The organism is Actinophytocola sp. (genome assembly GCF_035942955.1).
Classification (GTDB): Bacteria; Actinomycetota; Actinomycetes; order Mycobacteriales; family Pseudonocardiaceae; genus DASYTH01.
Genome location: NZ_DASZCQ010000075.1, coordinates 1 through 100990, shown reverse-complemented (window position 1 = coordinate 100990; position 100990 = coordinate 1). Strand labels below are relative to the sequence as shown.

Sequence of the window (100990 nt, the reverse complement as noted above, 5' to 3'; positions counted from 1 at the left end):
CCCAGAATGTCGGCGATGGATGCTCCCTTGTAAGTCACCTCGAGCGTCTCACGGTTGTACCGGCGCCCGCCGCACACATCGCATGTAACGTAAATGTCGGGCAGGAAGTGCATCTCGATCTTGATCTGACCGTCGCCGCGGCAGACCTCGCAGCGCCCGCCCTTGACGTTGAACGAGAACCGGCCCGCCTGGTAGCCGCGCACCTTCGCCTCGGTGGTGGAGGCGAACAGCGTGCGGATCTTGTCCCAGACGCCGGTGTACGTGGCCGGGTTGGACCGCGGCGTCCGTCCGATCGGCGACTGGTCCACCCGCACCAGCTTGTCCACCAGGTCCAGCCCGCGCACCCGGGTGTGCCGGCCCGGCACCTGCCGCGCGCCGTTGAGCTTGTTCGCCAGCACCGTGCCCAGGATGTCGTTGACCAGAGTGGACTTTCCGGAGCCGGACACGCCGGTCACAGCGACCAGGCAGCCGAGCGGGAACGACACGTCGATGTTGCGCAGGTTGTGCTCGCGCGCGCCCACGACGGTCAGCTGACGCCGGCGGTCGACCGGCCTACGCATCAGCGGAACCGGGATCTCCTGCCGCCGCGCCAGGTATGCGCCGGTCAGTGATCGCTTGTTGCGCAACAGGTCCTTGAATGATCCACTGTGGACGATCTCGCCGCCGTGCTCCCCGGCGCCGGGGCCGATGTCGACGATCCAGTCGGCGGTGCGGATGGTCTCCTCGTCGTGCTCGACCACGATCAGCGTGTTGCCAAGGTCGCGCAGCCGGGTCAGGGTCTCGATCAGCCGGTGGTTGTCCCGCTGGTGCAACCCGATCGACGGCTCGTCCAGCACGTACAGCACACCGACGAGGCCGGAGCCGATCTGGGTGGCCAGCCGGATGCGCTGCGCCTCACCGCCGGACAGCGTGCCCGCGGCCCGATCCAGTGACAGGTAGTCCAGCCCGACGTCGAGCAGGAACCGCAGCCGGGCCTGGATCTCCTTGAGCACCGCGCCGGCGATCATCTTCTCGCGGTGGCCGAGGGACAGCCCGTCGAGGAAGTCCGCGCACTCCTGGACGCTCAGCGCGCACACCTCGGCGATGGACCGCGCGCCGTGCACCGCGTGCTCGAGGGTGACCGCGAGGATCTCCGGCTTGAGCCGGGTGCCCTGGCAGGCCGGGCACGGCACCTCGCGCATGTAGCCCTCGTACTTCTCCCGCATGTAGTCGGACTCGGTGGCCTCGAGCCGGCGGTCCAGGAACGGGATCACGCCCTCGTAGGTGGCGTAGTACGACCGCTCCCGGCCGTAGCGGTTCTTGTAGCGGACGTGCACCTGCTCGTCGATGCCGTGCAGCACCGCCTTCTGCGCCTTGGCCGACAGCCGGCGCCACGGGGTGTCCATCCGGAAGCCGACCGCCTCGCCCAGTGAGGTCAGCAGCCGCTCGAAGTACTCGGCCGTCTGCCCGCCCGCCCACGGCGCGATCGCCCCCTCGGCCAGCGACAGCTCCTCGTCCGGCACCACGAGCTCGGGGTCGACCTCCTTCTTCACCCCGATGCCGGTGCACACCGGGCAGGCGCCGTACGGCGAGTTGAACGAGAACGAGCGCGGCTCGAGGTCCTCGAGGGCCAGCGGGTGGCCGTTGGGACAGGCCAGGTTCTCGGAGAAGCCGCGGATGCGCTTCGGGTCGTGCTCGGGCAGGTCGACGAACTCCAGCTCCACCAGCCCGTCGGCCAGCCGCAGCGCGGTCTCCACCGAGTCGGTGAGCCGCTGCTTGGCGCTGGGCTTGACGGTCAGCCGGTCGATCACGACCGCGATCTCGTGCTTCTCCTGCTTCTTGAGCTTCGGCGGGTCGGCCAGCGAGTGCACCACGCCGTCGACCCTGGCGCGCGCGTAGCCCTGGGACTGCAGCTGGGAGAACAGGTCGACGTACTCGCCCTTGCGGCCGCGGACCACCGGCGCGAGCACCTGGAACCGCACCCCGGGCTCCATGGTCAGGACCTGGTCGACGATCTGCTGCGGGGTCTGCTTGCTGATCGGCTCGCCGCAGGTGGGGCAGTGCGGCTTGCCGGCGCGGGCGAACAGCAGCCGGAGGTAGTCGTAGACCTCGGTGATCGTGCCGACCGTTGACCGCGGGTTGCGGCTGGTGGACTTCTGGTCGATGGACACCGCGGGCGACAGGCCCTCGATGAAGTCGACGTCGGGCTTGTCCATCTGGCCGAGGAACTGCCTGGCGTAGGCCGACAGCGACTCGACGTACCGGCGCTGGCCCTCGGCGAAGATCGTGTCGAAGGCGAGGCTCGACTTGCCGGAGCCGGACAGCCCGGTGAACACGATCAGGCTGTCCCTCGGCAGGTCGAGATCGACGCCACGCAGGTTGTGCTCCCTGGCACCGCGGACGACGAGACGGTCGGCCACTGAATCCCCTAACGATCGTGCTGGTTCGCGGCCACGAGGGTGGCCGACGCCCATGCTAGGTGCGGGCACCGACAGAAGCGGACGCGAGGTCGTGGGTGGGTCGGCCCCCGCGGGAGCGACCATCGGACCCGGTCCGAGCGGGCACCCCTGCGCCATTATGCGTACCGTGGCCTAGTTGCTACCTGTCAGGCGGTTTCGGTGGCCGGGAAACCCGCCTAGGCTGTCGGAATCCCAAAAACCGATCACGCGGGGATGTCGGTATGACTGGATCGAGCGCTTCACCGGGAACGTCGCTGGACCGCAAGGCCGTGCCCGCCCAGCGTAGCTCCGCCGACCACTCGGCGTCCGAGCACGCCGCCCGAGGGCTCGCCGCGGTCGGCGAGGCCACCGAACGGCTCTACGCCGAGGTGTCACGGCTGGGTGACGCGGACATCGTCCAGCCGACCCGGCTGCCCGGCTGGACCAGAGCGCACGTCGTCACCCACCTCGCCCGCAACGCCGACGCCCTGGTCAACCTGCTCACCTGGGCGCGAACCGGCATCGAGCACCCGATGTACGCCAGCCGGGCCGACCGGGACGCCGACATCGAGGAGGGCGCCAAGCGCCTCGCCCAGGTCATCCGGGAGGACCTGCTGGCCGCCTGCACCCGGCTGGAGACCGCCGCCGACCGGATGGCCGGGACGGACTGGCGGGCCCAGGTGGCCCACCGCACCGGCCGGGTCTTCCCCGCCGCCGACATTCCCGGCATGCGCCTGTTCGAGGTCTGGGTGCACCTGGTCGACCTCGAGGTCGGCGTCGACTTCCACGACGTGCCCGCGGCCCACCTCGAGTTGCTCCTCGAGCCCGCCGTCCACCCGCACGTCACCCGGACGGAGGGCACCCCGGTGCAGCTCAGCGCCGAGCTCCCCGGCGGCGACCTGCGCCGCTGGCGTCTGGTCGTGCCCGCGGTCGACGGCTCCGGCGAGATCAGCGGCCCGGCCCCCGAGGTGATCGGCTGGCTCACCCGCCGCCGTCCCGGCACGGCCCTGACCGGACCGCTGCCCGACCTGCCACCCTGGGGCTGACTCCCACTACCGTGACCGTCGTGCAGATCCTCGACGACTACACCGGTCACGTCGACCCCGGCGGCCCGGCCACCCGCCGCACCCTCGACCGCCTGGTCATCACCAAGATCTCCGTCGGCCCGATGGACAACAACGCGTACCTGCTCGTATGCCGCGAGACCCAGGACGCCCTGCTCATCGACGCCGCCGCCGACCCGGAACGCCTGTCGGACCTGATCGGCCACGCCGACGACCGGCCCACCCTGCGCACGATCGTCACCACCCACCAGCACCCCGACCACTGGCAGGCCCTCGGCGCCATCGCCGGCGCCTACGGGGCCAACACCGTCGCCCACCCCGCCGACGCCGCCCCCCTCCCCGTACCCCCCGACATCCTCCCCACCCACGGCGACACCATCCAGGTCGGCACCGTCCCGCTCGAGATCATCCACCTCCGCGGCCACACCCCCGGCTCCATCGCCCTCCTCTACCGCGACCCCACCCACCCCCACCTGTTCACCGGCGACTCCCTCTTCCCCGGCGGTCTCGGCAAGACAACCTCCCCGGAGTCCTTCACCTCCCTGTTCAACGACGTGAAATCCCGCATCTTCGACGTCCTCCCCGACGAAACCTGGTTCTACCCCGGCCACGGCGACGACTCCACGCTGGGCGCCGAGCGGCCGCACCTGGACGAATGGCGCGCCCGGGGCTGGTGAGCGGTCGGGTGTCCGAAATGTTCAAGACCGGCGGTCGGCGGTTGGTCACGATGGGCGTATGACAGTCAGTCTTGCTGCCGCAACATCCTTTTTGACCACTCATGGTCGGCTTCTTGACCGGCGCCGGTTCGCGCTGCTGCTGGGCGAGACGGACGCCAGCGCCGTGCTGGATGCCGTCGATGGTTATCGCAATCCCGACGGTGGTTACGGCTGGGGCCTCGAACCCGATCTGCGGGCGCCGGAGAGTCAGCCCGGTGGAGCCTTGCATGCTTTCGAGGTTTTTGAGGATGTCGCGCCCGTGACGACGCCCCGGGCCGTGGAGCTGTGTGACTGGTTGGCCGGGATCACCCTGCCGGACGGCGGGCTTCCGTTCGCCCTTTCGGTGGCGGACCCGGCCGGGTGCGCGCCGTTCTGGGCGCAGGCCGATCCTTCGCGGTCGGCTCTGCAGAGCACGGCGTTCGCCGCCGGCGCCGCGCTGCGGGTTGCCGCGCACGACCCGGCGGTGGCCGCACATCCGTGGCTGAAGACGGCCACGCGATACTGCATGGACGCCATCGCCGCGCTCACGACCGCGCCGTTCGCGATCGAACTCTGCTTTGCGGTGGGGTTTCTCGACGCGGCCCATGACACACATCCCGAGGCGGCCGAGTTGCTCGGCCACCTCGGTCGGTTCATCCCGGACGACGGGCTGGTGCACGTCGACGGCGGCGCCGACGACGAGTACATGCGTCCGCTCGACTTCGCCCCCACACCCGACCGTCCGGCGCGCATGCTGTTCAGCCGCGAGGTGATCGACGCGGAACTGCGTCGACTGGCCGACCAGCAGCAGGAAGACGGCGGTTGGCACGTCGATTTCGGGAGCTATTCACCGGCCGCCGCCCTCGAGTGGCGCGGCTATGCGACCGTGCGCGCCGTGTCGATCCTCCGGCGCAACTCCGCAATCTGAGCAGGTGCCTGGACGACCGTCGGGCCGAACGATTCCACCTGCCGTTACATCCGCGGCTCCGTGGCACGCGCGCCGGCCAGTGTTGCGGGTAGCGTCAACGCTTCCTTCAGTGCGGAATGGTGCCGTATAATCTCGGCCATACGTTCGCCTTCGTCGATTCGTATGGGCGGCAGGGCCATCAGCAACGTCAACAGCATATTTCGCGCACCCGCTGTCGGGGTAGTCGTCGACCTCCATGCGGTGGCGGCCACCTCCTTGTCAACATATCGAACCAGTCGGTACTCCAAACCAATGGATGCGCGAAGTGTGATCGGACTGTGCCTAAGGGTTTCCGGGCTGTCCACCGTAAATACGGTCGGCCCAGGGTCCAGGACCCCCTGTTCGATTAACGGGAAAAACGCAGGAGTATGCACTATCGTCGGATCAATGATCCTGCCGAACGAACTGGCCCACACGACGAAGTGCGGATCGGCGTTGGCCCCCGGAATCTGACACATGTCGTCCGCACTATCGGATCCGAGCACAGCCCACGCCTGCAAGACGGTCTCGATCACCTCGGCCTCGAACCCCAGGAGACGGAACGTTTCAGCGAGCTCGGCTGCCACCGATAGGCCATCGCGGATCGGATGTCCGCTCATGCAGAACGTATGCGCTATGGCCACGGTGAAACATGGCACGGCATTCGGTTGCGGAACCTGGCGCACCGCTCCGATGATCCCTCCGGCGCTCACAACGGGAACAACGATAGTCGAGGTACCACCCACATCCTCCGTCAGAACCTTCTGTTCCGGAAGGCAACCATCGGCAGACCTGCGATACCAGTATAGAAACACACTGAAAATTGACGAGAGCACCGCTTTATGATCGGAAAGCTGAAGATCGTCCGCATCAACCCGCTCCAGCCAGCTCCCACATTCCGAGAATGCGCCATCAACAGCGGCAAACAAGGCGCGCAGAAGAGCCACCGTCGCTCGGTCGTCCGCCTGCAGGCGATGTCCGTTCTGCTCGAATATATCGGCTATGGCGAGCACATTCCGGAAAACCTTGAGTGCGTGCGCTTGGCGCCGGCAGATGTGCGGCAGGGACATGACACTCACATTTCGCACGAGGAGTGCCACATCCATCGCACCGAGCATATTCTGGTTCGCCATCGCCATAAGCCGTTGACAATAGTCGGCAGCCGCCGACCAATCGGGAAGTCGAACGCAGATCTCGACAAGGTAGCGCAGATATAGAGGCCGATACAAGCTAGTCGTCCTCGGATGCTCAAGAAGCCCCTCCGCCCGTTCACGGGCATCGGCTAGCCGTTCATCCTCGAGCAGCTCCTCGAGGACCGAGACCTCCTGGACCACGTCCGGCCCGTCGGTGATCGGTAGCATCGCACAGTAGTCAACGAGCGCCGATTCGAGTGCGGTGAGGCGCGGGTCTTGTATACGACTCCCCCGGGTAAGGTTCCTTACCGTGGCCAATGCCAGACGAATATGTTGAGCTGTCTTCTCTTCGTCTAGGGTCGCGGCGCTGCTCACGTCAGCGAGGCAACGTTCCAACAATGCAATCACGTCGTCGACCACGTCGTGCGGTCGGTCAGCCGCACGGGCCAATGCGTCCGCCAGACCAGACGTCACCTGTAGCCGCAAAATGGGCACCTCCAGCGCAGAACGGTCGAAATAGTCGAGTTCCGCGCGTAAGTATTGCACCGTGCCAGCCCAATGGTTGAGGTGTCCAAGAACCTTGGCAGTGTTGCCCCACAGGAGGGCGACTCCCAAATCATCCACTTGGTGCGCGAGCGCATGTTCGGCAATGCTGATCGCATGACTGATCAATGCGGCGGCCAAATCGATGCGGTCGCTATTACAAAATGCCCCCAACCAGCTCTGGGTGTGCATGGCCGCCACGGAGACCGCGGCCACAAGGTGGCCCTCACGTTCAGTAATGTCGCATATGATCGCCTGAACGATCTCGTTCATCGTTATTGCGTATTCGAACGAACTCGGTGTCACCGCCGCCTCGGCGACGTTGCCTACTAATGGCTCATCATCGGACACCAACGACTCTCGTCGAATAGCTCGAACAATCTCTCCCGCCGTCGGGTCCACACCCGTGTACCCGAAAATCGGATGGCGTTCCTCGTGACCCACCACCTCGATGGGCGGGACGAACACGCAGGCCAACAACAGGTGCAGCGGTATTACCCGCGAGGAGAAGAAGGCGCCAAACCGCAACGCGGCACATGCGACGTCATCCGGAACCGAACCGGCATTTGCCCGAGCCAGCATCCGCTGCCAAGCCAATTCTATAGCCTTTACCAGGGTACGGGGATACCCGTGCGGCACGGACAGGTCATCGTCCAATGAGCGCATGACAAGCTGCTCGTAGTCATCGACGCCGTTCAGGCCATCCAGGCAGTCGACGAGATAGGACGCAGCGAGCTCCAGCGCGAGCGGCCAGCACTGCGCTATTCGGGCCACCCGAACCAGCTTCGCCCGCTCCTCCTCCGATCGTGTCCCGGCCGGCATCAGCCTGCGAGCCAGCAGATCGCAGGCTTCGGACAGGGTCATCTCGGTGACGACAACCTCGGCGATATTGGATCCCTTGAGCGCCGTATGGTCAGTTGTCGTGACCAGCACGTGACCGCGACCCCGGCTGGGAATCCACTCGCGGATGAGCCGCACATCGACGGCGTTGTCGAAGACGACCAACCAGGGGCGGGCGGACTGGGCCAGCGCGGTGAGCACCCTCGTGCGAAGGTCCGGGCCGGGCGCCATGAGTCCTTCCTGCCGCAGCCATTCCGCCACGGTGGCGAAGGACGCCTCAATTCGTGCCGTCTCACTCGCATCGATCCAGATGATGGCCGCGTAGGCATCGGCACGATCGTTTGCCCATGCAACAGCCAAGCTGGTCTTTCCGATACCGGACATCCCTTTCAGGACGCAGATCGGTGCGGACTCGTCGGACAGTGGCGTGGGCAGAGCACGAGCGATCGCGCGGAGCAGATCGGGACGCGCCACATCGGCGCCACGGGGAGCCATGGTGACATGTACGGACCATCCCCGCCGACGCATCGCGGACATGAGTGTGTCCGGGGCAACGGCCAGAGCTTGTTTCAGATCGCTGGCGGACAACGCGGGTGTGTCGACGGTCGCCGCCTTGGCCATGACCTCAGAGAGGAGAAAGCCAAGCAGCAGTCCCGCCGCATCCCAGGTGGCATTCGTCGGATCAAGCGCACGACGAGCGGTCCGCACCCGCTCGCGCAGGACCTCTCGCAGTTGGTCCACCCCACGCTCGTCAACCACGATGTCCGCTCGGCGCAAGATCTTCCACTTGTCGGAGGGCAATGACTCCACGTCGTGCCGTACCGAGGGTGAGTCCTGGACAAGCTCCAGCAACGTCCGCCGAAACTCGCCAGAGTCGATGGTCCCTGTCGCGTGCGCAGCCAGAATGTCGCGCAAGGCCGCCAGACTTGGGCCCATCCGCCGGTTCGTGACGACGAGATAGCGCCCGGCACGATGCGTCGACAACCGAAGAATCTGGCGAACCGCCTGAGCCGCGCTCATGGTGCTGCCGGGTATGCCACCCTTCACCTGAGCAACGAGGTCGCACCCCTGTTCGCTGTACAGCGAAAAGTCCACGATCTCCTGATCGGCATGTGGATCATCATGTGGTGGCGCATCGATGACCACCTTCGTCAGCGAATCGGAGAGCAGGGCATCAAGCGTGTACTCCAAAGTGGCGAGGTACTGGTACTCGAAGCCCCGGGCAGCGTCGCGACCTCCCATGCTCAATCATCCCCCGCATGGCTGGTCACCGGACACGGTGGACCGGCCGCGGTGGATACCTTCACTCGTCGCAGAGTAGCGAGGATGTGGCCCGACCGGCGTGAACGAAAGGCTCACAAATCCGTCACTGCATCGTGTCCAGCACGTCGAGGGCGGTGAGGCGGGGTGGGGTGGCGGGCGATGGGGTGGGGGTGGGGTCGGGTGGGCGGCGATGGTGCCATTCGGTCACCGCCTGGTATGCGGCGGCGACGGCGAGGAGGCGGTCCTCGGCGAACGGCGGGCCGCCGAGGATGGTGCCGATCGGCAGGCCGTCGGGGGTGAAGCCGATGGGCAGGGCCAATTCCGGAAGGCCGATGATGTCGAACGGGACCGGTCCGGTCTGGACCACGACGTCGCAGCGGGACAGCAGATCGGTCAGGACCCGGTCCAGCAGGACGACCTTGGCGCGCTGGCCGATGAGGTACTCGTTGGCGCCGAGCAGGCAGCCTTGGAGCCAGCCGAGGACCGACACGCCGAATCGGCGGAGATCGCCGGTCAGCTGCGGCAGGAACGGCTCGCTGCGTTCGGGCAGGCGGACGTTGTTGAACAGGGCGCCGGTCAGCAGCTCCCATTCGGCCGGGAGCGGCACGTCCACCAGCGTGGCGCCGGGGATGCCGGCGAGCGTGTCGAGGAACGCGGCGCGGGCTCGCGCGGTGGGCGAGTCGCCCGAGGTGTAGCCGGGGATGACGCCGATGCGGGTGGGCCGGCGCAGCCGGATCTCGCGGCCCCGGCGCACCGGGGTCGCCGCGGTGATCAGGTCGGGCACCGCGGGAAGGCCCTGGGTGCGCGGGTCGTGCGGGTCGGGACCGGCCATGGCGGACAGCATGATCGCCGCGTCCAGGGCGTCGCGGGCCAGCGGGCCGGGATGGTCGCGGGTGTAGGACAGCGGGATGATCCCGTGCAGGGACACCCGGCCCATGGTCGGCTTGAGGCCGGTGAGGTTCTGCGCGTTCGACGGCGACGTGATCGACCCGCCGGTCTGCGTGCCGGTGCCCGAGGTCGCCATGCGTGCGGCCACGGCGGTTCCGGTGCCGGTCGACGAGCCGCCGGGGTCGATCTCGGGCCGGTTCGGCGCCCACGCGTTGACGGTGGTGATCAGCCCGTCCGGAGTGGTCGCGCGGGTGGTGGCCAGCGGGCCCATCTGGGTCTTGCCGAGCACGATGGCGCCGGCCGCCGTCAACCGCGCCACGGCGGTGGCGTCGTGCGGTGGGACGAAATCGGCGAACAGGAACGAGTTCGCCGTCGTGGGCGTGCCGGCGGTGAAGTAGTTGTCCTTGATTGCCAACGGAATCCCGTGCAGCGGTCCGCGTGGCCGCCGCCGCGCCGCGGCCCGTGCCTCGGCGAGCGCCTCCGGTCGCACCACGTTGAACGCCTGGTAGACGCCGTCGAAGGCGCGGATGCGGTCGAGGTAGGCCTCCAGCAGCACGTCCGGCCGCAGCCGCCCGCGCCTGATAAGCGTGGCCGCCTCGGCGATGGTCAGCTCCGTGGGATCGGCGAGGGCCTCCGGCCGCGGCTCGACGCCGATCTCGGCGGGCGCTACGGGCGCCGCCTCGGCGACGGCCGGCGTGGCCGCGGCGCCCGTCCCGGCAACACCAAGGGCGGCAAGGAAAGCGCGCCGGTCGAATGGCTCACTCATCGGAGGTCCATGCCGTGGCGATGGACGGGTACAGCTGGGGCGGCGCCACCTGTTGCGCCAGCGCCGGATCCTCGCCGAAGCGGTACGACGCCAGCGCCGGAACGGTGGTGCGCAGGAACGAGCGCAGGCTGGCCAGTGCGGTCTCCCGGCCGGGCGCACCCGTCGCGGGGTCGGCCGCGGTGCCGGGCGGGAGCTGGTCGAGATCGATGCCCAGTACCGCAAGGCGCGCCCGGATCAGGGTGTTGAGCTCGTCGTCGGTCGGCGGCGGGGGTGGCACGGCGGCCTCCTCGGATCAGCAGCAGGGAATACAGTATGTACCCCGACCGGAAGGCCGCTCACGGATCAGGTTCGGCCAACCGTGAGCCGAGCCGCCGACGTGCCCAAACCCGTTGGTGTCAAAGGAAGACGCGGCCGCGGGTGGGTTCGGCGCAGCTCGGCCTCGGTGTAGCGGGCACACCGGCGGTGCCACTCGAGGATCCCCGACATCCAGTCCTTGAGCTTGCCGGCGTGGCGGAGCAGGGCGGCCCTTGCCGGCTCGTCGAGGGCGAACTCGTCGAACAGCGCGGGAAGGTCGTGCGCGACGAGGTCCTCGAACTGCCGCATCCGCGCGGCCATCAGGCCGGCGACGAGGTCGCGGGCGCGATACCGGTCGACGGCAAGGAAGTTCTCCACGACCAGGACGAGGTTGTGCCACTCGCCTTCGAACTCGATCTCCTTCTGGTAGGAGAACAGGTCGTTGGTGAAGCAGGCGTAGTCCTGCGCGGCGGTCTCCAGCTCCCGCAGGACGCGGGTGTGCTCGAGCTCGGCGGGGATGAGCTCCCAGTTGGCGAGCCGGGCGAGGCTGAACGTCATGTCCGAGCCGAACGTCCGGCGGCGCATCTCGACGTAGTCGATCGGGTCCGGCACCCGGTGCTGCGCCTGGTTGGCCAGCTCCCACAGCCAGCTCGACGTCATCCGCTCGACGGCGGCGTGGAACTGCGCCCGCGCGGGTTCGGCCATCGGCCCGGCCGTGCGCCGCCACAGGTCCGCAAGGCCCCGCTCGATCGGGTTGAGCGCCGGCGGCGTGGGCCCGGCATCCAGCGGCATGAACGCCGCAAGTCGTTCCACGCACAGCTTTGCCCCGGCCAGGTTGCGGGATGTGCCGAACACCACGGGAAAGTAGTCGTCGCCGTAGGTCCCCCAGGCCAGCCAGTCCGAGGAGAGCTTGAGCTGCTCGGGACCCGCGTCGGCGTGGATCATCGCGGCGCAGTGCGGGAAGTCGAACCCGATGAACCGCCGCTCGTCCCACACCGCGCCGGTGGCAAGGCCCGGCACCGGGTCGAACATGCCCATCCGGCGCGCCCAGCCGGGCGCGTACCGGCGCGCCTCGCCGAGGTGCGGGCTGGTCCGGAACTGGTACGGCATGTACAGGTCCGGCACCGGGAGGTGGCCGACCGGTTGGAACGGCGTGTGGGACTGCTGCCGGAACCGGCGCCGCAGCCCCAGCCGGGACGGCAGCGACGAGGCGCCGAGGCCGCTCGGCCCACCGAGGGCGCCGTCGTTCATGTACCGGCTGGACCGCATGTGCCATTCGTGCCCGCCGGCCTGCCAGTCCTGCAGACCCTTGACGTACGCCGCGATCGCCAGCTGCTCGTGCGGGGCGACGGCCCGCTCGACCACCAGCCCGGGGACCTCGGTCAGCGCGGTGTTCTCGAACTGCTGCAGCCGGGAGGTCAGCAGCTCGTTGACGATCTCGGCGGCCTGCTGCGTCGGGCAGTCCAGGAACCGCTCGATGACCAGCACCGCGTTGGCGTTCTCCCCCTCCTCCCGAACTTCGCGCTGGTAGGAGAACAGGTCGTTGCGCAGGTGCACCGCGTCGGCGAAGGTGTCCGCGAGCACCCGCATGGGCCTCGTCTCGGCGAGGTCGTCCGGGACCTCGGCGCCGACGGCGAACTCCACCAGGTTGGCCGACCACGGCGCCCCACCGACCCGCCGCCGCATCTGCATGTACTCGATCGGGTTGGCGATCCGGCCGCGCTCGATGTTGTTCAGCTCCCACATCGACTCGACCATGAGGTTGTGCGTGCTCGTGATGAAGCGCCGCCGCCAGCCCGCCGACATGCTCGGCACGGTCCGCTCCCACAGGTCCTTCAGCGCGGTCTCGGCCGGGTTCGTCGGCTCGGGCGGCTCCTGCCCGTCGGCGCTCATGAACAGCTCGAGATGGTCGAGGTACGCCTTGGCGCCCTGGATGTCCCGCGTGTACTTGAAATAGTCGAGGAAGTGGTCGTCGAAGAAGAACACCCACACGTACCAGTCGGTGATCAAGTCCAGCGTCGGGCCGGCACAGTCCGGATGGGTGAAGGCGCACATCAGCGCGTAGTCCATCGCCGCGAGCGCCGCCTCGTCCCACACCACCCCGCCGCCGGGCTTCGGCACGTCCAGCAGACCCATCCGGCGCGACCACGCCATGCTGTGCGCGCGCGACCGTTCCACGTGCGGGTTCAGCCGGGCCGGATACGGTTGGTAGAACTCGGGCAACCGGAACGCCTGCATGCGTCCGACCCTCGCACCCGGCGCCCCGTTCCGGCGACGTCCAGACGAGCGACAGTCCACCGCTGTGCGGGTGATTCTCCGGCGCGTCAAATCACCTTTGTGTAGACCAGATCGAAGTCCTTCGCCCACGTGGTGCCGTCGGTCGACATCTCCCAGGCGCCGGTGATGGCGGTGTCAGTGACCGTGCCGGTGAAGCGCTGGTTGAAGCCGGGGGCGTCGCGCCAGATTCGTAGGGCTCCGTCGGTGAGGGTCAGCCGGTAGACCCGGGAGACGTTGCGGGCGTCGGCGTAGAGCTGGGTGAAGGTGCCGGCCGCGTCGTCAAGACCGGTGATCGTGGTGGCCGGGAGCGGATTGTTGTCGATCCACACCTGCGGCGTTGTCGGCAGCGGCGGCTCGCTGTGGGTGCGTTGCACCAGGAAAGCCTCGCCGTCGAGCCACGTGCTGACCATGTGGCTGCGAGCCACGGGCTGCCCGTCGACCGAGGCCTCCACGTTCCACTCGCCGATGAGAGCGTTCAGCGGTTCAAGCGCGGGATGCACGCGGGCACGCTACCGGAGCGGCACGAACCCGTCAGGCGCCCTCGGGCAGCAGGATGGAGCCGTGGCCGTTGCCGTTGACGGCGGCGACCGTGGCGACCGCGGCGTCCGGGCGGGCCTCCTTGATGGCGCTGCCGAGCTGGGACGCGGTGGTCTCCGCGGTCCACCGGTGCCGAAGCTCCAGCAGGGTCACCCCGATCAGCTCGAGCGCCTTGGCGGCCGGCTCGAGCACCTGCCGCTCCACCTCGTGGTGGTCGACGAGGTCCGGGGGCAGCGGCGACTCCTTGAGCGTGTGCCACAGCAGCGACGTGCACGCGGTCCGGAGGTACTCGTCCGGGTCCTGGTGCCCGAACCAGGATTGGTACAGCCGGTTCGGGTTCACCACGAAGGTGATGGAGTAGTTGGCGTCCCAGGTGCGCCCGTCTTTGGGCACCAGCACCCCGAGCTGCCAGGTCTGCGGCAGGGCGGACTTTTTCTTGACGCCGCCCACGAATGGCACGTGGAATGCCCATCCCGGCATGATTGGCTTGGCCGTTGCCCGCACCCGGCCACGGAAGTGCCGAAGGCCCAGCTCGTCCTGGTGCACGTACTTGACGCTCTTGGCCAGGAGGGCCACGGAAGCAAGCGCTATGAGAATCCCCTTGACCCAACCGCCGACCGAATCCCAGACATTCTCGATTAAGGGAACACTGCTCAACATGGTCGATCACCCCGCTCAAGCGGACCGGCCGGCCTTACCTGGCATTCAAACCGGACTAGAGGTCATGGCCCCGAGTGTGAGGGTCAAACCCCAGAATTTCCAGACCCTCAAGGCCCTTGTAAGCACGATTCAAGATGTTTAGGGTCATCCGATCCCCACGACCGGGTGGCGCGCCGCCCCCTCGTGACTCTGTGTGCCGCGGGAGTGGCACTGCGTGGGAGTGATTCGGAGCACACGCACGCCCCTCTTGGTCCTCGGGTCGCTCCCGCAAGGCCGTCCCACCCGCCCACCCGCGGCCTCGCGTCCGCTCCTAAGGTCTTACCCGACCGTCGTCACGAGACAGGAGACCGCATGGCACTCGAGAAGCCCACCGTGGACCGCGCGGAGGGCGCGCCACCGGCCGATCTGGTCGTCGAGGACATCACGGTCGGCCAGGGCGCCGAGGCTAAGCCGGGCAGCACCGTCACCGTGCACTACGTCGGCGTGTCGCACACGACCGGCAAGGAGTTCGACGCGTCCTGGAGCCGCAGCGCGCCGTTCACCTTCCCGCTCGGCGGGGGCAAGGTGATCGCGGGCTGGGACCGCGGCGTCGCGGGCATGAAGGTGGGCGGCCGGCGCCGGCTGGTCATCCCGCCGCACCTGGCCTATGGCGACCGGGGCGCCGGCGGCGTGATCAAGCCCGGCGAGACGTTGATCTTCGTGGTGGACCTGCTGAGCGTCAACTGAGCGCCAGCGCCGCCCTGGCCGCGGCGACCGCCTGCGCCGGGTAGCCGCCGCCGAACAGCACCACGTGCACGAGCAGCGGGAACAGCTGGTGCAGCGGCACCCGGGCGCGCCAGCCGGCGGCCAGCGGCGCGGTCTCGTGGTACGCGCCGAGCACCCGGTCCAGGTGCGGGCAGCCGAACAGCTGCAGCATGGCCAGGTCGGTCTCCCGGTGCCCGCCGTGCGCGGCCGGGTCGATCAGCCAGGCCTCCCCGGCCCACAGCACGTTGCCCGACCACAGGTCGCCGTGCAGCCGGGCCGGTGGCTCGACCGGGCCGGCGAGCTCGGTGATCCGCTCGCAGACCGTGCCGATGGCGCGCGCGCCGGCCGCGTCGAGCAGGCCGCCGTCGACCGCCCGCCGCAGGTACGGCTCGACCCGGTGGGCGGCGTACCAGGACGGCCAGTCCGCGCCCGGCTCGTTGCGCATGGCCGCGTTGCCGATGTAGGCGTCGACCGGACCGCCGGGTGGCGGCGCGCCGAAGGCCGGCGCGCCGGCCCGGTGCAGGCGGGCGAGACCGCGCCCGAGCGCCTCCGCCGCCCCGGCGCTGGGCCGCCCGTCGTCGACCCGCTCCATGATCATCCAGTTCTGGTCGGAGCCGAGCACCGCGGGCACTCGAACGGCTGACGCCGCGGCCAGCCATTCGAGCGAGGTCACCTCCGCGAGCACTGCTCTCGGATCGGAATGCCGCTTCGCCACGAGAGCACCGCCCTCGACGAGCTCGACGACGAACAGGTGCCCGCCGAGCGGCCGGGCCGACGCCGCGGCCCGGCCGGTGAGCGCGGCGACCGCGGCCACCGCCGGATGCGCGGTCACCGGTCGAGGCGCCGCCGGACCCAGTCCAGCAGCCCCGGCATCGTCGACTCGATCATCTCCAGCACCGTGGTGAAGTCGCGCCGGCCGCCGTAGTACGGGTCCGGGATGTCCAGATCGCCCACCGCGGACGGGTCGAACGAGCGGAACAGGCGCACCCGGTCGGCGTCCGAACCCTGGTGCTCGAGCAGGTCCCGCAGCGCGTGCTCGTGCCCGGAGTCCATGGCCAGCAACAGGTCCGCGTCCAGGTGCCGCTCGCCGACCTGGGCCGCCACGTGCTCGGTCGGGTAGCCGTGCTCGGCGAGCGTGCGCCGCGCCCGGGAGTCGGCGGGATCCCCCACGTGCCAGGGTCCGATGCCGGCGCTGGTCACCCGCACCAGGTGGTCGAGGCCGGCGCGGCGCAGGTGCTCGGTGAACACCAGGGCGGCCATCGGCGACCGGCAGATGTTGCCCGAGCACACGAAGCAGACGTGCAGCTCAGCCATGGAGGCGGTCCAGGACGGGCAGCAGCGCGGCCGGGTCCTCGACGTGGGCGTTGTGCCCGAGACCGGGCAGCACCACCGGATCCGGCAGCAGATCGGCCAGGTGCTCCCGCGGTGACATGGGATCGTGCTCGCCCGCCGCCAGGATCACCTCACCGTGGCAGGCCCGCAGCAGGCCGGTCATGGCGGGCGCGCCGACGCCGAACGCGGCCGGGTCCAGGGTGAGCCGCCAGCCCCCGTCGGCCTCGGTCACGGCGGAGTCGAGCACCGGCGAGTCCGGTGACGCCAGGCCGGTCAGGCCCGCGACGCGCAGCGCGCGCTCGGCGGCCTCCGCGCGGGAGCCGAACACCCGGCCGGGCCGGGCCGCCACCTGCGCCGCCTTGGCCAGGTCGTCGGCCGACCAGCGGACCTTGATCCCCAGCCCGCACACCGCGACCACGTCCACCCCGAACCAGCCGCTGGCCAGCGCGAGGCCGACGGCGCCGCCCAGCGAGTGGCCGAGCACGACCACCCGCCGGCCGGGCTCCACCGCCTCGGCCACGGCCGCCGCCATGGCGCCCATGGAGTAGCGCGGCAGCCGGTCCGACCGGCCGTGGCCCGGCAGGTCCGGGATCACCCAGGCGCCTGGCCAGTGCCCGGGCAGCAGCTCGGCCAACCCGTCCCACACCGCGCCGGTCGCACCCAGCCCGTGCAACAGCAGCAGCACCGGCTCGCCGTCGCCGCCACCCGCCACGTACACACTCACGCCATCACCTCGTTCCCCGGTGCCGGCGAACCCCAGCGCCTCGTACCTCGGCGCCAGGGCAGTGCCCATGGCTCGCTCCGCAAGCTCCGCTCACGACGGCGAATCTTGCCAGAATGGCGGGCATGTCCAGCGACGCCGGGACGATCGTCGACCCCGACACCTACGTCCACGGCGTCCCGTACGAGGCGCTGGCCCGGCTGCGCCGCGACACCCCGGTGGTCTGGATGGACGAGCCCGCGGTCGACGACTGGCCGGCGGGGCCGGGGTTCTGGGCGGTGCTGCGGCACGCCGACGTCAAGCGGGTGCTGCGCAATCCGCGGGTGTTCTCCTCGCAGCTTGGCGCCACCCAGATCCGCGACCCGGCCACGCCGGCGGCGCTTGCCTACGTCCGCAGGATGATGCTCAACCTCGACCCGCCGGAGCACTCGCGCCTGCGGGGCTTGCTGACCAGGGCGTTCACCCCACGGGCGATCGCCCGGCTGGAGGCCAGGATCGCCGGCTGGGCCCGGGAGCTGGTCGCGGCCGTCGCGCCGCGGGGTGAGTGCGACTTCGCCAAGGAGGTGGCGGCGGACCTGCCGCTGCTCACCCTGGCCGAGGTGTTCGGCGTCCCCGCACAGGACCGGTGGCTGATGTTCGACTGGAGCAACCGGGTGATCGGCTACCAGGACCCGGAGTACGCCGTCAGCGCGCACGCCGACGCCGCCGGCTCCACCGAGCTGGCCAGGCGGGCGCTCAGGCTGCGGCCACGACCCGACCCGGCCGGCCGCATGCCGGATCCCCGTACCAGGGAAGGGATGCCGGACCTCTACGCGTACGCCAACGCGCTCGGCGAGTACAAGCGGCGCAACCCCGGCGACGACGTGATGAGCAACCTGATGCACCACGTCGACGCCGACGGCGGCCGGGTCGGCATCGAAGAGTTCGAGAACCTGTTCTGGCTGTTCTCCGTGGCGGGCAACGAAACCCTGCGCAACGGCCTGCCCGGCGGCCTGCTGGCCCTAATGTCCACAAAGGACGTTCAGCGCACGCTTCGTGCCGACCGGTCGCTCCTGCCGCACGCGGTGGAGGAGATGCTGCGCTGGTGGACTCCGGTCATGCACTTCCGCCGAACGGCCACAATGGACACCGAGTTGGCCGGGGTGCGGATCCGGGCCGGCGACAAGGTGGTGGTCTGGTTCTCCTCGGCCAACCGCGACGAGCACGCCTTCGACGACCCGGATTCCTTCCGTCCCGACCGGTTCCCCAACGACCACCTCACATTCGGCCACGGCCCGCACTTCTGCCTCGGCGCGCACCTCGCCAGGGTGCAGATGCGCGCCATGTTCGACGCCGTCCTGGATCTGCTCGGCGAGGTCGAGCTGGCCGGCGAACCGGTCCGGCTGCGGTCCAACTTCCAGAACGGGATCAAACACCTTCCGATCAGGTGGAAGCCTCAGCAGCCGCCGCAGTTGTAGTACGTGACGTCCCAGTGGTTGCTCTCCAGGAAGTAGATGTTCCCGGAGCCGGAGCGCCACTTGTTGCCGCCGATGTAGGTGAACCGGCTGCGGATGTAGTTGCCGACGCAGGAGTACAGGCTGTAGTCCAGCTTGTAGCCGTTCCAGTGGCTGTAGGTGCCGCTGGCGTGGCCGGTCTCGGTGCCGCCGGTGATGTTGAGCGCGCAGCCGCTCGCCGACTTGAGCGTCTCGGCGCCCTGGATCGTCGTGAGGTTCACCTGCTCGAACGACGTGCACGTGGGATTGTTGCGGTCGCTGCAGTTCCCGCTGGACGACCAGGTGATCCCGGCGGCGCGCAGCCGGGATGTGGCCTGCGCGTGGGTCAGCTTGGTGACCATGATCGTGACGTCGCCGTCCGGGTTGTCGAAGACCGGGTCGATTTCCTTGTCCTTGACCGACGCCTGGGCCGTGGCGGTGGCCATGACCAGGGCGAGTGCCGCGGCGACGAGCGCGACGAGGGAGCGAAGCAGGGCTGTCCGCATGATCGTTCCTTCCCGGGCTGCAGGGGTGGTACCTGGGATGACGATCGGTAGCGTAATAGTTACCAACCAAATGGCAAAGGTTATGTCGCGGAAACTTTCCAACTCAATTCGCGGAGGGCGAGGACCAACGCCACCATCACCAGGCCCACCGCGCAGAGCAGCGCGGGAGTGATCCCGAGGGCGTGGTAAACCGCCGCGAGCAGGGCCGTGCCCAGCGCGGCGCCCATCCGCTGCCCGGTCTGGGTCAGCGCGCCGGCCACCCCGGCCATCCGGGTCGGCACGTTGGCCAGGGTGAGCGTGGTGTTCGGCGAGATCACCGCGCCCCCGCCGATGCCGGAGATCAGCATCGGGACCAGCGTCCACGCGGTAACCGTCGCCGCCGGCGCGACCCGGACGATCAGCGCGACCGCCGTGAAGCCCACGGCCACCGTGGCCAGCCCGGCGACCGTCACCCACCGTCCGAAGCGGCTGACCAACCGGCCGCCGATCGCCGAGGAGACCGCGGAGCCGAGCGCGAACGGGGTCACCGCGAGCCCGGACTCCAGCGGCGAGAGTCCCAGTCCAATTTGGAAGTACAGCGCGAAGACCAGCCAGACCCCGCTGAACCCGGCGAAGTACACCGTGGCGAGCACCGCCCCGGACCGGTACCCGGCCGTCTCGGTGACCAGCCGGAAGTCCAGCAGCGGCGCCCGTCCCCCGGCCACCCGGCGCCGCTGCCACCAGACGAACGCCGCGACCAGCGGGACGGCGAGGGGGAACATCCACCACAGCCGGCGCAGCCCGCCGCTGTCCGACTGCACGACCGGAAACAGCACGCACAGCACGGAAAGCCCGAGCAGCACGATGCCGGCGACGTCGATCTCCGAACGCCCGGGGCGCCGGTCCGCCCGCGGCACCAGCCGGGCGGCGAGCACCAGCGCGAGCGCGCCGATCGGCACGTTGACGAAGAACACCCAGCGCCAGCCGTGCTGCTCCCCGAAGGCGTCGATGATCAGGCCGCCGAGCACCGGGCCCACCGCGGTGGACAGCCCGATCGTGGCGCCGAGCAGCCCGAACGCCCGGCCCCGCTCGGCGCCGCGGAAAAGGTCCTGGATCAGCCCGGCGTTCTGCGGGGTGATCAGCCCGCCGGTGATGCCCTGCAGCAGCCGCGCGAGCACCAGCAGGGCCAGCGTCGGAGCCGCCCCGGCCAGCGCGCTGGTCAGCACGAACGCGGTGAGCGCGATCAGGTACATCCGCCGCCGCCCGAACGCGTCGCCCAGCCGCCCGCCGGCGACCAGCACCAGCCCGAACATGAGCGGGTAGCCGGAGACCACCCACTGCACCCCGGCGGCCGACGCGCCCAGCCCGCGCTGGATCGACGGCACCGCGACCGTGACGATCGTGACGTCGAGCAGCACCATGAACCCGCCGGTCAGGGTCACCACGAGGGCCCGCCAGCGGCGCGGGTCGGCGCCCTCGGCGTGCACCGTCGGCTCGGCCGCGCCCCGGGTCATGGCGAGTCGGCCGGCGTCTCCGCGACCACGAGCAACCGGTGCAGCAGATCGGACAGCTGCCTGCGCTCGGCCGCCGACAGCGTCCCGAGTATCCGGTTCTCCTCGCGCCCCACGACGTCTATCGCGGCACGCCAGGCGTCGTACCCGTCCTCGGTGAGCTCGACGTCCACCCGCCGACGGTCCACAGCGGACTGCCGGCGGCGCACGAACCCCCGCCGCTCCAACGTATCCAGCCGCCCGGTCATCGCCGCCGGCGACACCCGCAGGTCCGCGACCAACTCCGACGGCGCCGCCCGGCCGTTGCGTGCGGCCAGCGCCTGCAGCGTCGAGTACTCGAAGTCCTGCAGCGCGTACGCGGCCAGGCCGCGCTCCTTGACCCGCCTGAGGTGCTTGACCAGAAACGCCATCCGGGTCACCAACGCCTCGTCGACGGTGTCCGGATGCGACAGGTCCATGCCGCCACCCTACGGCAGCCATATTTCGTCGCCAAATTATCTGTCCGCGCAACCCCGGCCACGCCGAGACGTCTCGTTAAGCAACCCGGCGCTGGGAACCCTCACGGCACTACTCCCGGCAGGAGGTCACTTGATGACCACCACACTCACCCGCGGGCTCACCGCCTGCTTCGCCATCCTGATCACGCTGATCGGCACGCTCGTCGCCGCCACCCCGGCCTCGTCCACCTCCGCGGTGCCCGTGGCCTCCCTGACGAACATCCGTACCGGCCTGAACTCCGGCTTCGACCGGATCGTGCTCGACCTGACCGACGGGCCCAGACCCGACGTCAGCCACACCTGGGTCGACGAGCTGATCCAGGACCCGACGGGCGAGATCTTCTGGCTCACCGGCGAGCACTTCCTCAACGTCGTCTCGACGCCCGCGCGCGCCTTCGACGACAACTACACCAAGACCTACCTCGGTCCGGAGAAGTTCCGCACCCGCAACCTCCGCAACGTCATGGCCGTCGGGCTCACCGGCGACTTCGAGGCCCACCTGTCGATCGGCATCGGCACCCGGTACCAGTCATGGGTTCGGGTCTTCGTCCTCACCGCACCCCACCGCATCGTGATCGACGTCGGCAGCTGACACCCCGGTGTCGTGAGTCTTTTCTGGTGCTATAACCCCAGAAAAGACTCACGACGGCTGCGTTCAGTTGAACGGGATCCAGGCCAGCTGGCCAAGCCGGTCGAGGTCGTTGACCATGACACCGGCGCCGGACACGGTCCACAGGTCCGCGCCGATCACCAGCGCGCGGCGCACCGATCCGTCCGGGTAGCCGTGCTGGTCCACCGGATGCGACACCATGCCGACCTCGGTGAACGCGTCGCCGGTCAGTCGCAACACAAGGGCGCCGGACCTCGGCGCGGCAGGCTTGTCCCGCCAGGTCGGCATGACCGGCACGACGACGAGGCCCTTCTCCGGCCAGTACAGGAACGCGTGCGGGTCGAACTCCACTTCGGACATTCCACCCGGGAGCTGGTGCTGCGCCAGCCGCTGCACGTTGGCCAGGTTGCCGGTGTCGAACAGGGAGATCTGGGTGCCGGTGCGCCGGCCCTGCTCGGTGGCCTCCTGCCCGACGCCGATCAGCCGGCCGTCCCCGGCGGGATGCAGGTACGCCGAGTACCCGGTGATCTTCAACTCCCCCACCACGCGCGGCCGAGCCGGGTCCGATAGGTCCACTGTGTACAGTGGATCGGTCTGCCGGAAGGTGACCAGGTAGCCGACCGGACCCATGAACCGGACCGAGTAGATCCGCTCCCCGACGCCGAGACCGCCGATCCGGCCCACGGTCGCCAGCTCCTCGCCCCTGCGGGCAAGGACGGTGACCACGCTTTCCGACTTGACCTGGTCGCTGCAGCACGTTCCCGGCTCGCCGACGGTCGTGGCGATCCGCAGGTGGCCGGCGTGCTCCGACAGCGAGTACTGGTTGAGCAGCGTGCCGTCGACGCCGCCGGACGCGACGTAGACCGGCTTGCCCGGCCCGGAGATGTCGAACTGGTACACCTCGGTCCGCTGCGCCGGGACCGGCACCGGGCTCCTCCGATTCGGCATGATGCCGAACCCGGTGACCGCGTGCGGGGTGTGGTCGTCGGCGACGTAGAGGCTGGTTCCGGTGCCGTACACCGTGTCCCCATCGGCCACGATGGACACCGGGTCGCCGACGCCGAGTTCGCGGGTCAGGTCGATGGTGAGCACGGTCAGCATCGACGTGCCGGTGTAGCTCTCCGGATGGCTCACCGCGGTGCAGTCGACGAGCTGACCCGACTCCCGCTTTCCGTTCCGCTGCAGCTCGTACCTCGGCAGCCAGTCCGATATGGACGACGTCTTGACGATCTCCAGGTTGCGGAACAGCGCCTCGGACTCGGACCGCGCCCCGTCCGGGTACACGAACTCCAGCCGCGGCCCGGAGCGCACCACCACCCTGGCCACCGGCCCGATCTGGCGGGCGTCCAGGTAGCTGCCCTCCACCCCCAGGGTGCCGATCACCTTGGCGGCGGCCAGATCCACCAGCACCAGCTGCGATCCGTAACCCGAATCGCCGGGCGGCACGGTCGGCTTCTCCCGGAACGTGCTGACGGCGGCGGTCATCACCAGCGCCCGGTCGCCGTGGATCAGCAGCTGGGTCGCCGGGCTGCCGCCGGGCAGGTCCAGCCGCCCGGTCACCGCGCGCGTGGCCACGTCGATGATCCGCAGCCGCCCGTCGGCGACCGTGACCACCCGCCGCCCGTCGGTCTTGACCAGGTCGGGCTCGTCGACGCCCCGCTCATGGGTGTTCGTGGTGGAATGGCTCGGCGCCTGCTGCGTCTGCGGACCGGCCTCGCCCGCCGCGGCCCCGGGCGCCGGCGCCGCGTTCCGCTCGCCCGCCCCGGCCGCCGCCTTGGGTGCACCGGCCGCCCCGGGCGCCATCGGCGGCGCCGCGTCCGCGTCCTCCGCGGAGTACAGGTGCTCCTCGCCCCACAGCCCGTAGGGCCCGACCAGCGGCAGGGTCCTGCCCCGCAGCTCGCGCAGCGCCGCGTCGCAACTGTCGTACGCCACCAGGCTGATGCCCTCGGCCCCCACCCGGTCCGTCGGCTCGGTCGGCGCCCCGTCACCGAACAACCGAGGTCCCGCCACCCCCACACCCAGCGCCGCCACCGCGACCACCGGCACCGCGATCCGCAGCCACCACGATCTATCCCGCTTCATGCGGCAAGGACGGTGCCACCCCGACCGCGCGTTGCACCGAGCACCCCGCATTTCTCGGCTGCCCCGGGACTACCGTCGCGGGCGTGACAACCCGGATCCTGGTCCCCTACCACCTCGACGAGCACCTTCCCACCCTCGACGTCCCGCTGCATCCGGATAGGACGGTGACCGCGCCCCTCCCGGAGGGCGACGCCTGGTCCCGCCTCGCCGCGCTGCAGGGCGCCGTCGCCGCCGCCGTCCGCGAATCCCCTCACCCCGTCGTCATCTCCGGCGACTGCGTCACCGCCCTCGGCACCGTGGCCGGCCTGCAACGCTCCGGCCTCGACCCGGCCATCGTGTGGCTCGACGCCCACGGCGACGTCCAGACCCTGGAGACCACCACGTCCGGGTACCTCGGCGGCCTCCCGCTGCGCATCCTCGCCGGCTACCGCCCCGACCTGATCGCCAACGCCCTCGGCCTGCGCCCCGTCCCCGAGCACCGCATCGTCCTGGTCGACGCCCGCGATCTCGACCCGCCAGAAGCCGACTACCTCGGCACGTCCGCCATCCGCCACGTCCCCCTCGCCGACGCCCCCCGCACCTTGCCGCCCGGCCCGCTCTACCTCCACGTCGACCTCGACATCGTCGACCCGCTCGAGCTTCCCGGCCTCCGCTACCCCGCCCCCGCCGGCCCCGGCATCACCGAGGTCACCGACACCATCCGCCAGATCCTCGCCACCGCCCAGGTCTGCGGTATCGGCCTGGCCTGCACCTGGCACCCCACCCATACCCCCGCCACCCGGCTCCGCACCCCCATCGCCACCGCCCTCACCCGGTGGAACGGATAGCTACCCGTCGGCCGCGAGTTGTTGCGCGGCAAGGAAGTGGGCGACGTTCATGGTCGCCGGGTAGAGGTCGCGGTAGTGGCGGTAGAAGGGTTCGTAGTGGGCGGTCCGGGCGGGGTCGGGGCGGACGGTGTGCGCGGTGGGGTTCCAGGCCTCATGGTCCACGTCGATGCCCACGGCGAGGGCGGCCAGGAGGGCGTCGCCGAGGCACGCGCCGATGGTCTCGGCCGGCACCTGTTGGGCAAGCCCGGTGACGTCGGACACGATCTGGGTCCACAGTCCGCCCTGGGTGCCGCCGCCGACGGCGACCAGTCGGGGGGGGGCGCCGCCGGCCGCGCGCATCACCTCGAGGTTGTGGCGCACCCCGTAGGCGATGCCTTCGAGTGCCGCTCGGTAGAGCTCGGCCCGGCCGTGGGCGAGGGTGAGACCGGCGATCATGCCGCGCGCGGACGGGTCGAAGATCGGGGTGCGCTCGCCGGCGAAGTAGGGCAGCACGAGCAGGCCGCGGCTGCCGGGCGGCACCTCGGCGGCCTCGGCGACCAGGGTGGCGAAGTCGGCGCCCACGAGGCGGCGGAGCCAGTCGGTGAGCGCGCCGGAGGTCGCCATGCCGGCGGCGAGGGTCCGGGTGCCGGGGAACACGCCGCTCGTGGTCCACAGCCCGGGATCCGGCCGACCCTGCGCCAGGACCTGGATCAGGAACATCGTGGTGCCGTACATGGCCATCACGTCGCCCGGCGCCCGCACGCCAACGCTGGCCGCCTCCGCCCAGGCGTCGACGGTGCCGGCGGTGACCGGAAGTCCTTGCGGCAGACCGGTTTCCCGGGCCGCCTCGGCGGTGACGGTGCCCACCACCTCGGTGGGCCAGGCAAGGGACGGCAGCCGGATCCCGGGCGCGACCCGCGCCGCCCAGTCGTCCGCCCAGCCCAGCGCGTTCTGGTCGTACATCGGGTCGCACTGGCTCGCCGAGTGGTGGTCGAGCACGTAGCGGCCGGTCAGCCGGTGCACCAGGTACGAGCTGGCCATCAGGAGCCGCTCGGTGCGCCGGTAGATCTCCGGTTCGTGCCGGGCGAGCCACCGGATCTTGGGCCCGATCGCCTGGCTGGACAGCGGGGTGCCGCCGCGGCGCAGGATCTCCCCGGCCCCGAGCTCCTCGGTCAGCTCCGCGATCTCGGCGGCCGCCCTGGTGTCCACTCCGTACAGAATGGCCGGGCGAAGCGGGCGCCCGGAGGCGTCGGCCGGCAGCAGGCACGGCCCGATCCCGCTCACGGCCAGTCCGGCAAGATCGTGACCGTCCACCGCGGACATCAGCTCGCCGGCCAGGGCCAGGAAGTCGGCCCACCACACCGACTCCGCGTCGTGCTCGAACCAGCCGGGATGTGGGCTGGACGTCTCATGTGGACGGCTCGCCCTTGCCAGCACCTTGCCGTGCTCGGACACCAGCACGCCCTTGGAGCTGGCCGTGCCGATGTCGATCCCGATGAGCACGCTCAAGACATCACCTCGCAAGCTCGGTGATGGGAGACCCCGTCGCCTCGCAAGCTCGGCGACGGGGCAGTGTCGGCTGGTTCGCTCTGCAAGCTCCGCTCACCGGGCGAACTCGTCCAGCGTGACGTCCAGCAGCTCGCACACCGCGCGCAGCTCGGGGCGCCGGTCTCCGGGCACCGCGTGGATGTGGTTGGCGCCGAACCGGGACAGGAACACCTCGGCCGGCGCGTCCAGCCGGGCGAACGCGTGCGGCCATTCCGGAGTGGACATCTTCATCAGGGCCTCGGTGGTGGCGTCGTCGTAGTTCTCGAACTCGCCAAGCATCAGCTGCAACCGGTACCGGCCGTCGTGCCGGGTGAGCCGGGCCAACGTCATCCGCCCCGGGGCGGCGACATGATGCACGGACGCCCCGCCGGCGGGGAAGAAGAACACCTCCGGGTACAGGTGCACCCGCGCCAGGTTCTCCGCCGGGTCGTCGCTGCGGGCGGCGAACCAGGTGGCGTGCTGCCCGGAGTTGCACAGATCCCAGATGTCCCGGTCGCCGTGGTAGTGCCGGACGTCGGCGAACAGCACCGGCGTGCCGGAGATGTGCTTGAGCAGCTGCATGGTCAGCGCGCCGTCCATGTCCGCCTCGGTGGCGCACACGTGCGGCTCCTTGGGACCGTTCCAGTCGTACGGGTCGTTGAGGAACGCCTCGGCGATGTCCATCGTGGCGAAGTACTGGGTGAGCTCCGGCTGGCCCTTGATGCCGGTGAAGTCCAGGTTCCACTCGTCGATCAGCTCACGCATCGCCAGGTACGAGCCGACCTGACGCTCAAGCAGCTCGGGCGTGAGCTTGGCGCCGTCGTAGTGCACGGTGGTGTGCCGCTCCAGCCACTGCCGGGCCGCGGCCTTCTCGGCGGGGTCGGCCGCCTCGGTCCGCCGGACGATCTCCCACTGGTCGATCTCCTCGACGTCGATGCCGAACTGGCGCTGCCACTGGTCGGTGTTGGCCACCGCCGTGTTCATGCCCATCGGCCGGCCGCCGATCCGGCCGAACGTCTGCCCGCGCAGCGCCGCGACCGCGGCGGCCGCCGATGCCCGCACCCCGATGGCCGCGATCAGCCCGGTGTCGTCGGGGTCACCCCACAGCCGGGTGTGCGCCCTGCCGACCTGGTCCAGCGCCCCGCCGGCGGCCAGCATGCCGACCATGCCCGGCTGCACCGGGTCGATGTTGGCCAGCAGCAGCAACGGGCCGGTGAGCTGGCCGGCGGCGAGCATGGTGAAGTGCGGGAACGCCCAGACGCAGTAGTGCAGCACGGTCAGGTCGACCCCGGCCGCCTCGACCCGGCGGGCGAGCGAGGTGGCCAGCGTGTTGGTCGACACCGGCTCGGGCGCCCGGATCACCTCATGGCCCGCCGCCTCCAGCCGGGCGACCAGCTTGTCCTCGTTGGCCCGGATGAAGTCGGCGATGCCCCGGTGCACGTAGTCCCGGCCGTCCGAAATGTTGATCACGCCGATGCGGGCCACGATCCCTCCCATGCCGATCGCTCGCGAACGTCGAGTAATCGTTTACTCTGAAGCTATTCTGCACCCCGCAGAGTGTCAATAGGCGAGAGCGAGGCGTCCGTGGCGACCATCAACGACGTTGCCGCCCGCGCCGGCGTGTCCACCGCGACCGTGTCCCGGGCGCTCAACGGGAAGTCCACAGTGGACCCTGCGCTGGTGGCCCGGGTGCTGGACGCGGCGCGGGAGCTCGGATACCAGCCCAACGGTCCGGCACGCAACCTGCGCCGGCAGGAGACCGCGGTGCTCGCCCTGATCATCTCGGACGTCGAGAACCCGTTCTTCACCGCGATCGCCCGCGGCGTGGAGGACATCGCCCAGGGCGTCGGCTACTCGGTCGTGCTGTGCAACTCCGACGAGAACGCCGACAAGGAGCGCCGCTACCTCGACGTGGCGATCCAGGAGCGGGTCGCCGGCGTGATCGTCTCCCCCACCACCGCGATCAACATCGACCGGCTGCTCGCCCGCGGCACCCCGGTGGTCGCCGTCGACCGGCCGCTGCCCGACCGCACCAGCGACATGGTGCTCGTGGACACCCGCCTCGCCGCACGGGAGGCCACCGAGCACCTGATCGACCAGGGCTACCGCAACATCGGCTGCATCACCGGCCCCGCCGGCGTGCGCACCGCCGACGACCGCCTCGCCGGCTACCGCGACGCGCTGCGCGCCGCCCGCCGCCGCGGCTCGCCGCGACTGGTCCGCCGCACCGAGTTCAAGGCCGCCGGCGCCCACAAGGCCGCCCGCGACCTGCTCGCCCACCCGGACCCCCCGGACGCGCTCCTGGTCGCCAACAGCGCCATGGCCATCGGCGTCCTGGCCGCCCTCCGCGAGTACGGCCGCCGCCCGGGCGCCGACGTCGGCGTGATCGCCTTCGACGACGTCCCGTGGGCCGAGCTGGTCGACCCCCCGCTGTCGGTCGTCGCCCAACCCGCCTACGAGATCGGCACCGTGGCCGCCCAACTCCTCCTGGCCCGCATCGCCGACAACGACCGCCCCCCGACCACCACCACCCTCGGCGCCCGCCTCATCGCCCGCGGCAGCTCCCACCACCAGTAGATCCGACGGCAGCCCGTTCATGGGTCTCATGGACTTTTCCGGCGAGGCGACGCTGCAGGTACAGGTGGCGGAACTGGTAGGTGGCACCGTTCTGGCGCAGGACACCGCGTCGGCTGTGGGCGTCGGACAGGAACGCCATCAGCGGCCATGGGGCGCGTCCGGTCAGCGCCAACCGGCACAGGGCCAGGAAGTAGTTGGGCCACGCTGAGCGGCCCGCCGCAACTAGAGTCCCGGCGGCCACGCCATAACCGAGCGCAACCAAGCAGGTCAGCGCATCGAACCCATGACCCTGACCCTCGGAAGCAGCAAATGCGAACAGGGTGGCCACCACCAACGCGATTGCCGTGCTGAGAACGGCGAACGTGTTGCGGTCCCTGGTCAGCACCCGGCCGGGAGCGTGCACGGTCGTGATCTCCGGCCGGACATCGATCCCGTAGACGAGCCAGACGGCTCCGGCGACGAGAACGCCGGCCGTCACGCCCCCCTCGATGTCGCCGTAGAACCAGACGGTGATCCCGGCCAGACTCCCCATAAGTACAGCGAGACTCAGGCCCCCGATCGTCCACTTCGGACTTTGAGCCGGGCCTGACGCCGTGGTGAGCCGGCGCGCCACCTCGACCGCCAACGCCACGGCGAAGCCGGTCGCCAGCCCGTAACTCGGCGAGTTCAGAACCACGGAGAACAGTCCATAGCCGACCCCAGCCACCGCCGCACCGACCAAGGCAGGTGCGCCGGCGCTTCTGGCGAACCGAGCCAGGCTGATGGTTGATGCATAGATCAACCCATAGGACAAGGCTTCGGCGAGTCGCGATCTCGGATCGAGGGAAGCGCCGTACAGTATCCCCTCGGTCAGCCAGCCAACAGCGAAGATCGCCAGTCCGGCCAGGGCTCCGGCGACCAGCGGCCAGACGAGCGTGCCGCGACGCGGAACCGACCGACTGGTCACCACGGCTACCGCACCGACAGTCAACCCGGCGGTCAGACCTGATCGCAGCGTGCCAACCAGAAGCGCGGCGAGGAACCGGGAAATCGTCCCGTCGCTGGCGTCGAAGGCATACCTGAACCCATCGGCAAGACCGAATGCCAGCCCGGCGAGGGTTCCCACCAGGAGCGGACGCGAGGTCATGCCGCCTCCCGGACCGAACCGACCGGCGGTGAGCGCAACGACCAGCCAGGTCGTCACGCCCATCAGCAGTCCGGCGGCCAGTCCATATCGCAGGCCGTTCACCAGGAAGCTCGTGAGCCCGCCGCTGATGCCGTCCGCCAGTCCAGTCACAGTGGTGATCAGCAGTCCACCAATGACTCCTGTGACGCGTGAGCCGGGGATCCGGCCGGCGGCGGTGACGGCGGCGGTCAGCCGGGTGACCAGACCGACCAACAGGCCGGCCTTCACCGCGTCGGTCAGCACTGCCAGTGCGTAGTCGGTGAATCCCGACCAGTCGCCGGTCCCGATCAAGATGATCAGGGCCCCGGACAGCAGGTAGGCCACCCAGACCGCGGCCCCGGCCCAGAAACCCGCCCTGAGGCCGGTTGGTGCGTTGTCCCTGAGTCGGTGCGTGAATCCGGCCGCGAGCCCGGTCACCAAGGCGATGTTGAGGGGAGACTGGCCGGCGAGCCCCAGGTCTGAGCCGAGACCGACGGTGAACCCCGCGGCGATTCCCACGATCAGCGCCGCGATCAGGGCGATCTTGAGGCGTCCGGTAAGCCAGAAGACGATGCCGTATGCCAGCGCGGTGGTGACGCCGACGTGCGGCCCGGCGACGATCGCCAAATTCGCGGACAGGCGGTGCAGGAGAGCGGCGGCCAAGCCGGCAACCACTGCGACCAGGCATCCGATAGCCAGCACGTGCGCTGCGGTCGGTCGGATCGGGTTGCGGCGGATGTGCAGGCGCCACCAGGCCAGGTCGGGAGTGCCGTGGTGGTCGTGCTCCAGATGATGGGCAAGGTTCCCGAGCCACTTCCGGGCTCGGTCCGGGTTCCACCGGGCGGCGTGGCTGGGATGCGGGCGGTAGGCGGCGGGGATGAAGCCATCGAACAGGTGTTGTTCGACGGCGGCAGGTGAGGTCCGCGTGAGCAGCTCGCTCGGGTGCGGTAGGGACGTGACGGCTTCTCCGGCTCGTGGGTTGTAGATCGTGCGGGCGAGGGTGGCCATCAGTGGCGTTACGAGGGCTTGTTGTGCCGCGCTCGGTTCGGATCCGGTGAGCGCGGTTGCGACGTCGTCCCAGCGTTCCTCGCCGGCTGGGCCGCCAGCGCTGGTTCGCAGGTAGGACACCACGTCGTGGGCGGTCAGAGGGCACAGCTGGATTCCGGTTGCGCCGGTAAGGGTGACTTCGATTCCTGATGGCGGGCGGACGGCTTCGCGGTAAGCGTCGATGCGGCTGCTGACGATCAGTCGTTGGCCGGGCCGGATTGCCTGGTTGATTCCGGCGATGGCGGAGCCGCGGACGGGCGCGGGGATTTCGTCGAGGCCGTCCAGGATCATCGTGATCAATCCGCGGTCAAGCATGGCCCGTGCCAGGGTGCCCTCGGTGGACCGGCGGCCCAAAGCGGGATAGTCCAGGGCGAGGCGGTCGGCGAGCCAGCCATAGAGATCTTGGCTGGTGGGGTCCCATGAGGCGACGGACACCAGGATCGGGACCGGGGTGCCGGGCTGTCTTCGCCCAACCGCAAGGAGATCGAGGACGAGGCGAACGAGGAGCATGGTCTTGCCGGTTCCGGGCTCGCCGAGCACGACGAGGCGGCCGGTGGGGACGCTCTCCCACACCGCGGCCAAGTCGCCGTCCGCACCGGCCAGGTCGATCATTGACCGTGCCCACGCGTGCGGTGGCGGCCAGCCTGCGCCATGTTTGGCCAGCCGCTCCACGTCGGCCCAGTCCGCGAACAACTCCGGATTGGCGTGTCGCCACCGGACCGGTAACGGATACGGGTCGTTGAGCTCCCGGTGAGCGGCCTCATCCTGCCATTGTTTGCGGACTACGGCGGCGAGGTCCTCGGCAATCGCGTGCAGATTCTCACCCTGAGACCGCGCCTTACCGCGCACGGTGTCAACGACCACGACCACTGCAAGCAACGCGACCACCGTCCACGCCATCAGTTGACCCCATGTGGTCGTAATCTGAATGGTGTTGGTGGCCACGTTGCCGGCGAGGGCCAGTGCAATCGCGACGACGGCGGCCGTAACCGGTGCGGGTCGCCGCCGCATGCCGAACCTCCAGGGAACCTTGGCGGGAGGAATTCTCCCATATGGCCAAGAATCGAGTGTCCTGGGTCTGAAATTCACGCCCTAAGGCGCACTCACGTCGCGGCGACCAGTCACCGTGGTTCGACTCATGATCGCTGTTCGGCACGAAGTGCCAGTGACGATGCTGCCCGCGGCGGAACCAGCCCTTGCCGGGCCGGGGTTGCAGGTTCGGCGGCCCGAACTCATCGACACACCCCACCCGCCCATCGGCCGGTGGTGTCGTAGAGCTGCAGGATGCGGGTCATTTCGCCGCGAAGTCCGGGTCGGCGCTGGCCTTCCAGGTGTTCGTACGCTAGTTCGCGGCCCGGGTGAGAACTCGGTATTGGGCGGCTGACCAGGGTGGGGAGCCGGGACTGGGGACGATGCGGATGGCGAGGGTGGACTTGCCCGCGGTGAGCGCGGCCGGGAGCTCGAAGGTGTCCTCCAACCATCGGGAATGGGGGTTGGCCAGGGGTTGGAGCCATTCGCCGACAAGAGTGTCACCGAGGTACACGTCGGCGCGCTGGTAGCCGGTGCTTTGGTCGCTCATGCGGAGCAGGCGGACGCCGGCGTTGTCCCGGCGGGTGGTGAGGGTGAACTCGATGGGTCCGGTGGCCGAGGCGACGCCGTGGCTGACCGGAAGCCGATCGTTGCGGCCTTCGAAGGTGGACTGGAGCGCGGCGCGGGTCTCGCCGGTGGCGCGGTAGTCGTGGGCGGCGCGGCTGGCGTCGTCGGACACGTCGAGCAGGTCGGTTTCGGTCAACAGCACAGCCGGGGTGCCGTACCAGTATGCGGTCGAGCTGTAGAAGGCGGGGGCGTCGTTGGCGGGGCCGTGCTCGATGTCGAAGCGGAGGGCGGACGAGAACGACACGGCGTCGCCGAGCATCAACCGGTACGCGCCGGTGCAGTCGTAGCGGCAGCCGTCGCCGTCGAGCTCGTAGGCGGGGTTGCCGGCGAGGGGCATGGTGTAGGTGGTGCCGTCGCGGAAGTACCAGCCGGACTCGTAGAAGTCCTCGGTGCCGGTGCCGTGCAGGGTGGGGGTGCGGGCGCCGTCCACATAGACGCGCTCGTCACCCTCGAGGTAGTTGCGGCGGTTGCCGGACGGGATGTCGCCGCGCATGGTGTGCGTGACGCCGTAGAACACGCCCTGACCGGTCGCCTCGAGGAACGTCCAATCGCGACCGTCCACCGTGTGCGCCATGGGTTGGTGGGTGGCGTGGAAGTAGCCGAGCGCGCCGGCGCGCAGGGCCGCGCCGACGCTGGGGTCGGCGGCGAAGGTGGCCTCGATCGAGACGTCGCCGATCGGCACCCCGCTGTCGTTGACAAGGGCGACGGTGGCGGACTCGGCGAACGGCATCGGCCACCACGAGGTGTACCAGCCGTCCGGCGCGGTGTCCATTGCGGACATCAGGGTGCGGGTGTCGTACTCGCCGAGGCCCGAGCCGCCGAAGAACTCGCCGATCGGTGCGTCGACGGTGGTCTGCCCGTCGAACGTGATGCGCAGCCGCGCGCCGGCGAGCACGGCATCGGAACGGGTCAGCTCGGCGGCGTCCACCGGGTAGCGGAAGACCCGGTATCCCTGCCAGTTCTGGGCGGTGATGGCGTAGTCGTGGGCGCGCTCGTCACCGGGGTGACCGGGACCGACGTCCACGACATCGGTGCGCAGCCAGTCACCGTTGACCCTGCTGTGCACGTCGTAGCGAAACTCGTTGACGTCCAAAGAGGACGAGATGAACTCGTTGCGCACGGACAACCGCGACTTCCCCGCGGCCAGCGCGGCGGGCACCTCGATGGTTTGGTTCGCCCACCCGCCAATGGGTTGCGCCGCGCCGGAGTCCCAGGTGCCGACCTGCTGCCCGTCCACGATCAGCCGGGCCCGCTGCTGGCCGATGTGCGGGTCCAGCCGGCGGCTGATCCGCACGCCCTGGTTGCGGGGATCGACGGCGATCCGGAAGGTGCTCGAGCCGCCGGCGCCGAACGCCCGCCCGTCGTCGCCGACCCGGGGGCTGGCCACCACCGACGGGATGCGGACCCGCACCTGGTTGATCCAGCCCGAGCCCGCCAGCGCGACCGACCAGCTGCCCGCCGCCCGCGCATCCTCCACAGTGGACACAGCGGGCCCGGCGGGCGACTTGGGATCGCGCAACCCGTACGCGCGCAACCGGTCGACGACGTCCTGCGCCGGGTCGCGAGGGTCGAACGTCGACACCCCGTCGGCGTCGGCGAACTCCCGGTAGGTAACGTGGTAGAAGAGCGGGTTGGCCGCCGTGGTGACGCGCATCGACTCGCGGTACGGCATCGGCACCTTGATCACCGCGCCGCCCGCGGTGTCGTCGCCGTTGCCGACCAGCGGCCACACGAACGGCGCCCCGAGCCGGCCGTCCACCACGTCCTGCAGCGGGGCGTCGAGCACCGTGATCCCGTCGAGCTCGACCTTGATCCGGCCGGTGCGCACCATCGAGCCGAAGTCGCGGGTGAACCACATCGAGTCGATCTGCCCGGGACCGGACCGCTCGGCGATCACGCACCCATCGCCGCTCTGCCGCAGGCACGAGTAGGTGCCGTCGAAGCCGTCGTTGTTGCCGCCCGTGCGGTCGAAGCTGGAGAACTGCCGGGTCTGCGCGCCCGGCCGCATGGCCGCCATCCGGTCCCACCGGCGGTAGACGTCCCAGCCGACCGGCCCCTTGTCGACGACTGCCATCGCCCCCTTCGGCTGTGCGGCCGCCGCCGCACCCGCTGGCGCCGCGGCGAACCCGAAGACGACCAACACCATACTGACTGCGGATCCGAGCAGGGAGCGGACACGCATCACGACCCTCCTCTTCAGCTATGAGCCATTGGCCTTGGCGTAGACCTCCGCCGCGTTCTCCTTGGTGATCAGCTGGGTCTGCAGGGTCTGGGTCTTGGGCACCTGCTGGCAGTCGACGAGGATCTTCTTGGCGGTCTCCACGGCCTCCTTGCCTGCGGTCGGGTAGACGAACGTGGCCGACAGCCGGCCCTGCTCGACGGCCTTGATGCCGCCGGACGGGATGGGCAGGGCGTCGATCCCGATGAACTTCATCGACTGGTCCCTGCCGGCCGACTTCGCCGCCAGGTAGGCGCCCTCGGCCATCGGGTCGTTGTGCGAGTAGAGCACCTGGATGTCCGGGTGCGCCTTGAACATCGCGTCGGCCTGCGCCTGGCCCTTCTCCCGCAACCAGTCGCCGTCCGCACTGGCGATGATCTCGATGTTCTTGCCGGCGATCGCCTCGCGGAACCCGTCGCCGCGCTCCTTGGCCGGGGTGGAGCCGGCCAGCCCGCGGATCTCGCCGACCTTGCCGCCGTTGGGCAGCAGCTTCTCGGCGACGTACCTGCCGGCCGCCCGCCCGATCTCGACGTTGTCCGCCCCGATCCAGGTGGTGTACGCGTCACCGTCCACCTTGCGGTCCAGCACGACCACCGGGATGCCCCGGTCGTATGCCTTGCACCACGGCGGTGAGCGGGGTCGCCTCGTTCGGGCTGATGATCAGCAGGTCGACCTGCTTGGTGATGAACGACTCCACATCGGACACCTGGCGCGAGTTGTCCTGCTGCGCGTCGGCGAACTCGACGGTGAACTGCGGGACGCTCGCGGCCGCGGTGCGGATGTCGTCGTCCATCCGTTCCCGGTACGGCTCGGCCCGGTTGGCCTGGCTCATCCCGATGGTGTACTTGGCGTCCGGCCCCTTGCACTTGCTGCTCGCCCCGTTGTTCTGTTGCGCCTGGCCGGAGTTCTCACTCGTCGTTCCACACGCGACGGTCCCGGTGAGCACGGCGCACGCGGCGAGCACGGCCGCGGTGCGGCTACGTAGCATGTCCAATCCCTTCCTCTCGAGCGCTCAGGCCCCCGGTCGTAGCTGCTGCAGGCCGGCGACGACGATGATGACCAGACCCGTGATGATCAACTGAATGTTGGAGTCCACGCCGTGCAGGCGCAGGATGTTGGTGAGCACGCCGATCAGCAGCGCCCCGGCGACGGTGCCGACCACCGAGCCGCGCCCGCCGGACAGGCTCGTCCCGCCGATCACGACGGCGGCGATGGCGTCCAGCTCGTAGCCGAACCCGTCGTTCGGGCTGCCCTGGTTGAGCTGCCCGGCGTGGATGATCCCGGCAAGGGCGGCGAGCAGCCCGCAGATCGCGAACACGGCGATCTTGACCCGGGTGACCGGAACCCCGGACAGCCGCGCCGCCTTCTCGTTGCCGCCGATGGCGTACACGTGCCGGGAGAAGGCACTGGTGCGCAGGAAGACGACGGCGAGCGCGGCGACCACGATGAAGATGAGCGCGGGGATCGGCACGAGGCCATTGAACGTGCGCTCGCCGAGCAGCGAGAACGCCACCGGCGCCTCGCCCGGCCCGTCCCCGTAGGCGATCGCCACGCCCTGCCCACCGGACCAGATCCTGGCCAGCCCGCGGGCGATCTGCATCCCGGCCAGGGTGACGATGAACGACTGGATGCCGAACATGGCCGACGCCACGCCCTGCAGCAGGCCGAAGCCCAGCCCGGCGAGCAGCACGATGACGACCGTGGGCAGCACGCCGAAGTCGTTGTCCACCATCAGCACCGCGGAGCCGACCGCGGTGAGGCCGAGGACCGCGCCGACGGACAGGTCGATGCCGCCGATCAGGATCACGAACGTCATGCCGACCGCGATGATCCCGATCTCCGACACCGCGCGGACCACGTTGAACAGGTTCTCGCTGCTGAGGAACACCAGCTCGCCGTTGCGCCGCGGGGAGAACGCCACGGCCGCGACGAACACGGCGACGAGCCCGAACAGGCTCTGGAACCGGAAGATCGCCGACACCAGCTCGACGCGCCGCCGCGGTGGCGCCAGTTCGGTGGTCACGACGCCTCCACGGCCAGCACCGCCTCGGACTCGCCCATCGCCGCGGCGAGCAGGTCGGCCTCGGTGACCGCGCGGGTGTCCAGCTCGCGCACGCTGCGCCCGCCGCTGAGCACCACCACCCGGTCGCACACGCCGATCAGCTCGGCCAGCTCCGAGGAGGCGAGCAGGATCCCCATGCCCTGCTCGGTCGCCCTGCCGAGCAGGGCGTAGATCTCCGCCTTGGCGCCGACGTCCACGCCCCGGGTCGGGTCGTCCAGCAGCAGCAGCTCCGGCTCGGTGAGCAGCATCCGGCCGAACACGACCTTCTGCTGGTTGCCGCCGGACAGCGTGCCGACCGGGTCGTGCACCGAGCCGAGCTTCACCTTCAGCTCGTCGACGATCCGCCGCACCGCGGAGACCTCCCGCCGCCGCGGCACCTGCCCGGCCAGCGCAATCCGGTCCACAATGGACAGCACGGTGTTAGCCAGCACCGAGTGCCCGATGGCCAGGCCGGAGATCCGCCGGTCCTCCGGCACGAACGCGATACCCATGCGCAGCGCCTGGCGCGGCCGGCGTGGGCGCACCGGCCGGCCGCGGAACCGCACCTCGCCCAGCCGGCGGCCGCGGGGCCCGGCGCCGAACAGCGTCTCGAGCAGCTCCGTGCGGCCCGAACCCAGAAGTCCCGCCACCCCGACGACTTCGCCGCGGCGCACGGTGAGCGTGATCCCGGCCGGCTCCCGGCGGCCCGGCCGCTCCCGCCTGGGCAGCACCGCCAGGTCGCTGACGGCCAGCAGCTCCTCCCCCGGCTCGGTGCCGCGGGCCCGAAACATCGCCTGCACCGGCCGCCCAACCATCGCCTCGGCCGCCCGTGCCGCGGTCAGCTCCCTGGCGTCGAACTCGGCGACCACCGCGCCGTTGCGCAGCACCGTCGCCCGGTCGGCGATCCGGCCGATCTCCTCCATCCGGTGGGAGATGTAGACGATTCCCGAGCCGGCCCGGCGCAGCTCGGAGATCACGAGAAACATCCGCTCCACCTCGACCGGCGACAGCGCGGACGTCGGCTCGTCCATGATCAGCACGGTGGCGTCCAGCGAGAGCGCCTTGGCGATTGTGACCAGCTGCTGCTCGCCGGTGCGCAGCTCGGCGACCGGCCGCCGCGGATCGAGCGCGATGCCGCACCGGGCCAGCAGCCGCCGGGTCTCGGCGGTCATCCGGCGGCGATCGACGGTGCGCAGCCGGGTCCGCGGCTCGCGGCCGAGGAAGATGTTCTCCGCGACGGACAGGTCGGGCACCAGATCCAGCTCCTGGTGGATCATGGCGATGCCGGCCCGCTGCGCGTCGACCGGAGCGGTGAACCGGGCCGGCGAACCGTTGACCCGGACCGTGCCGCGGTAGTCGGTGACGTCGCCGGACAGCACGCGCATGAGGGTGGACTTGCCGGCGCCGTTCTCGCCGAGCAGCGCGTGCACCTCGCCGGCGCGGACGGTGAAGTCCACGTCCCGGCAGGCCCGGACCCCGCCGTAGGACTTGCTGACGCCGATCATCTCGACCAGCGCGGTGACCCCGTCGTCCATGCCATCCCTCGGTCGCCCTGGCAACGGCTGAGTAATCGATTTCTCAGACGCTAGGGCCAGCCGCTCGCAGGTGTCAAGGTCTGCCAACCGGGTGACCTGGTACGAAATCTCTTGACATAGCCTCGTGCCGATCAACGGACCTCAGGGGACCGTGACGGCGCCCAGCCACAATCCGCCGGATATCCGCACCGTTCGCTGGGACGCAACCACCGCATGAAATCCCGGAGAGGCGGAACTGTGTGGCCGGGCATCACGGTGCTCGCGCTCGTGCTGCTGTGGGGCGCATACACCCTCGTCGACGGCGTGTCCGCGGTCATGATCGGTGCGGCCGACCGCACCGCGCCGGCCGGGGACCGGTGGCTGTACGTGCTGCTGGGCGTGCTGGGCATCCTCGCCGGTGTCGTCACGTTCGTGTGGCCCGGGATTACCACGATGGTGTTGCTGCTGGTGATCGCGGTGTGGGCGCTGATCGCCGGTGTCCTGCAGATCGCGACGGCCGTCCGGCTCCGCAAGGTGATCAGCAACGAGTGGTTCCTCGCCCTGTCCGGCGCCGTCTGCGTGGTGCTCGGGCTGCTGCTCGTTGTGCAGCCGACCGAGGGCGCCATCGGGCTGGTGATCGCGATCGCCACGTTCGCCGTCGTGTGGGGCCTGACCCTGATCCTGTTCGGGCTGCGGGTCCGCCGCGTGGGGCGCACGAATGCGCACGGCCGGGCTACCATGGGTGTGTGACCGCCTCGCTGAAGACCGTTCTGGCCAAGGCCGGGCTCCGGGTCGATCCCGACGAGTTCCTGACGCTGGTCGAGGACGCCGCCAGGCAACTGTCCCCCGCCGACCCCGACCCGGCCGACTACTTCAACCCCGAGCAGCAGGAGGCGTTGACGGCCGTCGGCCTCGACCTCTCCCCGCGGCGCCGCAGCGACGGCGACCACCGGGCGCGGGCGGTCGCCGCCCAGGCGGTGCTGAGGGACTCCGCGGTCACCGTGGCCGAGGCCGCCGAGACGATCGGCGTCGATCCCAGCCGGATCCGCCATCGGCTGCTCGCCCGCCGGCTGTCCGGCTGGAAGGAACGCGGCGGCTGGCGCCTGCCCGCCTGGCAGTTCACCAGCACCGGTGTGCTTCCCGGGCTCGAGGCCGTGCTCGAGGCCGTGCCGGACGACCAGCCCCCGCTCGTGGTCGCGGCGTTCATGACCACTTCCCAGTCCGACCTGCGCATCGACGGTGAGCCGGTCAGCCCCCGGGCGTGGCTGCTGGCCAGCGGCGATCCCGAGCCGGTGGCCAAGCTGGCCTCCACCCTTGGCACGCCCGCCTGACCTCATCGCCAAGGAATCCCGTCCATGGCCCGGCTCCCCCAGCCGCCCGCGCCTGCCCAGCTGCGCACATTGCTGCGCACCGCCGAGGACATCGTGGCCGTGCACACCGAGACCCGGCTGGTCCGCATCTTTGCCGCGGGCGGCCGGCACCGGCAGCGCTGGAACACCTTCCGCCGGACCGGCCCGCTGCCGCACGCCCGGTTCGACCCGCACCCGCTCGACCCGGACGGCGGCCCCACCACCACCCGGGAGCACGGGTCCATCTACTTCGGACTGTCGGTGCGCACCAGCATCGCCGAGGTGTTCCAGACGACGTCCATAGTGGACAGATCCACCCGCCGCCCGCACCTGGTCGTCCTTCGCCCGCGCCGCGGCCTGTGCCTGCTCGACCTGACCGGCCTGTGGCCGACCCGTGCCGGCGCCTCCCAGGAGATCAGCAGCGGCGCCAAGACCATGACCCAGGCCTGGGCCAGGGCCATCCGCTCCGCCCACCCCGAGCTGGACGGCCTGTGGTACCGCTCCTCGATGGACTCCGGCGCTCCCGCCGTCTGCCTGTGGGACCCGCCCGCGTCCAGCGCGCTGCCGGCCGCCCCCGACGTGCTGCTGCCGCTCGACTACCCCGGCCTTGACCTGCCGCTGGCCCGGATCTGCGACGAGCTCAACTACACGCTCCTGTAGCCGCAAAGGTAGGGACAACCCCACCTCGAATCCGGGGGAATCCCTGGTGTCCGCACAGGTCAGCCGGCCATAACGTAAGTCACGTCACACAACACCCCCGAGGGCCCACCACCGGAAGAACCTCCACCACCGCACTGGAACAAATGATTCCGTTCTGATACTGTGGGAACAGAACGATCCGATCCGTCCGAGCAGGAAGGTCGACCGACGATGAGCACCTCCACCGCCACCCGGAACGTCCCCGGCCGGCCCTCCGCCCGGCCCCGCGTCTGGCTTGTCGCCGGCATCGGCTCGACCCCCGACCCCGCCGACCGGCCCACCGTCCGGGACAACCGGATGCGCACCTGGCAACCCGGACCCGACGGCCGCTACCACTCCACCGACGGCTGGCACCACGCCACCTGGACCGAGCTGCACACCCGATTCGACCTCGTCGAGGTCCTCACCGCCGCATAGGGGCCGGGCGCCGCAGGGGCTGGGGGTCAGCGCTTGTTGTCGGCCGGCTCGGGCTCCGGTTTCGGCTCTGGGGTGGCGGAGTTCTCCCGGCGGGACCGCACGACGCTGGCGACCGCCGTGATGACGAGGACACCGATGATCACCGAGAGGGACAGGCCGATGCCGATGGTGGGGACGGGTAGGGCCTCGCCGTTGTTGAGGAACGGCAGGGAGTTGGAGTGTAGGGCCTCGAGGATCATCTTGACGCCGATGAAGCCGAGGATGATCGACAGGCCGACGGACAGGTAGTGCAGCTGGCGGAGCAGACCGCCGAGCAGGAAGTACAGCTGCCGCAAGCCCATCAGGGCGAACGCGTTGGCCGTGAAGACCAGGAAGGGCTCCTTGGTCAGGCCGAAGATCGCCGGAATCGAGTCGACGGCGAACATCACGTCGGCGGAGCCGATGGCCACCATGACGATGAACATCGGGGTGGCCAGCCGCTTGCCGTTGATCTTCGTGAACACCTTGGCGCCGTGGTACTCCTTGGTGACCGGCAGCAGCTTGCGAGCCCACCGGGTGGCGCGGTTCTCCTTGTACTCGTCGTTCTCGCCGCCGAGGCCCGACCGGGACAGCTTGTAGGCGGTGTACACCAGGAACACGCCGAACACGTAGAACACCCAGCTGAACTCGGCGATCACCGCGGCGCCGATCGCGATGAAGACCCCGCGCAGGATCAGCGCGAGCAGGATGCCGACCAGGAGCACCTTGTGCTGGTGGATCGGGGGCACGGCGAACGCCGCCATGATCACCAGGAAGATGAACAGGTTGTCCACCGACAGCGAGTACTCGGTGATGTATCCGGCCACGAACTCACCGGCGTAGGTCCCGCCCGCGAACATCCACAGGCCGATGCCGAACGCGATGGCGCAGCCGATGTAGAAGACCACCCAGCGGGCGGCCTCGCCGACCGTGACCTCGTGCGGTTTGCGATCGACGATCACCAGGTCGATCGCCAGGAGCAGGAGCAGACCGCCGATCGTCGCGATCCAGACCCACGCGGGAACATTCATCCACTAACCTCCGATTGGCGGGCATGCGCCGTCAACCGGAGGTCTCTTCCGCCAGCGAGGAAGTCGAGGGACTCGCTGGCCGACGGCACCGGGATCCGGCCGGATCCGTGCTGACGACGCCGCCGCGAAGGAATACTCCCCTCCACAGCCACCCCAATTGTCTCTGACGTCGGGTGCCGAGCACCAGTCGAGCGGCCTATTCCCGGCTGGGCCTTTGTCACACTCCGCACTCCGCCAGTGTCGCTGGGGATGCTCGACGCCCGATGGAACTCCAGCTTGAGCACCTTCTCAGCTACTCTCAGCAAGCGTCGCCTACGGTCTTGCTGTGCCCAGGACTCTTCGCAAGCGAACCCGGCTGATCGCCGTCGCGATCGTCGTCGTCGTGCTCGGCGCGGCCGGCGTGGTGTGGGCGACCAGCGGCGGCGAGCCGCCCCGGGTGGACACCCGCGACCAGGTCATCGGCGTGGTCGACGGGCCGGCGCGGGACCAGCGGGTCGACCTCGACACCACGCTCTACCTGCCCGCCCCTGACCGGCTTCCGGCGCCGGCGATCCTGGTCGCGCACGGTTTCGGCGGCAGCAAGGACAGCGTCGTGTCCGACGCCCGCGAGCTCGCCGAGCGCGGGTTCGTCGTGCTCGCCTACTCCGCCCGCGGATTCGGCCGCAGCACCGGGGAGATCGCGCTGAACTCGCCGGACTACGAGGTCGCCGACGCTCGCCAGCTCGTCGACTGGCTGGCCCAGCGGCGCGAGGTGGTCCAGGACGGGCCCAACGACCCGAGGATCGGGGTCACCGGCGGCTCCTACGGCGGCGCGCTGTCGCTGCTGCTCGCCGGCTCGGACCCGCGCGTCGACACGCTCGTCCCGGTGATCACCTACAACGACCTCAGCCAGGCCCTGCTGCCCAACTCGGCGACGACCGCGGCCCTTGCCGGCACGCCGTCGGCCAACGCGTTCGCCGACGACGGCGTGTTCAAGCGGGCCTGGGCCGGGATCTTCTTCGCCGCCGGCATGGGCGGGGCCGGGCTGGCCAACCCGAGCGCGGACGCGGTCGAGCCGGGAACAGAGGACGACAACCAGAGCGGCGGCGGCGGGGGCGCCGCCGCGACGCCGGTCGACCCGGGGCCGGACGCCGGGCGCGGCGGACCGGGGCTCGGCGCGGCGGTGCAGGGCGGCAACCCGTGCGGGAAGTTCCGGCAGGAGATCTGCCTGGCCTATGCCGAGGTGGCCACCACCGGCCGGGCCAGCAAGCCGGTGATCGACCTGCTGCGCTCGGTCTCCCCGATGTCGGTCACCAACAAGATCACCAAGCCGACGCTGCTGGTGCAGGGCGAGCAGGACACGCTGTTCGGGCTGGACCAGGCCGACGCGAACGCCCGGCAGATCAGCGCGGCCGGCGGCCCGGTGAAGGTCATCTGGTACACCGGCGGCCATGACGGCGGCCGGCCCGGCCCGGAGCTGCGCGGCAAGATCGCCGACTGGTTCGGCTACCACCTGCGCGGGCAGGGCGACGACCCCGGCACCGGGTTCGAGTACGCCGTGCAGGGCGCCCTGCGCGCCCAGGGCGCGCCGTCGGTGCGCACGGTGACCGCTGGCGGCTACCCGGGCCTGGCCGGCACCGGTCCCACCCAGCGCCGCCAGCTGCGGGTGTTCGGCCAGGAGCAGACGATCGTCAACCCGCCGGGCGGCAACCCGGCCTCGATCAGCAACATGCCGGGACTGGGCTCGATGCTCAGCACCTCGTCCCGGTTCGCCAACCGGATCGCCATCGACCTGCCGGGCCAGTCCGCCCGGTTCGGCAGCCGGCCGCTGAGCGGGCAGCTGCTGATCGCCGGCGCCAGCACCGCCCGGATCAGGGTGGCCGCCGTGCCGCAGCTGCCGGCGCCGGACGGGGCCGTGCTGTTCGCCAAGCTCTACGACGTCGGGCCGGACGGGGTGCGCACGCTGCCGGGCTCGGGGGTGTCCCCGGTGCGCATCCCCCAGCTGCCGGCCGACGGCACACCGGTCGAGGTCACCGTCACGCTGCCCGGCATCGTCCGGCCGATCGAGGCCGACCACCGGGTGGAGCTGGTGATCACCACGACCGACCAGGCCTACGCCACGCCGGCCCGGCCGACCGCGTACAAGATCTCGCTGGCCGAGAACGCGCCGCTGGAGCTGCCGCTGGTGCCCGGCAGCCGGTCCGGCACCGGCCCGCCGAGCGCGCCGCTGCTCGGCATCGCCGTGGTGATCGGGATCTGCGTGTTGCTCGCCGGGTACGGCGCGCTGCGGCGGCGCCGCGCGGACGACTCCGACGCCGAGCTGTCCGGCGTGCCGCTGGTGATCGAGAACCTGTCCAAGTCCTACCCGGGCGGCGTGACCGCGGTAGACAACCTGTCCTTCCGGGTGGAGCGCGGCCAGGTGCTCGGCCTGCTGGGGCCCAACGGCGCCGGGAAGACCACCACCCTGCGCATGCTGATGGGGCTGGTGCTGCCGACCGGTGGGACCATGCGGGTGTTCGGGCACAAGGTGTACCCGGGCGCGCCGGTGCTGTCCCGGATCGGGTCCTTTGTGGAGGGTCCGGGGTTCCTGCCGCACCTGTCCGGCCAGGCCAACCTGGAGCTGTACTGGGCCGCCACCGGCCGGCCGGCCGAGCAGGCACACTTCCACGAGGCGCTGGAGATCGCCGGGCTCGGCGACGCGGTGCACCGCCGGGTGAAGACCTACAGCCAGGGCATGCGGCAGCGGCTGGCCATCGCGCAGTCCATGCTCGGCCTGCCCGACCTGCTGGTGCTCGACGAGCCGACCAACGGGCTGGATCCGCCGCAGATCCACCAGATGCGCGAGGTGCTGCGCCGGTACGCCGCCACCGGGCGGACCGTGCTGGTGTCCAGCCACCTGCTGGCCGAGGTCGAGCAGACCTGCGACCACGTGGTGGTCATGCACCGCGGCCGGCTGGTCGCGGCCGGCGCCGTCGACGTGATCGTGGCCGGCGGCGGCGAGGTCACCTTCCGGGTGGACGACCCGCGGGCCGCGGCCGAGGTGCTCGGCGCGGTGGACGGGGTCACCGACGTGGTCGTGGACGGCGACGCGGTGCACGCCAACCTCGACGGCATGCCCCGCTCGCACGCGCTCAGCGCGCTGGTGCGGGCCGGGGTCGGGGTCGAGCAGGCCGGCCCGCGGCGCCGCCTTGAGGACGCGTTCCTGCAGCTGGTCGGGGAGGAGGCGCAGTGAGCGACGAGAAGTTGTCTACTGTGGACGATCACGACGTGCACACCGATCCGGCCGCGATCGACGGCATGGAGAAGGTCGCGGCGCACGAGCACCTCGAGTTCGGGCCGGACGGCGCGGTCGTGGGGTACAAAGCGCGCCGCACGCTGCGGTTGGGCGTTGAGCTGACCCGCCAGCTGCGCCGCCGCCGGACCCAGCTGGTGTACGGCTTTCTCGTGGTGCTGCCGTTCATCATCTGGGCGGCGTTCGAGTTCGGCAGCTCCGACAACGCCCGGCGCTCCGGCGGGTTCGTCGACCTGGCCACGGCCAGCGCCCCGAACTTCGTGGTGTTCACGCTGTTCGCGTCGGGCAGCTTCCTGCTGCCGGTGATCGTCGCGCTGTTCTTCGGCGACACGGTGGCGAGCGAGGCGTCCTGGTCGAGCCTGAAGTACCTGCTGGCCATGCCGATCCCGCGGCACCGGCTGATGCGCCAGAAGGTGCTCGCCTCGGGACTGCTCTCGCTGTCGGCGATCGCGCTGCTGCCGGCCGTCGCGCTGACCGTCGGGGTGATCTTCTACGGCACCGGCGAGGCGGTCAGCCCGACCGGCGACGCAATCTCCTTCGGCGACTCCATGATCGCCCTGGTGCTGACCATCGCCTACCTTGCCGTCCACCTGTCCTGGATGGCCGGCCTGGCGCTGTTCCTCAGCGTGTCCACCGACGCCCCGCTCGGCGCGGTCGGCGGCACGGTGCTCGTGTCGATCCTGTCCCAGATCCTCGACCAGATCACCGCGCTCGAGGGCCTGCGCAACTACCTGCCCACGCACTACGCGTTCGCCTGGTCGGACCTCATCGCCAGCGACATCGACTGGGACAACATCACCAACGGCGCCTTCTCCGCCGTGGTCTACGCCGGCCTCTTCGGCATCCTGGCCTGGCGCCGCTTCCGCACCAAGGACATCACCAGCTGATCCGGCGTGTTGGCGCGCCACGTCGCCGTGCTGGCCGCGCACGACGCCAACACGCCGACGCCACGCGCCAACACGCGGGCTAGCGGGGGCGGCGGGTGCGGAGGTAATCGCTGATCACGGCGGCGCCGAGGCCGTCGAGGTCGGGGGCGACGACCCGGCCGCCGCCGCGGCGGGCGATCAGGTCGACGAACGCGGCCAGCCGGGGGTCCTCGCCGAGCTTGAAGACGGTTACCGAGGCGCCGAGCCGGGCCAGCTCGTCCACCTGGGCCACGGTCTTGCGCAGGGTGCGGGGATGCGGCGGGTAGCGGAAGTCGGCGTTGCCGTCCGGGTCGAGGTGCGCGGTCGGCTCGCCGTCGGTCACCACCAGCACCACCGGCTGGGCGTCGGGATTGCGGCGCAGGTGGCGGGCGGCGAGCAGCAGCGCGTGGTGCAGGTTGGTGCCCTGCTCGAACACGCCCTCCAGGCCGACCAGCTCGGCCAGCTCCACGGAACGCGCGTGCCGGCTGAAGGTGATCAGCTGCAGCGCGTCGGTCCGGAACCGGGTGCGGATCAGCTGGTGCAGCGCCAGAGCGGTGCGCTTCATGGGGACCCAGCGGCCTTCGGAGACCATCGAGAACGAGGTGTCCACGCAGAGCGCGACGGCCGCGCGGGCGCGCTGCTCGGTCTCGGCCACCTCCACGTCGACGACGTCGAGCGCGACCGAACCGTCCGAAGTGGACGCTGTGCGGAGTACGGCGTTGCGCACGGTTCTGGGCACGTCCCACGGCTCGGTGTCGCCGAACTGCCACGGCCGCGAGGACCCGGTCGGCTCGCCGGCGGCCCCGGCGTGGCGGGTGTCACGCTGCCCGCGCCGGCCGCGCAGCGCGCCGATGACGTCCTTGAGCGCGGTCTCGCCCAGGCGGCGCAACGCCTTGGGGGACAACCGAAGCGAGCCGTCCTCGGTCCGTTCGAGCAGCCCGGCGGCGCGCAGCTCCCGCTCAAGCTCGGCCAGCCGGCGGGCGTCCACCGCGGCCTGTTCGCCGAGGTGCCGCTGCAACGACTCCAGGTCGATGTCCTCCAGCCGGGCCCCGGGATAGGACTGGGCGAGCTGCTCGGCCAGCGCGTCCAGCTCGGCCAGCTCCGCCATGGCCGCCGCGCCCTCGCCGAAGCCGAGCGGGTCCTGGCCGCGGAACCGGGCCGAGGAGGTCCAGTCCTCCCCCGGCCGCAGCGCCCGCAGGTTCGCGTCCAGGCTGGCGATCTGCTCGAGCATCCGGGGATCGCCGAACGCGCCGCTCATCAGCTCGGCCAGCTCGGCGCGCTGCTCGGCCGACATCGAGTTGAGCATCCGCTGCGCGGCGGCCGCCCGTGCGGCCAGCGCGTCGATCAGCTCCTCGGTGTTGCGCGGGTTCTCCGGGAAGAAGTCGCCGTGCTTGCGCATGAAGTCGGCGAACCGCTTGTCGGTGTTCTCCCCGCGCAGGTGGGCCAGCAGCAGGTCGTTGAGGTCGGCCATCATGCGCCGGATTCGCTCGACGTCGCCCGGCCGGATCTGCTGCAGCGCCTGCCTCATGCCGTGGAACCGGGACTCCATCAGCTCCCGGCCGAGCAGGTCGCGGATCTTCTCGTAGGACTCCCTTGCCTCGGCCGACCGCCAGTCGTAGTCGGCCAACTCGCGCACGGCCGCGGCGGTTCCCGGCGGCAACGCGTCCAGCTGCGCCTCGCGGAACCTCGCCTCGTCGTCGGGATCGGGGAACAGCGCCGCCCGCTCGGCCCGCAGCGCCTCGTCGAGCAGCCGCCGCACCTCCTGCAGGGTGCCGTCCAGGTTGTGCCGGCGCTGCAGCTCCGACCGGCGCCGCCACAACCGGCGGAGCAGATCGTCCAAACCGGACACGTCGCGGGTGCCCCTGCGGAGCAGCTCGTCGAGCGCCGACCGGGGCGAGCGCCCGTCCATGATGTCCTGGCCGATCGACTCCAGCGCCGACCGCAGATCCACCGGCGCCGCAAGCGGATCGGGCCCGTCGTGCCACGGGCCGTACCTGTACCGTCCGAACTCGACGGTCATGGCCCGTACACCGTCATCCCGTCGTCGGAGTCCTTGGCCAGCCGCCGGGCCAGGTAGAGCGACTCAAGCGCCAGCTCGATGGCCGCGGCGATCCGGCCGGGCGGGTCGCTCGACGAGACGCCCGCGCGCGCCGCGACGTCGTGCAGCACGGGCAGCTCCGGCAGGGCGGCGAGCACCTCGGTGCCCGGCACCCGCTCCCCGGTGGCCACCAGGTTGCCGTCCACCACCGCGTCCACCAGTGGCCGCAGATCCAAGCCGGCGAACCGTTCCCGCGCGGTCTCGGCGATCGCCAGGCGCAGCAGGTGCACCAGGTGCTCGGTCTCCCGACCCTCCTCACCGGACTCGAACTCGATCTTGCCGCGCAGCACGGACGGCACCGCGTCGAGGTCGACCGGCCGGGCGATCGCCGGCTCCTCTCCGGTCAGCGCGGACCGGCGAAGTGCCGCCGCCGCAACGGTTTCGGCGGCGGCCACGGCGAACCGGGCGGAGACCCCAGAGCGCTGGTCGACGGCGCCGGACTCGCGCAGGTTGCGCACGAACCGGGCCAGCACCTCCAGCAGCGGGTCGCCCACCTCGGCCAGCAGGGCGGCCTCCTGGCGGATGACGTCCACCTCGGCGGCCACGGTCAGCGGGTAGTGCGTGCGCACCTCGGCGCCGAACCGGTCCTTGAGCGGGGTGATGATCCGCCCGCGGTTGGTGTAGTCCTCCGGGTTCGACGTGGCCACCAGCAGGACGTCCAGCGGCAGCCGCAGGGTGTAGCCGCGGATCTGGATGTCCCGCTCCTCCATCACGTTGAGCAGCGCCACCTGGATCCGCTCGGCAAGGTCGGGCAGCTCGTTGATCGCCACGATGCCGCGGTGCGCGCGCGGGACCAGTCCGAAGTGGATGGTCTCCGGGTCGCCGAGGGTGCGCCCGGCGGCCACCTTGACCGGGTCCACGTCGCCGATCAGATCCCCCACCGAGGTGTCCGGGGTGGCCAGCTTCTCGGCGTAGCGCATGGACCGGTGCCGCCAGGCCACCGGCAGGTCGTCGCCAAGCTCGGCCGCCCGCCGGCGGGACTCCGGGGTGATCGGCTCGAGCGGGTGCTCGCCGAGCTCGGCCCCGGCGATCACCGGGGTCCACTCGTCCAGCAGCCCCACCAGGGTGCGCAGCAGCCGGGTCTTGCCCTGCCCGCGCTCGCCGAGCAGCACCACGTCGTGCCCGGCCAGCAGCGCGCGCTCGAGCTGGGGCAGCACGGTGTGCCCGAAGCCGACGATGCCCGGCCACGGATCCCGGCCCGCACGCAACGCCGCGAGCAGGTTCTCCCGGATCTCGGCCTTGACACCGCGCGGCTCGTGCCCGGCCGCGCGCAGCTCGCCGACCGTCCTCGGCAGGTGCTCTGGTTGGGTCACGGAGCCAACGCTACGTGCGTTCGCCCGAACGGTCGACGTGGAGCGGCTCCAGTTACTCCTCGGCGTGCTCGGCCTGCTCGGCATGCCGGATCTCGTCCCGGGCGTCGGCGAACCGGACGAACTCGAACACGTTGAGCGCGGCCACCAGCACGGCCAGAACGCCGAGGCTGGCCAGCGCGGGCAGGGTGGCCACCGCGGGGACCACGGCGACCAGCACCACCGCGAGCGCCAGCCGCGCCACCTTGAGATGGCCGTAGCAGCGCCACGCGAAGGCCACCTGGCCGAGCAGGAACAGCGCGACGCCGCCGTAGAGCGCCCACAGCGGCACCCCGTACAGCTTGTCGGCCAGCGTATGGTGCTCGGCGTCGCCGACGTACTCGAGCACCTTCTTCAGGCCCAGCGCCGCCAGCACCACCCCGACCATCATCGGCAGGTGCAGGTAGGTGTACGCCGACCGGGCCATGGCCACCCGGTGCTCGCCGCGGGCCTTGGACAGCGCGCGCTCGGACAGCAGCGCGGCCACGTCGAAGTAGAACCACCACAGGCCGGCCGACACCGCAAGCCCCAGGATCGCCGCCACCACGATCGGCCAGGAGATGGGCAGCGCGGCCACGCCGACACCGATGGCCACGATCGACTCGCCGAGCGCCACGATGATGATCAGCCCGTGCCGCTCGGCGAAATGCTTGGCGGAGTTCAACCGCCAGCCGCGGGCGCCGATCACCAGCGTGCCGCCGTAGTCGGCGGCCACCGCGGCCAGCCACAGCAGGGTCTGCGCGGTCCCGGAGGTCTGCCCGGCCAGCAGCAGCAGGGCTGTCGCGGTGATCATCGTCGGGGTGAACCGCAGGACCTGCCGGCGCAGCGCCGCGTCCGACTCGCTGACCATGAGGAACAGCAGGACGTGCACGACCCGCAGGACCAGGTAGCCGAGCGCGAACACGGTCGGGCCGTGGAGCCCGCCCCGGCCGTCGTCGAAGGCCTCGGGGATGGTCAGCGCGATCAGGAACATGGCAAGCATCGCGACGAACATCGCCACCCGCGCGGCGCCCTCGTCGGCCTTGACGACGTTGGACAGCCACGAATAGCCGACCCAGCACCACCAGACCACGGCCAGCACCAGCACGCCGCGGAACACCGCCTGGCCGGTGAGCTCGTCGGCCATGTAGGCGGTGACCTGGGTCAGCGCGAACACGAACACCAGATCGAAGAACAGCTCCAGGGTGGTGGCGCTGCCGCTCTCCCGAACCGCCTCCACCCGCGCGCGTACCTGCCGTGTCATGCGCATAGTGTCGGTCCATCATGAGCGACGGCCAAATGGAGCTCCGGTGGGACCCGCACCCTTCGGACTGGGTGCACGGGTTGCGCGCCGCCGCCCCGGTCTACCGGTTCGCGCCGTGGTTCGCCGCGGCGTTCGGGGTGGCCGCCGTCGTGCTGGTGTTCCTCGGCCAGCTCTCCGCGGGCGTGTTCGGGATGGCCTGCGCGGCGGTGATCGCCGCCCTGCCCGTGGTCGGCGTGTGGATCTCCTTCCGCCGCAACCCGGTGGCGGCGACCACGATGACCGCGAAGGTGGACGAGAGCTCGCTGCGCATGATGACCGTCGACGGAACCGCGTACAGCGACCTCGACTGGGCGAAGCTGTCCGGGTGGCTGGAGACGCGGCGGGGGTTCGTGCTGCGCACCGGTCCCGAGCGGGCCAGCCCGTTCTACCCGGTGCCCAACCGGGCGTTCGCCGAACCCGAGCAACGCCAACGGTTCCGGGAGCTGCTGACCCGGCGGATCGGGCCCGGGGCGGGAAACTGATCTCCCCTTGACCGGGACGCAATGGGCGTCGCGTACGCTCAGACACGTGTCTTCACCGAGCGCGACGTTTGTGGTCTGGTCGTCGGCCTGGTTGAACGGGTTCGCCGCGGCCGACGACGTGTTGGATGCCCTGCAGCAGTGGGCGGAGCTGCACGAGGTGGTCGCCGCGGACGTGGGCACTGCGGCCACATTGGACATACCGGTGCGCGAGGAGCAGCCGGGGCAGGCGGCCGCGCTGCTCGCCGCGTTGCGCCGCGCCGGGGCCAGCGGCGGCCGGCTGGTGCTGCCGGTGCCCGGTGACGTGCGCGGGCTCGGCCAGTCCGGCGAGTTCGCCGCCGAGGCCCTGCACGCCGGCGAGGCCGTCGTCCACGGCTCGCTGGGCATCGTGCCCGACGCCGTCGCCGACGGCGTGCTCCGCTGGACGGTGTTCGACCTCGGCCAGCCCCCGGTGGCCAACCACGTCCCGCTCGGCGAGGCCGAGCACGAGCTGACCGGTGCCATGCGCGTGGCCGCCGGCCTGCTCACCGAGCTGGGGGTGGCCAAGCAGCGCGCCGGCGTCCGCGAGGAGTTGCGCGAGCGGGTGGCCGCGCAGACCCGGGTCAGCTGGCCCGAGGGCATGCCGCAGCGGGCCCTGCGGGTGCTGCAGCGCGCCACCGAGGTGTCCGCCATCCTCGACCTGGCCAACGAGGACGAGCCCGGCGGCGCCCTGTCCGCGTCCGCCGCCATGCGCCGCGCCGAAGCCCTCCGCCCCCTGTTCGACGCCGTTCGCGTCGCCCGCTGCGCCGCGATCGACGAGGCCGTCCGCGCGCTGTCCACCCCGGCCGAGCGGCACTGACCGGGGTCCGGGCCGGGTTGCCGGGTGGTTCGGGTGGTGGGCGCCGGGCTCGCCTGCCGGGTGAGTTGCCGCCCCGGCACGTTGTGGCTTGACAACTCTGATCACATGACGGGCCGGGGCACCCCGACGACCGCCACCTATCGCCGAAGCGGGTGACCGCGCCGTCGACCCTCGCTGAGCGGCACTGACCGGGGTGCTTGGCGGGGTCTGGGACGGGTTGGTGGGCAGTTCGGGTGGTGGGCGCCGGGCTCGCCTACCGGGCTGAATTGCGCTGGCGGGCGCCAGTTGGCCGAGCACTCGAAGCGCTATCGGAAGCCAGGAAGGGGAGCGAGCAGAGCTGTCAAAGGGCGTTCATTGCTCACATGAGCGCCAGCGCCCAGAAAGGCCGATCATGGCCGCAACCCAGCCCCTGGGGCTCAGCCACCCCGCCAAGCCTGGCGGCCGCCAGGAAAACCGTGGTCGCTCCGCACGTTTTAGCTTGACAACTCTGATCACCTGACGGGCCGGGGCACTCGGGCGACCGCCACCTATCGCCGGCGCGAAAGCGCTGTCGACCTCCGCCGAGCGGCATTGACCGGGAGTTAGGCTCCGGGCGTGCTGATCGAGAAGCGGCTGTGGGCGGGGATCCAGGACGGCTCGATCACCGTGATGTTCCGGCGGTGGCGGACGCGGCAGGTCACGGCGGGCAGGGTGTACCGAACGGGCGCCGGGCGGATCGCGGTGGACGAGGTGACGGTGGTGGCGCCGTCGAAGATCACCAGCCGGGATGCGAGGGCCGCGGGGTACTCGTCGGTGGCCGCGGCGCGGGCGGATTTGCGTGGTGAGCCTGGGGATCCGGTCTATCTGTTGCGTATTCGGCCGGCCGAGGGGGTCGATCCGCGCGACGAGTTGGCGGCCGACGATCGCCTCGGCCCGGAGGACGTGGAGGCGATCACGGAACGGCTCGAGCGGTTGGACCGGGCCAGTTCGTGGGGGCCGTGGACCATGGCCACGCTGTCGATTATCGCGGAGCGGCCGGAGGTCAGGGCGCCCGATCTGGCCGCGGCGCTTGGCCGCGAGACGCATCCGTTCAAGCTGGACGTGCGCAAGCTGAAGAACCTCGGGCTGACGATCAGCCTGCGGGTGGGGTACCGCCTGTCCCCGCGGGGCGCGGCCTACTTGGCGGCGCGCAACAGTCCGGCGAACATGGCGCACCGTTGACCGTGCACCCGGCGGCCGGGAAGGCCGACAGCTTGCGGGGCGGCGTTCCGTCGACGTGCTCCCGCACGAGCTCCACCACCAGCTCGGCGAACCGGGGATCCGACCCGGGTGTCGCCGCCCTGGCGAAGCCCATGCCCAGTTCCTCGGCCCGGTGCGCCGCCTCGGTGTCGAGGTCCCACACGACCTCGAGGTGATCGCTGACGAACCCCACCGGGCACACGACCACCGCCGGCACCCCGCTCTCGTGCAGGGAATCCAGGTGGTCGACGATGTCCGGCTCCAGCCACGGAATGTGCGGCGGACCGGACCGCGACTGCCACACCACGTCGAAGTCGGCCACTCCCACGTCGGCCGCCACCAGCCGGGCCGCCTCGGTGACCTGCCGCGAGTACCGGTGCCCGCCCTCCCCGGGCGGCCCGGCGGCCCGGTCGGCCGACACCGGCACCGAGTGGGCGGTGAACACCAGCCGGTGCTCCGGCCCCGGCAGCCGGGCCGCCGCCGCCCGCACCGCGTCGGCGAACGCGGACACGAACAGCGGATGGTCGAAGAACTGCCGCAGCTTGGTCAGCTCCGGCGCCCGCTCCCCCACCGCGGCCCGCGCCCGTGCGATGTCCTCGTCGTACTGCCGGCACGCCGAGTATCCGCCGTACGCGCTCGTCGCGAACACCAGCGCGCGGCGCACCCCGTCGGCGGCGAGCTCCGCCACGGTGTCCTCGATCATCGGGTGCCAGTTGCGGTTGCCGAAGTAGACGGGCAGATCCACGCCTTGACGCCGCAGCTCGGCCCTGGTCGCGTCGATCGCCTCCCGGTTCAGCCGGTTGATCGGCGACAATCCGCCGAACGACTGGTAGTGCCGCTCCACCTCGTCGAGCCGCTCCGGCGGCACGCCACGCCCCCTGGTCACGTTCTCCAGGAAGGGCCGCACATCCTCCGGCTTTTCCGGCCCGCCAAAGGAAAGCCACACCAACGCGTCGGGCTTGTCCACAGCCACCTCATATCCACGGCCACCGTCATCCGACATGATGGTGCAGGGCCCACCCATGGGCCGGACCGGGGTGCGAGGGAATCGGCGGAGGCGGCATGGCCGAGCGCGCGGACGTGCGTGCCATGGCGGTCGGGCTTGCCAAGGCACTGGTGACCACGGCGCTGGCCGGGCCGGTCGCCGGGGTGGGCGTCGCCGCGGACACGGCGATCAACGCCATCACCGCGCGCCTGGCGAAGGGGCGCGGCTCGGTGTACGACCAGGCGGTCAAGCGGATCACGACGGGTGTCGAGGCGTGGGCCGACGGGGAGCGGCTCGGCGGGGACGACCTGCGGGCCGGACTGTCCGGAGCCGCCGAGATTCTGGCTTCGTACGGGCTGAACCTGCGCGGAATTGCCAGACTGGGGATGGACGCCGAGCGGGTTGCCGCCGCGGTGCTGGACGCGGCCCGGCCGAGGCTGCGCCAGCTTGGCGAGGCGGAGGAAGCCGTGTGCCGGCGGGTGGTGACCGACGCCTACCGGATCCTCGTCGCCGACGCGGCGCTCCTCCCCGGGCTCGAGCTCGCGTTCCGGCAGGAGGTGCTCGAGCGCCTCGACGCGGCGCCGGCGGAGACCGCCGCGCTGGCCGCCGGCCGCGGGGCCGACGTGCTGAGCCTGGTCACGTCGACGTGGACGCCGGTGCTGCACCCGCCGAGCGCGTTGTTGCGGGCCGCCTACCGCGTGGTGCCGTTCAACGGCCGGGACACCGAGCTGGCGGAGCTGGAGCGGTGGCGCGACGCGCCCGACCCCCTCCGGGTGCGCCTGGTCAGCGGGCCCGGCGGCATGGGCAAGACCCGGCTGCTCATCGAGGCGGCGCTGCGGGCGAGCGCGGCGGGGTGGCGCTCGGGCTTCCTCGTGTCCGATGTGGACGGTCGGGACGCGTGGGCCGCCGACCTCCTCCGGTGGCGCGGCGACCTGTTCGTCGTCATCGACTATGCCGAGACCCGGCGCAGGGAGGTCATCGAGCTGATCGCGGCGGCGCTGACGGGCCGCGCGACCAGGGTGCGCTGCGTGCTGCTCGCCAGGGCCCGCGGGGAATGGTGGGACGAGGTGTCCCGGACCCACGGCAGCGTGGGCGACCTGCTGACCGGGCCCGCCACCACGGTCACCCGACTCGGCCCGCTCGTACCGGCCGTTGCCGACCGCCCCGCCGTGGTGACCGAGGCCGCGCGCCATTTCGGCGACGTGCTCGGCACCGTCCCGGCCACGGTCGCCCAGGCGTTCACCGAGGACGACTTCGACCGCGTCCTGTTCCTGCATCTGGCCGCACTCGAGGCCGCGCTCGGCGACCCCGGCAAGGCGGCCGGGACGCTGCTGGACGCGGCGCTGCGTCGTGAGCAGGCGCTGTGGGACGACGGCGCCCGCGCGCTGAGCCTGCCGCACCTCGCCGGCCGCCCGATGCGGCAGGCGGCCGCCCTGATCACTCTCGCCGGGCAGATCGCCCACCCCACGGAGGCCGTCGCGCTCCTGCGCACCTGCCCGCTGCTGGCCGACCAGCCGGCCGCCGTGCTCGACGACGTGGCCGAGCTGTTCCACCGGCTCTACCCGGGGACGGCCTGGTTGCAGGGTGTCCAACCGGACCTGCTCGGCGAGCACCTCGTCGGCCGGGCCCTCGCCGACGATCCCGCGCTGCTCGGTGTGTTCGATGCGGTTCAGTGACGGGCAGACCGAGCACGCGCTGACCGTGCTGACCCGCCTCGCGCAGCGGGAGCCGCACCACATGGACGCGCTGGCGGCGGCGGTTCGGCGCGGCCTGCCCGGTTCGCTGCGACCGGCGATGCGGGTGGCGATCGCCACGGGGCAGCCGATGGCCGAGGTGCTGACGGCAGTGGCCAGAGAGCTGGACGCCGACCAGCTCGCCGTCGTCCGCGAGCTGCTGCCGGTCGACAGCGCCGCGCTGCGCTTCCTCGCCGACACCGTGCTCGACCGGCTGCTCGCGCTCGACGCGCCGGCCGAGCCCGCCGACGTCGCGGAGCGGATCACCCTGCTGGCCCACCGGGCCGAGTCGCTCCTCGAGATCGGCGCGCCCCGCCAGGCGCTCCCGATCGCACGCGAGGCCGTCGACCTGGCCGGGCTCGACGGGACGGTCAGCTACACGGTCGCCGCGGTCGCGCCCAACGCGCTGCGGGTGCTGTCCCGCTGCCAGGCCGAGAACGGGGACCACGCCGCGGCGGTCGAGACCGCGGCCAGGTACGTGCGCGCCGAGCTGTTCGCCTGCCTCGGATCGCCCTGTGCCGACGTCGCCATCGCGCACCACGCGCTGGCCAACCGGCTCCTGCGGGCCGGCCGGAACGACGAGGCCCGCACGCAGTTCGCGCTGGCGCGGGAGCTGTTCGAGCGGCTCCTCGACGACCCGGCGTGGTACGTGCGGGGCGTCAACGCACGGATCCCGGCCACCCAGGCCGATGCGCTGATCCTGGCCGACGCGGTGGCACGCGGCAAGCGCGACGAGATCGGCCTCCAGCCCGGCGAGGTGCTCGCCTATCTCCAGCCGGTCGACCGGGATGCCATGGTGGCGGCTCTGGTGGGCACCCGGCTGGCGCTGGCCGATCTCGCCGACGAGGGTGACCCCGCCGCCGTCGCCGAGCTCACCCAACTGACGGAGCTCACCCAGGAGCTGGTGGACGCCGACCGCGACCGCTACCTCCCGATGCACGTCAAGGCGTTGACCGTGCTCGCCCGCCGGTCGCTGGCGCTCGAGCAGGCCGAGACGTACCTGGCTCGGGCCAGGGCCGCCGCCGAGTCGTCCGGCACGATGTCGTCGCTGTCCGGCGGCGCGTTGGTCGAGACGCACGTCGAGGCGCTGCTGACCCAGGCACGCGCGGTCGCAACCGCGGGCAACGTCCCGGTCGGGGAGCTGCTCACCGCGTTGCGGAAGGTCGTCGAGCTGTACCGGTCGGTCCGGGTCCCCGAGGCGTTGGTCACCGGGTCACGCGACCTCAGCTTCGTCACCGACAAACTCCTCGGCTGGGCACGATTCGCCGAGCAGGCCGCGGACGGCGAGACCGCGGCCCAACTCATCGACGACGCCTGTGAGGGCGCCACGCTGCTGCACGAAATCACCCAGGACGCCTGCCCCTCGCTCGTGGAGTCCCTGATCGTGCGGTCCCGCATCGCCGACCGGGCCGGCCGCACCCGCTCAGCACTACAGGACCTCCTCACCGCGCGCGAGCATCTCCCGCATCTGACTGACCTCACCCAACGGATCGGGGTCGGCGCGGTGATCGACAACAACATCGCCAAGCGCTACCACACGCTGGGCGACTCGGCGTCCGCGGAGGCGACGGCGTCCGCGGGCCTGCGCACGGTCATCGAGTCCGGGCAGCACACCACCGACGGGCAAACGTGGTTGATGGCGGTGGCCATGACGCACATCGGTGTCATGCACTCGAAGATCGAGCCGGGCTCGTTCGTCGACCGGCACACCGACGACATCCTCGCGCTCCTTGCCGCGACGCCCGTCCCGCCCGTGCAGTCCGAAGTCTCGGCGCCGGTGCACGTGCCCGGCTTCGCCGTCGTGCTGGACAGCATCGCGCTGCCCCGGCCGCGGGTGCGCGATGCCGCGCTGCGGGCACTGCGGCATGCCATGGCCCGTCCCGGCGTTGCGGCCGAGCTGCGGCACGACTGCGCCCGCCGCGGATACCAGGCCGTGTGCCTCAGCGTCGACGCCCGCCGGCTCGACGCCGCGGCCGCGGTGTACGGCTTCCTCGCCGACCTCGCCGGCGACCGCACCGACCCCGGCACGTTCGTCGAGCAGGCCAAGGCCGCCACCGAGCTGATCCAGGCCTACCAGCTCACCGGCCGCTACGAGGACGCCGTCGCCATCGCCCGCCATGCCCTGCCGGCGATGCGAACCCCGGAGTATCTGGCCGCCCGCGAACGCGACCTCGGCCAGCCGGCCCACGAGTTTCTCGCCGCGCTCGACTACCTGCTTGCCGGCGGCCGGTGACCATTGCGCCGGTGGCCAGCCGCCGCGCGGATGATCCGTTGGAGTGGAGTTTCCGCGAGGCCGCCGGCCTGACCGAGACCGAGCTGAGTCAGGAGCTCGGCTGGTCGACGACGACGATCTCGCGGGCCGAACTCGGCCATCTCCATCTCAGCGAGGTCGATGTGATCATCTATCTCGCGTTCTGTGGGGTATATGGCATCTACGGCGCCGAGCTGCACGCATGTGCCGCGAAGCCGAGCCCGGGCTCGGCCACTTCGTGCGCCGACACGGACCCGGTCTACCCATACGACGACATCGAGCTTGCGGTGCTGGTCAGGACGGACCGGCAACAAGTCCTGCACCGACCGCACCCCGCGCTGTTCACGTTCTTCGTGCACGAGCGGCTCTTCGGCCGGTGGTCGGCAATCCGACGATCATGCACGACCAAGTGCCGAAGTCGCTGCTGCTTGACGGATTGCCGCAGGTGAACATAAGGGTGGTCCCGGCATTGAACGATGCTCGACACACGTTCGGCGGGGCATTTCGCCTGTTTCAGTACGTCGACCACCAGCCATTGGTCTATCTTGACGGGTACTTCAGCGGGTTGTTCTTGGAAGACCCGCAGTACGTCGAGGGCTACCGCACTTTGATACCGGTCATCGCGAATATTGCCCTCGATGAGCGAGAATCTCGGGAGTGGCTTGCCACCCTGGCAAACGACTACGACCGACAGCGAGCTGACCCGGATGCCCCGGACCGACTGGAGGAAAAGCAGCTTTAGCGGCGGTATCAACAGTAACTGCGTCGAGGTGGCGCTTGATGCGTCCGCGTGGAGAAAGAGCAGCCACAGCCAGGGAGGGGTCGGAAGCGACTGTGTCGAGGTCGCGCTGGATGCGGCCACATTCGTCCGCGACTCCAAGAACGTCGGGGGACCGGTGCTGACCTTCGATGTGCCGGCGTGGCGGCGATTTGTCGCCTACATGCCCAGGGCGTGAACTCCGCCGTCGACCCAGACCATGGAGCCCGTGGTGGCGGGGAGCCAGTCAGAGAGGAGTGCGCAGATCGACTTGGCGACCGGGGTGGCGTCGGCGGTGTCCCAGCCGAGGGGGGCGCGCTCACCCCAGGCGTCGCGGAGCTGGTTGAAGCCGGGGATGGACTTGGCGGCCATCGTCCCCAGCGGGCCGGCGGCGACGAGGTTGACCCTGATGCCCTGCGGGCCCAACTCGCGGGCCAGGTAGCGGGCGGTGGACTCCAGCGCCGCCTTGGCGACGCCCATCCAGTTGTAGGCGGGCCAGGCGATGCGGGCGTCGAAGTCGAGGCCGACGATCGAGCCGCCCGACTTCATCAGCGGAAGACACGCCACCGCGAGGGACTTCAGCGAGTAGGCGGACACCTGGACGGCGGTGGCGACGTCCTCCCATGGCGCGTCGAGGAAGGCCTCGCCGAGGCAGGACGGGGGCGCGTAGGCGATCGAGTGGAGCACGCCGTCGAGGCCGTCGACGTGCTCGGCGACCCGGTCGGCGAGGCCGTCGAGGTGCTCGGTGTTGGTGACGTCCAGCTCGAGCACGGGCGGGGTCTGCGGCAGCCGGGCGGCGATCCGCTCCACAAGGCTCATCCGGCCGAACCCGGTCAGCACGACGTCGGCGCCCTGTTCCTGGGCCACCTTGGCGGTGTGGAACGCGATCGACGAGTCGGTGATCACGCCGGTGATGAGCAGACGCTTGCCGTCGAGCAGTCCCGCCACGCGGTGCCTCCCGGGAGTCGTTAGTGGCCCATGCCAAGGCCGCCGTCGACCGGCAGCACGGCTCCCGTGATGTAGCCGGCGGCGTCCGAGGCAAGGAACGTTACCGCGGCGGCCACCTCGTCGGGCTCGCCGTACCGGCCGGCGGGTACCTGGGTGAGGATCTGGTCGCGGCGCTCGTCGGTCACGGCGGCGGACATGTCGGTCGTGATGAAACCCGGGGTGATCACGTTGGCGGTGATGCTGCGGGAGCCCAGCTCGCGGGTGATCGATCGGGCAAGGCCGATCAGGCCGGCCTTGCTCGCGGCGTAGTTCACCTGACCCGGTGAACCCGCCATCCCACTGACGGAGGAGATGAAGATCATCCGACCCCAGCGCGCCCTGAGCATTCCCCGGCAGGCCCGCTTGGCGACCCGGTACGCGCCGGTGAGGTTGGCGTCGAGCACTCGAGTGAACTGCTCCTCGCCCATCCGCATGAGCAGCGTGTCATCGGTCATGCCGGCGTTGGACACGAGCACCTCGACCGGGCCGTGGGCGTCCTCCACGTCACCGAACGCGGCGTCGATCTGCGCCGTGTCGGTGACGTCGCAGCGAACCCCGAACAGTCCCTCCGGGACACCGGATCCCCGATGCGTGATCGCCACTTTGTCGCCCTGCGCGGCGAACGCGCGGGCGATCGCCAACCCGATTCCGCGGTTACCACCGGTGACCAGAACAGACCGTCCCACGCGTTCTCCTCGCACCCTTCGAGTCAACCCCACGCGCGTTGAGATTATCTGGACCGTCCGGGGTGGAATATCGGGGATCCACTGTAGTAGTCAGGTTAGTTATGCGTTGTCCAGCTCAGGGTATGCGTTGGCTGATCATGAGGGCGCTGCCGGCGGCAATCAGGGCGGCCAGCGTGCCGAGCATCAGCCACGGCCGGCTGGCGTCGGCGTCCTTGATCTCATAGCCGATCTGCTCACCCAGGGTGTCGTAGACCGAGCGGAGCTGCTCGGCGGTGGCGGCCTTGTAGAACTCGCCGCCGGACAGCCGGGCGATCTCGCGCATCGACTCGTCGTCGACCGGGACGAGCTGATCCTTGCCGTCGATCGAGACCTCGCCTTGCTCGGTGCCGAACGAGATCGTGGAGATCGGGATCTTCCGCTCGGCCGCCGCGCGGGCCGCCGTGAAGGCGCCGCGGGGGTCCTCGCCGTTGGGTGTGGGAATGGTCTGCTTGCCGTCGGTCATCAGCACGATCCGCGCCGGGGGCGGCCCCTCCGGCCCGCTGACCACCTGGGAGAAGCTCTCGATCGACTGCAGCGCGGCGAAGATCGCCTCACCGGTGGCGGTGGACTGGGCCAGCCGCAGCCCGTCGATGGCCTTGATCACCGGCTGGCGGTCGGTGGTCGGCCCGACCAGAACCGTCGCGGTGCCGGCGAAGGAGATCAGGCCGAGGTTGATCCCCTGCGTGAGGCCCTCGGTGAACGACTTCGCGGCCACCTTCGCCGCGTCCAGCCGGGTCGGCTTGACGTCGGTGGCCTGCATGGACAGCGACACGTCGATCACCAGCAGCACGGTCGCCCGGTTGCGCGGCACCTTCTGCTCGGCCGTCGGCCCGGCCATCGCGGTGGTCAGCAGGACGAGCGCTCCGACCAGCACGATCGCCGGCAGGTGCCGCCACCGGCTCGGCTTGCGCGGCATCACCTTGTCCAGCAGCTCCAGGTTGGTGAAGCGCATCATTCGCTTGCGGCGCAACCGCTGCACCACGATGTACCCGAGGGCCAGCCCGGCGATCACCACGAGCAGCAGGAACCACCACGGCGAGCTGAAGCGCTGCAGGCTCAGTCCGAACATCAGGCCACTCCTCCCGACCACCGGCGCTTGCGGGCGACGACGAACCGGACGGTGTCGGCGATCCAGTCCGAGTCGGTGCGCAGCACCAGATGACCTCCGCCGGCGCGCCGGATCGCGGCCGCCACCTCAGCCCGATGCTCGGCCGCCGCGGCGCCGAACTCCTTGCGTAGCAACGCGGACGCGTGCACCTCGCGCTGCCGGCCGGTCTCCGGGTCGGCCAGCACGACGGTGCCGACGTCCGGCAGGTCGATGTCCCGGGGGTCGAGCACCTCGATGGCGATCAGGTCGTGCCGGGCGGCCAGCGCGCGCAGCGGCCGCTGCCAGGTGGTCGGCCCCAGGAAGTCGGAGATGATCACCGCGAGCCCGCGCCTGCGCGGTGGCCGGCGCAGCTGCTCGACCGCGTCGGCCAGATCGCCGCGGGTGCCCTCCGGCGCGCGCGGCGTCATGGCGACCTGGCGCACCAGCCCGCGCGCGTAGGCCAGCCCGCCGCGGGCCGGCAGCCGGATCGTGCGGTCCCCGGTGGCGATCACCGCGCCGATCCGGTTGCCGCCACCGCCGGTCAGGTGCGCGACCGCGGCGACCGCGGACACCACGAGGTCGCGCTTCTCGCACGCCGCGGTGCCGAAGTCCAGGCTGGGCGACAGGTCCACCACGATCCAGGTCTCCAGCTCCCGGTCGGCGACGGTCTCCCGGATGTGCGGGACCGTGGTGCGGGCGGTGACCGCCCAGTCCATCCGCCGCACGTCGTCGCCGGGCTGGTAGGTCCGCGCCTCCCCCGGCTCCGAGCCGGGGCCGGGCACCAGACCGAGATGATTGCCCTGCAGCAGCCCGTCGAGCTTGCGCCGCACGTCCAGCTCGAGCAGCCGAAGGCCCGCCTCCATCCGGTCGCCCTGCAGGATCGGCGGCGCCCAGCGCGGGCGCTTCTTCTCACGCTTGTCGCGGCTCATGGCCGGCCGGACACACCCACCGGCGCCGCGTGGCCGACCTGGGGCCGCGCCGACACCTGGGGCAGCGGCACGGTCTGCATCACCCTGGTGATGATGTGGTCGATCGGCACGCCGTCGGCCAGCGCGTCGTAGGACAGCACCAGCCGGTGCCGCAGCACGTCCGGGATGACGTCGACCATGTCCTGCGGCAGCACGTAGTCGCGGCCGCGGACCAGGGCCAGCGCGCGCGAGGAGGCGACGATGCCGAGGCTGGCCCGCGGGGACGCGCCGTAGGCGACCCAGCCGGCGACGTCGGTGAGCCCGTGCTCGCCGGGGGTGCGGGTGGCCAGCACCAGCCGCACCGCGTAGTCGACCAGCGCGTGGTGCACGAAGACGGTGGACGCGACGCCCTGCAGGCGGACCAGCTCGGCCGGGGTGAGCACCTGGTGCGGCTCCGGCGGGTTCACGCCCATCCGGTAGACGATCTCCCGCTCCTCCTCGGCGGTCGGGTAGTCCACGATGATCTTGAACAGAAACCGGTCGCGCTGCGCCTCGGGCAGCGGGTAGACGCCCTCGTTCTCGATCGGGTTCTGGGTGGCCAGCACCAGGAACGGGTCGGGCATCGGGAAGGTCTGGCCGCCGATCGACACGTGCCGCTCGGCCATCACCTCGAGCATCGCCGACTGCACCTTGGCCGGCGCCCGGTTGATCTCGTCGGCGAGCACGAAGTTGGCCACCACCGGGCCGAGCTCGACGTCGAAGCTCTCCTTGCCCTGCCGGTAGATCCGGGTGCCGAGGATGTCGGCGGGCACCAGGTCGGGGGTGAACTGCACCCGGGAGAACGAGCCGCCGACCACCCGCGCGAACGTCTCCACGGCCAGCGTCTTGGCCACGCCGGGCACGCCCTCGAGCAGCAGGTGGCCCTTGGACAGCAGACCCACCAGCATCCGCTCCACCAGGCGGTCCTGCCCGACGATCACCCGCTTGACCTCGAACACGGTTCGCTCGAGCAGCTGGGCGTCGCGCGCCGGCGTGCTGGTCGGGGGCACGTCGCCCGCGGGCTCGGTCAACTTGCCAACCTCCTCGTGGTGGGTGCACACGTTCCCTGTTACAGGACACCGGATCAGCGGTATGACGGCTGTGAGCTAGGGCAGATCGTCCGGGGTGTCCACGTCCGCGGCCTCCCCCGGCTCCGCGGGCACCTCCACGAACGGCAGGGCGCCCAGCACCGCCCGCAGCGAGCGGCCGGCCGGCTCCGCCGGGAGCGCGGCGCGCAGCGGGCCGGCCCGCCAGACGCCGATCAGCCACTGCGGCACCCCGCCGGCGTCGACCAGCACCGCCCCGGCCGACTCCGCGTCGACCGCGGCCCGCAACCGGTCCACGGTGGACGCCCGGACCCCGAGCAGATCGCCGGCCAGCACGGCCACCTCGGTCACCCCGCCGGGCAGCGCGTCGAGTCCGGCGGCGAGCCCGGCCACCGGCCCCGACCCCGGCGGGTCCTCCCGCGTCCAGACCACCCCCGGCACCGCGCGCCGCGGGCCCACCACGACGATCGGCTCCGCCCCGGCCACCGCCTCGATTGCCCGCCGCAGCAACGTCTTCCCGGCCACCTCGAGCTGCACTTTGTCCACACCGGACAGTCGGGCGGCCCGCCCCCCGGCCAGGATCACCGCGGCGAACGCCATAGAAGGAATTAGAGCAGCCGGGTGGCCAGCGGCACGATGCCGCCGTAGCGCACGGAGGCGATCCGCACCCGCGAGCCCGAGTAGGGCGCCTCGACCATCTGGCCGTTGCCGATGTACAGCGCCACGTGGTGGATCCGGCCACCGGTGGCCCAGAACAGCATGTCCCCCGGCGCCATCTGGGACAGCGGCACCCGGCGCCCCGCGGTGGCCTGGTAGCCGCTGTAGTGCGGCAGCCGGATGCCGACCCCGGCGAAGGCGTAGATCATGAGCCCGGAGCAGTCGAACCCGACCTTGTTGTAGTCGCCGAACGAGTCCGCCACGCCGCCGTCCCGGATGCCCCTCGTTGGCCCGTTGGCGTTGCCGCCGCCCCAGGCGTATGGCACCCCGAGCTGGGAAAGCGCCCGGTCGATCACGACCCGGACCGAGCCGCCCGCCGACGCCGCCACCGGCCGGCCACCACCCGCCGCGGCGGCCGCGGCCGCCTCCTCGCGCTGCTTGGCCGCCAGCCAGTCCTCGTAGCGCTGCCGCTGGTTCTCCAGCCCGCCGACCCTGGCCTGCGCCTCGGCCAGCTCCCGCTCGGCCGCCTCCTTGTCGGCCAGCAGGCGGTCGGCCTTGGCCACCTGGTCACGCTGGGCCTGCTGGGCGGCGGCGGTGGCCGCGTCGGCGTCCCGCTTGGCCTGCTCGGCCTCGGCGTGCTTGGCGTTGGCCAGGTCGAGGGCGGCGCGGGCGGCGGAGTCCTTGTTGGCCTTGGTGATCTTGGCCCGCTCCATCAGCTCGAGCGCGTCGAGCTGACTGCCGCTGACCGCGTTCAGCAGTTGGGCCCTAGCCAGGAGATCTTCCGGGCTGGACGCTCCGATGTAGGCCGACATCGAGCCGATCGTGCTGCCCTGCTTGAAGCTTCCGGCGGCGAACGCGTCGAGCTCCTTGCGCGCGTCCTCGACGGCCTGCCCGGCGCCGTCCGCCTCGCGCCTGGCCGCCTCGGCGTCCTCGCGGGCCTTGCGCGCGACCTCCTGGGCCGTCTCGAGGTCGACCAGCGCCTTGTTGGCCTCCTCCATCTTGGCCTCGACGTCGGCCTGCAGCTCGATCAGCTTGGCCTCGGCCTGGGCCACCCGGTTGGTCAGCGTTCCGACCTCGCCGGCCTTGGCCTTCGCGTCGGCCCGGCTGTCCTTGAGCTCGCTGTCGCTGGGGTTGGGCGGAGGCGGCGGGACGGCGGCAGCCGTGCCCGGCGCGATGGCCAGCACCAGCGCGATCGACGCGGTGACAACGCCGGCCGCCCGGAGTCGTCGGGTCAGCACGGCAGCCACTGTGCCACTCTGGCATTTCCTGCACCAGTCGTAACACTGGAAACTTACTCATCGTCCACAACATTCATCCCATCGATCCCAAGCCGATCACCCTGCGTGGTGAACGCGGGGTGCGGGCGGCGACCGGGCCGGGTCCTGCGAGCATGGGCCGGTGTCCCGACGTCCACTCCCGATCGGCCTCGCGGGCGCCGCGACCTGCGGCGTCGGGCTGGTGCTCGTCGCGGTGGGGACGTTCCTGCCGTGGTTCAAGTCGGGGAGCGTGCTGCGGGACAGCTACGAGTCGATCAGCATCATCCGGACGATCAAGGTCCTCGAGGGCAGCCCGCTCACGCTGGCGCTCGACGCGTGGACGATGATCATCCCGGTGATCACGCTCTGCGTCGCCGCCTACGCGTTCGGTTTCCGCAGGACAGCCGCAACATTCGCCGCGGTCGTGGCGATAGTCTGCGGAACCGTCGGAGGCGTCGCGGCCGTCGTAAGCGGCAGCGAAGACGCGCCCCTCGGCATTGCCCGCACCGGTCCCACGGTGACGCTCATCGGCGGGGTATTGGCAGTGCTTGGGGTCGTCGGCGTCCTCGCCGGCCGGCGCACCCGCGCGACCAACACCGCAGGAGGGGAACCGTGACCTATCCAGGTTCTGGCGGCCCGTGGCAGCCGAACAATCCCAACCAGCCGGGGGGCCCGGGGAGCGGTCCCTTCCCTGCTCAGCCCGGCTACCCCCAGCAGCAGGGTGGGTACCAGCCGCCGCCCGGCTACCAGACCGGCCCCCAGCCGACCCAGGGCTACCCCCAGCAGGGGTTCCCCCAGACGGGTCCCCAGCCGACCATGCAGTACGGGCAGTACGGCGGCCAGTCCGGCTACCCGCCGCCGCAGCCGCCGAAGAAGAGCCGCAAGGGCCTGATCATCGGCGCGATCGTGGCCGTGGTCGCCATCGCCGCCGGCTCCGTGGTGACCGTGTGGGCGCTCAACCGCAGCGACGTCAAGGCCGGCGCGCCCAGCCCGACGGCCGCGGCGGACAACCTGGTCAGCGCCATCGGCAAGGGCGACCTGGCCGGGGTGCTGGCCAGCCTGGCGCCCGCCGAGGCGTCGATCATGGTGGACCTCAACAAGGACATGACCGAGGAGCTCAAGCGGCTCGACGTCTACAAGCAGGACGCCGACCCCAACCAGATCCACGGCGCGGAGATCAGGACCACCGACCTGAAGTACGACGACGCCGCCGCGGAGAAGGTCAACGACCACCTGACCATCACCAAGCTGGTCGGCGGCAAGCTCACCATCGACTCGGACGCGGCCAAGCTGCCGTTCACCGAGCGCTTCCTCGAGGCGGCCTTCCCGCGCGGGCTGAACTCCGACCCGCAGCACGAGGAGATCGACATCGCCGAGGCGACCGACAACGGGCGCAAGCCGATCCGGATCGCCACGGTCAACGTCGACGGCCAGTGGTACCCGAGCCTCTTCTACACGATCGCCGACTACGCGCTGCAGGACGCCGACAAGCCGTGGCCGAGGCAGGGCATCGCGAACAACGGCGCCGGCAGCCCGCAGGACGCCGTGCGGGAGCTGGCCCAGGCCGCGGCCGACGGCAACCTCGAGCGGGTCATCGAGCTGCTGCCGCCGGACGAGATGGGCGCGCTGCACGACGCCGGCCCGGTGCTGGTCGAGATGGCCGGCCGGCCCAAGCCGTCCGGCGCCAAGATCACCAACTTCAGCGCCGACACCCAGGACGTGACCAACGGCAAGAAGGTGGTCATCAAGGAGGCCGAGGTCCAGGTCGAGGGCGGCACGGTCAAGATCCGCCGGGACGGTGACTGCTACTCCTACGAGGCCGAGGGCGAAAGCGAGAAGTTCTGCGGCGACCAGGTGGCCGAGCTGATCGACAAGGAGTCGCGCGGCGACTCGAAGATCTCCGCCGAGGCCAAGCAGGCCCTGGTGAACCTGGCCTCGGGCATGCTCAAGAACACCGGCATCGTCACCACGAACATCGACGGCAAGTGGTACGTCAGCCCGCTACGCTCGTTCACCGACATCGAGCTGACCGTGCTCAAGAGCCTCAGCGCGGACGACGTCTACGCCCTGCTGAAGCTGGCCAAGTAACCGAATCAGATCCCGGCGGCCCGGTCGAGGAACTCCAGGCGGTTCCCGACCGGGTCGTTGGTGTGAAAGCGCCGGCGGCCGGAGATGTCGGTGGCCCAGCTGACCGGGTGGTCGGCCGCTTCCACGGCCGCGGCCACGGCGTCCACGTCGACGACGAACGCCGGATGCGCCTTGCGCGCGGGCACGAACGGCTCCTCCACGCCGACGTGGAGCTCGCCGTCCGGCCCGCCGACGCCCGGCACCCGGAACCAGCATCCGCCCCCGGTCGCGAGCTGGGGCGGCCTCGGCAGCTCGGCCCAGCCGAGCACGCCGCCGTAGAACTGGCGCATCAGGTCCTCGCTGCCCGGCGGGCACACGATCTGCACGTGGTGGATCATCGGCACCCCTCCTTGAACGCAATTACAGGACAAGCGTACTGTTTGAGGCAAGGAGAGACTCGCCGGATGGAGCCTGATGTGACCGCGACCAAGGACAGCTTCGGCGCCCGGACCACGCTGACCGTCGGATCGGCCTCCTACGAGGTGTTCCGGCTGGACGCGGTGCGCGGCGCCGAGCGCCTGCCGTACAGCCTCAAGATCCTGCTGGAGAACCTGCTGCGCACCGAGGACGGCGCGAACATCACCGCCGAGCACGTGCAGGCGCTGGCCACGTGGGATCCGGCGGCGGAGCCGTCCGTGGAGATCCAGTTCACCCCGGGCCGCGTGGTGATGCAGGACTTCACCGGGGTGCCGTGCATCGTCGACCTGGCCACCATGCGCGAGGCCGTGACCCAGCTCGGCGGCGACCCGGCCAAGGTCAACCCGCTGGCCCCGGCCGAGCTGGTGATCGACCACTCGGTGATCGCCGACATCTTCGGCCGGCCGGACGCGTTCGAGCGCAACGTCGACTTCGAGTACGAGCGCAACCGCGAGCGCTACCAGTTCCTGCGCTGGGGCCAGACCGCGTTCGACGAGTTCAAGGTCGTCCCGCCGGGCACCGGGATCGTCCACCAGGTCAACATCGAGCACCTGGCCCGCGTCGTGATGATCCGCAACGGGCAGGCCTACCCGGACACGCTGGTCGGCACGGACAGCCACACCACGATGGTCAACGGGCTCGGCGTGCTCGGCTGGGGCGTCGGCGGGATCGAGGCCGAGGCCGCCATGCTCGGCCAGCCGGTGTCGATGCTGATTCCCCGGGTGGTCGGGTTCAAGCTGCACGGCGAGCTGCCGCCCGGCTCCACCGCGACCGACCTGGTGCTGACGATCACCGAGATGCTGCGCCACCACGGCGTGGTCGGCAAGTTCGTCGAGTTCTACGGACCGGGCGTGGCCTCGGTGCCGCTGGCCAACCGGGCCACGATCGGCAACATGAGCCCGGAGTTCGGGTCGACCTGCGCGATCTTCCCGATCGACGCCGAGACCCTGGAGTACCTGAGGTTCACCGGCCGCTCGGCCGAGCAGGTGGCGCTGGTCGAGACGTACGCCAGGGAGCAGGGCCTGTGGCACGACCCGGAAGCGGAGCCGGCCTACTCCGAGACACTGGAGCTCGATCTGTCCACTGTGGTCCCGTCGATCGCCGGGCCGAAGCGTCCGCAGGACCGGATCGCGCTGTCCGACGCCAAACCGGCGTTCCGCGCGGCGCTCGCCGACTACGTCTCGACCACTCCGGACACGGCCGAGAATACGTCCACTGTGGACGAGGCGTCCGCCGAGTCGTTCCCGGCCAGCGACTCACCCACCTATGCGCACGAGGACAACGGCGACGGCAAGCCGCACGACGCGCTCTCGGCGGCCGAGGGCGCCACGGGCCGGCCGAGCAACCCGGTGCCGGTCACCGTGGACGGCAACACGTTCGACCTCGACCACGGCGCGGTGGCGATCGCCGCGATCACCTCGTGCACCAACACGTCCAACCCGTCGGTGATGCTGGGCGCGGCGCTGCTGGCCAAGAAGGCGGTCGAGCGCGGGCTGGAGCGCAAGCCGTGGGTGAAGACCACGCTGGCGCCGGGGTCCAAAGTGGTCATGGACTACTACGAGCGCGCGGGTCTGTTGCCGTACCTGGAGAAGCTGGGCTTCCACCTGGTCGGCTACGGATGCACCACCTGCATCGGCAACTCCGGGCCGCTGCCGGAGGAGATCTCGACCGCCGTGAACGACAACGACCTGGCCGTGGTGTCCGTGCTGTCCGGCAACCGCAACTTCGAGGGCCGGATCAACCCCGACGTCAAGATGAACTACCTGGCCTCCCCGCCGCTAGTGGTCGCCTACGCGCTGGCCGGGTCGATGGACAAGGACCTCACCACCGAGCCGCTCGGCACCGGCTCGGACGGAGAACCGGTGTACCTGACCGACATCTGGCCGTCCCCGCAGGAGATCCAGCACGTCATCGAGTCGGCGATCTCCTCGGAGATGTTCACTCGGGACTACGCCGACGTGTTCGCCGGCGACGAGCGCTGGCGCTCGCTGCCCACGCCCACCGGCAAGACCTTCGAGTGGGATCCCGACTCCACCTACGTGCGCAGGCCGCCGTACTTCGAGGGCATGGGCCTGTCGCCGGACCCGGTCACCGACATCACCGGCGCGCGGGTCCTCGCGCTGCTCGGCGACTCGGTCACCACCGACCACATCTCGCCAGCCGGGTCGATCAAGCCCGACTCCCCCGCCGGTGAGTACCTCACCGCGCACGGCGTGCAGCGCAAGGACTTCAACTCCTACGGCTCGCGGCGCGGCAACCACGAGGTGATGATCCGCGGCACGTTCGCCAACATCCGGCTGCGCAACCTGTTGCTGGACAACGTGCAGGGCGGCTTCACTCGCAACTTCCTGAACGGGGGCGAGCAGACCACGATCTACGACGCCGCGATGGCGTACCGCGAAGCGGGAATTCCGCTGGTGGTGCTCGCCGGCAAGGAGTACGGCTCCGGCTCGTCACGGGACTGGGCCGCCAAGGGCACCTCCCTGCTCGGCGTGCGCGCGGTCATCGCCGAGTCGTTCGAGCGGATCCACCGCTCCAACCTGATCGGGATGGGCGTGCTGCCGCTGCAGTTCCCCGAGGGGCAGTCGGCGTCCTCGCTCGGCCTGACCGGCGAGGAGACCTTCGACGTCTCCGGGATCACCGCGCTGAACGACGGCACCACCCCGCGCACGGTCGCCGTCACCGCCACCCGCCCCGACGGGTCCACTGTGGACTTCGACGCCGTGGTCCGGATCGACACCCCCGGTGAGGCCGACTACTACCGCAACGGCGGCATCATGCAGTACGTGCTGCGCAAGATGGTGAGCTAGTGCTCTCGGGCGGCCGATGAGCGGAGGTGATCCCGCCCGCGGCTGCCGGAAGGCCGAACCTGGCTACCTGAAGCCGGAACACACCGACACAAGGGCGGGAGACGCCGGCAGGCCACGGACCTCTCGGGCGTGTCCCGCCGTCCGGTAGGCATGCTCCGGCTCCCGGCAGGCATGCCCCGCCCTTACGCGGGCCAACACCCACGCCGGTGGGATGCGGGTGATGTGCCCGGCGTGATCTGGGCCAAATCATGCGCGCTGGGCGGGCGGTTCGGCGAAGTATGGGGGTGTGACGGTAACGCTGCTGATCGCCGGAGTGGTGCTGGCGCTCGGCGGGCTCGTTCAGGGGACGGTCGGGTTCGGTATGGCGCTCGTCGCGGTGCCGGTGCTGGCGCTGGTGGAGCCGAGCCTGCTGCCGGGGCCGATGCTGCTGGTGGGGACCGTGCACACGGTGCTCACCCTGTGGCGGGAGCACGGGCACGTCGACTGGCGCGGGGTCGGGTGGGCGACGCTGGGGCGGCTGCCCGGCACGGTGGTCGGCGTGCTCGTGGTGGACTCCTTGCCGCAGCGGGGGTTTCTGACCGTCGTGGGGTTGGGCGTGCTCGCGTTCACCGTGCTGTCGGTGGTGTCCTGGCATCCGCGGCCGACGCCGGGGGCGCTGACCACGGCCGGGGTGGTCAGCGGGGCGTTCGGCACGTCCATGGCCATCGGCGGGCCGCCGGTCGTGCTGCTGTACCAGCACGAAGACGGCGCGCGCATCCGGGCCACGATGGCCGCGTACTTCACGATCGGGGCGCCGATCTCGGCCGTCGGCCTTGCGGTGGCGGGACATCTCGACGGCCGGGACGCGCGCGCCGCGGCGATCCTGGCGCCCTTCCTGCTGGTCGGGTTCGCGCTGTCCGGCCCGGCAAGGCGGCTGGTCGAGGGCGGCCGGATCCGCTGGGCCGTGCTGGGTTTCGCGGCGCTGAGCGCGCTGGTGCTGATCGGGCGCAGCCTGCTGGGGTGACGTGAGGTCTTGGTCCGGCCAACGGAACCTCAGGGGACCGTGACGGCAACCAGCCACAATCAACCCGACGACCGCACCATCCGCTGGAACGCAACGACCGCATTAGAGCCCGGAGAGGCGGAACAGTGTGATCGGCAGGTCGTCCTTGGGGAACGGCAGCGAGGTGAAGCCCCACGGCACCTCGTAGTCGTCGGGGAAGCTCCACCGGAAGTGCCGCAGCATGGCGTCGAGCACGGTCTTGACCTCGAGCATGCCGAAGTGCATGCCGATGCACTTGTGCACCCCGCCGCCGAACGGCAGCCAGGCGAAGCGGTGCCGCTTGTCCTCGCGGCGCGGCTCGGCGAACCGCTCGGGGTCGAACCGCAGCGGGTCGGTCCAGTACTCGGGCAGCAGGTGATTGACCCAGGTGCCGAGGATGAGCATGGTGCCGGCGGGAATGTAGTGCCCGAGGATGTCGGTGTCGCGCACCGCCTTGCGGAACGGTCCGGGGACGGGCGGCACAAGGCGCAGCGTCTCCTTGATCACCAGGTCGAGCGCGCCGAGGTCGTTGAGGCCGCGCAGGTCCAGCGGCCGGTCCCCGCGGGCCAGCGACTCGGCGCGGGCGCGCTCCTGCCACTCCGGGTGCTTGCCGAGGTAGTAGGCGGCCGCCGTGACGGTGACGCTGGACGTGTCGTGCGCGGCCATGATCAGGAAGATCATGTGGTTGATCACATCGGCATCGCTGAACCGCTCGCCGTCCTCGGTCTCGGCGTGGCACAGCGCGGAGAACAGGTCGTCGTCCACGCTGGCCCGCTTGGCCGGCAGCATGCGGGCGAAGTAGTCCTCGAGCACCTTGCGGCCGCGCAGCCCGGCCAGCCACCGTCCACCCGGGACGGGGAAGCGCAGGATCGCCGATCCGGCATGGGTGCACTGCACGAAGGCCTTGGCCAGCCGCCGCCGCTCGGCCTCGACCGGGGCGGCCATGAACACGTCGGTGGCGATGCTCAAGGACAGCCGTTTGACCGTCGGGTAGAGCGGGAACCGGGTGAGCCGGGGCCAGCGCCGGATCGCCGTGTCGGCCAGGCCGGTGATCGTGTCGAAGTAGCCGGCCAGCCGCGGCCTGGTGAACGCCTCCTGCATGACCCGGCGGTGGAACAGGTGCTCGTCGAAGTCCATCAGCATCAGGCCACGCCGGAAGAACGGGCCGATGAGGAAGTCCCACCCGTGCCCGAACGCCTTGTCCTTGTTGGTGTACACGTCCTGCAGCGCGTCCGGGCCGGCGACGTGGACCATCGGGATGCCGAACATCCGTCCCCAGAGGACCGGCCCGAGCTGGCGGTACTTGAGCTGCTCGAAGGCGGGACCGTAGCGCAGCGCCTCCAGGCTGTGCCCGAGCCATGGCAGGCCGCGCTCGCCGGGGACGGGCTTGAGCCCGCTGCCCGGTGGCGGCGCGGCCAGGTCGGCGGGTCGCTCCGGGATGTGCCGCAGCAGCCGGTCGACCAGGCCGTCGGTGGGGATGTCGACCAGGCGCGAGTTCTCCACCCGGGTGGCGGGTTGGGACACGGCGACCATGGCGGGCCTCCTCGCGTTAACCGTTGTGGTGCAGCAGGGCGTCGATCTGGGTGCGGGCCATCGCCCTGGTCGGCTCGTCGTCGGCGACCGGTAGAACCCCGGCCGGGGTGAGCACCATCGAGTGCGCGATCCGGGCCATGATCTCGGCCGTCTGGTCGGGATCGGCCACGGTCACCTCGCCGGCCGCGATGCCGTCGCGGATGTGCTCGGCCAGGTAGGCGCGGGCCGCGGCGACGATCGGCCCGCCGTCGACGGTGAGGTACGGCAGCACGTCGTTCGGCTCGGTGGCCAGCAACCGGCTCAGCAGCGGGTGCTCCCGGATTCCGCTGACCCCGGCGACGAACCCCTCGACCAGCCGCTCGCGCACGGTCGGCGCGCCGGCGATGGCGCGGTCCAGCTCGGCGAGGAAGCGGCGCAGCTCGTGCAGCAGCGCCGCCCGCACCAGGTCGCCCTTCTGCGGGAACCGGCGGTAGACCGTGGCCCGGCCGAGCCTGGCCGCCCTGGCGATGTCGTCCATCGTGGTGCGCCGGATGCCGAGGTTCTGGAACGTGGCCACGGCCGCGTCGAGGATCTGCCGGACGGTGTCGTCCGGCTCGGCCCCGGCCCCGCGGACCCGGTCGAGCAGCCGACTGCCTCCCATGTGAGACGACGATACGGCTGCCGTCTCATCGACACAAGGTCAGCGACCGACCAGGCAGAACGGGTGTCCCGCGGGGTCGGCGTAGACGCGCCAGCCGCGCCCCCCGCCCCCGTCGTCGAGCAGGGTGGCGCCGAACTCGATCACCAGCGCGTGCGCCTCGTCGAGGTCGTCCACGTCGATGTCGAGGTGGAACTGTTGCGGGTGCGCGGGATCGGGCCACCGGGGTGGCCGGTAGTCGGTGGCCCGTTGGAAGGCCAGCACCAGCCCCGATTCCGTGTGCAGCGTGGCCCAGTCGCGGCTCAGGGCCCACCGCCGATCCGGCTTGTTGACCGCGCCGCCCAGCAGCGACCGGTAGAACTGGGCCAGCTTGAGCGGATCGGGGCAGTCGAGCACCACGCACTGCAGGCGTCCGATCATCTAGTCGGACGCCCTGGACAGCGAGACCCCGAACCGGCCTTCGGAGTCGGTCCACCACTGCTGCATGTCGAAACCGGCGTCGGCCAGCTCCCGCCCGATCGCGTCCCGCCGGAACTTGGCGGAGATCTCCGTGCGCAGCTCCTCTCCCTCGGCGAACTCCACCTCCAGCGCAAGGGCCGGAATGTGCACCCGCATGGCCCGGTCGGCGCGCAGCCGCATCTCGATCCACTCGTTGTCGGCGTCCCACAGCGCGACGTGGGTGAACGCGTCGACGTCGAAGTCAGCGGACAGCTCGCGGTTGAGCACCCGCAGCACGTTGCGGTTGAACTCGGCGGTCACCCCGGCCGCGTCGTCGTAGGCGCGGACCAGGACGTCGCGGTCCTTGACCACGTCGGTGCCGAGCAGCAGCCACTCCCCCGGCTGCAGCACGTCGCGCACCGAGCCGAGGAACTTGGCCCGCTCGTCCGGCAGCAGGTTGCCGATCGTCCCGCCGAGGAACGCCACCAGCCGCGGCGGCTCGCCGGGCAGCAGCCCGAGATGCTCGGTGAAGTCGCCGACCACGCCGTGCACCGCGGCCGACGGGTACTCCGCGTGCAGCGCAGCCGACGCCTCCCGCAGCGCGGTCTCGGACACGTCCAGCGCGACGATCTGGCGCAGGGTTGCGTTGCCCCGCATGGCATCCAGCAGCAGCCTGGTCTTCTCCGAGGAGCCGGAGCCGAGCTCGACCAGGGTGTGCGCCGAGGTCCGCCTGGCGATCTCCGGGGCCCGCGCGGCCAGGATCTCCCGCTCGGCCCTCGTCGGGTAGTACTCGTCCAGCCGGGTGATCCGCTCGAACAGCTCGCTGCCGTACGCGTCGTAGAACCACTTGGGCGGCAACGACTTCGGCGTGGCGGTGAGCCCGGCGCGGACGTCGGCGGCCAGCGACCGCGCGGCGTGGCCCTCGGCCAGGTGCACCTCGATGACCGGCTCGGGCGTCCGGACGTGCGCGTCGGTCGACCCGGACGCCAGCGGCCGCACGTCGACCCGGGGCCGCCCGTCCTCGCCGAGCGACGCCACGACCAGCCGCCTATCGTCCACAAGCGACCAGCGGGGATCGTCGTCCCACGGCTCGGAGGACACCACCACCGCGTCCGGTGTGCACAGCAGCGACAGCGAGTGCCACCAGGTGGTCGCGACCAGCGTCCGGCCGTCGGTGAGCAGGAGGTTGAGCCGGGAGCCAGGGGCGATCTCGGCGATCTCCAGCGCCACCGCGGCGACCACCGCGTCGACCGGCTCGCCGGCGCGCAGCCGGTCGCGCACCAGCGCCCAGAGCAGCGCGCTGTCGGTCGGGGCGTCCAGCGTCAGCAGGTCCACCACCGGCAGCCGCTCGGCCAACCCGGCGACGCTCTCCGGCCAGCCGAGGATCATCCCGTTATGGCTGAACAGCCAGGAATCCTCGGCGAACGGCGCGCACGCGCCGTCGGTCGCCGGCATGCCGACCGTGGCCGAGCGGACCGCGGCCAGCACCGCGGTGCTCGACGCGGCGCCGGCCACCGACGCGAACGCCTCGTCCGTCCACATGGGAACCGAACGGCGGTAGCGGACCGGCTCGGCGGCCGCGTCCGGATACCAGCCGACACCGAACCCGTCCACATTGACCGTCCCACCGCCACGCATGTCGGACGGCGCCCAGGTCTGCCGCAGCAACGAGTGCGGCTTGTCGAACAGCAGCTCGGGCAGCGTCACCCGCGGCCCGAGATAAGCAAGATGCCGGCACACCGGCGAACCCTCCTCACCCTGCCTCGTCCGGCGCGGCGTCGCGCGCGCACCGGAAGCCGGCGAAGATCTGCCGGCGGATCGGGTAGTCCCAGTTGCGGAACGTGCCGCGGCAGGCCACCGGGTCGGTGCCGAACGAGCCGCCGCGCAGCACCTTGTACTCGCTGCCGAAGAACACCTCGGAGTACTCCCGGTACGGGAAGGCGACGAACCCCGGGTAGCCGGTGAAATCGGTGCTCGTCCACTCCCACACGTCGCCGATGAGCTGGTGCACGCCGAGCGGGGACGCGCCGGCCGGGTAGGCGCCCACCGGCGCCGGATGCAGGTGGCGCTGGCCGAGGTTGGCGTGCTCGGGCCCGGGATCCTCGTCGCCCCAAGGGAATCGGCGGGAGCGACCGGTTGCCGGGTCGAACCGGGCGGCCATCTCCCACTCCGCCTCGGTTGGCAGCCGCTTGCCGGCCCACGCCGCGTACGCGCTGGCCTCGTACTGGCACACGTGCACCACCGGCTCGTCCGGCCGGATCGGCTCGACCACGCCGAACCGGGTGCGCAGCCAGCCGTCCCCGTCGCGTTGCCAGAACCGCGGAGCGGTCAGGTCGGCGTGCTTGCGGTACGCCCAGCCGGCCTCGCTCCACCACCGGGGGTCGTCGTACCCGCCATCGGCGATGAAGGCGGCGTAGCCGGCGTTGGTCACCGGTGCGGTGTCGATGAAGTACGGGTCGACGTGGACCTCGTGCGCCGGCCGCTCGTTGTCCAGCGCCCACGGCTCGGTCGAGGTGCCCATGGTGAACGTGCCGCCCGGCACCAGCACCTCGGAGCGCGCCGGGGCGCCCGCGGCGGCCGGCGGCGGCGGGGCGGACAGCACCGGCGGCCCCACCCGCAGCTGATGGGTGGCCAGCATGGTCTCGTCGTGCTGCTGCTCGTGCTGGGCGATCATGCCGAAGGCGAAGCCGTTGTCCACCAGCCGGCGGCCCTCCAGCGGGACCCGCTCGAGCACGTCGAGCACCTTGTCCCGGACCACGCGGACGTAGCCGCGCGACTCGGCCGGGGACAGCAGCGGCAGCCGGGGCCGGTCGGCGCGCGGGTGCTGAAACGCGTCGTACAGCTCGTCGATGTCGCTGCGCACCGGCTCGCGGCCGCCCACGTCACGCACCAGCCACAGCTCCTCCTGGTTGCCGATATGGGCAAGATCCCACACCAGGGGTGACATCAGCCTTGAGTGCTGACGTACCAGATCGTCGTCGTCGACCGCGTCGGTCAGCCCGACGCTGCGGTCCCGCGCCCGGCGCAGCTGCGCCGCGACCTGCTCGCGCAATGCTTCGGTCATGCTCTGGACGTCCTTCCGTTCGTGGCTGCCCGAAGCAGCACGCGGTCGAGGTCGGCAGTGATCGTCTCGGCAACCTCCTCGGGTAGGCCGGTATCCGGCAGCGCCCGGATCCCGAGCTCGACGACGCGCCGCGCGGCGGCGGCGATCGGCGGGTCCGCCAGGCCGTGCCTGGCCGCCGGCAGCCACCGGTCGGCCACCGGCAGGCACAACTCGACGACGGCGTCGACGGTGCGCTGGGACGACATCAGCGCGGCCAGCAGCGCCGTCGGCGTCACCCAGGCCATGCCCGGCTGCGCGTCGAGGTAGCGCACCTCGAGGTAGCCGTGCGGGCGGACCGGGGTGAACAGCGTGGACACGTGGTACGCCAGGTCGTCGACGGTGGGCGGCTCGGGCAACCCGCCGGCCATCCAGTCGGCGAACGTCATGCCCGGCGGCGCGTCCCAGCAGTCGCCCGGCCCGCGCACGCACAGCAGCGGCGTGTCCAGCACCCGGCGGGACCAGTCGGCGACCGGATCGGCGGTGATCTCCGACGGGCTGCTGCGGACCGGGTCGACGCCGAGGACCGAGCGCAGCCGGGCCGACGCCCACCCGGTGGGGCGGCCGGCGAGGTCGGGCGAGTTGGCGAACACCGCCGCCAGCACCGGCCCCAGTGCGCTGACCGCGGCCCACCTGCTGGCCACGGTCTCCGGCTGCCCGGCGTCCACGCACACCTGCAGCGCGGCCGTGCAGCACATCATCGTGATGCCGTGCGGGCCGATCGGGGCGAACGCCCGCTCCATGGCCGAGTAGCGCGGGGTGTCCAGCAGGCGGCGCGGGAACCGGTAGGGATCGGTGCCGCGCTGGCCGAGCACGAGGCCGGCCGCGGACAGCAGCTCGGCGAGCGCGCCGATGTCGGCCGTGACGCTGGCGAACAGCTCGGCCAGGCTGGCGTGGGGAAGAGAGGAAACCTCAACCTGCCCCCCGGGCTCAAGACTCAACGGAGAGCCTGCGGGAAGCGGGAGCTGTGGACTGTCGGGAACGAGCGTGCGCGGCGCGTGGGCGCCGAGCGCGGCGGCGAGGTGCGCGGCGTCGAGGGGCCGCCGGGGATCGTCCTCGTGGTGGACGGTCCATTCCAGCTCGACGCCGAGGAGCCGCGGTGGTCCGTGCTTGAAACAGACCGAAGCGACATACGCTTCCGCCTCGACGCGGTCGCGGAGTCGCCGGCGCTCGGGCTCGGCGATGTCCGCGCGATGAACAGCGGTCACCGACCTACACCCCCTCCCAGGGATCAAATTCGAACCTACACGCGCCGGCCGACAGTTTCCGGTCGCGAGCGTGCTCGCCTGGTCGGTGGACCACGTGCGCCGTCCGACTCGGTTGCCGCGGCATACGACTCGCCGCGGGCCTACCTGCTTCTCGGGCGGCGGTGGCGGCGCATGATGTCGACCTTCGCGGTGAACTCGTGCGGCAGCAGGATCGGGGTGCCGCGCCAGGGGGACATCGCGGTCAGCTCGATGTCGTTGGACACGATCAGCAGGGCGCCGACCTCGGTCGCCAGGTCGAGCAGGCGGTTGTGCTCCCAGTCCGGGCAGTCCGCGACGGTCGCCGCCGGGGTGACGATCTGACCGCCGCTGTGCTCGGCGATCCGGGTCAGCGCGCCGGTGAACTGGTCGATCCGCTCCTGTGCCCAGCCGAGCCCCTCGGCCAGCACGTTGCCGGCGTTGTCGAGCAGGCGCGGCGACAGCCACAGCGCGAACACCGCGGCGTCGACCACAATGCCGAGGCAGTCCGCGCAGGCGTTGCCGGACAGCCGGGGCGGCGACGGCCACGAGTGGAACGGGCTGCTGCCCCCGGCAACGGCCCCGACCAGGACGTTGACGTCGAAGACGACCGGGATCGCTGGTTTCACCCCAGGCCCTTGAGCACCCGTCGAGTGATCTCGGTGACGTCGTCAACGGTCATCACCTGGTCCGCCAGCCGGCCCTCCCCGTAGGCCTGCAGCTCCCGCAGCTCCTCGGCGAGCATGACCGAGCGCATGACCTTCAACGTCGTCCTGAGGTAGGCCGAGCGGTTGCCGGCCCCGAAGTACGCGACCAGCTCCTCGAGCTCGGCGATGTCCTCGCTGGCCAGGATGAACCCGATGGTCTGGGCCTCCATGAGCGGCACCTCCCCTGATCACCAGTACGTACGTACGGATTGCACACGGTCAGGCGTGCTGACACGATCGACTCGTGCCACGGGTCAGCCAAGATCACCTCGACGCGCGCCGTCGCCAGATCCTCGACGGCGCCCGCGCCTGCTTCGCCCGGCACGGCTACGAGGGCGCCACGGTCCGGCGGCTCGAGGAGGCCACCGGTCTGTCCCGGGGCGCGATCTTCCACCACTTCCGGGACAAGGAGTCGCTGTTCCTGGCGCTGGCCGAGGACGAGGCGCACCGGATGGCGGAGGTCGTGGCGCGGCACGGGCTGGTCCAGGTGATGCGCGATTTATTGTCCACAAAGGACGGTGAGGAGTCCGCGGACTGGCTCGGCACCCGGCTGGAGGTGTCCCGCCGGCTGCGGACCGACCCCGAGTTCCGGGCGCGCTGGGCCGAGCGGTCCAGGGAGCTCACGGCCGCTACCCGGCGTCGGCTGATCAACCAGCGCGAGGCGGGCAAGCTGCGGGCCGACGTCGACATCGATGTGCTCACCTCGTTTCTGGAGTTGGTCCTCGAGGGCCTGGTGTCGCACCTGGCCATGGGGCTGCCGGCCGACGACCTCGAGCAGGTGCTCGACCTGGTCGAGGACAGCGTCCGGCGCCACCGGCGCGGGATCGATGCGCAGGGCTAGGACCGCCCGGATTTGTCCCGTCCGTGGAGATTCTCGCCGCTCGGCGGTCGTGGCCGTTCAGGCCTCGCTCGTGTATGCCTCTACACTCCAAGGTCCAACCGCGACCTGCCATGACCTTCTCGAGGAGTGACTCCCACGGTGACCGGAGTGATCCTCAGCGTGCTCGGCCTGGTCGCCATGGTGCTGCTGATTCTTGGCACCGCGTTCTTCGTCGCCGCGGAGTTCTCCCTGACCACGCTGGAGCGCAGCACGGCCGACCGGCTGGCCGCGGCCGGCGACCGCAAGGCCCGGCACATCCAGCGGGCCCACCGCACGCTGTCGTTCCAGCTGTCCGGGGCGCAGGTCGGCATCACGATCACCACGCTGATCACCGGCTACGTCGCCGAGCCCGCGATCGCGTACCTGATCGAGCCCGGCCTTGACGCGCTCGGCGTGCCGCACGGCGCGGTCGGCCCGATCGCGGTGACCGTCTCGCTGGTGCTGGCCACGGCGCTGTCCATGGTGTTCGGCGAGCTGGTGCCGAAGAACCTGGCCATCGCCCGGCCGCTGCAGACCGCAAGGGCCGTCGCCGGGGCGCAGGTGCGGTTCTCGGCGACCCTGCGCTGGCTGATCAGCGGGCTGAACGGGGCGGCGAACTGGACCGTGCGCCGGCTGGGCGTCGAGCCCGCCGAGGAGCTGCGGTCGGCCCGGTCCCCCGAGGAGCTCGGCTCGCTGGTGCGGTCCAGCGCCGCGCTGGGCACGCTCGACGTCGGCACCGCGACGCTGCTGGACCGCTCGCTGCGGTTCGGCGACCGCACGGCCGAGGAGCTGATGACGCCGCGGGTGCAGGTGGAGGCGTTGCGCGCGGACGCGACCGTGCTCGACCTGGTTTCGCTCGCCGGCCGGACCGGGTTCTCCCGGTTCCCGGTGCACGGCGGCGACCTCGACGACGTCGGCGGGATCGTGCACGTCAAGCAGGTGTTCGGGGTGCCGGCGGACAAGCGCGCCAGCACCACGGTGGCGACGCTGGCCCGGCCGGTGCTCACCGTCCCGGAGAGCCTGGACGGCGACACCCTGCTCGAGCGGCTGCGCGGCACCAGCCTGCAGGTCGCGCTCGTGGTCGACGAGTACGGCGGGACCGCGGGGCTGGTCACCCTCGAGGACCTGGTGGAGGAGATCGTCGGCGACGTCCGCGACGAGCACGACCGCCGGGAGATCAACCCGGTGCGGCCGCTCGGCCGGGACAGCTGGATCGTCTCCGGCCTGCTGCGCGACGACGAGGTCGCCGAGGCCACCGGCTTTCGCATGCCGCCGGGCGACTACGAGACGCTGGCCGGGCTGGTGCTCACCCGGCTCGGCCGGATCCCCGAGGTCAACGACGAAATCCGGGTCGACGGCTGGCGGATCACCGTGCTGCGCATGGATCGGCACCGGATCGCCGAGCTGCGCGTCGCCCGGATCGCCGAGGCGGGCGCATGAGGAGCGGAGCCTGCGGAGCGAATGATCAACACTGCCCCGCCGCCGAGGAAGGAGCGAGCTTTCGGCTGGGTTCTGCCGGCTACCGAGCTTGCGAGGTGCTGGCATGAACGACGCCCTGGCCCTTGTGGTCACGCTGATTCTGTTGCTGGGCAACGGGTTCTTCGTCGGCGCCGAGTTCGCGATCATCACCGCCCGGCGGGACCGGCTGGAGGGGCTGGCCGAGGACGGGCACCGCAGGGCCAGCACCGTGATCGAGGCGGGCCGGCACCTGCCGCTGCTCGTGGCCGGCGCGCAGCTGGGCATCACGGTGTGCTCGCTGGGCCTGCTGCTGCTGGCCGAGCCGGTGATCGCCGGGCTGCTCGGGCGGCCGTTCGGGGCGATCGGGGTGCCCGAGTCGGTGGTGCACGTCGTGGCCTTCGCCCTTTCGCTGATCATCATGACCGCGCTGCACACGCTGATCGGCGAGATGGTGCCGAAGAACCTGGCGATCGCCGGGCCGGAGCGGGTGGCGATGCTGCTGGTGCCGGTGCACTACGCGTTCTGCCGGCTGGTCCGGCCGGTGCTCGACCTGTTCACCGCGGTGTCGCGGGCGGTGCTGCGGCTGATGAAGGTGGAGCCCAAGGACGAGCTGGAAAGCGCCTACACGCCCGACGAGCTGGCCACGCTGATCGCCGAGTCGCGGCGCGAGGGACTGCTGGAGCCCGCCGAGCACCGGCGGCTGGCCAAGACGCTGTCGTCGACCGGGCGCACCGTCGCCGACGTGCTCGTGCCGATCGACGCGGTGAAGACCGTGCCGTTCCAGCCCACCGTGGGCGACATCGCCGCGGCCGTCCAGGCCACCGGGTTCTCCCGGTTCCCGGTGCGGATGGCCGGCGGCCGGCTCAACGGCTACCTGCACGTGAAGGACGTGCTCGACCTGGCCGGCGCCGACCCGGCCACCCCGGTTCCGTGGTCGCGCGTCCGCGGCCTGCCCGAGCTGCCCGCCGACTCCCGGCTGGACGAGGCCATGGCCGCGCTGCGCCGGGTGCAGAGCCACCTGGCCAAGGCCGTCGGGCCGGACGGCGCGGTGCTCGGCGTCGTGGCCCTCGAGGACCTGGTCGAGGAGTACGTTGGGACCGTGCGCGACGGCACGCACACGGGCAGTGGCTGATGGCGGCATGGAACTTGCGGAATGCCGGGCCGGGGAGTCGGCCCACCGCGACGAGGGTGAGCGGAGCTTGCGGAGCGAACCAATCGATACTCCGGCGTCTCCGAGGAACGAGGCCTGCCCGAGGAGCGTTCCGGTGAAGCGACCCAAGACCATGGCCGACATTCCCGAGTCGGAGAACGTCGTTCTTGACGAGCCCGAGTGGCGGGCCCGGCGGGCGGCCCACGAGGCCAGGGTCCGCCGGTGGACCGACCCGCACCAGCGGCGGCAGTCCCGCGGCGAGAAGCATCCGGTGCTGGACTTCATGTTCAGCTACTACTCGCACCGGCCGGCGCGGCTGCGGCGCTGGCATCCGGGTCCCGGTGTCGTGCTCGCCGGGCGCGGCGCCCGCGAGTACCTCCGCTGGCCGGCCTATTCGTCCTGTGTGGACGGTATAGCGCTGGACCTCGGCACGCTCGGCCCGCGTGTCGGGACCGTCCGGTTCGTGCACGACCTGCTCACCGCGACCGCGTCCCGCACACCCAGGCTGGGCTGCTACGGGCTGCACGAGTGGGCCATGGTGTACCGGCAGGACGCCGGATCCGTGCGGCACGCGTGGCCGCTGCGGTTGGGCGCCCGCGGCACCGACCGGGTGGTGGAGTCGCTTCCGGTGCACTGCACGCACTTCGACGCCTACCGGTTCTTCACCCCGCCGGCGCGCCCGCTCAACACGCTGCGGCCGAGCCGGCCCCGGCAGATCGAGCTGGAGCAACCCGGTTGCCTGCACGCCAACATGGATCTGTTCAAGTGGGCGTACAAATTGGACCCGTACGTTCCCTCCGATCTGGTGGCCGACTGCTTCGAGCTGGCCGTGGAGTTGCGGGCGCTGGACATGCGGGCGAGCCCGTACGACCTGAGCGCGCTCGGCTACCCGCCGATACCGATCGAGACCGAGCAGGGGCGCGCCACGTACCGCCGGGCCCAGGCGGCGTACACCCGCCGCGCCGCGCCGCTGCGCGCCCGGTTGATCGAGGTCTGCCGGGTCCTGCTCGGCGGCTAGCTGAAGGTGTCCGGGTCGAGACCGGTGCGGCGGCCATTGTCGAGCTCGGCCAGCGCGCGCAGGTCATCGTCGGCCAGCTCGAAGCCGAACACGTCGATGTTCTCCCGGATCCGCGACGGCGTGACCGACTTCGGGATCACCACGATGTTGTTCTGCAGGTGCCAGCGCAGGATGATCTGCGCCGGGGACTTGCCGTACTTCTGGGCCAGGCCGAGGATCCTGCGGTCGCGCAGCAGCTTGCCCTGTGCCAGCGGGCTCCACGCCTCGGTGACGATGCCGTGCCGGTCGTGGAAGGCGCGTAGCTCCGTCTGCGGCAGGTTGGGGTGCAGCTCGACCTGGTTGACCGCGGGCACGGTCTCGGACTCGTCGAGGATGCGTTGCAGGTGCGGGATGTGGAAGTTGGACACGCCGATCGAGCGCACCCGGCCGTCCGCCTTGAGCTTCTCGAACGCCTTCCACGTTTCCACGTAACGGTTTCTGGCCGGGGTGGGCCAGTGGATCAGGTAGAGATCGACGTACTCGAGGCGGAGCTTGCGGATGCTCTCGTCGAACGCGCGCATCGCGCCGTCGTAGCCCTGGTCGGTGTTCCACAACTTGGTCGTGATGAACAGCTCTTCGCGCGGCACCTCGGCTCTCGCGATCGCCTCGCCGACGCCGGACTCGTTGCGGTAGAGCGCGGCCGTGTCGATGCTGCGGTAGCCGGCCTCGATCGCGGTCCGCACCACGCCGACCACGGTGTGGTTGGGCACCTGCCACACGCCGAGCCCCAGCTGCGGCATGCGGGCGCCGTCGTTGAGCGTCAGGTTCGGAACAGTGGTCACGCCTGGCCTCCAAACGCTTGGGCCTCCCGGTCAAAACTAGCGCGATCTTGTCGGCGTCGTCTGGCAACATCCGGGTCATGTCGGCACGAGCGTGGTTTCTGTTTGGGTTGGTCTCGATCGTGTGGGGCACGCCCTACTTCTTCATCAAGATCGCGGTCGGCGAGGTCCACCCGACCATGATCGTCTTCGTCCGCACCCTGCTCACCGTCCTGGTTCTGCTGCCGCTGGCGATCCGCCGGGGCGCGCTCAGGCCCGTCCTGCGCCGGTGGCGCGCGGTGCTCGCGCTGGCCGCACTGGAGATCATCGCCCCGTTCCTGCTGATCACCTACGGCGAGAAGTGGGTGTCGTCCTCGCTGGCCGGCCTGCTGATCGCCACCCTGCCGCTGCTCGTCGCGCTGCTCGCCATGTGGATCGACGTCACCGAGCGGGCCTCGGGGATGCGGCTCGTGGGCATGCTCATCGGGCTGTCCGGGGTCGGGCTGGTGCTCGGGTTCGACCTCACCGGCGGACCCGCCCAGCTCCTCGGCGCCGCCCTGATCCTGCTCGCCACGCTCTGCTACGCCGGCGGCACCTTCGTGCTGAAGCTACGGCTGTCCGACGTCTCCACGGTCGCCGTGATCGCCGCCGCCAGCGTGGTCGCCGTCGTCGTCCTGGCTCCCGCGGCCATGCTCAACCTGCCGGCCACCGTGCCGAGCCCGGGAGTCTGGCTCAGCCTCGCCGCCCTCGGCCTGCTCTGCACCGCGGTCGCCCTCGTCGCCTACGCCGCCCTCATCACCGAAACCGGCCCCGGCCGGGCCACCGTGATCACCTACATCAACCCGGCGGTGGCCGTCATCCTCGGCGTCACCCTCCTCGGCGAACCCCTCACCGCCACCGTCGCCGCCGGCTTCCTCCTGATCATCGCCGGCTCCTGGCTCTCCACCGGCGGCACCCTGCCGCCCCGCCTCCTCGCGCTCGCTCGGTCTCCGAGGGTGCCCAGATCCCGGCCGCTGCCCGACATCGGCGGCGAGTTGGTCGGTTAGTGGGAGCCGGGGCCCGGGTGGGGTCCGGGGGGTGGGGCGCCGTGGTTCGGCTGGTGGCTAGTTGCCGTTGGCGGGCGGCGGTCGGCGGGGTGGGCCGCGGGGCTCGGCTGCCGGTTGGGTTGCGTGGGCGGCTGCCGGCTGGCGGGGTGAGGCGCCGGGGCTCGGCTGCCGGTTGGCGGGGTGGGCCGCCGTGGTTTCGCTGGTGGCTGATTGCCGTTGGCGACTGCCGGCTGGCGGGGTGGGCTGCGGGGCTCGGGTGTCGGTTGGGCGGCGTGGGCGGCTGCCGGCTAGCGGGGGTGGGGCGCGGGGCTCGGCAGCCGGGGTCGGTTGCGCCGGCGGCTGCCGGCTAGCGGGGGTCAGGGGTCCGGCACAGTCCGGTGCCGGCCGGGTGGCCCGCGGGGTTGAGCCGGGGCGCGTCACTCGCCTGCGCGAGCGCGTCATATGGCTACCTGAGCGCGGGACACGCCCGGGGATCGTGGTCGGGGCTCGGCGTGTCTCGCCTTCGGGTAGGGGTGTTCGGCGGTGGGGTGGCCGTGTGGCGCGTTCCGGTAGGTCGAGTTGCCGGAGCCCGGTTGGCGGGGTGGCGCCGTGGTTTGGCTCGGTGGTTGGCTGGCGTGGTGGGTGCGGTTAGGTGAGGCCGATGAAGGTGGCCATGGTGCGGGCTTGGTAGTCGTACCAGTCGGTGCGGTGGTCGATGGTGTTGTTGAGGCGGCCGAAGACCTCGAAGCTGATGGCGCCGAAGAGTTGGGTCCAGGCGATCATGGCGCGGGCCATGATTGGGGCGGTGACCTTTGCGCCGATGGTCTCGGCGACGCGGAGGATCTCAAGGCGGAGGGCGGTGGGGATAGGGGTCGCGTTCTCGTTGGACAGGCGGCGGGCGGCTTTGGCGTCGGCGAGGATGGCGCCGAGGACCATGACCGGCCGGGTGGAGGGTTCGACGGTGTCCCGGGGGGCGGCGTAGCCGGGCACTGGGCTGCCGTAGATCAACGCGTACTCGTGGGGGCGGTCGACCGACCAGGTGCGCAGGGCGTGGGCGACGGCGAGCCAGCGGGCGAGGACGTCGGAGCGGTCGGGGACCGCGGCGTCGGCGCGTTCGGCCGCGTCGCCGAGCGAGTCGTATGCGTCGATGATGAGCGCGGTGAGCAGGTCGTCGCGGTTGGCGAAGTACCGGTACAGCGCGGAGGAGACGACGCCAAGGTCCCGGGCGACGGCGCGCAGGGACAGGTTGGCACCCTCGGCTTCGATGTGCCGGCGGGCGATGGTCTTGATCTGGTCGATCATCTCCGCTCGGACGCGGGCACGGATGGAGCCGGCCGCGGGGGGCGTCGTCGTCTTGTCGGCCATGTGGGGAGTATTGCACACATTCGAGAGCAGTGCTCTTGACAGTGAGCGGTGATCTCGAGACTATTGATTCGAAACGAGAGCAGTGCTCTCGATGCGAGAGAAGGGGACACCACTCATGGCACTCCAGGTGATCGTCGGGGCTGGGCCGGTCGGCACCGCTACCGCGAAGCTGCTCGCCGAGCGGGGTGAGCAGGTGCGGATCGTCACCAGGAGCGGCGGCGGGCCGGAGCACCCGGCGATCGAGCGGGTGGCGGCCGACGCCACCGATGCCGAGCGGCTGAGCAAGCTGGCCGCCGGTGCGGTTGCGCTGTACAACTGCGCGAACCCGCTTTACCACCGCTGGCTTACGGACTGGCCGCCGCTCGCCGGCGCGCTGCTGGCCGCGGCGGAGAGCAGCGGCGCCGTGCTGGCCATTGCCGGCAACCTGTACGGCTACGGGCCGGTGGACGGGCCGATCACCGAGGCCACCCCGCTGGCCGCCACCCACCCCAAGTTGAAACTGCGCGCGGACATGTGGCGCGACGCGCTGGCCGCGCACGAGGCGGGCCGGATCCGGACCACCGAGGTGCGGGCCAGCGACTACATCGAGGCGAACTCGATCTTCAGCTTCGTCCTTGCCGAGCCGCTGCGCGCGGGCAGGCGGGCGTTCGTGCCGGCCGCGCTCGACGTGCCGCACAGCTGGACCTCGATCACCGACGTCGCCCGCACGCTGGTCACCGTGGCGGCCGACGAGCGGGCCCTTGGCAAGGCCTGGCCGGTGCCGACCAACCCGGCGCTGACGGTCCGCGAGATCGCCACCCGGTTCACGGAAGTCGTCGGCGCGCCCGCGCCCAAGCTGACCGGCCTGCCCTATCCGGTGCTGTGGGCGGCCGGGCTGTTCGACCCGATGGCCAAGGAGCTGCGGACCACCCGCTACCAGTTCGTCAAGCCGTTCGTGCTGGACTCGACGATCACCGAGCGCACCTTCGGCCTCGCCCCGATCGACCTCGACGAGGCGCTGCGGGCGATCCCCTAGCCCTGGTAGGCATCCACGGGCGGGCAGGAGCAGACGAGGTTCCTGTCCCCCTTGGCGCCGTCGATCCGGCCGACCGGCGGCCAGACCTTGGGTCCGGCGGCGCCGAACGGGAAGGCGGCCTCCTCGCGGGTGTACGGGTGGTCCCACTTGCCGGTGACGGCCAGCGCGGTGTGCGGGGCGCCGCGCAGCGGGTTGTCCTCGGGCAGCCACTCCCCCGCCGCGACCCGGTCGATCTCCCCCTTGATGGCGATCATGGCGGTGCAGAAGCGATCCAGCTCGGCGAGGTCCTCGCTCTCGGTCGGCTCGACCATGAGCGTGCCGGCCACCGGGAACGACATCGTGGGCGCGTGCAGGCCGTAGTCGGCGAGCCGCTTGGCCACGTCGTCCACGGTGATGCCGGTGGCCCTGGTGATCGGGCGCAGGTCGAGGATGCACTCGTGCGCGACGAACCCGCCGGCCCCGGCGTAGAGCACCGGGAAGTACTCGTCGAGTCGCCTGGCCACGTAGTTGGCCGCGGCCACGGCCACCTCGGTGGCCCGGCGCAGGCCGTCTGCGCCCATCATCCGGACGTAGGCCCAGGAGATCGGCAGGATCGACGCGCTGCCCCAGGGCGCCGCGCTGATCGGGCCGACCCCGGTCGCCGGCCCGGCTGCCGGCTGCAGCGGGTGGTTGGGCAGGAACGGGGCCAAGTGCTCGCGCACCCCGATCGGCCCGACGCCCGGCCCGCCGCCACCGTGCGGGATGCAGAACGTCTTATGCAGGTTGAGATGTGACACGTCGGCGCCGAACTTACCGAACCGGGCAAGGCCGATCAACGCGTTGAGGTTGGCACCGTCCACATAGACCTGTCCGCCCGCGTCGTGCACGAGGGCGCACACCTCGCGCACGGTGTCCTCGTACACCCCGTGCGTGGACGGATAAGTGATCATGATCGCGGCCAGGTCGTCCCGATGAGCGTCCACAGTGGACCGGAGGTGGTCGAGGTCGATATTGCCGGCCTCGTCGCACTTCACCACGACCACGCGCATCCCGGCCATCACCGCGCTGGCCGCGTTGGTGCCGTGCGCGCTGGCCGGGATCAGGCAGACGTCGCGCTCGCCGTGGCCGAGGCTGCGGTGGTAGGCCCGGATCGCCAGCAGACCGGCGAACTCGCCCTGGCTGCCGGCGTTGGGCTGCAGGCTCACCGCGTCGTAGCCGGTCAGCGTGGCCAGCCAGGTCTCAAGATCGTGCACCACGGTCAGCAGCCCGGCGGCGTCCTCGGCCGGGGCGAACGGATGCAGCTCGGCGAACTCCGGCCAGGTGACCGGCTCCATCTCGGCCGTGGCGTTGAGCTTCATCGTGCACGAGCCGAGCGGGATCATGCTGCGGTCCAGCGCGACGTCCTTGTCGGACAGCGCGCGCAGGTAGCGCAGCAGTGCCGTCTCGGACCGGTGCATGGTGAACACCGGGTGGGTCAGGTACTCGGAGGTGCGCTCCATCGCGGCCGGGATCGCGTCCGAAGTGGACACATCGAGCGCGTCGGCGTCGGCGTCGGTCCCGAACGCCTGCCACAGGGCCCGGATGTGGGCGCGGGTGGTGGTCTCGGCGCAGGAGATCGACACGTGATCATCGTCGACCAGCCGGATGTTGATCCCCCGCTCGCGGGCGGCGGCCGCCACCGCGCCGGCCCGGCCGGGCACCTCGACGAGCACGGTGTCGAAGAACTGGTCGTGCACGACGCGGGTGTCCGGCGCGGCGCGCAGCCCGGCGGCCAGCACCGCGGCCATCCGGTGCGCCCGCGTGGCGATGGAGCGCAGCCCGTCGGGCCCGTGGTACACGGCGTACATCGAGGCCATCACGGCCAGCAGCACCTGGGCGGTGCAGATGTTGCTCGTCGCCTTCTCCCGGCGGATGTGCTGCTCGCGGGTCTGCAGGGCCAGCCGGTAGGCCAGGTTGCCGTCGGCGTCGGTGCTCACCCCGACCAGGCGGCCCGGCAACTGGCGCTCAAGGCCCTGGCGGACGGCGAGGTAGCCGGCGTGCGGGCCGCCGAAGCCCATCGGGACGCCGAACCGCTGGGTGGAGCCGACCACGACGTCCGCCCCCATCTCGCCGGGCGGGCGCAGCAGGGTCAGCGCCAGGATGTCGGCGGCCACCACGACCTGCGCGCCGCGCTCGTGCGCCGCGTCGATCAGCGGCGCGTGGTCGCGGATCGCGCCGGTCGCGGTCGGGTAGGACAGCAGCACGCCGAACAGGTCGCCGTCGGGCAGCCCCTCGGTCAGGTCGGCCACCACGACCTCGATGCCGAGCGGCTCGGCCCTGGTCTCGATCACGGCGATGGTCTGCGGGAACGTGTCGGCGTCGATGACGAACCGGGGGGACTTCGACTTGCCTGCCCGGCGCACCAGCGTCATGGCCTCGGCGGCGGCGGTGGACTCGTCCAGCATCGAGGCGTTGGCCACCGGCAGCCCGGTGAGGTCGGCGACCATGGTCTGGAAGTTGAGCAGCGCCTCCAGCCGGCCCTGGGAGATCTCCGGCTGGTACGGCGTGTACGCGGTGTACCAGGCCGGGCTCTCCAGCACGTTGCGGCGGATGACCGGCGGGGTGATCGTGCCGTAGTAGCCGAGGCCGATCATCTGCACCATCGGCCGGTTGCGGGCGGCGAGGGCGCGCAGCTCGGCAAGGGACTCGGCCTCGGTGGCCGGCGCCGGCAGGTCGAGGGTCAGGTCGCGCTCCCGGATCGATGCCGGCACCGCGCGCTCGGCGAGCTCGGCGAGCGAGCCCACCCCGATCACCTCGAGCATCCGCGCCAGCTCGGCGGGGCGAGGGCCGACGTGCCGGTCGACGAACGGGGTGCCGTGCTCGAGAGCGGCGAGCGAGGTGCGATCCCGAGTCATGAGTTGCGCCTCCGGTCTGCGAGGTCGGGCCCCGGACGGGTGTCCGGTTGCCCTCCCCCTCTGTCCGTGCCCGCACACGCACGGGCGCCTGAGAGCTTCGTCCAGCCGGATCGAGCCCCGCTGGACTTGCACCTTCGGCGGGGTTGCCCGGCGCTGGAGCCGGAAACCCGCTTTCCAGAGGCGTCTCGCCCGCGCGGTCCTTGGTGCCTGAGAGGTTCCGGGGAGGAGTTGCTCCTTCGGCGCCGAGCCGGCCGGCTCGGTCTCTCCCGCGCGGGGTCCACGACTACACCGCGCAGCCTACCCCGGCTGACATGCAGCATCGGTGCACAACTCGCTGGGTGTCGGGCAGCTCACCGGGAGTCGGAGCTCATGCCTGCCGGAAGGCGGGACACGGCTGCCCGAAGGCGGGACACGCGGTCTTATCCGACGTTGCGCGCCTTGCGCCGGGCGGTCAGCTCGTCGTCGGTGACCGGCTCGACGGTGCCGCCGTCGGCCCGCTCCGCCTGGAAGTCGTGGATGGTGCCGTTGATCTCCTGCATGGCGTTGCTGACCGCAATCCCGAAGACGCCCTGGCCGCCCTGCAGCAGGTCGACGATCTCCTCGGCCGAGGTGCACTCGTAGACCGTGGCGCCGTCGCTGAACAGCGTGATGTTGGCCAGGTCCTTGACCCCGCGGCGGCGCAGGTGCTGCACCGCGACCCGGATGTTCTGCAGCGAGACCCCGGTGTCCAGCAGCCGCTTGACCACCTTGAGGACCAGCAGGTCCTTGAACGAGTACAGCCGCTGGGAGCCGGAGCCCTGCGCGCCGCGGATGCTCGGCGCGACCAACCCGGTGCGGGCCCAGTAGTCGAGCTGGCGGTAGGTGATCCCGGCGATCTGGCAGGCGGCCGGTCCCCGGTATCCGACCAGCTCATCGGGGGCGGACTCGTCCGGGAACAGCTCACCCTGCTCGCCACCGACCGCCCCGACAGGACCTTCCTTGATCACGCGTGCCTCCCCGCGGTGGGCCCCCAGGACCGTGAATCACACTAACGCGATTCGCTCACCAATGACGGTAGGTCGGCCAGGCGGACCGGTCAACGCGACGCGCGGAGGTAACTCTCAACCTCAGGTTCAGGTCGAGGCCGGTGGGTAGGTCAGGTGTCCGCCCCGCGGAAGTCCTCGGGTGAGACCGAGTCGAGGAACTCGCGGAACTTCTCGACCTCGTCCTCCTGCTCGTCCGGGATGATCAACCCGGCCTCCTGCAGGACCGCGTCCTCCGCGTGGATGGGGACCCCCACCCGCAGGGCGAGCGCCACGGAGTCGCTCGGCCGGGCGGACACCCGCACGTCGCCGTCGAACACCAGCTCGGCGAAGAAGGTGCCCTCGCGAAGATCGGTGATGCGGACCTGCTCGAGCTCCCGGCCGAGCGCGCCGATGACGTCCTTGAGCAGATCGTGGGTGAGCGGCCGGGCGGGCCGCACCCCCTGCTGCTCCAACGCGATCGCGGTCGCCTCGACCGAGCCGATCCAGATCGGGAGGTAGCGGTCGCCATCGGTCTCGCGAAGGAGCAAGATCGGTTGGTTGGCGGGCAATTCCACCCGCACCCCCACGACTCGCATCTCGCTCATCGGGCTCGCCTCCCTCCATCAGGATCGACGATATCGCTCCTACATCGAGGATCGCTCATCGATGGCTTCGACGCTACCCGCCATCCGGGCAGGACGCTTGCATTCCGCCGAAGCAATCCGGGTCACGATGTGGCCACGCAACGGCGTACATCGGCCGTACGGGACGGAATCTACCGTCCGGCGACCCGTCGCAGCCCGGCCTTCACCAGCAACGTGTGCAGGCCCACCGACAGCGCGGCGAGCTCGGCCACGATCTCGTCGGCGCGGGCCCTGGATTCGCGGTCCGGATGCCGGTAGAGGGGCGCGACGATCTGCTCGACCAGACCCACCTCGCGCTCGGCGGAGGCCCGGAAGGCCCGCAGGTGCCGTGGCTCGATGCCGAACTCGGTCATGGCCTTGACGGTCCTGGCCACCGTCGCGGCCAGCGAGTCGTAGAAGCCCGCCGCACCGGGCTTGATCAGGCCGTACTGCTCGAGCTCGGTGAGCATCGCGGCGTCGATGCCGCCGTGCTCGAGCAGCTCCTCCCTGGTCAGCCGGCGCTCCGGCGACTCGACGAAGGCCGCCGCGCTCGGCAGCCCGGGCGCCGCCGGCGCCGGCACCGGCCGCAGCGCCGGGCCGGGGTCATGGCCCCGGTCGGCCGCGTCCAGCTGCTCCTTGATCACCTTGAGCGGCAGGTAGTGGTCGCGCTGCGCGGACAGCACGAACCGCAGCCGCTCAACGTCGGCCGCGGTGAACTGGCGGTAGCCGGACCGGGTTCGGGCCGGGCAGACCAGGCCCTCCGACTCGAGAAACCTGATCTTGGAGATGGTGACGTCGGGGAACTGGGGCCGAAGCCGCTCCAGCACGGCCCCGATGCTCAACCCGTCGCGCTCCGGCCTCCCGGCAGCCGTCACTGCTACGTCCTACGACCCTGAGCTCGGGCCGGTGAGGAACACCAGGCGGAACTTGCCGATCTGGACCTCGTCGCCGCCGGCGAGCACGGCCTGGTCGACCGGCTCCCGGTTGACGTACGTGCCGTTGAGGCTGCCGACGTCGATCACCACGAACTCGCCGCCCTCCCGGCGGAACTCCGCGTGCCGCCGGGAGACCGTGACGTCGTCGAGGAAGATGTCGCTGTCCGGGTGCCGGCCCGCGCTGGTCGTGTCCCGATCGAGCAGGAAGCGGGAGCCGGCGTTCGGGCCCCGCTTGACCACCAGCAGGGCGGAACCGGCCGGCAGCGCGTCGACGCCGGCGACCGACGGCTCAGGCGCCGGCCCCTCGGTTGTTTCGGCCTCGTGGAGGAAGTCGGCCCGGAACACGGACGTCCGCTCCGGAGACTGCTCCGGCGGGACGCCGGGCCCGTCGTTGGTGCTCACCTGAGCTCTCCTCCTGCTGGTGATTTCGTCTTACAACTGTGCAAACGTACCGTGCGCGATCAGCTGCCCAGACGTTGCCTCCCCCATGCCGACGGTGATGTTTGCCCGCGTCTCATTCCTTCTCGGTGAGCGCCCGGTACGCCTCGGCGTCGAGCAGTCCCTCGAGCGCATCCGGGTCGTCGACGGTGATCTCGAAGATCCACCCCTCGCCGTACGGGTCGCTGTTGATCAGCTCGGGCTGCTCGTCGAGCGCCTCGTTGACCGCGGTCACCTCGCCGGTCGCCGGCGCGTAGATCTCCGAGACGCTCTTGGTGGACTCCACCTCGCCCGCGGCGGCCCCGGCGTCGACCTGGTTCCCCACCTCGGGAAGCTGGACGTAGACGACGTCACCGAGCTGGTCCTGGGCGTACTCGGTGATACCGACGCGGATGACGTTTCCATCCCTGCGCGCCACCCACTCGTGCTCCTCGGTGTACATGAGTTCCTCGGGTGTCACCTGCACATCCCTCCCGACGGGCCGATATTCGAGCAGAGCTTAGATGGCCCGACTCCGCAGCGTTGATCGCGCCTGCACCACGTAGAGCAGGCCGGACCAGATGAACAGCACCGACCCCCAGATCGCGAACGCGTAGGCGACCGGGCGGGCGATCGTGGCGGCGGTGGACGCCCCCTGCGCGAGCAGCAGCAACGGGAACGCGTACATGAGGCTCAACGTCGCCGCCTTGCCGATGTAGGTCACCTCGGGCGGGCCGTAGCCGGCCCGGCGCAGCACCGCGATGGCGCACATGACCAGCAGGTCCCGGCCGACCAGGACCGCGGCCACCCACCACGGCACGATGTCGCGGATGACGAAGGCCACCACCGTGGCCAGGGTGTAGAGCCGGTCGGCGGCCGGGTCGAGCAGGGCGCCGAGCCGGCTGGTCTGGTTCAGCCAGCGGGCGATCTTGCCGTCCAGCCAGTCGGTCACGCCGCTGGCCACCAGGACCACGAGGGCCCAGCCGTCGGCCTTCGGGCCGAGCAGCAGCCACAGGAACAGCGGGACCCCGGCGAGCCGGATGACGCTGAGCAGGTTGGGCACGGTGACCAGGCGGTCCGGGACCTGCCCGTCGCCCGCACGTACCTCGGCCGCCTGCGCCATACCTGCCAGCGTATTCGCGAGCGGGAGGCGGTAGCCAAAATGCTCCGCGGCACTCGGAGTGACCACAGAGCGCGCCCTCGGCCGAAGGTGGCAGGGCACCCGTCAGCGCGAGCGGACCAGGACATGCCGTGCCCTGCCGGAGCGATTGCGGCGCGCGCAAGGTCGCGAAAAGGTCGTCAGCGCGGGACCCGGGTGCGGCTCCATCCTCGACGCTGCAGGTCGGCGTTGGTCAGTGCCTGGGGGCGGCCGCGGTCGTCCACGCCGACCCAGCGCGCTCGCCCGAACCTGCCCTCGAGCACGTAGGCGTGGCCCCCACTCCACACCACGCTGCACGGGGTCGTCGGCAGATTTCCGTCGGAATTCTCGTCGATGCTCATCGTGCTCCCCCTACCTCCAACAGGGGTGTCGGGTCTCGCCGGCGCCGCGTTAACGGGGGCCGGATGCCTGTTCGTGGCAAGCATGTCCGGCCACGCCGCGGCGCGTCCGGGAGACGCGCGCGGTTTACGCCGATGACACGCTCCCGCAACGAATTCGGCGAGCGACACCGGTGCGGTTGGCTCCTAGCCGCGCAGGTCGGGGAAGTCGTCGTCGCGGAACTCGCCAGGGGTGCGGTTCGACGGGTCGGCGTTCACCTCGTTCTCCCGGCCGCGCAGCTCCACCCGGCGGATCTTGCCGGAGATCGTCTTGGGCAGCTCGGCGAACTCCAGGCGGCGGATCCGCTTGTACGGAGCCAGGTTCTCGCGGGCGAAGGCGAGAATGGACCGAGCGGTCTCGGCGTCGGGCTTGTGGCCGGCGGCGAGAACGATATACGCCTTGGGCACCGCGAGGCGCAGGGGGTCGGGCGACGGCACCACCGCGGCCTCGGCCACCGCCTCGTGCTCGATCAGCACGCTCTCCAGCTCGAACGGGGAGATCCGGTAGTCCGACGCCTTGAACACGTCGTCGGCCCGGCCCACGTAGGTGATGTAGCCGTCGGCGTCGCGGGAGCCGACGTCGCCGGTGTGGTAGTAGCCGCCGCGCATGGCCTCGGCGGTGCGCTCCTCGTCGTCGGCGTAGCCCACCATCAGGCCGACCGGCCGGTGCGCGAGGTCGATGCAGATCTCGCCCTCGTCGGCCGGCTCGCCGGTGGCCGGGTCCACAAGGGCGATGACGAACCCGGGCAGCGCCCGGCCCATCGAGCCGGGCTTCACCGGCTGCCCCGGCGTGTTCGCCACCTGCAGCGTGGTCTCGGTCTGGCCGAACCCGTCCCGGATCGTCACGCCCCACGCCTTGGCGACCTGCTCGATCACCTCCGGGTTGAGCGGCTCCCCCGCACCGACCACTTGGGACGGTGGGGACTTCAGCTGGGTGAGGTCGGCCTGGATCAGCATCCGCCACACCGTCGGTGGGGCGCAGAAGCTGGTCACGCCGCACCGGTCCATCTGGGACATCAGGGCGGCCGCGTCGAAGCGCGTGTAGTTGTAGATGAACACGGTCGCCTCGGCGTTCCACGGCGCGAACACGTTGCTCCAGGCGTGCTTCGCCCAGCCCGGCGAGGAGATGTTGAGGTGCACGTCGCCCGGCCGCAGCCCGATCCAGTACATAGTGGACAGATGACCGACCGGGTAGGACACGTGGGTGTGCTGCACCAGCTTCGGGCGCGCGGTGGTGCCCGAGGTGAAGTACAGCAGCAGCGTGTCGTCGGCGTTCGTCTCGCCATCGGGGACGAAGTCGACGGACAGTTGGTCGGCGTCGGCGTAGTCCAACCAGCCCTCGATCGGCCCGCCAACGGCGATCCTGGTGTAGTCACCGGGCACGTCGGCGAACTTCGGCGCGTCCACGGCGCGCGCCACCACGTGCCGCGCCCGCCCGCGCTCGACCCGGTCGCGCAGATCCGCGGCGCCGAGCAGGGTGGACGCCGGGATGATCACCGCGCCCAGCTTCATCGCGGCCAGGATCGTCTCCCACAGCTCGCCCTGGTTGCCCAGCATCAGGATGAGCCGGTCGCCCCTGGCCACCCCGAGCGAGCGCAGCCAGTTCGCCACCTGGTTGGACCGGGCGGACAGCTCGGCGAACGTCCACTTGCGCGCCGAGCCGTCCTCCTCGACGATCCACAGCGCCAGCCGGGACGCGGTCGGCTCGGCGCCGGCGACCACGTCGAACCAGTCCAGCGCCCAGTTGAATCGGTCAAGGGCCGGCCACCGGAAGTTCGCGTAGGCGGTGTCGTAGTCCCGCTGGTGTGCCACCAGGAAGTCGCGCGCGGCGCGGAACGGCTCGGTCATGGTTGCGAGCCTAGTAATTGAGGAGGGCCATGGGCAGCCACGCGGCTAGCATGGCCGCCGTGTCCGGGCGCCACCTGATCACCTCTCCTCCGCGCTCCTGAGCGGGGCGTAACTCTCCAGCGCACCAGCCGGTGCGCCGATCAGCCGTGCCCCGCTTCCGCGACCCCTTCCCTTCTCGTCGCAGGAGCGCACCCAACCATGCTTTCGTTGGTCCTGTCCGGATCACTGTTCGGGACCGGCGGGCTGCTCGGCAGCCTGCTCGGTCGGGCCGCGGGTCTCGCGCCGGTGGCCGTCGCCGCCTACCGGCTCGCCGCCGGCAGTGTCCTGATCATCATCTTCCTTGCCCTCACCGGCGGCCTGCGGCGGCTGCCCCGGGGGCGTGCCGGCTTGGCAAGGGTGGCCGGCGTCGGGACGCTGGCCGCCGCCGCCCAGGGCAGCTACTTCGCCGCGGTGGCAAGCACTTCCGTCACGCTGGCGACCCTGCTCACGATCGGCTCCATGCCGGTGCTCGTGCTGCTGGCCGAGCGGCTCACCGGGCGCCGCACCGGCCGGCGCATGCTCGTCTCGCTGCCGCTCGCGCTGGCCGGGCTCGGCCTGCTCGTCGGCGTCCCGTCGGACGGCTCCGGCGTGCTGGCCGGCGCCGGCCTCGCGCTGCTGGCCGCGGCCGCGTTCGCCGCGCTGACCGTGCTCGGCGCGCGGCCGGTCGCCGGCATGAGCGAGCTCGCCACGATCGGGTTCGGGTTCGCGGTGGGCGGATCGCTGCTGGCGGTGGTCGCCGGGTTCGGCCTGACCTTCGAGGTGACCGGCGCGTCGGTGGGCCTGCTGGTGGCGCTGGCCGTGCTGCCGACCGCGGTGGCCTACCCGCTGTACTTCCGCGGCTCGCGGACCGTCGGCGCCGGCACCGCCGCGGTGCTGACCCTGCTGGAGCCGCTGACCGGGGCGCTGCTGGCCGCGGCCCTGCTCGGCGACCGGCTCGGCGCGGCCGGCATCGCGGGGGCGGCGCTGCTCTGCGCGGCCATGGTGCTGGCGGCCGGGGTTCGCCTTAGGGGTTACCCCTAGCTCTTTCCAGGGAAAGGTCCGGATCACGCGGACCGCGATCTCCCCCAACCTTGTGCGTGACACAGCGACATTCACGAGGGGAACCAATGAGTAAACCAGCGTTAACCGTGCGCATCGCCAGATGGAGCGCCGAGCACCCGTGGCGGGCGATCGGCGCCTGGATCCTGTTCGTGGCGATCAGCATCGGCGTGGGCACCGCGGCCGGCACCAGGACCGCCGACTTCGACGACAATCCGAAGGGCGAGCTGGCCACCTATCAGAGCATTGTGGACGAGGCCGGTTTCACGCGTCCGGCAACGGAGAACGTCCTGATCTCCGCCCGCGGCGGCGGCCTCGACCAGGCAAGGGCCATGGCGGCCGCGAACGACGTGCGCACCGGCATGCGAGGCCTGGCCGAGGTCGGCAAGATCAGCGACCCGGTCCCGGCGCCGAACGGCAGCGCGGTCCTGGTCAACGTGGAGATCACCGGCGAGCGGAAGACGGCCGAGGAGCGGGTGCAGCCGCTGCTGGACACCACCGCGTCGGTGCAGCAGCGTTACCCCGACCTGATCGTCGAGCAGGTCGGCGGCGCCTCGCTGGACAAGGCGCTGTCCGCGACCCTCGGCGACGACTTCCAGAAGGCCGAGCTGATCAGCATCCCGGTCACGCTGCTGATCATGCTCCTGGTGTTCGGCGCGCTGATCGCCGCCGGCGTTCCCGTGCTGCTGGCCATGTCGGCGGTGGGCACCGCGATCGGGCTGTCGGCGCTGGTGTCGCATCTCATCCCGGCCACCGACAGCACGTCGAGCATGATCCTGCTGATCGGCATGGCCGTCGGCGTCGACTACTCGCTGTTCTACATCCGGCGGGAACGCGAGGAACGCGCGAAGGGCGCCGGGCACGTCGACGCGGTGGAGATCGCCGCGGCGACCTCCGGGCACGCGATCGTGGTCTCCGGCATCGCCGTGGCCGTCGCGATGGCCGGCATGTTCGTGGTCAACGACATCGTGTTCTCGTCGATCGCGGTGGGCACGATCCTCGTGGTCCTGGTCGCGATGATCGGCTCGATCACCGTGCTGCCCGCGTTGCTGGCCAAGCTCGGCAGGTGGGTCGACCGGCCCCGGGTTCCGTTGCTGTGGCGGCTTTCCATGCGGTCCGGCGGCGAGCCCCGATTCTGGCGCAGGGTGCTGCGGCCGAGCCTGCGGCGGCCGGCGCTCACCCTGGCCCTGTCCGGTGGAGCCCTTGTCGCCCTTGCCATCCCGGCGTTCAGCATGAACCTCAACGCGCCGTCCGAAGCGGACCTGCCGCGCAGCATCCCGATCATGCAGTCGTACGACCGGATGACCGCGGCGTTCCCCAGCACCGGCGCCGCGCACCAGATCGCCGTGCGGGTCCCCGCCGATCAGGCCGCCGCCGCCCGGCGGGCCGTCGACGACCTGCTCGCCCGGCTCGCCACCGACGACGGCTTCGCCCACGACCAGGCGCCGGAGGTCGACGAGGCGGCCAACGGGCGGATCTTCCTGATCTCGGCCGGAATCCCGTACGACGGCGGCAGCGCCGAGGCCGACCAGTCACTGACCCGGCTGCGCACCTCCCTGCTGCCCGCCACGTTCGGCGGCATCGCCGGCGCCGAGTTCGCGGTGAGCGGGCACACCGCGGGGGAGAACGACTTCGTGTCCACGATGAACGACGCGCTCCCCTGGGTGATCGGCTTCGTGCTCCTGCTGACGTTCCTGGTCATGCTGTGGGCCTTCCGGGCACCCGTGATCGCCCTGAGCGCGATCGGCCTGAACCTGCTGTCCGCCGGCGCCGCCTACGGCGTGCTGGTCCTGGTGTTCCAGAACTCCTGGGCCGAGGGCCTGCTCGGCTTCACGTCGACCGGCGGGATCGTGGCCTGGCTCCCGGTGATCCTGTTCGTCACCCTGTTCGGCCTGTCCATGGACTACCACGTGTTCGTGGTCAGCAGGATCCGGGAGTCCGCGGTCGCCGGACTGTCCACTCGAGACGCGGTGGCCAGGGGGATCACCACCTCGGCCGGCGTGGTCACCAGCGCCGCCGCGGTCATGATCGGGGTCTTCTCGATCTTCGCCACGCTGAGCACGATCGACATGAAGCAGATGGGCGTCGGCCTCGCCACCGCGATTCTGCTCGACGCCACCCTCATCCGGGCCGTCGTGCTGCCCTCGCTGATGTCCGTCCTCGGCAAGTCCAACTGGTGGACCCCGCGCTGGCTCCGCCGCCGCGACGAGATCGCTCCCCGGCCGGGCCCCGCCCCGCGCCACCGGGAGCTCGAGCCGGTCGGCTGATCCCGCCGACCGAGGTGG

At 71.0% G+C, this 100990-nt stretch carries 86 protein-coding genes, 2 pseudogenes and 1 riboswitch; of the genes and pseudogenes, 34 read left to right on the top strand and 54 right to left on the bottom strand.

All coding sequences use genetic code 11. The features are described from left to right. Positions 1–2399 (bottom strand): excinuclease ABC subunit UvrA (gene uvrA / locus VGX25_RS08335; protein WP_326917041.1); only part of this gene is annotated, 2399 nt, incomplete at its 3' end. Between the two features lie 260 nt (positions 2400–2659). On the opposite strand from uvrA, the gene VGX25_RS08330 reads away from it, so the two are divergent. The 3 genes from VGX25_RS08330 to VGX25_RS08320 are packed head-to-tail and all read left to right on the top strand — an operon-like array spanning position 2660 to position 5104. Further along, positions 2660–3463, top strand: coding sequence for a maleylpyruvate isomerase N-terminal domain-containing protein (locus VGX25_RS08330; protein ID WP_326917040.1), 804 nt, complete (start codon positions 2660–2662; stop codon positions 3461–3463). Positions 3464–3483: 20 nt separating this feature from the next. Continuing rightward, on the top strand, positions 3484–4158 hold the full coding sequence (locus VGX25_RS08325; protein ID WP_326917039.1) for an MBL fold metallo-hydrolase: 675 nt from the start codon (positions 3484–3486) through the stop codon (positions 4156–4158). 58 nt (positions 4159–4216) lie between these two features. Beyond that, a complete protein-coding gene (locus tag VGX25_RS08320; RefSeq protein WP_326917038.1) occupies positions 4217–5104 on the top strand; it encodes a hypothetical protein in 888 nt (295 codons plus the stop codon). A gap of 44 nt (positions 5105–5148) precedes the next feature. Here VGX25_RS08320 and VGX25_RS08315 read toward each other — a convergent pair whose 3' ends face one another. From VGX25_RS08315 to VGX25_RS08290, 6 genes are all read right to left on the bottom strand, one after another. Then, entirely contained in the window at positions 5149–8880 is a 3732-nt protein-coding gene (locus tag VGX25_RS08315) for an NB-ARC domain-containing protein (RefSeq protein ID WP_326917037.1), read from the bottom strand. A 124-nt stretch (positions 8881–9004) separates the two neighbouring features. Then, a complete protein-coding gene (locus VGX25_RS08310; RefSeq protein ID WP_326917036.1) occupies positions 9005–10555 on the bottom strand; it encodes an amidase in 1551 nt (516 codons plus the stop codon). Further along, positions 10548–10832 (bottom strand): hypothetical protein, encoded by a 285-nt coding sequence (locus VGX25_RS08305; protein WP_326917035.1) that lies wholly within the window; start codon positions 10830–10832, stop codon positions 10548–10550. The genes VGX25_RS08310 and VGX25_RS08305 overlap by 8 nt, the downstream gene beginning before the upstream one ends. Before the next feature lie 65 nt (positions 10833–10897). Then, positions 10898–13087, bottom strand: a complete 2190-nt coding sequence (locus VGX25_RS08300; RefSeq protein ID WP_326917034.1) for a terpene synthase family protein — start codon at positions 13085–13087, stop codon at positions 10898–10900. 86 nt (positions 13088–13173) lie between these two features. Further along, positions 13174–13626, bottom strand: a complete 453-nt coding sequence (locus VGX25_RS08295; protein WP_326917033.1) for a hypothetical protein — start codon at positions 13624–13626, stop codon at positions 13174–13176. Between the two features lie 31 nt (positions 13627–13657). Then, on the bottom strand, positions 13658–14239 hold the full coding sequence (locus VGX25_RS08290) for an SPFH domain-containing protein (protein ID WP_326917032.1): 582 nt from the start codon (positions 14237–14239) through the stop codon (positions 13658–13660). Positions 14240–14674: 435 nt separating this feature from the next. Here VGX25_RS08290 and VGX25_RS08285 point away from each other — a divergent pair, with 435 nt between their 5' ends. Next, positions 14675–15049, top strand: coding sequence for an FKBP-type peptidyl-prolyl cis-trans isomerase (locus VGX25_RS08285; RefSeq protein ID WP_326917031.1), 375 nt, complete (start codon positions 14675–14677; stop codon positions 15047–15049). Here the strand turns inward: VGX25_RS08285 and VGX25_RS08280 are convergent. Genes VGX25_RS08280 through VGX25_RS08270 form a run of 3 tightly spaced genes read right to left on the bottom strand, consistent with a single transcriptional unit; the run spans position 15042 to position 17192 of the window. Next, entirely contained in the window at positions 15042–15899 is an 858-nt protein-coding gene (locus VGX25_RS08280) for a fructosamine kinase family protein (RefSeq protein ID WP_326917030.1), read from the bottom strand. The two genes, VGX25_RS08285 and VGX25_RS08280, sit on opposite strands and share 8 nt — an antisense overlap. Further along, positions 15896–16381, bottom strand: a complete 486-nt coding sequence (locus VGX25_RS08275; RefSeq protein WP_326917029.1) for a low molecular weight protein-tyrosine-phosphatase — start codon at positions 16379–16381, stop codon at positions 15896–15898. Before VGX25_RS08275 ends, VGX25_RS08280 begins: the two co-directional genes overlap by 4 nt. Continuing rightward, the gene (locus tag VGX25_RS08270) at positions 16374–17192 is read right to left on the bottom strand and encodes an alpha/beta hydrolase (protein WP_326917028.1); all 819 of its coding nucleotides are present in this window, start codon (positions 17190–17192) and stop codon (positions 16374–16376) included. Before VGX25_RS08270 ends, VGX25_RS08275 begins: the two co-directional genes overlap by 8 nt. A 53-nt stretch (positions 17193–17245) precedes the next feature. On the opposite strand from VGX25_RS08270, the gene VGX25_RS08265 reads away from it, so the two are divergent. Then, positions 17246–18577: a cytochrome P450 gene (locus VGX25_RS08265; protein WP_326917027.1), complete on the top strand. Its 1332-nt coding sequence runs from the start codon at positions 17246–17248 to the stop codon at positions 18575–18577. Here VGX25_RS08265 and VGX25_RS08260 read toward each other — a convergent pair. The 3 genes from VGX25_RS08260 to VGX25_RS08250 form a co-directional block, all read right to left on the bottom strand. Further along, positions 18556–19098 carry a hypothetical protein gene (locus VGX25_RS08260; protein ID WP_326917026.1) on the bottom strand — a complete coding sequence of 181 codons (543 nt, stop codon included), beginning with the start codon at positions 19096–19098 and terminating at the stop codon, positions 18556–18558. The two genes, VGX25_RS08265 and VGX25_RS08260, sit on opposite strands and share 22 nt — an antisense overlap. Before the next feature lie 80 nt (positions 19099–19178). Then, positions 19179–20591 (bottom strand): MFS transporter, encoded by a 1413-nt coding sequence (locus VGX25_RS08255; RefSeq protein WP_326917025.1) that lies wholly within the window; start codon positions 20589–20591, stop codon positions 19179–19181. Then, a complete protein-coding gene (locus VGX25_RS08250; RefSeq protein WP_326917024.1) occupies positions 20588–21046 on the bottom strand; it encodes a MarR family winged helix-turn-helix transcriptional regulator in 459 nt (152 codons plus the stop codon). Before VGX25_RS08250 ends, VGX25_RS08255 begins: the two co-directional genes overlap by 4 nt. Positions 21047–21179: 133 nt before the next feature. Here VGX25_RS08250 and VGX25_RS08245 point away from each other — a divergent pair, with 133 nt between their 5' ends. Continuing rightward, a complete protein-coding gene (locus VGX25_RS08245; protein WP_326917023.1) occupies positions 21180–21677 on the top strand; it encodes an AMIN-like domain-containing (lipo)protein in 498 nt (165 codons plus the stop codon). 63 nt (positions 21678–21740) lie between these two features. On the opposite strand, the gene VGX25_RS08240 is transcribed toward VGX25_RS08245, so the two are convergent. Continuing rightward, a complete protein-coding gene (locus tag VGX25_RS08240) occupies positions 21741–23777 on the bottom strand; it encodes a beta-propeller domain-containing protein (protein WP_326917022.1) in 2037 nt (678 codons plus the stop codon). 83 nt (positions 23778–23860) lie between these two features. On the opposite strand from VGX25_RS08240, the gene VGX25_RS08235 reads away from it, so the two are divergent. Further along, positions 23861–24604: an arginase family protein gene (locus VGX25_RS08235; RefSeq protein WP_326917021.1), complete on the top strand. Its 744-nt coding sequence runs from the start codon at positions 23861–23863 to the stop codon at positions 24602–24604. Here VGX25_RS08235 and VGX25_RS08230 read toward each other — a convergent pair whose 3' ends face one another. Together VGX25_RS08230 and VGX25_RS08225 are read right to left on the bottom strand one after the other, a co-directional pair. Then, the gene (locus tag VGX25_RS08230; protein WP_326917020.1) at positions 24605–26092 is read right to left on the bottom strand and encodes an FGGY-family carbohydrate kinase; all 1488 of its coding nucleotides are present in this window, start codon (positions 26090–26092) and stop codon (positions 24605–24607) included. It lies immediately after the preceding gene. A gap of 93 nt (positions 26093–26185) precedes the next feature. Further along, the gene (locus VGX25_RS08225; RefSeq protein ID WP_326917019.1) at positions 26186–27595 is read right to left on the bottom strand and encodes an L-fucose/L-arabinose isomerase family protein; all 1410 of its coding nucleotides are present in this window, start codon (positions 27593–27595) and stop codon (positions 26186–26188) included. 99 nt (positions 27596–27694) lie between these two features. Between VGX25_RS08225 and VGX25_RS08220 the strand changes: the two genes are divergently transcribed. After that, positions 27695–28687 carry a LacI family DNA-binding transcriptional regulator gene (locus VGX25_RS08220; protein WP_326917018.1) on the top strand — a complete coding sequence of 331 codons (993 nt, stop codon included), beginning with the start codon at positions 27695–27697 and terminating at the stop codon, positions 28685–28687. On the opposite strand, the gene VGX25_RS08215 is transcribed toward VGX25_RS08220, so the two are convergent. The 5 genes and pseudogenes from VGX25_RS08215 to VGX25_RS08195 form a co-directional block, all read right to left on the bottom strand. Further along, positions 28656–31889, bottom strand: a complete 3234-nt coding sequence (locus tag VGX25_RS08215; RefSeq protein ID WP_326917017.1) for an NACHT domain-containing protein — start codon at positions 31887–31889, stop codon at positions 28656–28658. The genes VGX25_RS08220 and VGX25_RS08215 overlap by 32 nt on opposite strands. A 331-nt stretch (positions 31890–32220) precedes the next feature. After that, positions 32221–34716 (bottom strand): glycoside hydrolase family 172 protein, encoded by a 2496-nt coding sequence (locus VGX25_RS08210; RefSeq protein WP_326917016.1) that lies wholly within the window; start codon positions 34714–34716, stop codon positions 32221–32223. Positions 34717–34734: 18 nt separating this feature from the next. Continuing rightward, positions 34735–35545 (bottom strand): annotated as a pseudogene (locus VGX25_RS08205) (substrate-binding domain-containing protein). Positions 35546–35764: 219 nt separating this feature from the next. Then, positions 35765–36775, bottom strand: a complete 1011-nt coding sequence (locus VGX25_RS08200; RefSeq protein ID WP_326917015.1) for an ABC transporter permease — start codon at positions 36773–36775, stop codon at positions 35765–35767. After that, positions 36772–38328: a sugar ABC transporter ATP-binding protein gene (locus VGX25_RS08195; RefSeq protein ID WP_326917014.1), complete on the bottom strand. Its 1557-nt coding sequence runs from the start codon at positions 38326–38328 to the stop codon at positions 36772–36774. The genes VGX25_RS08200 and VGX25_RS08195 overlap by 4 nt, the downstream gene beginning before the upstream one ends. A 237-nt stretch (positions 38329–38565) precedes the next feature. Here VGX25_RS08195 and VGX25_RS08190 point away from each other — a divergent pair, with 237 nt between their 5' ends. The 4 genes from VGX25_RS08190 (at position 38566) to VGX25_RS08175 (ending at position 40772) form a co-directional block, all read left to right on the top strand. After that, on the top strand, positions 38566–39057 hold the full coding sequence (locus VGX25_RS08190) for an HdeD family acid-resistance protein (protein WP_326917013.1): 492 nt from the start codon (positions 38566–38568) through the stop codon (positions 39055–39057). Further along, complete coding sequence (locus VGX25_RS08185; RefSeq protein ID WP_326917012.1) at positions 39054–39638, top strand: DNA-binding protein; 585 nt, start codon at positions 39054–39056, stop codon at positions 39636–39638. The genes VGX25_RS08190 and VGX25_RS08185 overlap by 4 nt, the downstream gene beginning before the upstream one ends. 24 nt (positions 39639–39662) lie before the next feature. Next, on the top strand, positions 39663–40316 hold the full coding sequence (locus VGX25_RS08180) for an RES family NAD+ phosphorylase (protein WP_326917011.1): 654 nt from the start codon (positions 39663–39665) through the stop codon (positions 40314–40316). A 210-nt stretch (positions 40317–40526) separates the two neighbouring features. Further along, positions 40527–40772 carry a hypothetical protein gene (locus VGX25_RS08175; protein WP_326917010.1) on the top strand — a complete coding sequence of 82 codons (246 nt, stop codon included), beginning with the start codon at positions 40527–40529 and terminating at the stop codon, positions 40770–40772. 26 nt (positions 40773–40798) lie between these two features. On the opposite strand, the gene VGX25_RS08170 is transcribed toward VGX25_RS08175, so the two are convergent. Beyond that, the gene (locus VGX25_RS08170; protein WP_326917009.1) at positions 40799–41821 is read right to left on the bottom strand and encodes a TerC family protein; all 1023 of its coding nucleotides are present in this window, start codon (positions 41819–41821) and stop codon (positions 40799–40801) included. 325 nt (positions 41822–42146) lie between these two features. Here VGX25_RS08170 and VGX25_RS08165 point away from each other — a divergent pair, with 325 nt between their 5' ends. Together VGX25_RS08165 and VGX25_RS08160 are read left to right on the top strand one after the other, a co-directional pair. Continuing rightward, positions 42147–45032 carry an alpha/beta fold hydrolase gene (locus VGX25_RS08165; protein ID WP_326917008.1) on the top strand — a complete coding sequence of 962 codons (2886 nt, stop codon included), beginning with the start codon at positions 42147–42149 and terminating at the stop codon, positions 45030–45032. Positions 45033–45097: 65 nt separating this feature from the next. Further along, positions 45098–45979: an ABC transporter permease gene (locus VGX25_RS08160; RefSeq protein WP_326917046.1), complete on the top strand. Its 882-nt coding sequence runs from the start codon at positions 45098–45100 to the stop codon at positions 45977–45979. A gap of 79 nt (positions 45980–46058) precedes the next feature. Here the strand turns inward: VGX25_RS08160 and VGX25_RS08155 are convergent, their stop codons facing one another. From VGX25_RS08155 to VGX25_RS08145, 3 genes are read right to left on the bottom strand one after another with little or no spacing between them, the layout of a single operon-like run. After that, on the bottom strand, positions 46059–48017 hold the full coding sequence (locus tag VGX25_RS08155; RefSeq protein WP_326917007.1) for a VWA domain-containing protein: 1959 nt from the start codon (positions 48015–48017) through the stop codon (positions 46059–46061). After that, positions 48014–49408 (bottom strand): ATP-binding protein, encoded by a 1395-nt coding sequence (locus VGX25_RS08150; RefSeq protein WP_326917006.1) that lies wholly within the window; start codon positions 49406–49408, stop codon positions 48014–48016. The genes VGX25_RS08155 and VGX25_RS08150 overlap by 4 nt, the downstream gene beginning before the upstream one ends. A gap of 52 nt (positions 49409–49460) precedes the next feature. Further along, positions 49461–50687 carry a low temperature requirement protein A gene (locus tag VGX25_RS08145; protein ID WP_326917005.1) on the bottom strand — a complete coding sequence of 409 codons (1227 nt, stop codon included), beginning with the start codon at positions 50685–50687 and terminating at the stop codon, positions 49461–49463. A 20-nt stretch (positions 50688–50707) separates the two neighbouring features. Here VGX25_RS08145 and VGX25_RS08140 point away from each other — a divergent pair, with 20 nt between their 5' ends. The 3 genes from VGX25_RS08140 (at position 50708) to VGX25_RS08130 (ending at position 53243) form a co-directional block, all read left to right on the top strand. Beyond that, positions 50708–51208, top strand: a complete 501-nt coding sequence (locus VGX25_RS08140) for a YcxB family protein (RefSeq protein WP_326917004.1) — start codon at positions 50708–50710, stop codon at positions 51206–51208. A gap of 46 nt (positions 51209–51254) precedes the next feature. Beyond that, the gene (locus tag VGX25_RS08135; protein WP_326917003.1) at positions 51255–52043 is read left to right on the top strand and encodes a hypothetical protein; all 789 of its coding nucleotides are present in this window, start codon (positions 51255–51257) and stop codon (positions 52041–52043) included. 594 nt (positions 52044–52637) lie between these two features. After that, positions 52638–53243 (top strand): hypothetical protein, encoded by a 606-nt coding sequence (locus tag VGX25_RS08130; protein ID WP_326917002.1) that lies wholly within the window; start codon positions 52638–52640, stop codon positions 53241–53243. Here VGX25_RS08130 and VGX25_RS08125 read toward each other — a convergent pair. Next, entirely contained in the window at positions 53155–54234 is a 1080-nt protein-coding gene (locus tag VGX25_RS08125) for a ferrochelatase (RefSeq protein ID WP_414635730.1), read from the bottom strand. The two genes, VGX25_RS08130 and VGX25_RS08125, sit on opposite strands and share 89 nt — an antisense overlap. An 89-nt stretch (positions 54235–54323) precedes the next feature. Between VGX25_RS08125 and VGX25_RS08120 the strand changes: the two genes are divergently transcribed. The 5 genes from VGX25_RS08120 to VGX25_RS08100 are packed head-to-tail and all read left to right on the top strand — an operon-like array spanning position 54324 to position 59186. Continuing rightward, positions 54324–55922, top strand: a complete 1599-nt coding sequence (locus VGX25_RS08120; RefSeq protein ID WP_326917001.1) for a hypothetical protein — start codon at positions 54324–54326, stop codon at positions 55920–55922. Continuing rightward, on the top strand, positions 55909–58212 hold the full coding sequence (locus VGX25_RS08115) for a hypothetical protein (RefSeq protein ID WP_326917000.1): 2304 nt from the start codon (positions 55909–55911) through the stop codon (positions 58210–58212). The genes VGX25_RS08120 and VGX25_RS08115 overlap by 14 nt, the downstream gene beginning before the upstream one ends. 11 nt (positions 58213–58223) lie before the next feature. Then, complete coding sequence (locus tag VGX25_RS08110) at positions 58224–58679, top strand: helix-turn-helix domain-containing protein (RefSeq protein ID WP_326916999.1); 456 nt, start codon at positions 58224–58226, stop codon at positions 58677–58679. After that, on the top strand, positions 58607–58972 hold the full coding sequence (locus VGX25_RS08105) for a Scr1 family TA system antitoxin-like transcriptional regulator (protein WP_326916998.1): 366 nt from the start codon (positions 58607–58609) through the stop codon (positions 58970–58972). Before VGX25_RS08110 ends, VGX25_RS08105 begins: the two co-directional genes overlap by 73 nt. Beyond that, complete coding sequence (locus VGX25_RS08100) at positions 58869–59186, top strand: DUF397 domain-containing protein (protein WP_414635729.1); 318 nt, start codon at positions 58869–58871, stop codon at positions 59184–59186. The genes VGX25_RS08105 and VGX25_RS08100 overlap by 104 nt, the downstream gene beginning before the upstream one ends. On the opposite strand, the gene fabI is transcribed toward VGX25_RS08100, so the two are convergent. The 7 genes from fabI to VGX25_RS08065 form a co-directional block, all read right to left on the bottom strand. After that, positions 59168–59935: an enoyl-ACP reductase FabI gene (gene fabI, locus VGX25_RS08095; RefSeq protein WP_326916996.1), complete on the bottom strand. Its 768-nt coding sequence runs from the start codon at positions 59933–59935 to the stop codon at positions 59168–59170. The genes VGX25_RS08100 and fabI overlap by 19 nt on opposite strands. Before the next feature lie 20 nt (positions 59936–59955). Then, positions 59956–60660 (bottom strand): 3-oxoacyl-ACP reductase FabG, encoded by a 705-nt coding sequence (fabG, locus tag VGX25_RS08090; protein ID WP_326916995.1) that lies wholly within the window; start codon positions 60658–60660, stop codon positions 59956–59958. 115 nt (positions 60661–60775) lie between these two features. Next, complete coding sequence (locus VGX25_RS08085; RefSeq protein ID WP_326917044.1) at positions 60776–61759, bottom strand: VWA domain-containing protein; 984 nt, start codon at positions 61757–61759, stop codon at positions 60776–60778. 8 nt (positions 61760–61767) lie between these two features. Continuing rightward, on the bottom strand, positions 61768–62715 hold the full coding sequence (locus tag VGX25_RS08080; protein WP_326916994.1) for a DUF58 domain-containing protein: 948 nt from the start codon (positions 62713–62715) through the stop codon (positions 61768–61770). Further along, a complete protein-coding gene (locus VGX25_RS08075) occupies positions 62712–63764 on the bottom strand; it encodes a MoxR family ATPase (RefSeq protein WP_326916993.1) in 1053 nt (350 codons plus the stop codon). The genes VGX25_RS08080 and VGX25_RS08075 overlap by 4 nt, the downstream gene beginning before the upstream one ends. A gap of 75 nt (positions 63765–63839) precedes the next feature. Further along, positions 63840–64379, bottom strand: a complete 540-nt coding sequence (gene mobA / locus VGX25_RS08070; protein WP_326916992.1) for a molybdenum cofactor guanylyltransferase — start codon at positions 64377–64379, stop codon at positions 63840–63842. Positions 64380–64387: 8 nt separating this feature from the next. Next, a complete protein-coding gene (locus VGX25_RS08065; protein ID WP_326916991.1) occupies positions 64388–65683 on the bottom strand; it encodes an NlpC/P60 family protein in 1296 nt (431 codons plus the stop codon). A 151-nt stretch (positions 65684–65834) separates the two neighbouring features. On the opposite strand from VGX25_RS08065, the gene VGX25_RS08060 reads away from it, so the two are divergent. Together VGX25_RS08060 and VGX25_RS08055 are read left to right on the top strand one after the other, a co-directional pair. Then, positions 65835–66308 carry a hypothetical protein gene (locus VGX25_RS08060; RefSeq protein ID WP_326916990.1) on the top strand — a complete coding sequence of 158 codons (474 nt, stop codon included), beginning with the start codon at positions 65835–65837 and terminating at the stop codon, positions 66306–66308. Further along, complete coding sequence (locus VGX25_RS08055) at positions 66305–67780, top strand: proline-rich domain-containing protein (RefSeq protein ID WP_326916989.1); 1476 nt, start codon at positions 66305–66307, stop codon at positions 67778–67780. Before VGX25_RS08060 ends, VGX25_RS08055 begins: the two co-directional genes overlap by 4 nt. 5 nt (positions 67781–67785) lie before the next feature. Here VGX25_RS08055 and VGX25_RS08050 read toward each other — a convergent pair whose 3' ends face one another. Further along, positions 67786–68157, bottom strand: coding sequence for a glyoxalase (locus tag VGX25_RS08050; RefSeq protein WP_326916988.1), 372 nt, complete (start codon positions 68155–68157; stop codon positions 67786–67788). A 78-nt stretch (positions 68158–68235) separates the two neighbouring features. Between VGX25_RS08050 and VGX25_RS08045 the strand changes: the two genes are divergently transcribed. After that, a complete protein-coding gene (locus VGX25_RS08045; RefSeq protein ID WP_414635731.1) occupies positions 68236–71046 on the top strand; it encodes an aconitate hydratase in 2811 nt (936 codons plus the stop codon). Positions 71047–71332: 286 nt separating this feature from the next. Then, complete coding sequence (locus tag VGX25_RS08040) at positions 71333–72049, top strand: sulfite exporter TauE/SafE family protein (protein WP_326916986.1); 717 nt, start codon at positions 71333–71335, stop codon at positions 72047–72049. 102 nt (positions 72050–72151) lie between these two features. On the opposite strand, the gene VGX25_RS08035 is transcribed toward VGX25_RS08040, so the two are convergent. From VGX25_RS08035 to VGX25_RS07995, 9 genes and pseudogenes are all read right to left on the bottom strand, one after another. Next, the gene (locus VGX25_RS08035; protein WP_326916985.1) at positions 72152–73600 is read right to left on the bottom strand and encodes a cytochrome P450; all 1449 of its coding nucleotides are present in this window, start codon (positions 73598–73600) and stop codon (positions 72152–72154) included. Positions 73601–73616: 16 nt separating this feature from the next. Further along, positions 73617–74240, bottom strand: coding sequence for a TetR/AcrR family transcriptional regulator (locus VGX25_RS08030; RefSeq protein ID WP_326916984.1), 624 nt, complete (start codon positions 74238–74240; stop codon positions 73617–73619). 39 nt (positions 74241–74279) lie between these two features. After that, on the bottom strand, positions 74280–74657 hold the full coding sequence (locus VGX25_RS08025; RefSeq protein ID WP_326916983.1) for a VOC family protein: 378 nt from the start codon (positions 74655–74657) through the stop codon (positions 74280–74282). Then, positions 74658–75617, bottom strand: a complete 960-nt coding sequence (gene egtD / locus VGX25_RS08020) for an L-histidine N(alpha)-methyltransferase (RefSeq protein WP_326917043.1) — start codon at positions 75615–75617, stop codon at positions 74658–74660. Between the two features lie 99 nt (positions 75618–75716). Then, positions 75717–76415, bottom strand: a pseudogene (gene egtC, locus VGX25_RS08015) (ergothioneine biosynthesis protein EgtC); the annotation flags it as partial. A 13-nt stretch (positions 76416–76428) separates the two neighbouring features. Next, complete coding sequence (gene egtB, locus VGX25_RS08010) at positions 76429–77739, bottom strand: ergothioneine biosynthesis protein EgtB (RefSeq protein WP_326916982.1); 1311 nt, start codon at positions 77737–77739, stop codon at positions 76429–76431. Then, a complete protein-coding gene (gene egtA / locus VGX25_RS08005; RefSeq protein ID WP_326916981.1) occupies positions 77736–78983 on the bottom strand; it encodes an ergothioneine biosynthesis glutamate--cysteine ligase EgtA in 1248 nt (415 codons plus the stop codon). The genes egtB and egtA overlap by 4 nt, the downstream gene beginning before the upstream one ends. Positions 78984–79123: 140 nt before the next feature. Next, the gene (locus tag VGX25_RS08000) at positions 79124–79627 is read right to left on the bottom strand and encodes a hypothetical protein (protein ID WP_326916980.1); all 504 of its coding nucleotides are present in this window, start codon (positions 79625–79627) and stop codon (positions 79124–79126) included. Further along, positions 79624–79875, bottom strand: a complete 252-nt coding sequence (locus VGX25_RS07995) for a hypothetical protein (RefSeq protein WP_326916979.1) — start codon at positions 79873–79875, stop codon at positions 79624–79626. The genes VGX25_RS08000 and VGX25_RS07995 overlap by 4 nt, the downstream gene beginning before the upstream one ends. Positions 79876–79949: 74 nt before the next feature. On the opposite strand from VGX25_RS07995, the gene VGX25_RS07990 reads away from it, so the two are divergent. The 4 genes from VGX25_RS07990 to VGX25_RS07975 all read left to right on the top strand — a co-directional run bounded on the left by VGX25_RS07990 (position 79950) and on the right by VGX25_RS07975 (position 84190). Next, positions 79950–80546, top strand: coding sequence for a helix-turn-helix domain-containing protein (locus VGX25_RS07990; RefSeq protein ID WP_326916978.1), 597 nt, complete (start codon positions 79950–79952; stop codon positions 80544–80546). 138 nt (positions 80547–80684) lie between these two features. Then, positions 80685–82004, top strand: a complete 1320-nt coding sequence (locus VGX25_RS07985; protein WP_326916977.1) for a hemolysin family protein — start codon at positions 80685–80687, stop codon at positions 82002–82004. 103 nt (positions 82005–82107) lie between these two features. Next, on the top strand, positions 82108–83154 hold the full coding sequence (locus VGX25_RS07980; protein WP_326916976.1) for a hemolysin family protein: 1047 nt from the start codon (positions 82108–82110) through the stop codon (positions 83152–83154). A 151-nt stretch (positions 83155–83305) separates the two neighbouring features. Next, positions 83306–84190, top strand: coding sequence for a 3-methyladenine DNA glycosylase (locus VGX25_RS07975; RefSeq protein ID WP_326917042.1), 885 nt, complete (start codon positions 83306–83308; stop codon positions 84188–84190). Here the strand turns inward: VGX25_RS07975 and VGX25_RS07970 are convergent. Continuing rightward, a complete protein-coding gene (locus tag VGX25_RS07970; RefSeq protein ID WP_326916975.1) occupies positions 84187–85011 on the bottom strand; it encodes an aldo/keto reductase in 825 nt (274 codons plus the stop codon). The genes VGX25_RS07975 and VGX25_RS07970 overlap by 4 nt on opposite strands. A 77-nt stretch (positions 85012–85088) precedes the next feature. Between VGX25_RS07970 and VGX25_RS07965 the strand changes: the two genes are divergently transcribed. Beyond that, entirely contained in the window at positions 85089–86033 is a 945-nt protein-coding gene (locus VGX25_RS07965; RefSeq protein WP_326916974.1) for a DMT family transporter, read from the top strand. Positions 86034–86660: 627 nt separating this feature from the next. Here VGX25_RS07965 and VGX25_RS07960 read toward each other — a convergent pair. Continuing rightward, positions 86661–87377, bottom strand: coding sequence for a TetR/AcrR family transcriptional regulator (locus VGX25_RS07960; RefSeq protein WP_326916973.1), 717 nt, complete (start codon positions 87375–87377; stop codon positions 86661–86663). Positions 87378–87492: 115 nt separating this feature from the next. Between VGX25_RS07960 and VGX25_RS07955 the strand changes: the two genes are divergently transcribed. Further along, positions 87493–88392: an FAD-dependent monooxygenase gene (locus VGX25_RS07955; protein WP_326916972.1), complete on the top strand. Its 900-nt coding sequence runs from the start codon at positions 87493–87495 to the stop codon at positions 88390–88392. Here VGX25_RS07955 and gcvP read toward each other — a convergent pair. The 9 genes from gcvP to VGX25_RS07910 form a co-directional block, all read right to left on the bottom strand. Further along, positions 88389–91265 (bottom strand): aminomethyl-transferring glycine dehydrogenase, encoded by a 2877-nt coding sequence (gcvP, locus tag VGX25_RS07950; RefSeq protein WP_326916971.1) that lies wholly within the window; start codon positions 91263–91265, stop codon positions 88389–88391. The two genes, VGX25_RS07955 and gcvP, sit on opposite strands and share 4 nt — an antisense overlap. Before the next feature lie 184 nt (positions 91266–91449). After that, positions 91450–91544: riboswitch (glycine riboswitch) on the bottom strand. A 140-nt stretch (positions 91545–91684) separates the two neighbouring features. Continuing rightward, complete coding sequence (locus VGX25_RS07945) at positions 91685–92251, bottom strand: MerR family transcriptional regulator (RefSeq protein ID WP_326916970.1); 567 nt, start codon at positions 92249–92251, stop codon at positions 91685–91687. Positions 92252–92400: 149 nt separating this feature from the next. After that, positions 92401–92874 carry a bifunctional nuclease family protein gene (locus tag VGX25_RS07940; RefSeq protein ID WP_326916969.1) on the bottom strand — a complete coding sequence of 158 codons (474 nt, stop codon included), beginning with the start codon at positions 92872–92874 and terminating at the stop codon, positions 92401–92403. A gap of 170 nt (positions 92875–93044) precedes the next feature. Further along, positions 93045–93767 (bottom strand): MerR family transcriptional regulator, encoded by a 723-nt coding sequence (locus VGX25_RS07935; protein ID WP_326916968.1) that lies wholly within the window; start codon positions 93765–93767, stop codon positions 93045–93047. A 9-nt stretch (positions 93768–93776) separates the two neighbouring features. Beyond that, positions 93777–94229: a glycogen accumulation regulator GarA gene (gene garA / locus VGX25_RS07930; RefSeq protein WP_326916967.1), complete on the bottom strand. Its 453-nt coding sequence runs from the start codon at positions 94227–94229 to the stop codon at positions 93777–93779. 112 nt (positions 94230–94341) lie between these two features. Then, on the bottom strand, positions 94342–94725 hold the full coding sequence (gene gcvH / locus VGX25_RS07925; RefSeq protein ID WP_326916966.1) for a glycine cleavage system protein GcvH: 384 nt from the start codon (positions 94723–94725) through the stop codon (positions 94342–94344). Positions 94726–94764: 39 nt separating this feature from the next. After that, positions 94765–95367, bottom strand: a complete 603-nt coding sequence (locus tag VGX25_RS07920) for a CDP-alcohol phosphatidyltransferase family protein (protein ID WP_326916965.1) — start codon at positions 95365–95367, stop codon at positions 94765–94767. Between the two features lie 176 nt (positions 95368–95543). Continuing rightward, positions 95544–95744 (bottom strand): hypothetical protein, encoded by a 201-nt coding sequence (locus VGX25_RS07915; RefSeq protein WP_326916964.1) that lies wholly within the window; start codon positions 95742–95744, stop codon positions 95544–95546. Between the two features lie 183 nt (positions 95745–95927). Continuing rightward, on the bottom strand, positions 95928–97628 hold the full coding sequence (locus VGX25_RS07910) for an AMP-binding protein (RefSeq protein WP_326916963.1): 1701 nt from the start codon (positions 97626–97628) through the stop codon (positions 95928–95930). Positions 97629–97826: 198 nt separating this feature from the next. On the opposite strand from VGX25_RS07910, the gene VGX25_RS07905 reads away from it, so the two are divergent. After that, positions 97827–98687 carry a DMT family transporter gene (locus tag VGX25_RS07905; protein WP_326916962.1) on the top strand — a complete coding sequence of 287 codons (861 nt, stop codon included), beginning with the start codon at positions 97827–97829 and terminating at the stop codon, positions 98685–98687. Between the two features lie 107 nt (positions 98688–98794). Next, positions 98795–100972: an MMPL family transporter gene (locus tag VGX25_RS07900; protein WP_326916961.1), complete on the top strand. Its 2178-nt coding sequence runs from the start codon at positions 98795–98797 to the stop codon at positions 100970–100972. The last annotated feature ends 18 nt before the right edge of the window (positions 100973–100990 follow it).

Excerpts from the sequence above, each read along its gene's own strand:
- VGX25_RS07975 (WP_326917042.1), top strand. The coding sequence starts at position 83,306 with ATGGCCGACATTCCCGAGTCGGAGAACGTCGTTCTTGACGAGCCCGAG.
- VGX25_RS08195 (WP_326917014.1), bottom strand. The coding sequence starts at position 38,328 with ATGGACGACGGGGTCACCGCGCTGGTCGAGATGATCGGCGTCAGCAAG.
- VGX25_RS08170 (WP_326917009.1), bottom strand. The coding sequence starts at position 41,821 with ATGAATGTTCCCGCGTGGGTCTGGATCGCGACGATCGGCGGTCTGCTC.
- VGX25_RS07940 (WP_326916969.1), bottom strand. The coding sequence starts at position 92,874 with ATGAGCGAGATGCGAGTCGTGGGGGTGCGGGTGGAATTGCCCGCCAAC.
- VGX25_RS08030 (WP_326916984.1), bottom strand. The coding sequence starts at position 74,240 with ATGGGAGGCAGTCGGCTGCTCGACCGGGTCCGCGGGGCCGGGGCCGAG.
- VGX25_RS08080 (WP_326916994.1), bottom strand. The coding sequence starts at position 62,715 with ATGAGCCGCGACAAGCGTGAGAAGAAGCGCCCGCGCTGGGCGCCGCCG.
- VGX25_RS08035 (WP_326916985.1), bottom strand. The coding sequence starts at position 73,600 with ATGGTCGCCGTGTCCCAACCCGCCACCCGGGTGGAGAACTCGCGCCTG.
- VGX25_RS08175 (WP_326917010.1), top strand. The coding sequence starts at position 40,527 with ATGAGCACCTCCACCGCCACCCGGAACGTCCCCGGCCGGCCCTCCGCC.
- VGX25_RS07995 (WP_326916979.1), bottom strand. The coding sequence starts at position 79,875 with ATGGAGGCCCAGACCATCGGGTTCATCCTGGCCAGCGAGGACATCGCC.
- gcvP (WP_326916971.1), bottom strand. The coding sequence starts at position 91,265 with ATGACTCGGGATCGCACCTCGCTCGCCGCTCTCGAGCACGGCACCCCG.
- VGX25_RS08245 (WP_326917023.1), top strand. The coding sequence starts at position 21,180 with ATGACCACCACACTCACCCGCGGGCTCACCGCCTGCTTCGCCATCCTG.
- VGX25_RS08275 (WP_326917029.1), bottom strand. The coding sequence starts at position 16,381 with ATGGCTGAGCTGCACGTCTGCTTCGTGTGCTCGGGCAACATCTGCCGG.
- VGX25_RS08120 (WP_326917001.1), top strand. The coding sequence starts at position 54,324 with ATGGCCGAGCGCGCGGACGTGCGTGCCATGGCGGTCGGGCTTGCCAAG.
- VGX25_RS07960 (WP_326916973.1), bottom strand. The coding sequence starts at position 87,377 with ATGGCCGACAAGACGACGACGCCCCCCGCGGCCGGCTCCATCCGTGCC.
- VGX25_RS07910 (WP_326916963.1), bottom strand. The coding sequence starts at position 97,628 with ATGACCGAGCCGTTCCGCGCCGCGCGCGACTTCCTGGTGGCACACCAG.
- VGX25_RS08260 (WP_326917026.1), bottom strand. The coding sequence starts at position 19,098 with ATGCGGACAGCCCTGCTTCGCTCCCTCGTCGCGCTCGTCGCCGCGGCA.
- VGX25_RS08050 (WP_326916988.1), bottom strand. The coding sequence starts at position 68,157 with ATGATCCACCACGTGCAGATCGTGTGCCCGCCGGGCAGCGAGGACCTG.
- VGX25_RS08025 (WP_326916983.1), bottom strand. The coding sequence starts at position 74,657 with ATGATCGGACGCCTGCAGTGCGTGGTGCTCGACTGCCCCGATCCGCTC.
- VGX25_RS08180 (WP_326917011.1), top strand. The coding sequence starts at position 39,663 with ATGGCCCGGCTCCCCCAGCCGCCCGCGCCTGCCCAGCTGCGCACATTG.
- VGX25_RS08155 (WP_326917007.1), bottom strand. The coding sequence starts at position 48,017 with ATGACCGTCGAGTTCGGACGGTACAGGTACGGCCCGTGGCACGACGGG.
- VGX25_RS08140 (WP_326917004.1), top strand. The coding sequence starts at position 50,708 with ATGAGCGACGGCCAAATGGAGCTCCGGTGGGACCCGCACCCTTCGGAC.
- VGX25_RS07965 (WP_326916974.1), top strand. The coding sequence starts at position 85,089 with ATGTCGGCACGAGCGTGGTTTCTGTTTGGGTTGGTCTCGATCGTGTGG.
- VGX25_RS08240 (WP_326917022.1), bottom strand. The coding sequence starts at position 23,777 with ATGAAGCGGGATAGATCGTGGTGGCTGCGGATCGCGGTGCCGGTGGTC.
- egtB (WP_326916982.1), bottom strand. The coding sequence starts at position 77,739 with ATGACCGAAGCATTGCGCGAGCAGGTCGCGGCGCAGCTGCGCCGGGCG.
- VGX25_RS07915 (WP_326916964.1), bottom strand. The coding sequence starts at position 95,744 with ATGAGCATCGACGAGAATTCCGACGGAAATCTGCCGACGACCCCGTGC.
- VGX25_RS07955 (WP_326916972.1), top strand. The coding sequence starts at position 87,493 with ATGGCACTCCAGGTGATCGTCGGGGCTGGGCCGGTCGGCACCGCTACC.
- VGX25_RS08285 (WP_326917031.1), top strand. The coding sequence starts at position 14,675 with ATGGCACTCGAGAAGCCCACCGTGGACCGCGCGGAGGGCGCGCCACCG.
- VGX25_RS07980 (WP_326916976.1), top strand. The coding sequence starts at position 82,108 with ATGAACGACGCCCTGGCCCTTGTGGTCACGCTGATTCTGTTGCTGGGC.
- VGX25_RS08255 (WP_326917025.1), bottom strand. The coding sequence starts at position 20,591 with ATGACCCGGGGCGCGGCCGAGCCGACGGTGCACGCCGAGGGCGCCGAC.
- VGX25_RS08320 (WP_326917038.1), top strand. The coding sequence starts at position 4,217 with ATGACAGTCAGTCTTGCTGCCGCAACATCCTTTTTGACCACTCATGGT.
- VGX25_RS07920 (WP_326916965.1), bottom strand. The coding sequence starts at position 95,367 with ATGGCGCAGGCGGCCGAGGTACGTGCGGGCGACGGGCAGGTCCCGGAC.
- VGX25_RS08145 (WP_326917005.1), bottom strand. The coding sequence starts at position 50,687 with ATGACACGGCAGGTACGCGCGCGGGTGGAGGCGGTTCGGGAGAGCGGC.
- VGX25_RS08310 (WP_326917036.1), bottom strand. The coding sequence starts at position 10,555 with ATGAGTGAGCCATTCGACCGGCGCGCTTTCCTTGCCGCCCTTGGTGTT.
- VGX25_RS08100 (WP_414635729.1), top strand. The coding sequence starts at position 58,869 with ATGAGCGAGAATCTCGGGAGTGGCTTGCCACCCTGGCAAACGACTACG.
- VGX25_RS08330 (WP_326917040.1), top strand. The coding sequence starts at position 2,660 with ATGACTGGATCGAGCGCTTCACCGGGAACGTCGCTGGACCGCAAGGCC.
- VGX25_RS08250 (WP_326917024.1), bottom strand. The coding sequence starts at position 21,046 with ATGGACCTGTCGCATCCGGACACCGTCGACGAGGCGTTGGTGACCCGG.
- VGX25_RS07905 (WP_326916962.1), top strand. The coding sequence starts at position 97,827 with ATGCTTTCGTTGGTCCTGTCCGGATCACTGTTCGGGACCGGCGGGCTG.
- VGX25_RS08300 (WP_326917034.1), bottom strand. The coding sequence starts at position 13,087 with ATGCAGGCGTTCCGGTTGCCCGAGTTCTACCAACCGTATCCGGCCCGG.
- mobA (WP_326916992.1), bottom strand. The coding sequence starts at position 64,379 with ATGGCGTTCGCCGCGGTGATCCTGGCCGGGGGGCGGGCCGCCCGACTG.
- VGX25_RS08265 (WP_326917027.1), top strand. The coding sequence starts at position 17,246 with ATGTCCAGCGACGCCGGGACGATCGTCGACCCCGACACCTACGTCCAC.
- VGX25_RS08315 (WP_326917037.1), bottom strand. The coding sequence starts at position 8,880 with ATGGGAGGTCGCGACGCTGCCCGGGGCTTCGAGTACCAGTACCTCGCC.
- VGX25_RS08215 (WP_326917017.1), bottom strand. The coding sequence starts at position 31,889 with ATGCGGCGGCGACCCGCACCGGTTACGGCCGCCGTCGTCGCGATTGCA.
- VGX25_RS08115 (WP_326917000.1), top strand. The coding sequence starts at position 55,909 with ATGCGGTTCAGTGACGGGCAGACCGAGCACGCGCTGACCGTGCTGACC.
- VGX25_RS08160 (WP_326917046.1), top strand. The coding sequence starts at position 45,098 with ATGGAGAAGGTCGCGGCGCACGAGCACCTCGAGTTCGGGCCGGACGGC.
- VGX25_RS08210 (WP_326917016.1), bottom strand. The coding sequence starts at position 34,716 with ATGCGTGTCCGCTCCCTGCTCGGATCCGCAGTCAGTATGGTGTTGGTC.
- VGX25_RS08270 (WP_326917028.1), bottom strand. The coding sequence starts at position 17,192 with ATGGGCACTGCCCTGGCGCCGAGGTACGAGGCGCTGGGGTTCGCCGGC.